Source organism: Streptomyces sp. HNM0575 (assembly GCF_012726265.1).
In the GTDB taxonomy this organism is placed as follows: Bacteria; Actinomycetota; Actinomycetes; order Streptomycetales; family Streptomycetaceae; genus Streptomyces.
Map to the genome: position 1 here is coordinate 1 of NZ_JAASAG010000013.1, position 115343 is coordinate 115343.

A 115343-nucleotide genomic window follows, 5' to 3' on the forward strand; every position below is an offset into this window, starting at 1 on the left:
CTACGACAAGAAGATCGCCCAGGGTAAGCACCACACTCAAGCCCTTCTCTGCCTCGCGAGACGACGAGCCGACGTGCTCTTCGCGATGCTCCGCGACGGCACCTTCTACGACCCCAAGCCCACCCCCACGGGTTGACGAAACCCATAGGGACACCCCCCCGTTATCTTCTTCGCGGTCCTGCAATGGGGCCGTTGGCCTCCGGGCCCGGCATGACTGTCGCTCCCTGTCGAAGTCATCCGCCCCCAGGCTCCGCGCATAGCCCAACGGCTCATCGACGACGTCTTCGCCGCCCTCGACGAACAGACCGTCATCGTCCCCGGGACCGGCACCCTCGACGTGATCGTGCCCTCCCTGGCCAAGTCCCTCGCAGCCCTCCACGAGCAACGCCGAACCCTGGAAACCCAGATCGAGGCCCTGCTGGAGGCCCACCCTCTTCCCACGGTCCTGACGTCGATGCCCGGCGTCGGCGTCAGGACCGCCGCGTCAGTCCTCCTGGTCACCGTCGGCGACGGCAGCTCGTTTCCCACTGCCGCCCACCTGGCCTCCTACGCCGGTCTCGTCCCCACGACAAAGTCGTCGGGGAGCTCGATCCACGGCGAACACGCCCCCAGAGCCGGCAACCGGCAACTGAAACGCGCCATGTTCCTCTCCGCGTTCGCTGCCCTCCACAACCCGGCCTCCCGCACCTATTACGACAAGTGCCGAGCCCGAGGCAAAACCCACACCCAAGCCCTCCTCCGCCTCGCCCGCCACCACATCAGCGTCCTCTTCGCCATGCTCCGCGACAGCACCAACTACGAACCCCGCACCCCCGACCACCGCTTGACGAAACACATAGAGGCACCCCCCCACCTGAGTCGTGTAGCTGTGTGGCGCCCAACGCACGTGGACAGCGGGGCCTACTGAGCCCGGTCCTTCGGCCCTGGGGCTCAGTTTGGGTCTCATTCACCGCCGTCCAACCCTGTTCAGCGGTGGCCACGGGCCCAGTCCCGGTGCAGGGTTGAACGCCCCTGAACGACCGTGTACAAGGCGCTCATCAGCGCGAACAGACCTCGAAAGCGAGTGAGGGGCAACCCTCCGTGGGTTCAAATCCCACCGCTACCGCTTCTGCGGTGTCGCAGGACATCGGAACTCCCGGGCCCACGGTCGTGGGTCCGGGAGTTTGTCGTGCGGGGTGCGGGTGGTCGGCGCCCGCGGCCCCGACCTTCTGGGCCCGGGCGGCACTGTGCCCTGTCGCTGAACCCGCCCTGCACTTCGCCGGGGGCCATGGCCGCGCGTCCACAAGAGCCTGAAACACCAGGGCTGCTTTGAACTGCCGCGCCTCTGCGCTGCATTGGCGCTCTTCAGCACCCCTACGCACCGCTGCCGCTACGTACCGCCGCCGCCGGCGATCCCATCTCGGACAAACCCCCGGGAAGGGCCGCACACCCCTCAACCGCCGTCTTTGAACGGCGACTTGACGCGCTTCGGCAGAAACCCAGGGGCGCAACCCGGATGACTTGACGCGTTGTGCACACACCATGAACATGAGGCTGGCAAAGAGAGCGCTCTCACCCCCACGATCGTTCACTCTCTGAACTAGGAGAGCTCAATGCACACACCCCCCACAGATGCCGCCGGCGACCCCTCATCTGGACCTTCACGTCGCAAGGTCCTCGGAGTGGCGGCCGTCGCCGTACCCGCCGCCGCGGGGCTCGCGGCGACGCTCCCGTCCCTGGCGTCAGGCGCCCCCGCAGCCAAGAAGCTTCCCGGGGGCGGCGACCTCGGCCCGAACGTGATCGTCTTCGACCCGGACACGTCCGGGATCCAGGACAAGCTCGACGAGATCTTCAAGAAGCAGGAGAAGGCCCAGTTCGGCGACGCGCGGTACGCGCTCCTCTTCAAGCCGGGCAAGTACAGCGGCCTCAACGCCCAACTCGGCTTCTACACCTCGATCATGGGCCTCGGCCTGTCGCCCGACGACACGACGATCAACGGTGACGTGACGGTCGACGCCGGCTGGTTCGACGGCAACGCGACGCAGAACTTCTGGCGTTCCGCGGAGAACCTCGCCCTCGTCCCCAAGAACGGCACCAACCGGTGGGCGGTCTCCCAAGCCGCCCCGTTCCGGCGGATGCACGTCAAGGGCGGCCTCAACCTGGCCCCCGACGGCTACGGTTGGGCGAGCGGCGGCTACATAGCGGACAGCCGTATCGACGGCGAGGTCGGGCCGTACTCCCAGCAGCAGTGGTACACACGCGACAGCTCGGTCGGCAAGTGGAAGAACGCCGTCTGGAACATGGTCTTCTCCGGCGTCGAGGGCGCACCGGCGGCGTCGTACCCGGACCCGCCCTACACCGTTCTCAAGACCACCCCGGTCTCCCGTGAGAAGCCCTTCCTCTACCTGGACGGCAAGGACTACAAGGTCTTCGTCCCCGCCAAGCGCACCGAGTCCAGCGGCACCACCTGGGGCAGCGGGACGCCGAAGGGCGAGTCGCTGGCGCTGGACAAGTTCTACGTGGCCCAGCCCAAGGACGACGCGAAGACGCTCAACGCCGCCCTGGAGCAGGGCCTGCACCTGCTGCTGACGCCCGGCATCTACAAGGTCGACGCGCCCGTCGAGATCAAGCGCGAGAACACGGTCGTACTCGGCCTCGGCTACGCCACCATCGTCCCGAGCGGCGGCGCCACCGCCGTGAAGGTCGCCGACGTCGACGGCGTGCGGCTCGCGGGCATCCTGATCGACGCGGGCAAGGAGAACTCCAAGACCCTGCTGGAAGTCGGCCCCGAGGGCGCGTCGAAGGACCACTCCGGCAACCCGACGACGGTGCAGGACGTGTTCGTCCGGATCGGCGGCGCCGGCGTCGGCAAGGCCACCACCAGCATGGTCATCAACAGCAAGGACACCATCGTCGACCACGTCTGGGTCTGGCGCGCCGACCACGGCGACGGCGTCGGCTGGGAGACCAACCGCGCCGACTACGGAGTCCGCGTCAACGGCGACTCCGTCCTGGCGACCGGCCTGTTCGTCGAGCACTTCAACAAGTTCGACGTCGACTGGCACGGCGACAAGGGACGGACGATCTTCTTCCAGAACGAGAAGGCGTACGACGCTCCCAACCAGGAGGCCATCCAGAACGGCGACACCAAGGGCTTCGCCGGTTACCGCATCGACGACAAGGTGACCACGCACGAAGGCTGGGGCCTCGGCAGCTACTGCTTCTACAACGTGGACCCGAAGATCCGTCAGGGGCACGGTTTCGAGGCGCCGGAGAAGGAAGGCGTCAAGCTGCACAACCTGTGCGTCGTCTCCCTCGGCGGCAAGGGGCAGTACGAGCACGTGATCAACAAGACCGGCGACCCCACCTCGGGCGAGGACACGAAGCCGTCCACCGTGACGTCCTTCCCCTGACACGGGCCGGGGCGGACCGCTCCGCCCCGGCCGGTGACCTGTGCTGAACCAGCACACCACCGCTACCGCTTCCGAATTGCACACGACGGCGGGCCGGATCACGACGATCCGGCCCGCCGTCGTTCCGTCTCCATCGGCGCTCCGTCTCGGCTCGCCCCAGCGCGTGCCGTCGAAGCGTGACCGTACGAGTTCGAGGGCGTGGTCCGTGGCGGCGCCGGCTGCCGTGTCGCCGAGCCGGTCGCCAACTGCCCGCAGGACGACGGCCGTTCCGGTGCGGCCGAAGTAGAGGGAGTCGTCGTCGCCGACGTCGACGGTGTCCGCGAGGGTACGGGCGGCGCGCAGCGCGGTGTCCGCGTAGAAGTCGTCGCCGAAGTGCCGCCACGCCTTCAGGAACACGGGAATGATCCCGGCCGTGCCGCTGTAGAGGATCGGATCGGGCTCGTCGTCCGAGGGCCCGGCCGTCCAGGCGATGCCTCCGCCGCCGGCGTACCGGGCCGTCGCGAGCAGCCACCGCAGCCCGTCCAGCGCGAGGGACTCGGCCTCCTCGACGGACACGGCCCCGGCTCCGGTCCCGACCCCGGTCCCGGTCCCGGTCTCACGCGCCACCATGGGCCGACCCTCGCACGGCCCTCCGAACGGCGACGCGGAAATGCCGAGCACTCCGACTCCCCGCGGTCGAGCCGGAATGGGCTGTACTCGAACGTCCGCCCGGACGCGGCGGGACGCGGCGGGCCGGTTCTCGTCGCGGTCGCGGTTCATCACCGGGCGCTCACGCACTGATGCGGTGACACCGGATCAGATGTAGATTCGGCTGTCCCCACATTTCACATCTCGCACCTTGGCGATGTGCCGACGGGGATTGGGCTCGCGATGCCAAACGGGGGTTGGGCTCACGATGACGCGTCACGCGGCCGCGCTGGGCCGCTATGAGGTACGGCTGCTGCTGTGGCTGCTGGAGCAGTGCGGCGACCGCGCCCAAGTTCCGGTGCCCACCGGCGACTTCGCCCTGCGGCAGAACAAGCCGGCGCTCGGAGTGGCCGCGGTCGTGGAGGCCCTTCAGGAGCGGGGACTCGTACAGGCCCATGAGGAAGGGGAGTTGCCGCCGCCCGACGCGGAGCTCACCTCCGAGGGCCTTGCGCGTGCCCACGAACTCGCCGGGGAGCGGGGGGACTTGGCGGCGCTCCAGCGCTACACCGAGGACGCCCTGCTCGACTGGGCGCACGAGCAGGAGCGGACCGGCCACCGGCCGCGCCTGAAGGAGTTCTTCGTCTCCGAGCAGGTCTTCTTCCACGGCAGCCCGCTCAGCCAGAGCGAAGTCGAGGGCAGCGCACGCTTCTTGTGCCAGGCCGGGCTGCTCACGGTGAGCGGCGGGACGGTGGCCGACCGGGTGTCGCTGACGCCCGCGGGACGGCGCTGTGCGGCCGAGGGATGCGGCGTATCGGAGCATCTGACCCGCGAGCCGGCTCCCGCCAGCATCCATGTCGAGCACGTCGAGGGCGACTTCAACGTCACGTACGGCAATGTCGTGAGGTTCGTCGACACGATCCGCGAGCACGCCCCGGGCCTCGATCTGGACGCCGAGCGGCTGGACCGACTCATGCGGGACACCGAGGAGTTGCGCCGCACGGGTGCCCTGCCTCAGCAGCGCGGCACGCAGCGCACCCTCACGGCACGGATATGCGAGCAGCTGTCGGCGGCTCCCAACTCGGCGGCGGCGCAAGCCCTGTTGCACACCATCGGACCGGTTCTGACGAGGCTGCTCGGCTGAGCGGCCGGTCACCCGGCAGCCAGGAGCAGGGAGGACGAGCGTGAGCAGACTGTACGGCCGGGACGTCCTCCTGGACGACCTCGTACCGAGCCTGATCGGACTCGCCCCGGGGGAGCCGGAGTTGCTGGCGCAGGCGCACCCCGGCGGATCCGCCCGCGCTGCTGCTGACCGGGCCGCACGGCAGCGGCCGTACCGCCGTGCTCGACGCCCTGTTCGCCTCGTACCGCACGCGGATTCCGGCGGCCAAGGTGGACTGCGCGCGGGACGCCGCCGCCGGGGCGATGGTGGCCAACACCTCCCAGGGTGCCGACGTGCTGACCGACGCGGTCTGCGGTCTCTGCTCGCCCGTGACCGGGCAGAAGCGGGTGCGGCTGCCGCGCCTGTGGACGGGGCTCGCGGCGATCTCCGCCTGGAGCCGCGGCGACCAGCAGGAGCAGGGCGCCGCTCAGGCGCGGATGCGGCGCCTGCTCACCGAGTGCGGTCTGGTCCCCGACGGGGCGCCGGAGGCGAGCAGTTGGGTACAGGACGTCAACGGCACGCTGGCGCTGGGCGACGGTGATCTCGCGCCGGTCGCCGAGGCCTCCGTGAAACTGTTCACCGAGAGGTATCTCAACCGCAGGCAGGCGCGTGACGTGCGCTCCTTCTACGCCGGACGGCTCGGGCCGGACCGTGCCGCACAGCCGCTGTACGAACTGTGCCGCTACTTCCACCTCGGCGACGACCTCCGCGAGGAGTCGGAGGCCTCGCTCGCGGCGGCGCTCCTGGAGGACCTGAAAGCCCACTACAGCGGCTGGGTGCAGCTCAACCGCACCCCGCGGCCGCTGCTCCTGCTCGACGACGTACACGCCGCGCCGGGCTCCCGCCTCCTCCAGCAGCTGCTCACCCACCGGGCGCAGGGCGCACGCGACCCGCTGATCCTGGTGGCCTCCGCGCGCGGCGGGGCCCGCCGCCGGGGCGGGCCCGACGCGGCGGTGCGCACGCCGGCACAGGTCGCGGGCGGTGCGAGCGGCTGGGAGCGGCCGGCGACGGGATCGCCGTCGGCCGGGCTGATCGCCGTCGATCTGCCGCCCCTGGAGCGGAACGACATCGTGACGATGCTGATGGCCGCCGATCCGCCGCCGCGTCCCGAACTCCCGCGTGCGGTACGGCGGTTCACCCAGGGATCGCCCCTCGGGTGCGGTCTGCTGCGGGACGCCGTCGTCGCCGATCCGCGGGCGGCGTCCACGGCAGGGCACGACGTGGGCGCGCTTCAGCTGTCCGGGCAGTCGGTGACGAGGCAGATCGTGGCCCGGCTGGTGCCGGACGCCCAACTGCGCCGCAATCTTGTGCTGTTCTCCGTCGCGCAGGACGACGCCGCGGCACGCGCCCTGGCCGACGCCTATCTGAGCACCGATCCCGAGCGTGCCGCCGTCGAGACGGCCCGCAGCCATCTGCGCGCCGAACACGGGGCGGCGGGACGGCCGTTCGTCGCGGACCCGTTCCTGCGGGCGGTGCTCGTACTCGAACTGCGCCGTCGCAGGCCCGAGTTCACGGATGCACAGCAAACCTGGTCCGGAGTGCACGAGTTGCTGCGCGAGCACCACGCGGACGCGGGCCAGCCGCTGGACGCCCTGCATCACGCGCTCGCGGGCGGCGACGCGGCGCACGTGGCGCAGCGTCTCGCCGAGCGGTTCCCTCCGCCGACCCCCGCACAGGAGTGGCTGCGCGACCTGTGGCACGTGGCGTCGGCACCGCATCCGCCGGACCCGGGCTGGGCCGGCGAGTGCCGGACCGTGGCCACGGGTGCACCCGGCACGGAGCCCGCCGGTGACGACGTGCAGCGCTCCGTACACCGCCTCCTGCATGCGGTGTGGCTGGCCGCCGATCCGCTGACCGCGCCGGACGAGGCGCTGTGCGGGCGGATCAAGTGGGAGCTCGAATTCCTGTCCGGGAGGCACTCCACGGGCGCGGGCACGCTCTACGACGCCGCCCAGGAGTGGCAGGAGGAGCTGCGCGAGCTGCGTACGCCGCCCTCCGCCTTACCGGCCCCGGACCCTGAAGGGAGCCACGGTGAGAATCACTGACGCATTGGCCCGCCCGGCCCGAGGCCTGGCCCGGACCGTGTTCGTACGGCCCTTCACGCGGCTGCGGGGCCGCCCGCCCGGACCGGGAGAGAAGGGCGTGGCGGGGGTGGTGGTCCTCGCCCTCCTGATCGCCGCGGCCTTCCTCGTGATTCCCGTGCTCAACGAGGACGACTGCGCACAGGGCCTCCAGGAGCAGAAGGGCGAGTGCGTCGGCCTGCTGGACGCCACTGCGAAGTCGCCGTCCTTCGAGCCCGGCGCACACGGCCCCGATCCGCGCATCTCACACCTGGTCGAGAGCGTCGCCGAGGAGAACCAGCGGGTGCGCGACGCCTGGGAGCACCCCGACGAGGACGCGCACAAGAAGCCGTATGTGAAGGTCGCGCTGCTGCTTCCGTTCAACGGCTCGGAGTCCGGCGCGATGACCACCGAACTCCTCCAGCACAGCCTGGCGGGCGCCTACTCCGCCCAGCACAAGGCCAATCGGGGGCAGACCGGCGTCAACTTCCAGATGCTCCTGGGCAACATCGGCAAGGACCTCTCCCTGTGGCGCCCCGCGGTGCGCCAGGCCGCGAAGCTCACCGGGCACAAGCGCCCGAGCGAGGGCGACTCCCCGCTCGTCGGCGCGATGGGCCTCCCCAACAGCGAGCAGGACACCCAGGACGCGGCCGAAGACCTGACCCGCCGGGGCGTCCCGGCGGTCAGCGGCCTCCTCAGCTCACCCGAGATCGACGCCGGCCTGCTCTTCAAGGCCGCGCCCAACAACCGCAACTCCGTTGCCGCGCTTGCCCGTTACCTCAAGGACGAGCCCGGCAAGGGCCGCGGCTATCTCGTCTGGGACTCGCGCACCAAGGACAACTACGTCACCAACACCAAGGCGGAGCTGGACCGGCGCTTCGGCAAGCACTACCAGCTGCGCATCCGGCAGAGCTCGTACGTCGGCAGCATGGGCCCGTACGAGGGCGCACCGCACGCCATGGCCTCCGCCGCCGAGGGCGTCTGCAAGACCGGCTCGGACACCGTCTTCCTGGCGGGCCGCGACTGGGACCTTCCCTATCTGGTGGAGGCGATAGCCAAGGAGCCCGAGTGCCAGGGCCGCGAGGAGAAGGACACCATCCGGATCCTGCGGGTCGCCACCGGCCTCACCTCCCGGCTGATCACCGGGAAGTCCCGGGCGCTGATGGAGCAGGCCGGGGTCGTCACGCTCAACGCGGCGGCCACGGACGCCCCTTCGTGGCGCGCGGGACAGGGAGAGCCGGAGCAGTTCGTGCCGTTCACCGACGCCCTGGCGGACGAGACCGGCCTCAAGGGGCGTGCCCTGGACGACGGTTACGCCCTCATGCACTACGACGCCTTCCAGGTCCTCGCCCAGGCCGTAACCGAGGCCGAACAGCAACTCCCGGGCCCCCAGCTGCCCTCCAAGCACGACGTCGCCAACACCGTCGAAAACATGCGGATGCTGCCCGACGACGACTGCCACAACTGCGTACGGGGCGCCACCGGCAACTTCGGCTACACCACGGGCAACGGCAACTGGCCCGTGTGCAAACCGGTTCCGGTCATCGAATTCCCCCGCCCGTCCGGCTACACCCCGCCGAAGCCGTACCGGACGAACCAGAGCAAGAGCGGCGCCTGCCCGGCGGAGTGAGCGTCCGGGACGGGCCGACGGGGAGGGGACGAGGGGGCGCCGCTCGGCGTCGCCTCCGTCCCAGGTCATGCGCCGTGTTTGGCGCGTCCGTGCGCAGGTCACCCGGTCCTGTGGACGGTGCGCCAAGTCGTACGTACGAGGAGTGAGCCCCGTGAGCAACGCAGCGCTTGAACGCGCGGAGGCCGCGAAGCTCCCGGAGGACGACATCATCGGCCTCCTGCTGACCCAACACGCCCGTATGCGGGAGCTGTTCGCCGAGGTGCATCTCTCGCTGGGTGACGAGAAGAAGGCCAAGTTCGGTGAGTTGAGGGCCCTGTTGGCCGTGCACGAGGCGGCCGAGGAGATGATCCTCCGGCCGGTCGCGAAGCGGGAGGCCGGCGAGGGCGAAGCCGACTCGCGCAACGAGGAAGAGGAGGAGGCCGGCCGGATCCTCGCGGAGCTGGAGCGGATGGACCCGGACGGTTCCCAATTCGAGGCGAAACTGACGGAGTTCGAGAAGGCCGTCGGTGATCACGCGGACCACGAGGAGCGGGAGGAGTTCCCCGCCGTACGCGACGGCTGCTCGCAGGAGCAGCGGCGGAAGATGGGCAAGAGGCTGCTCCGTGCCGAGCGGACCGCTCCCACGCATCCGCATCCCGCCGCCACGGGCTCGTCCGCCGCGCAGTGGACCGTCGGCCCCTTCGCCTCGCTCATGGACCGGGCCAGGGACGCTATCGCCGGCGGCGACCGGTCACGCGGCTGACGCCACGGCGGGCGGCCCGGGGGTCGAGCCGCCGGGCCGCCAGGCCTCCGGCCGCCGGGCCCGGCGTTGACTCCCCGCACGCCCGCCCGCTGTGAAGCGGATGCGGCGGCCACGGGGACGAGGAGTGCAGTACCGGTCAAAGAGCCCTGATCGAGGCCGCTTTGCGGCCGTACGCATGGACCGTGCCGCTTGCGCCGGTGGTTAGACTCACCCGACTGCGAAGAGGGGAAGAAGCCCGGGCAGCCGTGTGAGGAGCGAGATGGTGCAGGCGAAGAAGATCAGTATCTATGTGCTCACCGTCTTCGCCCTGTATACGATCATCACGTCCCCGGACAGGGCCGCGGACCTGGTGCAGATCGGATTCGAGGGCATATCGAGCGCCGCGCAGGGCGTGGGCCACTTCATGACCGAGGTCGTGAGGTAGCAGCACACCTCTGCCGGCTCTCTCCGGCCCGGCTCCCGGCCCGAACGGCTCCGGCCCCCGGGACCGCCACGGAGCACGCACCCCCCGAGCCGCCTCTCCCCTTTCTCCGGGCGGCCTTTCTCCGGGGTTCTCCGGGCCGCCGCGGACCCCCGGCCCCGAGCCTGTCCCGTACGTACGCGCCGCACCCAGCCCCGCCTCCCCCGCGGCCCCACGGCATTCGGCCGTCGCCCGTCACCGGTGCGTGGCCCGCGGCACGTTCCGCGACCGGGGCCCGCAACTCCGTGAGGAGACCGCGGCACGGACCGTCGGGACGGCACCCCTGAACTCCTCAACTCCGCACCAACACGGCAATTTACGGTGCTTGCACACGTTGCACATGTCTTGTGATGCTATGACCGCTTTTGGCCGATACTTGGAGTCAGACCGACCCGGACCCGAAGAGGTGGTGGCTGAGTGGCGGCGACCCAGACCCGCGAGAGCCGCAGCGCGGAGGCCCGGGCGCTGACCCAGGAGCTCTTCGAGCAGCTGGCGGGGCAGGAACCCGGCACCGCCGGACACGAACGTGTGCGCACCGCGCTGATCGAGGCCAACCTCCCGCTCGTGCGCTACGTGGCGGCCCGCTTCCGCAGCCGCAACGAGCCCATGGAAGACGTCGTACAGGTCGGCACCATCGGGCTCATCAACGCCATCGACCGCTTCGACGCCGAGCGGGGCGTGCAGTTCCCCACCTTCGCGATGCCGACCATCATCGGCGAGATCCGGCGCTACTTCCGCGACAACGTGCGCACCGTGCACGTACCGAGACGGCTGCACGAGATGTGGGTGCAGGTGAGCAGCGCGACGGAGGACCTCACGACGGCGTTCGGGCGCTCGCCCACCACCGCCGAGATCGCGGAGCGTCTGAAGCTCACGGAGGAGGAGGTCCTCGCGTGCATCGAGGCCGGACGCTCCTATCGCGCAACGTCGTTGGAGGCCGCGCAGGAACGTGAGGACGGCCTGCCGGGCCTGCTCGACCGGCTCGGCTACGAGGACCCGGAGCTGGACGGCGTCGAACACCGGGATCTCGTAAGGCATCTGCTCGTCCAGCTGCCCGAGCGCGAGCAGCGCATCCTGCTGCTGCGCTACTACCGCAACCTGACGCAGTCACAGATCAGTGCCGAGTTGGGCGTCTCCCAAATGCACGTCTCGCGGCTGCTGTCGCGGAGCTTCGCGCGCCTGCGGGCCGCAAATCGAATCGAGGCATAACCGGACAGAGTGAGCCATGACACCGGCTCAACTTCCTCAGCTGTGCAGTTTTATCGACATGGGGCTACGTCGCGTTGCCTACTTGTGACATTCTGCAAGAGCTGCGTTTGCCGCGACGGCGCTTCCGGTATGCAGGGGGAGGTGCTCCCTTCGTACGAAGGCGCCGCTGCGATCCGTCCGCGACCTCAAGGGGGTGGCATGTCCGTAGAACTGGGCAGCTCGAAGGTGCTCACCGAGAACACGACCGACGACGTCGACGCCATGGGAGCCCCCCAGGCCCCCGCAGACCACGCCATCGACACGCGCACCCTCTCGCGCTCCCTCTTCCTGCGGCTCGCCTCGCTCGACAACGCCTCTTCGGGGCCCGGCGGCTCGGGAGACGACCACAGCGCGGAGCGTGCGTACGTGCGTGACACGCTGATCGAGCTCAACCTGCCCCTGGTGCGGTATGCGGCGGCCCGCTTCCGCAGCCGCAACGAGCCGATGGAGGACATCGTCCAGGTCGGCACGATCGGGCTGATCAAGGCGATCGACCGCTTCGACGCGGAGCGGGGCGTGGAGTTCCCGACGTTCGCGATGCCGACGGTGGTCGGGGAGATCAAGCGCTTCTTCCGCGACACGTCGTGGTCGGTGCGGGTGCCGCGGCGCCTTCAGGAGCTGCGGCTGGCGCTGACGAAGGCGAGCGACGAGCTGTCCCAGACGCTGGACCGCTCCCCGACCGTCACCGAACTCGCCCAGTGCCTCGGGGTGTCCGAGGAGGACGTCGTCGACGGGCTGGCCGTGGGCAACGCCTACACCGCCTCCTCGCTCGACTCCCCCGCACTGGAGGAGGACGGCGGCGAGGGTTCGCTCGCGGACCGCCTGGGGTACGAGGACACCGCGCTGGAGGGCGTGGAGTACCGGGAGTCGCTGAAGCCGCTGCTGGCCAAACTGCCCCCGCGTGAGCGGCAGATCATCATGTTGCGCTTCTTCGCCAACATGACGCAGTCGCAGATCGGCGAGGAGGTCGGCATCTCGCAGATGCACGTCTCCCGGCTGCTGACGCGCACGCTGGCACAGCTGCGCGAGGGGCTGATCGCGGAGGAGTGAGCACGGGCGCTCGGCCCGTACGCACTGCTGGGCGTACGGGCAGCTCATCGCCGGGACCGTGCCCGTAGAACACCGTGCCCATAGGACTCGGCCCCTGCGTCTCTGTCCGTGCCGTGCCGCGGGTCCAGGACCCCGGGTCTCGCGCCCTGCGCGTCGCCCCGGGTCTCAGGCCATGGCGAGCCAGACGGCCGCCACGACCACCACGACGACGGCGAGGACGCCCACGATCAGACCGATCCGGGGGCCGGACGAAGCAGCCTGCGGTTCGGCGGCACGTCGCTGCGGGCCGGCGGCGGGGCCGCTCTCCTCGTCGACGAAGGCGCGGAACATCTGCGTGCTGCCGGCCGGGTCCTGGGACTGGGACGGGTCGGGGCCTTGGGGAGCATGCGGGTTGTGAGCCATGGGGCAGGACCATAGCGAACGCCCCGCGGGCACGGACAGCCCCGTCCCCGCGGGCAGCGACTGCCTGCGTACCGCACGTCGATCCCCTTTGCTGATTCTTTGCCTCGGACGGGCCGACGTTCATTTGCGTACTGCAACTAACGGAATTATGGTTGCCCAAAGCAACAAAATCTGGGAGGCGGGATGCCCGCGCGAGCCGCACGCAGCGAGTTTGAAGAGTTGGCCCGGCATCTTGGCGGACTCGGCGCCGTGCGGCGAGAGTTGGTGCGCGGACTGCCTGCCGACTGTCCGCCGGCCGCGGTGGCCGTCCTGACTCTGCTCCACAAGTACGGCCAGTTGCGTATGGGTCGTCTCGCGGAGCTGATGGCGGTAGACATGTCTGTCACCAGTCGCCACGTCGCCCACAACGTGGAGCGTGGGTGGGTCGAGCGCCAGCCCGATCCGCAGGACGGACGCTCCCGGCTGCTGCGCCTCACGGAACGGGGCGGCCGACAACTGGACACGCTCTCCGAGGCCACCACCAGGGCCCTGGAGAGCTTTCTTCACGACTGGACCGAGGAGGACGTCGCACGGCTGAACGGAATGCTGGAGCGCCTGCGCGGGAGTTTCGGCGACTGCGGCGCTCTCTCGGCAGCGGGACCGGCAGCGAAGGCGGATCAGGCGGCGAAGCCGGACCAGACGGCAAAGGCGGTTCGGGCCGCAAGGGCAGGGCGGGCGGAGAAGGCAGATCCGGCACCCCAGGCTTGAGCGGCACGTACGACGCCGGCACGGACGGCATGAGAAGAAGCGACCGACCAGCAGGACAACCGACAGGACCAGCGGAAGAAGCAGGACCAGCAGGACTGGCATGACCGGCGGGAACACTGCACGGCAGTGATGAAGAGTTAGGGAAAGAATGGCCACGACCACACCATCCGGTGTGCAGGGCACCGGCGCCGGAAGCGGCGCAGGCGACGCGTCGCACCACCAAGCGTCCGCTTCCTACGGGCCGGGCGGCTCCCCACCCATGACGCACCGGCAGATCATGGAGGCGCTGTCCGGGCTGCTGCTCGGCATGTTCGTCGCCATCCTCTCCTCCACCATCGTCGCCAACGCCCTGCCGAAGATCGTCTCGGATCTCGGCGGCGGGCAGAGCTCGTACACCTGGGTCGTGACGGCGTCGCTGCTGACGATGACTGCGTCGACCCCGCTGTGGGGCAAGCTGGCGGACCTGTTCAGCAAGAAGGTGCTGATACAGACCGCCATCGTCATCTTCGTGCTCGCGTCGGCCAGCGCGGGTCTCGCACAGAACACGGGCATGCTGATCGCCTCCCGCGCTGTGCAGGGCATAGGGATGGGCGGCATCTCCGCCCTGACCCAGACCGTGATCGCCGCGATGATCTCCCCGCGGGAGCGCGGCCGTTACACCGGCTACATCGGGGCTTCGTTCGCGGTGGCCATGGTCAGCGGGCCGCTGCTCGGCGGCGTCATCACCGACACCGACTGGCTCGGCTGGCGCTGGTGCTTCTACGTCGGCATCCCGTTCGCCGTGATCGCGCTGCTGCTGCTCCAGCAGACGCTGCACCTTCCGCTGCTCAAGCGCCGCGTGAAGATCGACTGGACGGGGGCCTTCCTCGTCGCCGCCGCGGCCTCGCTGCTGCTGGTCTGGGTGACGTTCGCGGGCGACAAGTACGACTGGCTGTCGTGGCAGAGCTACAGCATGGTCGGCGGTTCGCTGCTGCTGGGCCTGCTGTTCATACTCGTCGAGTCCAAGGCCTCCGAGCCGATCATCCCGCTGTGGCTGTTCCGCAACCGTACGATCGCGCTCACGTCGCTGGCCTCGATGTTCGTCGGCATCGCGATGTTCGGGGCGACGGTCTACCTCAGCCAGTACTTCCAGCTGGCGCGGGGCGAATCGCCCACGAAGGCCGGCGTGATGACGATCCCGATGATCGTCGGGATGTTCCTGTCCACCACGCTCTCCGGGCTGATCATCAGCCGCACGGGCAAGTGGAAGATCTGGCTCTGCTCGGGCGGCGTGCTGCTGACCGCGGGTCTGGGTCTGCTGGGCACGATGCGGCACGACACCGAGTACTGGCATCTCGCGATCTTCATGAGCTGCGTCGGCGTCGGGGTCGGCATGATGATGCAGAACCTGGTGCTGGCCACGCAGAACCAGGTGGAGGCGGGCGACCTCGGAGCGGCCAGCTCCTCGGTGAACTTCTTCCGCTCCCTCGGCGGTGCCGTCGGCGTCTCCGTGCTCGGCGCGGTCCTCTCGCACCGCATCTCGGACTACGTCGACGACGGGCTGGAGAAGCTCGGCATCCGCCACGGCGGGCCCACGGGCGGCGCCGGCAGCGACATCCCCGACCTGGGGAAGCTTCCCGCGCCGATCCGTAACGTCATCGAGTCCTCGTACGGGCACGGCATCGGCGACATCTATCTCTACGCGGCGCCCGTCGCACTGCTCGCGCTCCTGCTGGTGCTGTGCGTCAAGGAGGTGCCGCTGAAGACCAAGCCCGGCATCGAGCAGGGCACCGGCTCCGAGGGCGAACCGGCGGCGGCGTATCAGCGGCAGGACGGCGGGTACGGCGGGTACGGCGCACAGGCCGGTACGGGTCAGGCGGACACGGCGGGCCGTTGGGGCGCGGGCGGCAACGGATACGGGGCCGCGAACGCCCCGTACTCCGCGTACGCCGGGCGCATGGAAGAGCCCGATCCGAACGAGCCGCTGACCACCTCCAGGCACTCCGTGCTCGGCACCGTCCGCAATGCCGAGGGCCGGGGCGTGCCGCGCGCCGCCGTCACGCTGATCTCGCTGAGCGGGCGTCAGCTGGGCCGCTCCGTGGCCCGCAGGGACGGCAGCTACGGCATGGACACCCCCGGGCCCGGGAGTTACGTGCTGATCGCCGCGGCCGACGGCCACCAGCCGCAGGCCACGACGGTCACCATCGGCCAGGAGCCGCTGAACCACGACATCCTGCTGGCGGCGACGAGCGGGCTCGCCGGACGGGTGCGCAGCTCCAGCGACGGGACGCCCGTGCGGGCCGCGATGGTCGTGGTCACCGACGAGCGCGGCGAGGTGCTGGCCACCGGACGCACCGGGGAGCACGGCGAGTTCTCCTTCGACGAGATCGTCACCGGCACCTTCACGATCGCCGTCAACGCGCCGGGCTTCCGGCCCGTGGCGCGGCCCGTGGAGGTCGAGGGGCAGGGCATCACCCGCATCGACGTCGAACTGGCGGCGGGGGCGCGCGTACAGGGCGTCATCCGGGCCGGCGTCGACGCGGCGCCGCTGCCCGACGCCCGCGTGACGCTCGTCGACGCGGCGGGGAACGTGGTGGCCACGGCGACGACCGGCGAGGACGGCGCGTACGGCTTCACCGACCTCGACGCCGGCGACTACTCGATCATCGCCAGTGGCTATCCGCCGGTGGCGAGCGCGCTCACCGTCGAGGGCACCGGCCCGGACGCCCACGACATCGAGCTGCACCACCCGGACGAGTAGGACGGGCCAGCAGGAAGAGCAGGACCAGCAGGGACGTCGTGGGTCCCGGACCGGGCTCCGGGACCCACGCCGCAGGGCACGGAACACCGCCGGGCACGGAACACCGCCGGGCGGCGGGTCGCGGACCTGCGGGACGGCGGCCCTGCGCGATGAGCAGACCGGATCCGTACGGAAGGCGCGGTTACGGATCCGGACGGACCCGTAAGAGGTGCGCAGACCGGAAGCGGAAGATCCCGCAGCGCACTTCCCGCCCCCCGGAGGCGGAAGGAAGACTGGGCCCGGGGGCGTCGTGCGGGACGGCCCCGGCCCCGGGCAGACGCCCGCCCGCCGCATCGCGGGCGGCCCCGCCCGGCACGGGCCTGAGCGAGAAGGAGCGAATCGGAAGATGGCAGGCGCAGGCGTACGGGCACAGATCCACACCCGTGAGGGGTGGCCGGTACAGCACGCCGTGCTGACCGTCACCGACATGACGGGCGTTCAGGTGCTCCGCGTGGAGGCCGACGAAGAAGGCCTCGCGGTGAGCGAGGAGGCACTGCCCTCGGGCCCGTACACGGTGATCGCCACCGCCCTCGGCTACGCGCCCGCCGCGGCCACGGCCCTCGTCACCGCCTCGGGCCGTGCCGACCTGGGGACCCTGGTGCTCGTACGGCAGGGCGGCACCGAACTGCCGCCGCCCGGCCCGTGGACCGTCGACCCGATCCACTCCACGGTCGGTGCCACGGCGCAGCACCTGGGGATCTCCAGCGTGCACGGCCGCTTCACCGATTTCAGCGCGCGCATCGAGGTCCACGAGGAGCCGGAGAAGTCGTCGGTGGAGGCCGTGATCGAGGCCGCGAGCATCGAGACGGGCAACAGCCTCCGCGACGCGCATCTGCGCTCGGAGGACTTCCTGAACGTCGAGCGGCACCCGCAGCTGACGTACCGCAGCCACGCCGTGGAACCGGCGGGCACCGACCGCTGGACCGTGCACGGCTGGCTCTCGATGCACGGGGTCGTACGGGACGTGTCGCTGAGCCTCACGTATCTCGGGTACGGCCCCGACCCGTGGGGCGGTACGCGGGCCGCGTTCCGCGCGACGGCGGAGCTGAAGCGCGAGGAGTTCGCGATGAACTACAACCAGGTGCTCGCGGCCGGGATCGCGGCGATCGGCACGACGCTCAGGATCGAGCTGGACGTGCAGGCGGTGCAGGGCGAGGAGCTGCCGGAGCTGGAGTAGGCGGTGGCGGCCGGATGGCGCTGCCGGTACCGGCCCGGAACGAGGCCGCCGGAGCCGGAGTTGGCGGTACCGGCCGGACCGCGCTCCCGGTACAGGAGCCGGAGTCGGCGGTGCCGTCCGCCCGGACGCAGTGAGCACGCTGCCCGAACCGGCACCCGGCACCCGGCACCCGGCAGCAGCTGAGGACCCCCGGGGCTCCGGGCCCGGCTCCCGGAGCGCCCGGAGGCCCTCGTATGAACGACTCGGTGGCCCGGTCGGTCGCCGGGCCACCGAATCAATTCCTCGTCAGCGCCGCGGCCGCGTCCACAGTCACGGCCGCGGCGCTCCCCACAGGGGTCAGCTGTTCACGTAGCCCATGTACGCGTCCCAGTTCCAGTGCGGGCCCGGGTCGGTGTGGTCGTTCCCCGGCACCTCGCTGTGGCCCACGATGTGCGCACGGTCCTTGGGGATGCCGTGCTTGTCGCACAGGTGCTTCGTGAGCGCGGCGGAGGAGCGGTACATGGCGTCGGTGAACCACGACGGGTCGTCGACGTAGCCCTCGTGCTCGATGCCGATGCCGGAGGCGTTGCCGCCGCGGGCGTGCCAGGCGGTGTCGGCGTCGCGCACCATCTGGGTGATCTCGCCGTCGGAGGAGCGCACCACGTAGTGGGCGCTGGTCTCGGCCTCGGGGTTCTTGAACCAGTTGATCGTCCCGGCGTACTCGCCCTGCGTCACGTGGATGACGACCTGTGAGATCGCCGCCTCGCGGCCGGTGTTGAAGTTGGCGGGGTCCGCGGGGTTCCAGATCGCCGGCGGGTAGTCGTCGCTCTTGGTGCCGGTGCCGGGGGCGGCCGCCTTCGCGAGCTTGCCGCGCTCGGGGGCGACCTTCTCCGGGGACATACGGACCTCGGTGCCCTTGGCCGGTATGCCCTTGCTGACGAAGTCGTAGGCGGCGTCGGCGTACAGGCGCTTGAGCGAGGCGCTCTCGGCGCCGCCGTACGCAGCGACGGCCGGGTACCAGGCCTCGACGCGCTTGCGGTCGGACGCCTTCAGCCCGGCCTTGTCGGCCCTGGCGCGGAGCACGGCGGCGCCGCCGCGGATGTTGGCCGCGTCGTCCTTCTTCAAGGCGGCCTTCGACTCGCCCGTGAGCTCGGCGGCCTGCTCAAGGGTCTTGCGGTCCGGGTTGCTTACGAGGTGCATGACCCCGAAGCCGTTGTCCTGGCTCGGCTCGCCCTTGTGACCGTCCAGGTGCGTCTCGGCGTACCCGACGGAGACGAGGAGGTCGCGAGGCACGTCGAACTCCGAAGCGGCCTTGGTGAACGCCTCGTTCATCGTCGGCTCTTCGCCGCCGGACGTGGTGGCCATGGCCTGCTGTCCCGCCACCGCCAGCCCCGCGACGAGCGCACCGCCGAGGGTCGCTGCAAGGACTCTCTTTCGTGTGTTCATCGGCTGTGTTGCCTCTCTGGTTCCGACTCCGGCGCGTGGTGGGGGGATCGAACTCCTGGCACCGGCCGGCGCACCGGATCTCGGCCGGTGCCAGGGGGGTTGGCGTGGTACGCCCATGCGCCCTTCCGCGGCACGAGGGGATGTGGGGTGTGCCGGGCGTCGGGCGCCGTGCCTTGGTCTTCGGGGGACTGGGGGGTGGGGCTGGGGAGTTGGGGTGGGGAGTCAGGCCCCGGGGAGCTGCGAGCGTCAGGGCCTGCGCATCAGGTCTGCGCGCATCAGGTCCTGCGCATCAGGGCTTGCACGGCAGTGAGATACCGCGCTCCGACATGTACGCGAGCGGGTCGTCCCCGACTCCCGTACCGCCGTCGAGATGGACCTCGAAGTGCAGGTGCGGCCCAGTGGACTGGCCCTCGTTGCCTACGGAGGCGATGCGCTGCCCGCCCTGCACGGCGTCGCCTACCTTCACGAACCGCTCGCTCATGTGCCCGTATTCGGAGACGGAGCCGTCGGGGTGCTTGATCCGCACCCACTGGCCGTACCCCGAGGCCGGGCCGGACTCGGTGACCTCTCCGGGGCCCGCGGCGAAGATCGGCGTACCGATGGGGGCGGCGAGGTCCACGCCGTCGTGGCCGTCGCCGTAGCCCTGGCTGATCTGGGCGTCCACGGGGCAGGAGGCCTGGTAGGCGGCCTTCGCGCCGTCGGCCGTGCCCGCGCTCGCCGGTACGGCCACGGCGGCGGCGATGGCGCAGCCGCCGGCCGCGGCGAGTGCGAGCAGGGCGCGCTTGGCACGTCTGCTGGGAAGAAAGGGCATGGGGGGTTCCTTCCACGGAGAAGACGGATTCCGTGCGAACGCCAGTAGAAGCAACGGGCCATGTACGCGACAACCCTGTCGCCGGAACACGTGACACTTTCTGTGTCACGTGAAGAAATCCCGCTGGACGAACCGGTACCGGCCGTGCGAATCGGGGCGCGTTCTTCCGTGGTACGACCTCTGGAGGAAGCGGCCGTCTCACTTCGTGGACCAACTCGGAAGAGCTTGTGCGGTTGTCGGGGTACGAAATCCGTAGCTGCGTCTGGACGATGACTTGAATCCCGCTCAAATCCGCCTCAACCGGCGGGTGTTGGTCACCGGGAGCGTCCGGGGTCGGCGGCCTCCTGCGGGGCCTGGTGGGCACGCGAAAACCATTGGCACCCGCTCGTGAAGGAGCGGTAGGCAGACCCGATGGTGGACCGCCTCTTCTCCGAACCCGCCCTCGCCGAGCTGTACGACACGCTTTGCGCGGACCGCGACGACTTCGGCTTCTACCTGCCGCTCGTGATGTCGGCACGCAGCGTGCTCGACATCGGCTGCGGCACGGGCCTGCTGCTGCATCTGGCACGCGAGGCGGGCCACACCGGCAGGCTGTGCGGACTCGATCCTGCCGAACCGATGCTCGCGCAGGCCCGCGCTCGGCGACCGGACGCCGAATGGGTGCTCGGCGAAGCCCGATCGGCCGCCGCGCAGGGCGAGTTCGAGCTGATCGTCATGACCGGGCACGCCTTCCAGGTCCTCGTCACGGACGACGAACTCCGCTCCGCCCTGACCGCGATCCGCTCGGCCCTGTCGCGGGACGGCCGCTTCGTCTTCGAGACCCGTAACCCGGCGGCCCGCGCCTGGGACGGCTGGACCCCGGACCGCGTGTACGAGACGACCGACGCCCACGGCGACGTAGTGCGCTCGTGGCACGAGGCCGAGAGCCCGGCCGAGGGGGACGACACCGTCACCTTCGTCCAGACCGTGAACGTCCCCCGCTGGGACGGGCCGCGCACCTCCCGCAGCACGCTGCGGTTCCTCGGTGCCGACGCGCTGTCGTCGTTCCTCACGGAGTCGGGCCTGACGATCGCGGAGCAGTACGGCGACTGGGGCCGCGGGCCGCTGGCGGGTGACAGTGCGGAGATCGTCTCCGTCGCGGTACGGAGCTGAACCGGCTGTGTCCTGGCGGTGGTTGACCTGGCGGAGGCCCTCCTCGCCGATCGACGAGGAGGCGCGGTCTCGGGCCGGGCGGTGGTCAGCGTCCGGTCAGGACGTCCGTGAGCAGGTCGTCGAGCGGAGCGGGTATGCGGCCGGGGTCGAGGGCTTCGACGAGGAGGCGGCCGTAGCGGATCTTGCGACCCTTCTTCGTACCGAGGAAGCGCCGCAACTGCTGCTGCGACGTACGCCCACGCTGTGCGGGCTGGCGCAGGAAGGTGTGCAGGGCGCGCTGGTCGCCCTCCGCCCGTACGACCTCCTCCACCCGCGGCACTCCCAGCGCGCGGATGAGTTCGTCCTCCAGGTCCGCCGCGCAGACGAAGAAGCCCGGCTCTGCCGCACCGGACCGCTCCAACGCCCGGGCGTAATAAGGGCGTTCCGCCTCGTCGCACAGTCCCGTGAGGCGGAGGCCGAGGCCGGGCGGCCCGAGGAGGCGGGCGAAGCGCCCGACGCTCATCGCGCCGCCCATCGGCAGGACGCAGACCCCTTCGGCCGCCAGGTCACGGCCGCGGATCGCGGCCAGTGCCTCGACCGCTGCGAGGTCGCTGAGCCCTTCGAGCAGCACGACCGTACGGACGGGCAGTCGCGCGGCCAGCTCGCCCGGCGGGCCGCCGGGACCGCCGGCCGCCCAGGCGGTGACCGCCTCGCGGAACTCGTCCAGCTCCCCCATCCCAGTCATGTGCCGAGTCTCCGCCCGATCCGGCCACGGCGGTAGCCGATTTCCGCCGGGGCGGCGGGTGGCCGGAGACCGGCGGTACGTCGGTGGCCGGAGACCGGCGGTACGGCGGTGGCCGGAGGCCGGCGGTGGGCGCGCTCGGCGCTCGTCCGTGGGCGGGTTCGTAGGCGGGCTCGCGTGCGGGGTTCGCGGGGAGGGGGTTCGCTGCGGGCCCGCCCGACGGACGGCGTCCGGCGTCCGGCGTCCGGCGTCCGGCGTCCGGCGCCACCCTGCCCGCCTGACCGCCGACCTGCGGGCCCGCGGGCCCGCAAACGCCCGCCGGTCACCTCGCCTGCGCGAGCGAGACCGCGTCGGGACCGGCGGGGAAGCGCAGCTGCCCGGTCGTGTCGTGGGCCGCCCGCCAGACCGTCTCCGCGACGTCGCTCTCCTCGGTGAACAGCTCCTGGCTCCTGAAGTCGCCCATGGCCTTCCGCGCCCACGGCGCGTACGGCTCCGGGAACAGCTCGTCCAGGGAGCCGCCGTTCGGCAGCTTGTCCCCGAAGTTCGTCGTCAGACAGGCGCCCGGCTCGACGGTCTTCGCCTGCACTCCGAAGGGCGCGAGTTCGAGCGCGAGGGAGGCGGTGAAGCCCTCGATCGCCATCTTGCTCGCCTTGTAGACGACCGTGAGCGGCATGTGGCCCAGTACAACGCTGGACGTCACGTTGACGACCACGCCGGAGCCGCGCTCACGGAACTGCGGCAGCACCGCCTGGGTCGTCGCCATCACGCCGAAGGTGTTGGTCTCGAAGACCTCTCGCACCCGGGCCATGGGCGTCCCCTCGAAGACGCCGATGGAGGGGATCCCCGCGTTGTTGACGAGGACGTCCACCGGTCCCGCCGCCTCCAGCGCCGCTTCGACGGTCTCGGGCTTCGTAACGTCGAGTTCGAGGACGCGGAGCCGGTCGGACTCCGGGAGGACGCCGGGACGCGGGGTGCGCATCGTCGCGACGACGTTCCACCCCTGCTCGTGGAAGTAGCGGGCGGTCTCCCGGCCGTACCCGGACGACGTACCGGTGATCAGAACGGTGTTCATGGCGTGATCCTCGCGGTGTGTGGTGGGAACCGCGGAGCGGCGTCTTCCTGCTCCGCGGAAGAACTACTGATCCCAGTGAACCGCTCTGACCTGCGTAAATGATAGAAGGATCCTCCCTCGCCCTTGCACGATCCTCCCAGGCACGGAACCTCCCAGGCACGGAACCTCCCAGGCACGGAACCTCCCAGGCACGGAACCTCCCAGGCACGGTCCTCTCAAGCGCGGCCGTCCAAGCGCCGCCGTCCCAGGCAGGACCCCTCGCCGCCCTGCCCGCCCGACGCTCAGGCCAGGACGCCCGCGGGAGTGCGTGCGGTGTTCCGCAGGCGGGCGGCGTCCCGGCTCGGGGGCTCGCCGAACTGGCGGCGGTACTCGCGGCTGAACTGCGAGGGGTTGTCGTAGCCGACCCGCTGCCCGACCCCCGTCACGTCGCCGGGACGCGTGGCGAGCAGCAGCCGCGCCTCCTGGAGCCTGATCTGCTTCTGGAAGCGGATGGGGCTCATCGCGGTCACCGCCTGGAAGTTGCGGTAGAAGGCGGACACGCTCATCCCGGACAGGCGTGCCACGTCCTCGACCCGGAAGGGCTCGGCGTAGTGCTCGCGAATCCACCGCACGGCACGGGAGATGTGGCTGAGCCCGCTGTCGGCGAGGCCGAGCTGCCGCACCGCAGCGCCCTGTTCGCCGGTGATCAGGCGCCACAGGATCTCGCGCTTGATCAGCGGGGCCAGTACGGCGCGGTCGCGGGGCTCGTCGAGCAGGCGCAGCAGCCGGACCACCGCGTCGAGCATCGCGGGCGGGGCGTCGCTGACGGCGATCCCCGACGGCGCACCGGTACCGGCGCGGGGCGTGTCTCCCGGACCGGCCTGGAGCAGCAACTCGGCGACGGCGGACGGTTCCAGTACGAGACCGAAGCCCAGCGCCGGCTGCTCGGGACCGGCCTGGAGGAACTGCCCGGTGACCGGCAGGTCGACGGAGGCGACCAGGTACTGCCCGGCCCCGTACTCGTAGACCCGATCGCCCAGTGCCAGACGTTTGGCGCCCTGCGCGATGACCGCGAGCACCGTGCCGGACATGGAGGGCTCCGGCGGGTCCGGCCGGTCGACCTTCGAGATCAGGACGCCGTCGACGGCGGTGGTCCAGTCGGGGCGTACATGCCGGGCCAGCAGCGCACGGAGCTCTTCGAGGCACATGCCTCAAGTGCAGCAGACATCCGGCCCGGTGCTCCGGCCGATCCGGCCACGGCGGCAGCCGATTACCGCGGGCGCGGGGGCCGTCGACGGGCGGCGGCGGTCGACGGCGATCAGGCAGCGATCAGGCAGCCGTCAGGCGGCGATCAGACGGCGGTCACACAGCAGTCACGCAGCGGCCCGTTCGCCGAGGGGCCGGCGGCGCAGGCCCGGCTCCCGGAGGGCGGGCGGCAGGTAAGCCTGGTCGAGCGTTCCGACGTCGGTGCCGGGCGGGACGATCTCGTCGATCCGGTCGAGCACGTCGTCGGTGAGCGGCACGTCCGCGCCGGCGAGAAGGTCGTCGAGGTGATCCATCGTGCGAGGCCCGACGATCGCGCTGGTCACACCCGGGTGCGCGATCGCGAAGCCCATGGCGAGGTGGGTCAGCGGCATGCCCGCCTCCTCGGCGAGCGAGACGAACCGCTCGACGGCGTCGACACGGCGCTCGTCATTGAGGTGCCTGAAGAAGCCGGCGCGGCGCAGCTCGTTCTGCTTGCCCTTGCGTACGCGCCCGGTGAGCAGGCCCTGCCCGAGCGGTCCCCACACCAGCGCGCCCATCCCGTAGCGCTGCGCGACCGGCAGCACCTCGCGTTCGGCACCGCGGTCGAGCAGCGAGTACGGCGGCTGCTCGGTGCGGAACCGTTCCAGACCGCGCCGCTCCGCGACCCATTGGGCCTCGACGATGTCGGACGCCGGCATCGTGGACGTCCCGATCGCACGGACCTTCCCGCTGTGGATCAGGCCGGAGAGCGCGGAGAGGGTCTCCTCGACGTCCGTGGCGGGGTCGGGCCGGTGGATCTGGTAGAGGTCGATGTGGTCGGTCCGTAGGCGGCGCAGTGAGTTCTCGACCGCGGTCACGATCCAACGCCGCGAGGCGCCCTGCCGGTTGGGGTCGTCGCCCATCGGACGGCTCACCTTGGTCGCGAGGACGACGTTCTCCCGGCGCCCCTTGAGCGCCTTGCCGACGACCTCTTCGGAGTCGCCGTAGGCGTCGGCGGTGTCGATGAGGTTGATCCCCGCGTCCAGCGCCTTGTGGATGATACGCGCCGAATCGTCGGGGTCGGGGTTGCCGGCGGACGTGGCGAACATCAAGGCGCCGAGCGCCAGGGGGCTGACCTTGATGCCGGTCCGCCCGAGCGTGCGGTACTGCATGTGAAATGCCCTTCCGTGCAAGAGAATCCGGACGACTTGAGGCGCGGAGAGACCCGCCGTGCGGCGCGGGCGGCTTCCGTACCGGTGCGTACCGGTGCGTACCGGTGCGTACCGGTGCGGCGTGCGGGACGCGGGCGCCACGGGCACCGCAGACACCGCAGGCACCCGCCTCGACCGCAGCCGTCGCGTCATACCTGCGGGACGCCGACGGCCCCCGAGCCGATGCCGACGGTCCGCCGGGCCGTTCTCCAGCGTGCGCCGTGGCGGGCACCGGCGGGAGAGGCGCCCTTATCCGGGGACCGCCGGTCCCTGGCTGCGTACCGCGTCGAGGGCCAAGGTGGAGATGTGGACAGAACCGAACTGGCCGACTTCCTGCGCCACTGCCGCAGCCGCGTCACTCCCGCCGACGTGGGGCTGCCGCGGGGTGCGCGGCGCCGTACCCCGGGGCTGCGGCGCGAGGAGGTGGCGCAGCTGGCGGCCGTGTCCACCGACCACTACACGCGGCTGGAGCAGGCCAGGGGCTCGCGACCGTCCCGCCAGATGCTCGCCGCCGTCGCGCGCGCCCTGCGGCTGACCCGCGACGAACGAGACCACCTGTTCCACCTGGCCGGCGAGGAGCCCCCGCGGAACCGTCCGGCCACCGAGCACGTACGCCCCGGCCTGCTCCTCGTTCTCGACCGGCTGACCGACACCCCGGCCCAGGTGGTGAGCGACCGCGGTGACGTACTCGCGCAGAACGCGATGGCCAAGGCGCTCCACGGCGACGCCTCGGCCCGCCCGGAGGCCCGAACGCAACGTCGTCTGGCGCTACTTCACGGACCCGGCCGCGCGTGAGCTCTTCCCGGTCGAGGACCGTGACCGCGCAGCCCGTACGGCAGTCGCGGATCTGCGCGCCACGCTCGCCCGCCGCCCGGACGACGCGCGGCTGGCCGGGCTCGTACGCCGGCTCCGCGCACGAAGCGACGAGTTCTCAGCGCTGTGGGACACCCACGACGTCGCGGTGCGCCGCAGCGGCGTCAAGCGCTTCCAGCACCCGGACGTCGGCCTGCTGGAGCTGGACTGCGAGGTGCTGCTGAGTCCGGAACACGACCAGCGGCTGATCGTCTACACCGCCCGCCCGGGCGGCGAATCCCACGAGCGGCTGGAGCTGTTGCGCGTGGTCGGGCTCCAGGACCTGACCCGCGGCTGAACCCCCGCGCCGGGGCATCGCGGACCTCTCGTTATCAACCACAGCGGCGACCGGTTCGCGTGCACGTGGCTCATGGTGGAGCGCTTCCGTCGTGGGGCGGGGCGGGCATCCGGAGGGCGAGGATGGCGATGTCGTCGTGGCCGTCGCCCGGGTGCCGGTCGGCGAGGATCCGGCACAGCTCGCCCAGCGGGAGGCGGGCGCTGCGTTCGGCGATCGCGGCCAGGGAGGCCAGGCCCACGTCGAGGTTCTGGTCGGGCCGTTCGACCAGCCCGTCGGTGAACAGGACCACCGTGGTGCCCTCGGGCAGGGAGCGGACGGCGTCGAGGCGGGGCCGGGCGGGGTCGACACCGAGCGGCAGGCCGGGATCGGTGTGCAGGTATTCGGCCGCCCCCGCGGGGGTGAGCAGCAGCGGTGGAGGATGCCCTGCGCTGCTCCACAGCAGCCGCCAGGCGTCACCGCCAGGCTCGATGCGGGCCACGCAGGCTGTGGTCACCGGGCTCTCGTTGATCGCGCGCAGTGTCCGGTCGAGCCTGGTCAGCACCGAACCCGGCGTGGCGGGCCGGTCGTAGAGCAAGGCGCGGAGCATGTTGCGGATCTGCGCCATGGCGGCCGCGGCTTGCAGGCTGTGCCCGGCGACGTCGCCGATCACGGCACCGACGGCCCCGCCGGGCAGTGGTACGGCGTCGTACCAGTCGCCGCCCAGCTTCTCGGCGACGGCGGCGGGCCGGTAGACGGCGGCCGTCTCGAAGGGTGCCAGGTCGGGCAGCTTCGGCAGCAGGAGCCGCTGGAAGCGTTCGGCTTCCCGCTCGGCGTGCCATTGGCGCGTCACGTCCCGCAGCGAGACGACGCGGAGCAGCTCACCGTGCGCGGTGGCCGCGGCGGTGCGCATCTCGACGACTCTGACGCCGCCCCCGGGCTGGGTCAGCTCCACATGTGTCGACTCGCCTGCGACGACCGGGGAAACCGAACGGCGCGTGCAGCACATCCCGGGTGGGGCGGTCGAAGAGCTCTGTCGCAGCCGGATTGACCAGCTGGACGATCCCCTGATCGTCCACGGCGATGATCCCGTCAGCGGAGGCGGAGACGACCAGGTCACCGAGGTCGCGTTCGGGCCCGCCGCTCCCCGCGCCGGGGTCGCCGCCCTCGCCCTGGGGCGGGGTGCGCTCAGACGTCATCACCGGTGAAACCGGACCCCGGCCGGTCCATGCCGACGGAGTCCGGACTGTCGAGGAGGACGACCGGGTCGCCCACGTGCATGCCGTCTGCGTCGATGGTGACGTTGCGCACGGCCTCGTCGTGGGCGGAGGCGCGGTTTTGCAGGACGGCCACTGCGCGCTGGATCGTCCCGGCCGTCTGGTAATACCGCAACGCGATGGTCACGTCGGTGAGACTGCTCAGTTCGCGCGCGATCGATGGCGTCTGCTCAGCTGCGAAGCGGCTGATGGGGGCCGAGGTGAGAAGCGTGGTGATGCTGCGCTGGCGGACGACCGCGCCCAGCGCGATCACCAGGTCGAGCAGCGCCCGCGGCGTGCCGATGCGTTCCAGCGCGGACAGGGAGTCGATGGCCACGCGCTGGGGCTGGAATTCCACCACGGCCCGTCTGATCCGGATGAAGTAGTCCTCCAGGGAGGCCATCTCCGGGTAGTCACAAACCAGGTACAGCAGGCCGCGTTCTTCCATGTCCGCCAGGTCGATTCCCCAGCCGGCGGAGCCGCGCAGCACCTGCGCGCGGGTCTCGTCGAAGGTGAACGCCAAGCAGCGCTCCCCCGCTGCGGCACCGGCCTCGAGGAACTTCAGAGTGCTCAGCGTCTTGCCGATCCCGGATGGCCCGGACAGCAGGACGACCGCGTCCTGATAGAAGCCGCCGCCGCACATCTCATCCAGTCCCGGGATGCCGGAGGAGACGCGGTTGGTGGAGGAGGGCCCGGGCGCGCTACCGAGGAAGGCGAGGGGGATGACGACGAACCCGTCGCTCGGGTCGATGGTGAACAGCCATTCCCCTGTGCGGTGCATGGCGCCGCGGAACTTCACGACCTCGACGGTTCGGCGCCGCCGTTCCGCAACCAGCACATTGCGCAGGATGATCACGTTGTCGGCGACGAATTCTTCGACGTAGTACCGGGACACGCCGTCGTACTCGCTGTTCCGCTCGGCTGTGATGATCGAGGTGACACCGAGCGCTTTCAGTGCGGACGTGAGCCGGTGGATCTCCCGGCGGATGACCCCGGTGTCGGCGAACCGGGCGAACACGGCCCCCAGCGAATCCAGCACCACCCGGGTGGCGCCGGTCCGGCGGACCGCGTGCTCGATGCGGGCCGTCAGCGCGCCGAAATCGTAGGCTCCGATGACGAAGCGTTCCTCACTCTCGCTGTAGCCGGCGTCGACGAACGCCCACTTCCCTTCGGCTTCCCACTGCTCGATCCAGAAGCCCAGCGAGGCGAAGTTGCGGCGAATCTCCTCCGGCGCCTCCTCGAACGTGACGAACACTCCCGGCTGGTCGTACTTCGTGATCCCGCGGGCGAGGAACTCCGTCGCAAAGATCGTCTTACCGCTGCCGGTCGTGCCGGTGAGCAGGGTCGGCCTGCCCGTCGGCACGCCGCCCATGGCCACCTGGTCGAACCCGTTGATCCCGGTGGGAATCCGTCCGATCGATTCGGCGCCGGCCACCGCCCGCTTCCTCTCGGCGTCAGGCACCGCCCGCCTCCTTCTCCTTGCGGATTTCCTGAAGCTCGCCCGGCAGGCCAAGCGCGTTCGCGACCCTCGGTGGGTCGGACAGGTCCCCGATCACCCGCAGCTGCGGAAGCGGCAGAAGCCTGATCACGGTCGGCGTGGCCAGGATCCGCTGCTCCTCCGCGAGCCCGGGCCGCGCCACCACGTCCACCACTTCCAACTCGTAGCGGCCCGGCAGCAGCGCCTCGACCAGTGCCCGCAGATTCGCCTCGGCAGCGCTGGACCGCTCCGACTCCCCGGCCACGAACAGGCGGAACGCGTAACCCGTCACCAGTGCGCCCCCTCCGGTCCCGCGCAACGCGAAGTTGCGCCTGCCCGGGCACCGCGACCCGCGTCCCGGCCCCCGCCTCCCCGCATCGCCGTGACGTCCATCAAGGCACCTGCCCTTGCCAGTCCGGGTAGCACCCGGGAGGTCCGCCAGAAAGCCACACCGCACAGCCCGTACCGAGGCAGGCGTCCAAGCCCTGCCCACAGACGGCCGTACGGTCCGTGCCGCCGGGCCGAGGGGCTGCCCTCCCACCATCACCGGGCATGCCGCCGGGCGCGCCCAGGACGGGGCCGTACGGGTGCCGTGGGCACTGTCGTCCGGGAACGAACCCCCAGGTCGTACATACGCGGCGGATGTGGCCGAGGTGCTGGAGAGCGCACTGGACGAGGACGTCCGAGCGCCGGACTAATCAGCCACGTCGACGCCGAACTGCTCCGCGAGCCCGTGCAGCCCGTGGCCGTATCCCTGGCCCACGGCCCGGAACCGCCACAGCGGACCACGGCGGTAGATCTCAGCGAGGATCATCGTGCGTTCGGTGGTCGCGGCGTCCAGAACGGCCTGGGCCAGCGGAGCCGCGCTGCTGCTCGGCCCTGTGGTGACTTGAACGGCCCCGACATCGCCGAAGGTGGCTGCGCCGTCGATTGCGGCGGCGATCACCACCTTGCGCGCAGCCGGCGGCAGTGCCGGGAGACTGCTGACGATCGTCTGTTCGCTGGGCCCGTCGGAGAGAAGCCGAACTGTCCCGTCCGGGCTTTCCGGCGCCCCGTAGAAGACGAAGTTCTCATCGCGTGAGACCTGGTCGTCTTCATCGAGGATGAAGGCGACCAGGTCCACCTCGCAGGTGTCCTGCCGGGCCCAACTGCCGGTCACCGTCCAGAAGGGCATGCTGAACGGATACGGGAGGTCGACGACCCCTCCTCTGGGCAGCACCAGAGGAGACCGGCGGAACCTTGCCCCGCTCACCGACTCGACGACGGGCGCCTTGAGCCAGTCGGAGCCGTGCGTCGGGACGTTCAATGCGGCGATCCGGCGCATGCGGCGATCTGCGTCTCCGCCGGCGAGAGAGACCACGTCCGTGACGCCGGCGGAGAAGTTGATCGCTGCCGCCCCGCCCATCTCCACCACCCGTGCACGTGCAGCCGCAGCCGTTGGGTGGGTCCCTCCCAGAATGAGGACGCGGCGACCAGCGAGAGGCCGGTCTTGTGTTCCCAACTCGCCTGCCCCGGTGGGTCGTCGGCGCGCCTCCTCGGACACGCTCGCGGCCGGCACCGGCGCGTGCTCCTCGCCCGGAGGGGCCGGCGTCGGCTCTTGCCGAGCAGGTCCGACAGCAGCCTGCTGATCGTGCCGCGTCCCGGGCTGTACCTCCTCCAGCAACCGCAAGAAGGTGGACTCGTCGATCACCGGCACGCCCTCTGCCCGCGCGCGCAGGGCCTTGGCGGAGTCTGACCTCTGGTCGTTGGTCACCAGAACGCTGGTATGGCGGCTGACGCTGGTCATCACGTTCAGGCCGGCAGCAACAGCCCTGGCGACCAACTCCGGGCGCGATGCGGAGGTATCACCTGTCACGGCCACCTTCATGCCCTGCGTCAGCAGACCGGCGGGGGACAGCCGGCCGGGGTTTGTGAACTCGCACGGCGTCTTCGGCGGCTGCGGCACGAACTGTGCGTCCTGCCTGGGCGGACAGGCGACCAACGGCAAGGGGACGCCGAGCCTCGCGGCTTCCTGGAGCGAGCCCTTGAACATCCCGGCGAGTACACGTGTGTCGTCGAGGGCTTCGTGCGCCCGCAACTGCCGTATCCCGTAGTGCGCTGCCAGCGTTCCGAGGCGCAGATCGTTTGTGGGCGGATCCATCTGACGGTTCAGGGCGAGGGTGCACAGCCGCTGCGAGACAGGCAGCCACGACCGCGCACGGGCGAACTCGTGCGCCAGGAAGTCATAGTCGAACTGGGCGTTGTGCGCGACGAACACCCGGTTTCGAAGCATGGGCGCGACGCGCTCGACGATCTGCTCGAACCTGGGCGCACCCCGCAAGCGTCCCGCCGTCAGCCCGTGTACGCGCACCGGCCCTGGATCGCACCCGGGGTTGAGCAAGGTTGAGAACTCGTCGGACTGCGTGCCGTCGGCGTCGACAGTCACGACGGCTATGGACAGCACCCTGTGCTGACGCGGGATCAACCCGGAGGTCTCGACGTCCACCAGGGCCCAATCGTGGGCGTAGGACGGCGAGTTCGACGCATCAACGGACACAGCGGGAAGGCTCATGCAGAAGAACTAACCGAGAACTATTGAGACTTCAACCCACATGTCTCATTTAAGCATTACCTACGCCGTGCCCCCGGAGTCCCGACACTCTGGGGGCACCGGGGCACCCTCGTTTCAGGCCGCTTGCCCCTTCAGCACGGCAACCTCCCGAGCCCGCTGGGTCAATTCACGCACGGCCCGCACCCTGCCGTACGGGCGCACGCGGCGCCGCATCGTGTCGAAGTGCTCGTCACCCCGTGACGTCCTCAGCTGCACGTAGTCGTCCAGGAAGGCGTTCCACGTCGCACACGCGGCATCCAGGTGCCCTAGCTCGAACTGCCGTTGCGCAAGGACGGCGTTGGAGTGCACGCGCCCCTGCCGTTGCTGCTTCGGTTGAAGCCGCAGGGATTCCTGCATGGCCGCGATTGAACCGGCGAGGTCGTTGAGTTCGTAAAGCACATGTGCGACGTGGAATTGATAGGAACTCGAGGAGTATCCGCCAATGGCATCCTGCCGACCATCCGCCTTCGAAAGCGCCGTCTCGGCCTCACGCAGTCGAGCCATGGCCTTGTGACGACTGCCGGTCATCGACTCGGCGTGCGCCTGCTGTCCCGCCAGGAACGCGCGCAGCCGGGGCCCCGCCTTGGGTGAGGCTTCGGCTGCGGAGTCCGCCAGTTCCAGCGCCTTCCTACCGTGGCCCAGGTGGGAGGCTTGCAAGCTCATGCCCCGCAGGGTGCGGCAGTAGGTGATGTGGTCCTCGGCGGCGCCGGCGAGTTTCAGCGCCTTCACGTAGTAACGCTGCCCGAGCGCGTGTCGGCGCTCGTACATCGCCATCCACCCGGTGAGATACACGAGGTCGGACGCGGCGGCGAGCATGTCCTTCCGTACAGCCTCGGTCGCGGTGGCCTTCAGATACGGCGCCACGGTGTTGACCAGGAAAGCCGCAGCCATGGGCCGGGCGTGCCCGCCGCCGAGTTCGTCGAGGATGTCGGCGACCTTCTCCGTCATGGACCGTACTGTCGCCACCTCCCCTTCGCCGATGCGGGCAACGCGAGACGTTGCGGCAGTCGCCGACCGACCGAGCACTTCGTCAAATCCGGGGATCGGGAGAGCGGCCGAATACACACCGGCAGCGAGCACGCTTCGGCGCGATGGGTCCATGTCCTGCCTTCCGACGTCGAGGAGTTCGGCAACAGTGTCACCGTCGCTCCCAGTGACGTCGGAACCTTCAGGGGCCAGACCGGCTTCCGCGAGGGTCACCGGCCGTTTCAGCCTGCGCGACAGCGCTTCGATGATGAAGGGCCTGACCTGAGACTTCGGCATGGTGCCGCCGACCCAATGGGATACGGCGGTCTGGTCGTACCGCAGGGACATGCCAGCCTCAGCGCCGGTTCTGTTCACGGCTGAGGCCATCTGTGTCCGCGACCATCCTGCCTGGTCAAGCAAGTGGGCCAGCGCGGAGTTACGGGTGCGTGCCATTCCAACTCCCGACAGCTTTCATGGCGTTCATGCATTGCCCTCCCTCCAACGCTACCCGTCTCGTAGCTCTGAGGAGTTATCTCGTCGCAGGCGATTACATGGACGAGGCGAGGAATCGTGATGACTACGGGCATGGGCTCCTGGGCTCCACCTGCTGGGCTCGACGCCGAACTCACGGCGACCGGCGTCCACTTCGACGCGCTTCGACTGCCCGCTTACCTCGGGGGTCGGGTCCGCGCCATACTCGGCAAGCGCTGCGGCGCCGTCGTCCGAGATCCGTACGGGCATTACCTGTACTTCCTCTCAGAGCGGGGGGCCGCCGCCGATTGGCGCATCCCTGAAGCAGCGTGCGCGAAGCTGCTGGGCAAAGGCTGCTGGATCGTCGTTCCCCCATCGCACCGGGTCCAGGCCGGTGACCTTCGCTGGATCAGCAACCCCACCGAGGGACGACTGCGAACTCCCGCCCGCTGCTTGCGCGATGCTCTGGATTGCGCCCAACTGTGAGGACTGGCTGATGTCCGCGAAGTGCGCCACTGCGGCGGGAAGTTGGAAGACCTCGGCGGAGGCGTCCGACGCTGCAAGAGCTGCCGCACGGCGACGACCCGCAAGTGACCCAAGACCCCCGCCCCGGGGAAACCTCATGCGGCTCCGGGGCGGGATGCACAGGAGTACAACCGACACAGGGAGGAAGAAGATGCTCACATGCCCGACTGCCGCCGACAGTGGCGGCAAGCACGGAGGCCAGCCCTCCGACAAGCCGTGGACTCCGCCACCCGAGCCTCCGTCACCCGACGGTGGCGGTCCCAGCAACAGCGGGGTCGGCGCCTGATATGAGCAGCACCGCCCAGGAGCACCCGGGGCAGGCCGCGCTCGTTGGCCTGCTGGGCGGGCGCGGCCTCCTGACCCCGGAGTGGCGCAAGGTGTGGGAGCAGGTGCCGCGGGAGAACTTCATCCCGCCGCACATCTGGAGGCAAGGCCCGCAGCGCTGCGAGCCGGTCGTACGGGACTATGACCGAAGCGCGCTGATCTACAGTGACCGGCCCGTGGTGACGCAGGTGGATGACGGCAGGCCTGACGGGCCCGCCGTTGCGACATCCTCGAACTCGATGCCGTCGATGGTCGCGAAGATGCTGCACCTGCTCGACGTGCGAGACGGTGACAAGGTGCTGGAGATCGGCACCGCAACCGGTTACGTGGCGGCGCTGCTGTGCGAGCGCCTGAGCGATGAGCAGGTGTTCACGATCGAAGTAGACCCAGCCCTGGCCACGTTGGCGCGTGAGGCCCTGGACGCGGCCGGGTACGAACCCACAGTGGTGTGCGCCGACGGAGAGCAGGGCTGGCCGGACGCAGCTCCGTACGACCGGCTGATTGCTACGTGCGCGTTCCGACACATCCCGCCGACGCTGCCAGAGCAAGTGAGACCGAGTGGCGTGATCGTGGCGCCGTTGGCCCGCGACTTCTGGTCGGGCGCGTTGGTGCAGTTGATCGTGCAGGACGACGGCACCGCATCCGGGTTCTTCTGCGGCGGCGCCTCGTACATGCCGATGAAGTCGCACCGGGCCCCGGCTGCCGTTCCGGTGGATCAGGACTCGGCACGCTCGTACGAAAGCGCGCTCGATCCGCGGGAGTTGCTGACGCTCGGGTTCGCCCTGTACGGCGGAGCCCGGCTACCGGACCTCAAGCTCGTGCACGCTGTGCAGGGAGACAGCGAGGACACGACGCGTGTGTGGCTGATGGACCGGCACGGCTCTGGGGCCATCGCCGACGTGGGTGAGCCCGTCGTGCAGTTCGGGCCGCGGGACCTGTGGCGCGAGGTGGAAGCAACGCACGGAGAGTATGTCGATCTCGGCCGACCCGAGTCGGAGCAGTTCGGACTGACCGTCAGCCCGGAAGGCCACCAGGTGTGGCTCGGTGGGCCAGACCAGGTGATCCGACCGATTACGTGAGACCAGCTCCGGCTGAGGTCGGCCTTCGGTCGCGTCGGAGATGCCCTCAACGACAGCAACGACGAGGACGAAGACGGCGACCCCCGGCGCGGCTCTGCAGTCGTCTGAAGCGTTGATCAGTGGCGGTTGCTGTCAATCACTGCTGTCAACGGCATAAGCAAAGGCTCCTTGGATGATTCCAAGGAGCCTTTGACCTGCTGCGCGCTCGGCAGGATTCGAACCTGCAACCTTCTGATCCGTAGTCAGATGCTCTATCCGTTAAGCTACGAGCGCTTTACGCGGGGGCTGTTGATCAACCCTGCGATGTTGCGGGAACAACAGTACATGAACGGTGCCCAGAGGCGAAATCTGTTAGCCGTACACGGGCTGACCTGCACAAAGGGGCTTCGGAAGGCTTCGTGGAGTATTCGCCGGAACGGGGTCCGGGAGGGCCCGGACACACGAAACCCCGGCCCTGAGAGCCGGGGTTCGGCGATCTTGGAGATCGGCTGCGGTCTCGGAAGACCGGAAGCGGAGGCTGAGGGATTTGAACCCTCGATCAGGGGGTTACCCCGAAACCGCATTAGCAGTGCGGCGCCATAGACCAGACTAGGCGAAGCCTCCCCGCACATCCGCCGCTTGACGGAGAAGTGCGTGCTGATGATGGCACAGCCCCGTGGGCTGTCTCCAATCGGGCCCTACCGTACTCGGTCCCGGTGCCGACCGGCAAAGCGATTCGCAGGCACCGGACGGCCGTGACCGGGAATGATCCGGGCCCGCCGATCACGACCGCTGATCCACGACCGCTGCTCCACGACCGCTGATCCACTGCGCCGGGAAGTTCCGGAGGGGAATCCGGAGGGGATGGGGAGACGTGGCGCACAAAGTGGGTCCCGGTGCATGGGGCCCGTGGCGCCGGGCAAGCGTGGATCGGCCCTCGTCCAGGGGTCTCTTGTGCGCTCCGCACAGCACCGGCCGTCTGATCGGGCGCTCGCCGTAGACTCCCCTCTGGTGGCACGCCCGGGGTCAGCGGCACACTGGCAGCCGTGACCGGTGGTACAGGACCGGGCGACCGGTCACCCGCATCGTGGTCAGCAGGGAGGAATTTCCGTCGTGAGCAGGCCATCCCGAGGCGCTGCTCGTCTCGCCGCCATACTCGACGCGCTGCCCGATGCGTTGCTGCTGGTCAACTGCAACGGCACGGTGGTGAACGCCAACACCATCGCGCTCGAAGCGTTCGAGGCCCCCGGCACCGCCCTGGTGGGACGAGGGCTGCTCGATCTGCTGCCCGAGTTCGACTCGAAGCGGATCCCGGGTTCGATGCGCAGGCCGGACGAGGCCGCCGCCGAGCTCGAGGAGCGCCAGCGGCCGACCCGCATGGTGGCGAGGCGCACCGACGGCAGCGAGTTCTACGTCGAGGTCACGAGCGCGAACCTGGAGGACGGGCGTACGCCCTATGCCTCCGCCTTCGAGGCCGCCTTCGCGGATCACGGTCCCGGCACGGGGAACTCCTACACGGGCGACGAGTTGCTGATGCTCGTCGTGCGCGATCTCACCGGCACGCTCGACACCGAGGCCGAACTCGCCCGCCAGCAGCGGCAGACGGAGATGATCCTGCGCGCCGCGTCCGAGGGCGTCATGGGCGTGGACACCGAGGGCGTGATCGTCCTCGTCAATCCGGCGGCGGCGCAGATCCTCGGCTACCGGGCGGGCGAGCTGGGCGGCCAAGAGCTGCACTCGCTGCTGCTGCACTCGCGGCCGGACGGCAACGCCCTGCCGTTCGAGGAGACCACGCTCAGCGACACCCTCAAGTCGGGGCGCAAGCACCGGGTGCGCGCGGGCACGGTGCTGTGGGCGAAGGACGGCCGGGCGGTGCCCGTCGACATCACGACGGCGCCCGTGCGCGACGGCGAGCAGCTGGTCGGCGCGGTCGTGACGTTCAGCGACCGGCGGGCGCAGGAGTCGCTTGCCGCGCGGCACGAGCAGCTGCTGGCCGTGCTCCAGGACTCGCTGCGCGGGCCGCTGGACCAGCTGCGGGACGAGCTGTCGGGGCTGGCCGCGGACCCGGCGGGCCAGCTGTGGCCGGAGGCGAACCAGATCCTGCACCACCTGGCGGCCGGCTACGCACGCATGACGACGCTCGTGGACAACGTGCTGGGCTATCAGCGCCTCGACGCGGGCCGCGAGAAGCTGCGGCTGGAGATGACGTCGCTGGACTCGGTCGTGGCGAACGGCGTCGAGGGCGCGGTGGAACTGATCGGGCCGGGGCGCGCGCAGTTCGCGGTGCACGCGCCGCCCATCGAGGCGGAGGTCGACGGCGAGCGGCTGACGACGGCGCTGGCGCATCTGATCGCGGACGTCGCGGGCGTGGACGCGACGGGCAACGCTCCCGTCGTCACGCCGGGTCTGGACACCACGATCGTGGTCGCCGCGGCCCAGCGCGGCGACGTCGTACGGATCGAGGTGCGCGGGCCGTACAGCGGGGGCGATCCGGTGCATCTGCCGATCGTCCGGGGCACCGTGGAGCGGCACGGCGGAGTGCTTCAGACGCATGAGGTGCCGGGCGCGGGCGGGAGCGCGTACGTACTGGAGGTGCCGCTCAAGGCGGACGGCGACGCCGCTGCGGACGCCGCCGGAGCCGCGGGCGGCGAGCGGGCCGCGGGCGCCGGGGAGACGGCGCCCGGGACCGGGCAGCAGCGGGGACGCGAAGGCCGCGAGAACGAGACGACGGTGATGCCGGTGCCCGCGCAGCCCGTGCGCGGTACGGAGGCACCCGCCGGGGCGCAGGCGGGGCCCGCCGGGGCGTGGACCGGTACCGGCGACGTCTCCGGGGCGGTGCCCGCCGCGGGGATTCCCGACCAGTTCCAGGCACGGCATGCGCAGGGGCAGGTGCCGGCGCACGCACCCGTACCCGCGCCCGCACCCGTGGAGCAGGAGCAGCAGCCGGAGCAGCTGCCGGGGCCCGTGCAGGAGGAACAGGCGACCGCTCCGACGGGGCGTCGCCGTGGGCGTCCCAGCCCGGCCGAGGCGCAGGTTCACCAGGAGCAGCAGGCACAACAGCAGGCCCAGCAGCCGCAGCAGACGGCCGTGGCGCGGAGCGGGGAGGCGCTGGAGCTGCCGCCCGCGGCGGCGGACGCGGCAGGGGCGACGGTTCCGCAGCAGGCGGGCGCGGGGCGCCGGTCGAGGCGTGCGCTGGCGTCGCCGTCGCAGGGTGCGGAGGCCGAAGAGGCCGCGGGCGCGCCGCAGTTGCCCGCACAGCCGCAGCCGCAGGCGCAGGCACAGCAGCCGCAGGCAGAAGCACAGCCGGGTACGGGACGGAGAGGACGCCGCCCCGCGCAGCCGGAGCCCGCTCAGCAGGCACAGCCCGGTCAGCAGCCACAGCCCGTACCGCAGGCGCAGCCCGTGGCGGGCGACGACGGCGCGGCCGCGCAGCCCGGCGGGCGCAGGGCTCGCAGGCTGGCGCAAGCGCAGGCGCAGGGCGAACCGGCGCCGCAGGGCGTCCAGTTCGCGGCGCCGCCGGGTCAGCCGCAGCCCGCCGAGGCACAGCAGGCAGGGCAGAACGGCGCGCAGCCCCAGGCGGCGCCCGCACAGCCCGCACAGCCCGCACAGCAGAACGGTGCGCAGCCCCGACCGGTACCGGCACAGCCCGTACCGGCACAGCCCGCACCGCCCCAACCCGTACCGCCACAGCCCGCACCGCCACAGCAGATGCCGGGCCAGATGCCCGCGCAGCAGGGCGCACAGCCGCAGCCCGCACAGCCGCAGCCCGGGCAGGAGGCGGAGCAGGCGGCACAGGCCGTGCCGCCGCAGCCCGCCGAGGCACCGCAGCAGGCGGACCCGCAGGCGGAGGAGCAGGCCGAGCCGCAGGCCGTGGAGCACTCGGTGGTCGCCGCGAGCCCCATCCTGGGCGGCGGTCCCCTGCCGCAAAACCTTCCGCAGCCGCGCGGACTGCCGATGCCCGGAGCGCCGACCGCGGAGGAGCAGGCCTCGTACGAGACCGGGGCGCACCGTGTGCAGACGCTCGGGCAGGGCGTCCCGGTGACGCCGGGGATGACGGAGCGGCCGGGCGGGCCGCAGTCGTACGGGCACTCGGCCGCGCACGCGCCGACGCCCTCGCCCGCGGCGCCGCAGCGTCAGGCGCACGCTCCCGCGCCGGCGACGGCCATACCGTCCACTCCCTCGACGCCGCCCGGCTCCGGCAGGCGCCGGAAGCTGGCGCAGCCCGCGCAGGAGGGCGGCCCCGCCCCGAGCCGTCCCGGCGGTCGCAAGGCACAGGCGCAGGGCCGCACGGCTCCCGCGCCGGGGCACGCCCCGGGCAACGGGCAGGGCTCGGGCGCTCCCGGTCCCAGCGGCCCCGGCGGCCCCGGCTCCGGACCCCCGCCCCCCGCCCGGGAGTTCACCATCGGCGCACCGGCGGCCGACGGCGCCGAGGGCCCCGAGCCGCTGGACGGGCCGAACAGTCCGGTCGAGATGAGCGACGGCCGCGGGGTGCCCGTACCGCCGCAGCCCGCCGACGACGAACTGCCGCCCGAGCCGCTGGACAATCCGCGGCGGCTGCTGGTGTGGCCCGAGCCGGACCCCTCGACCCAGCAGGCGCTCTCCGAGCACGGCTACCGGCCCGTCATCGTGCACTCGCGCGAAGAGGTCGACGCGCAGGTCTCGGCGTATCCCGCCGCGCTCTTCGTCGACCCGCTCACCGGCCCGATCACCCGGACCGCGCTCCAGTCGCTGCGTACGGCGGCGGTCGCGGCCGAGGTTCCCGTGATGGTCACCTCGGGGCTGGGGCAGGCGACCCGGGAGGCGGCGTACGGCGCCGATCCGGCGGTGCTCCTCAAGGCACTCGCACCGCGCGACAGCGAGCAGCACCCTCCGCGCGTACTGCTGGTCGAGGAGCGCCCGCCGATCGCGGGCGCGATGGCGGCGTCGCTGGAGCGGCGCGGCATCCAGGTCGCGCACGCGCAGACGGACGAGGCGGCGGTGAACGTCGCGGCGCAGATGCGGCCCAACCTCGTGGTGATGGACCTGATGCAGGTGCGTACGCGGCGTGCCGGAATCATCGACTGGCTGCGGGTGAACGGGCTGCTGAGCAGCACGCCGTTCGTCGTCTACACGTCGGACAGCATGAACCCCGCGGATCTGCCGAGGCTGGCGACGGGCGAGACGGTGCTCTTCCTCGCCGAGCGTTCGACGAGCCAGGAGGTGCAGCAGCGCATCGTGGACATGCTGACCAAGATCGGCACCAACTGAGCCGTACGGCCGGGAAGTTGATCTTCGCGCGTTGACCGCCCATCACGGGCCGGGTCGGGTACCCGGCCGTCGCGTACGGGCCGTCGCGTACCGGCGGTGGCACACGGTCGCCGGCGCACGGGGCGGCGGCGCACGCGTGGTCGCGGGCGGACCGCCGGGCCCGGCCCTCTCGGGGGTCCGGCGGTCCGCCGCCTCCTCACGGCCGTGCGGCGGGCGGCCCGCTCACAGCTGCGTGACGTCCAGCTCCCCCGCCGCGTACTGGCCGCGCAGCACCTTCTTGTCGAACTTCCCGACGCTCGTCTTCGGCACCGCCGGGATGATCGCCCAGCGTTCCGGCAGCTGCCATCGTGCGATCCGCTCGGCGAGGAAGGCGCGCAACTCCTCGTAGCCCACGGCCTCCGCGTCCTCCTTGAGCACGACGGTCGCCAGCGGCCGCTCGCCCCACTTCTCGTCCGGCACGGCCACGACCGCCGCCTCGGCGACGGCTTCGTGCGCCATGAGCGCGTTCTCCAGCTCCACGGACGAGATCCACTCGCCGCCGGACTTGATGACGTCCTTGGCGCGGTCGGTCAGCGTCAGATAGCCGTTCGGGGTGATCACTCCGACGTCGCCGGTGCGCAGCCAGCCGTCGGGGCTGAACTTGTCCTCGGGGCGCAGCGGTTCGGCGTCCGTACCGCCGTAGTAGGCGTTCGTGATCCACGGGCCGCGCACCTCCAGCTCGCCCGGCGACCGCCCGTCCCACGGCGCGAACGTGCCGTCAGGCGCGGCGAGCCTGGCCTCGACGGAGGCGGGGAAGCGGCCCTGGCTGATCCGGTACGGCCACTCGTCCTCGGGGCTGAGCCCGGCCGGCGGGTGGGCGAAGCTGCCCAGCGGCGAGGTCTCCGTCATGCCCCAGGCGTGACAGACGCGCACGCCGTGGTCCTCCTCGAAGGCCCGCATCATCGCGGGCGGGCAGGCGGAGCCGCCTATGGTGACCAGCCGCAGGCACGATATGTCGCGCGGCTTCTCGGCGAGTTCGGTCAGCAGGCCCTGCCAGATGGTGGGGACGGCGGCGGCGTACGTGGGGCGCTCGGCGTCGATCATCTCGGCGAGCGGACCGGGCTGGAGGAAGCGGTCGGGCATCAGCAGGCCGACGCCGGTCATGAACGTCGCGTGCGGCAGGCCCCAGGCGTTGACGTGGAACATCGGCACCACGGGCAGCGCGGTGTCCGCGTCGGTGAGGCCCATCGACTGCGTCATGTTGACCTGCATGCTGTGCAGATACATCGAGCGGTGGGAGAAGACGACGCCCTTCGGGTCGCCGGTGGTGCCGGACGTGTAGCACATGGCGGCGGCGGCGCGCTCGTCCAGCTCGGGCCAGTCGTAGACGGCGGGTCGGCCTTCGAGCAACTGCTCGTAGTCGTGCACGGACTGGCGGCAGCCCGCGAGCACCGAGGTGTCGCCGGGGCCCGAGACGACTATGTGCTCGACCGACTCCAGCGAGGGCAGCAGCGGAGCGAGCAGCGGCAGCAGCGAGCCGTCGACCACGATCACCCGGTCCGCGGCGTGGTTGACGATCCACACCAACTGGTCCGTGGGAAGGCGCAGGTTGAGGGTGTGCAGTATCGCGCCCATGGAGGGGACGGCGAAGTACGCCTCGACGTGCTCGGCGTTGTTCCACATCAGGGTGCCGACGCGGTCGTCGCGGACCACTCCCAGCTCGTCGCGGAGCGCGTGGGCGAGCCGCGCCGCGCGCTCGCCCGTCTCCCCGAAGGTCTGCCTCCTCGGCTCGCCCTCCCCCGTCCACGTGGTGATCCGCGAGTCGGCATGAACGGTCGAACCGTGTCGGAGGATGCGCGAAACGAGCAGGGGTACGTCCTGCATTGTGCTCTGCATCGGGGGAGCCTCCCGGGGCCGGTTACGCCTGGGTAATCGTGGCGCCGATTCTGCGTCCGTACCGGCCGGTATGTCACTACCCCGTCCACGATTCGGCGCGGGCCCCGTGCTCCCCGTCCGGTCCGCGTCAGGCTCCCCCGTACCCTCCCCGTACTCCCCCGCGCTCCCTGTCCGGCGCCGGCCCGCGCCGCGGCTATGCGGCGGTCAGCTCCTCGCCCGCCGGTCTCGCGCGGGCGCCGTCCGGGGCGCCGCCGAGCACGTCCGAGGCGAGCTGCGGGTCCTCGCGGAGCTTCACCAGCGCCCTCGACACGGCGCTCTTGACCGTACCGACCGAGACCCCCAGCACCGCCGCCGTCTGCGCCTCGCTCAGATCCTCGTAGAAGCGCAGCACCACCATCGCGCGCTGCCGCGCGGGCAGCTTCAGCACGGCATGCCACAGGGCGTCGCGGACGGCCTGCGCCTCCGCGGGGTCCGGGCCCTGCTGTGGCTCGGGCTCGGGCAGTTCGTCGCACACGAACTCGTCGACGCGGCGCTTGCGCCACTGCGAAGTGCGGGTGTTCAGCAGCGCCTTGCGTACGTAGCCGTCGAGCGCGCGGTGGTCCTCGATGCGCTCCCAGGCCAGATATGTCTTGGCGAGCGCCGTCTGGAGCAGGTCCTCGGCGTCGCAGCGGTTGGCGGTCAGGGAGCGCGCGGTGCGCAGCAGCACCGGCCCGCGGGCCCGTACGTACGACGTGAACGTCGGCGGCGTCACGGGCGCCACAGGCCTCACAGGCGTTACGGCCGTAGAGGCGGTCCGGGCGCTCCCGGCTGTCCCAGGCGTGGTCATGGCTCAACGCTAGAAGCGGGCGCCCGGCAGCGGATCGCCCAGAGGTCCCGAAGACTCCTCCCCCTTTGGGGGGAGAGGGCGCGCGGGCCCCACCTACGTAGGGTGGACCCGGCGTTGCGGGGGATCAGGGTGGCGCCGGGGGCCGCGTCCGGGTCGCCCGCGCCTCTCCCCCGCCCTTGAGACCACCCCCTCTTCCCCTCTCCCCGTCCTCTCCTCGGCTTCCCCTGCGCCCGGCACCGTCGGGGGACGGCCGCCGGGCGTGGGGGCTCGTGCGGGTAAGGAGTCAGGGGACGACGGCGACGGGGGCGTCCACCAGGTTGCGGTCGATGCTCAGCCGGTGACCGCCGTACGTCCGCGTCACGTTGCCGTCGTACTGGTGGATGCGGCGGTGCGGGCGCCAGGCGTCACTCGCGATGTACGAGGTGGCGTACACGGAGGGCGCGGTCCTCCACTGCGCGAACCACAGCGCCTCCGGCAGGTCCTTCCGGCCTGCCTTGCGTGCGCCGTCCATGTGCTCGATGCCGGAGTCGGCACTGCTGTAGAAGCCGGGGCGGTATCCGGCGGCGCGCACCGCCCGGTCCCAGCCCTGGACGAAGCGCAGGGTGGTGGCGGCGCATTGGACCGAGGAGTTGTCGTAGGACTCCATGTCGAGATAGACGGCGCTGTGCTTCGCCATTCCCAGCCGCTTGGCCGCGGCGACGGCGTCGCGGCCCTCGCGCAGCCCGCGTTGTGTGGGCGCCTTGTGACTCATGGCGTACCGGCGCTTATTCGGGGACTCGACGCAGGGCGACTGCGATCCGACGTAAACGGGCAGCAGTCTCCAGCCCATGCTGTCCACGGCCGACACCCAGGAGGCGGTCAGATTGGGCTCGTTGGGGCAGGCGCGGGCGCGGCCGCCGATGTAGACGCCGACCGCGCCGAACGGTGACGTGCCGTCCCAGGCGCGCATCGTCGCGGACGACGGGGTGTGGCAGGTGTCGAAGGCCTGCCCGTGGAAGGTCTCGCCGCCGGACGACGCCGGGGAATCCGGCGCGGACGGTGCGGCGGCCGGCGAAGTGCCGGGGGCAGTGGCCGAGGCGCGGCCGGCGTCGGCACCTGTGAACGCGGCGAGCACGGTGAGGGAGGCGAAAGAGACGGCAGCTCTGCGAATGATGTGATTCTTATGCCACATGGAGCCGAGTGAAGAGGCTCCCGTCGGAGGCGAAGCTCAGGCTCGCCGCGCACCGGGGCCTTTCGCCCGTCCGGTCCGCCGGTGTTGCGGGGGCGCCGTGCGCGTGCCGACGGCGGCGGTGCGGCCGTCGGGCCGGCAGGTCTGCCGCGACTCGGTGTCCTCGGCCCCCGGCGCCGGGAACCCCGGGCGCCCGGCTCCTCCGTGTCAGCCTTATCCGCCGTGTTCAGCCGTATCAGCCTTATCCGCCGTATCAGCCGTGCTCGTCGACGCAGCGGCTGCCGAGTGCCTTGAGCTTGGCCTGGTCGACATACCCCTTCGTGCGGGTGCCGGCGACGTGGCCGTAGTCGCGGAAGCGGTACGGGCGTCCCGCGGGCGCCCTGTCGAGACGGAAGACGTCGTCGGCGTGCACGTCTCCGATGTCGTTGCGGCCGGCGTCGAGGATGTCGCCGTCCTCGATCACCCGGTACACGCGGGTCGTACGGCAACTCGGGCCGTCGGCGGGCCTGTCGGCCGTCATGTTCGTGTCCTTGCCCGTGTCCGCGGGACCGCCGGAGGTCTGCGCGCCCACCACCGCGAACGTCCCGGCGCAGACCGCAGCCGCCGCGGCCAGCGCACCCAGTCCGGCGGGCGAGCGGAGCACCGCGGCCAGGCGGGCCCGGCGGGCAGGCCATGCGGAGCCCGCGGGGCCCGCGGGGGTGTTCGCACCGGCGGGCGTGCGCATGGACGCGGGTCCTCCCGCAGGTCCTCCCGCGACGCCGCCCGTGCTCGCGGCCCCCTCGTCCTGCTGCTCGGACCTCCTGCCGCGCTCGGCCGCTTCCGCCGCCTCCTGGCGCAGCCTGCCCAGCCGCTGCCGCTCCCTGGGGGTCAGTCCGGCCAGCTCGCACAGGGCCGCGAAGGTGTCCGCCGGCATGACCTCCTGGCCGTTGAGGTAGCGAGAGACCGGCGACTTGGTGAGGTGCAGCGCCTCGGCCAGCCCGCGCTGGTTCAGCTCCGTCCTGTCACGGAAGACGGCGCGCAGCTGCTCGGTGAACTCCCTGACGGGCCCGTCCAGTTCGGGCGGCAGCGGTTTCAGCGGGCGTCTGCCTGGCTCGGACACGTCCCTGCCTCCCTCGTCGACGTCCCTCATCGCAGGTCGGCGGCCTGCGCGTCTCCCGGCGTCCCTCGTCGCGCGCCGCCCGTGGCGGTGCCGGGGACGGAGGCCGAAGAATCAACCCGGCTCGCGTTCCGGGCACTTCGGCGACCGGCGACGGCCGCCGCGCTCCGGGGGCGCCCGCATGCTCTCACGCGGCGGGCGGACGCGGTGCCGGAACCGTACGCCTGCGACCGGGCGACCGCCGCGGCACCGGGCGGCCACGCGGCACCCGGGCACGCACCCGGCACGCCCCGGCCGCCCAGGCCGCCGCGACGTTCCGGAGCGCATGGGCCACCCCACCGACGGACGACTCGAAGAGAGACCGATGACCATGAAGCTCAAGAAGCTCCAACTCGTCTTCGCCGGCGCCTTGATCGCCGCGCTCGGCAGCACCCTCACGCTGTGGTCCGCGGACGCGGAGGCCGCCGTGAACCGCTACACGATCCAGGCCAACTCGCCGAAGCCGGAGGCCTGCAACAACCACGGCACCGTCCCGGCCGGCTCCTGGCTCCAGAACAAGGTGTGCGGCTACTTCGTCGGCACGGCCATGGCCGGCAGCGCCTTCGACGTGCACGAGACCGCGCAGAGCGACTACCACTACGGGCACAACTACGGGAACAACAACCTGTGCGCCTGGGTGCCGCCGGGCGCGCTCAGCGGCTCGCCCAGCGGCACGGCCGACGAGTCGTGCAGCGCGGAGACCAAGGAACGCATCGGCCACCGCCGCTCGTTCGGCTCCGACTTCAACGCGGCCGCCCACGACGCGGAGGACGGCAGCCCCGTCACGGTCGACCCGGCGTGCTCGGGCGGCGCGTTCCTCAACTACTACGGCTCCAGCGACTACAGCAGCGGCGCACTGCGCGACGCCGCGGGCACCCCGGCGGCACAGGTGCAGTACCGCTACACGACGAACGGCTCCAACCCGGCGGTCGTCGTACGCGACTCGAATCTGGGCTGGGTCTTCATGGACCGCGACTGCGTCACCGACTGGCAGGGCGTGAAGTTCCACAACGACGACGACTGACGGTCCCCGGGACCGACGGCCCCCGGCGGGTGCCGCGGGCGACGGCAGGGGGTGCGGGCGGAGTTCCGCCCGCACCCCCTGTACGCGTCACGCCGTACGCGTACGCCCGTACCCCGCACGGCACCGGCGGCCTCCCGCGAAGGCGGCCCGCTGCCCAACGGGCCGGTGGCGGCCGCCACTTGACGCATCGGCCGCTACTTGACCGCCCCCGCCGTGAGCCCCGCCACGATGCGGCGCTGGAAGAAGAGCACGAGAACCACCAGCGGTACGGTCACGATGATCCCCGCCGCCATCTGGCTGCCGTGCGGCGCCACGAACTGCGAGGCCCCGGTGAACTTCGAGACGGACACCGGAGCCGTCTGCATCGACTCCTTGTTCACCATGGACACCGCGATCAGGAACTCGTTCCACGCCATCACGAAGGTCAGGATCGCCGTCGTGAAGAGCCCGGGCGCCGCGAGCGGAAGGATCACCTTCCGGAAGGCCTGTCCCCGGGTGCAGCCGTCGACCCTCGCCGACTCCTCCAGCTGGGTCGGCATCTGACGGAAGAAGGACGTCAGGTTCCACACGGCGAGCGGCAGCGCGAAGGACATGCTGGGCACGACCATCGCCTGGTACGTGTTGATCCAGCCCATGCCCACGAACAGCTTCAGCAGCGGAATCGTGATCGAGACGACCGGGAACATCGACGTGGCGATGATGCCCGTCAGCACCAGCCGCTTGAAGCGGAAGTCGAGCCGGGCCAGCGCGTATGCGGTGGTGACGCCGACGATCAGGGCGAGCACGGTGGTCGTCCCGGCGACGACGAAGCTGTTGCCCAGGGAGCGTACGAAGCCCAGCGAAGGGTCGAGCACGTTCGCGTAGTTGGTGAAGGACACCGGCGACGGCCACAGCGAGACGTCGAAGATGTCCGACGGGCGGCGCAGGCTGGAGACGAGCATCCAGTAGAAGGGCGCCAGGCACCAGGCGGCCACCGCCACGATGCCCGTGGTGCGCAGCGCCGTACGCCAGGGTGTGCCCGGAGCCTTGCGGGCCGCGTCGCTGCGCCCGGGCGGCGGTCCCGCCGCGGCCGGAGCCTCGGGGGCCGGTGTGGTCGCCGTGGACGTGGTGCCGGTCATGCGGTGGCCTCCTTCTGAAGCTTCCGGTCATCGCCGGTCACCTGGCGCGGGATCCTGCCCTTGCCCTTCTTGCCGCCTGTCCTGCCGCCCGTCGCGTCACGGGCGCCGAGCAGGTCCGCGCCGAGCAGCTTGATGAACGCGAAGGCGATGAGGAAGACGTAGAGGAACAGCACCACCGAGTACGCGGACGCCGGTCCGAAGCGGACGTTGGAGGCCTCGTCCTGGGCCAGCATCGACAGCGTCTCGACGGACTGCTTGCCGGCGCCGATGAGGATGTAGGGCAGGTCGAACATCCGCAGCGCGTCCAGCAGCCTGAAGAGCACGGCGACCAGCAGCGCGGGCTTGACCAGGGGAAGCGTGATGCTCCACAGGCGGCGAATCGGTCCTGCTCCGTCGACGCGGGCGGCCTCGTAGACCTCCTGGGAGATGATCTGGAGCCCGGCGAGCACGAGGATGCCGACGAAGGGCGCCGTCTTCCACACCTCGGCGACGATGACGGCGACCTGCGCCTGGAAGCCCTCGGTGGTCCACAGGACCTTGGTGTTCAGCAGGGTGTTGGCGATTCCCTCGCTGTCGAAGATCCAGCGCCACAGCAGCGCGGAGATCGCGGTCGGGATCGCCCACGGCACGAGGATGCTGGCCCGTATCCAGGCCCGCCCGCGCAGCCCCTGGTGCATGATCAGCGCCATCGCCAGTCCGATGGCGGTCTCCAGGATCACCGAAGTGACGGTCAGGAACGACGTGTTCCAGAAGGCGTTCCAGAACCGGGCGCCCCCGCCGGTGAAGATCCTCGTGAAGTTGTCCAGGCCGACGAAGGGGTCGCCGTTCTCGATGAAGCCCGTCTTGGGATCGATGCCCGGAACGCTGTAGAGCGAGGAGTGCACCGCCGACAGCACCGGATAGGCGATGACGAGACCGAGCACCAGCAGCGTCGGTGATACGAGGAGAGCGGCCATGCGCCCCTCACCGTGCAGGCCCGGTCGCGCGGTGGGCCCGCTACCGCGGCGCCATGGAGGTGTCAGCGACATGGGTCGATCTCTTCCTTTCTCGGCCGGGGGCACTTCGGGCGGACTGCTGCTGCGGCCCGCGCCTGCGGTACGGCCTGGGGACTGCGGGGAGGGTTCACGGGGTCACCGGGTCACGGTCGTCGCGGATCATGGTCATCGCGGTTCACGTCGCGGTTCACGGTCGTCGCGGGTCACGGAGCCAGGGCGCGCAGCTGCCGCTGGAGTCCGCGCAGCGCGGCCTGCGAACTCTTCTTTCCGGTCAGCGCGTTGTACGACTCGTTCTGCACGGCCTTCGTGGCGTCTCCGTACTGCACGACGCGGGGCCTCGGCTCGGCGCCGAGGATCGACTTCTTCAGCACCGGCAGGTACGGGAACTTCTTCACGTACTCCGGCTCGTCGTAGAGCTTGGAGAAGACCGGTGCGAGGGAGGCCTTCTCCAGCTTGATGCGGGCGCTCTGCTCGTTCGTCATGAAGCGCATGAAGTCCAGCGCGGTGGCCTTGTTGCGCGCCGAGGAGGACAGGGCGAGGTTGTGCCCGCCGAGGGAGGAGGCGCCGGGACCCTTCTCGCCGGGTATCGGCGCGACGCCGAACTTGCCCGCGACCTCGTTGTTCTTGGCCTTCTTGTCGGAGATCGCGTACTGGTAGGGCCAGTTGCGGTAGAAGAGCAGGTCGCCCTTCTCGAAGGCCCGCCTGCCCTGCTCCTCCATGTACGTGATGCCGCTCTTGGGGATCGTGCCGTCCTTGAAGCTCTCGACCAGCTGGTCCATGCCGCGCCTGGCCTCGGGGGTGTCGAGGTGCGGTATGCCCTTGGCGTCGGTGACCTCGCCGCCGGCGGAGTTGATCGCCTCGGAGAAGTTCACGGTCAGGCCCTCGTACTTCTCGAACTGGCCGCCGTAGCAGGACATCTTGGACTTCTGCCCGCCGAGGACCTTGTCGCAGATCTCGCGCATCTCGTCCCAGGTCTCCGGCGGCTTGTCGATGCCTGCCTTCTCCAGGAGGTCCTTGCGGTAGTAGAGCAGCGCGCCGTCGGAGGCGTACGGCATCGCGAACCACTTGCCGCGGTAATCGGCCGTGTCGTTGATCGGTCCGAGGGTCTTGCCGAACGGGAAGGAGTCGGCGGGCAGCCGGTCGATCCAGCGGTGCGAGGCGAACTCGGAGGTCCACACGACGTCGAGGTTGAGCACCGTGTAGGTGTCGGTCTTCAGCTGCGCGTTCTGGATCATCATCTGCCGCTGCTGGTCGGCGTCCTCGGGCAGCTCGATGAAGGTGGCCTTCTCGTCGGGGTGCCTGTCGTTCCACCTCTTGATCAGGCTCGGTACGACGCCGGAGGTGTCGCTCGTGGCGAAGGTGATGGGGCCGCGCTCGTCGGCGTCCACCGCGCTCTCGACGTTCGAGGACGCGAGCCCGCAGCCGCCGACGAGCGTGAGTGCGGCGGTGACGGCGGTGCATGGCAGCAGTCGTCGCGGAATGGCACGCACGTGATCTCCTCTTGGCTGTGGCCTGCTGGGGCCTCGTGTGGTTCGCTGTGGTCGCTGTGACGCCGTGACGGACCGCCGAGTCCGTTGCCGCCGTATCGCCGTTCGCAGTTCGCCGTCTCGCCGTTCACCACGGCCCGTCCCGCGCGTTCCTGCCGCGCTCGCCGCCCGGGACCCGAAACGGGCACTCGCCCCGCGGCCGTGAGGAACAGCGAGGTTAAATCGAGTGAGCAGGAGGATGTTTCCCCCCGAGCACCCCTGTCAAGACCTCCGGCACGAACCGTGACGGGGCCCCGGCAGCGGACCCTCCCGGCCTGCGCGGCCGCGACTCGAAAAGGCGTTGACACTTCGACGAAGCCCAGGTGATGCTCGGCTAGATCGAGTTACCTGGAGGGGTTCATGCCGCCGTCGCCGTCGCGCGTCACCCAGGCCGATGTCGCACGCCATGCCGGGGTCTCGCGTACGACGGTCTCCTTCGTCCTCTCCGGCCGCGAGGACACGCGGATCTCCATCGAGGCGCGGCAGCGGATCCTGGGCGCGGCCGAGGAGTTGGGGTACCGGCCGAACCTCACGGCGCAGAGCCTCCGTACGCGCAAGACGTACACCGTCGGCCTGGTCTCGGACATAGTCGCCAGCACGCACTACGCGGGCGAGATGATCCAGGGCGCCCTGGAGGCCGCGCTGGAGCGGGACCATCTGCTCTACTTCGCCGAGAGCGGCGACGATCCGGACGCCGAACGGAAGCTGCTCCAGGGCATGCTCGACCGGCAGGTCGACGGGCTGATCCACGCGGCCATGTCGACGCGTGCGCGCCGGGTGCCCGAGCAACTGCGCTCCCAGCCGTCCGTGCTGCTCAACTGCCTCGACGAGAGCGGGGAGTTCGCCTCCGTCGTGCCGGACGAGGAGGCGGCGGGACGGCAGGCCGCGAAGCTGCTGCTGGAGGCCGGGCACCGGGAGGGCATCCATGTCGTGGGCGGCCGGTGCGTCACCCGAGGCGCCCCGGACGGCGTTTACGCGGGCCGGGAGCGGATGCGCGGCATCGAGGCGGCGCTCGCGGAGGCGGGCGTGCGGTTGTCGGGCGTCTCCGAGTGCGACTGGTCGGCGCCCCGGTTCGGGTACGGCGCGGCGCGGCGGCTGCTGGAGGCCGGGCCCCGGCCCACGGCGGTCGTCTGCTGCAACGACCGGCTGGCGTTCGGCGTCTACCAGGCCGCCGCGGAGCAGGGGCTGTCGGTGCCGCACGATCTCTCGGTGGTCGCCTTCGACGACTCCGAGCTGGCGTCGTGGCTGCGCCCGGCGCTCACATCCGTCGCCCTGCCCCACCGTGAGATGGGCCGTAGGGCCGTGTCGTTACTGTTGTCGCCCGAGGAGCCGGAGCCGTCGGTCCACCGCATTCCCATGCCGGTGCGGCGGCGGGACTCGATCGCCGTGCCGCACCGCTGAGTTCACGCCTCTCCGCCGGTACCGGGGCGGGGCCGGTACCGGGGCGGGGCCGGACCGGGGCGGGGCCGGACCGGGGCGACCGGCCGGGGCGACCGGCCGGGGCCGGGCCGCGAGGGCGCGGCGCCGGCCGCACATACGCCGCCCGCACACACCTGCACATGCCTTCCGCCGCGGATCTCCCCAGGCGCACCCGGGCGCGCCACGACGCACCCGCCGCCGTTCCCGAGATCGTGCACCGACATCCGCACACATCCGCACACATCCGCACGCCGGAAGCCACCGACTCCGGGCACGTCCGTGCCGAACCACGCGTGCCCGGACAACAACCGAATACAGAGCAGGGCCAGTGAGTACGAATCCCTGAGACCCGTACGGCAGCCGGCGCCCAGCACGCACAACCGCACGTCCGGCTCCTGCGGCAGCAACACGGCAGCACCGCGACATCCATGAAGTGACGAAATGACCGAACCCGCACCGCACTGCGAGGAACCGACGTGACCGACACCACAGCACCGCACCGTCAGGACGGCCCCGACTGGTGGCGCCAGGCCGCCGTCTACCAGATCTACCCCCGCAGCTTCGCCGACTCCGACGGCGACGGGCTCGGCGACATCCCGGGCATCACCTCCCGGCTGCCGTACCTCGCCGAACTGGGCGTCGACGCCGTCTGGTTGAGCCCCTTCTACCCGTCCGCGCTGGCGGACGGCGGCTACGACGTGGCCGACTACCGCAACGTCGACCCCCGGCTGGGCACCCTCGACGACTTCGACGCGATGGTCGCCGAGGCGCACCGCTTCGGCATCAAGGTCATCATCGACATCGTCCCCAACCACACCTCCGAGGACCACGAGTGGTTCCAGCAGGCGCTGCGCGCCGGGCCCGGCTCACCCGAGCGCGAGCGCTACATCTTCCGCGAGGGCAAGGGCGAGAACGGCGAACTGCCGCCCGCCGACTGGGAGTCCGCATTCGGCGGTCCCGCCTGGAGCCGGCTGCCGGACGGCTGGTGGTATCTCCACCTCTTCGCCCCCGAGCAGCCGGACCTCAACTGGGAGAACCCGGAGGTGCGCGCCGACTTCCTCAAGACCCTGCGCTTCTGGTCGGACCGGGGCGTCGACGGCTACCGAATCGACGTGGCCAACGCGCTGATGAAGGACGTCGCCGACCCGCTGCGCGACATGGGGCCGCGCTCGTACGACGAGCAGATGGCCGAACTCGCGGACGGCACCCACCCGTTCTGGGACCGCGACGAGGTGCACGAGATATACCGGGAGTGGCGCGAGGTCTTCAACGAGTACGACCCGCCCCGCGTGGGAGTCGCCGAGGCGTGGGTCAAGCGGCACCGCCTGGTTCTCTACGCACGGCCCGAAGGGCTGGGCCAGGCCTTCAACTTCGAGTATCTGAAGACCGGTTGGGACGCGCGGGAGCTGCGCTCCGTCATCGACGAGTCCCTGCGCACGGCACAGGACGCGGGCGCCTCGGCGACCTGGGTGCTCTCCAACCACGACGTCGTGCGGCACGCTTCGCGCTTCGCGCTCCCCGAGGGCACCGACAGCAACGAGTGGCTGCTCAGCGGCGGCACCCGGCCGGAGGCCGACGCCGGGCGCGGTCTGCGCAAGGCCCGCGCCGCCTCGCTGCTGGAGCTGGCGCTGCCGGGGTCGGCGTACATGTACCAGGGCGAGGAGCTGGGCCTGCCCGAGGTCGCCTCCCTCACGGTGGACGAGCTCCAGGACCCCACGTGGGAGCGCAGCTCGCACACCCGCAAGGGGCGGGACGGCTGCCGCGTGCCGCTGCCGTGGACGCGTACGGGCCCGTCGTTCGGCTTCGGCGGCGAGGACGGCGCCGCACCGTGGCTGCCGCAGCCCGCGTACTTCGGCGAGCTGTCGGCCGAGGCCCAGGAGGGCGAGGAGGGCTCCACGCTGGAGCTGTACCGGGAGGCCCTGCGGCTGCGGCACAAGCTCGTCGGCAGCGACGAGTCGCTGACGTGGGTCAGCGACGAGGACACCGCGAAGGACGGCGTGCTGCACTTCGTACGCCCCGACGGCTGGCACTGCCTGACCAACTTCGGTACGTCGGCAGCGCCGCTGCCGGAGGGCGAAGTCCTGCTCAGCAGCGGCCCGTTGACCGGGCACGAGCTTCCCGGTGAGACGACGGTGTGGCTGCGGGACGGCGCGGCGGAGGGCTGACGCGCGGCCGGCGGCGGTGGCTGCGGCTGGCGGTCGTGGCCGAAAGGGGCGGCACGGCGGACTCGTCCGCCGTGCCGCCCCACCCCGTTCCGGGGGCCGCGTCGCCGGTCCCTCGCTACGGCCCGTCGACGAAGTAGCTGTCGTTCTTCACCAGGAAGTCCTCCAGCTCCGCCGCGCTGAGCCACCTCCGCGATCCGCTCGAAGTGCTCCTCGCGGGGCGCGCCCGGCGTGAAGAGCATCAGCATGGAGACCGGCTCGTCGGCGGTGTTCCTGAACGCGTGCAGCCCGCCCGGCGGCACGTAGAGGAAGTCGCGGGGTAGGCGACGCCGAGCCGCACGCCCGCCTCGCGGCACGCCGCGACCATCGCCTCGCCGTCCTCCGCCGTGGTGGCGAGCGGCTTTTCGCACAGCACGTCGACGCCGTGCGCCGCTGCCCGAGGAGTCGGTCGCGTACTACGACGAGGGGCAGCCGTAGAGGCACCCGCTCGGCAGGAGCCGGGGCCGCCGGTCCGGCCGCCCGTCCGTACCCAACCCGTTCCCGGGCGCGGAGGCGCAGGACCGCGGAACCCGAACCACGAACCGGGGAAAAGGAGTTGTACACCGAGAGGTTCATGGGAACGATTACACGCATGGACAGACCCCCGGAATTGCTCCGTCACGACCGCGCCGTACTACGCCGCTGGCGAGTCGCCGACGCCGACGTGGCGTACCGGGTGGTCGCCGAGTCGATCGACCATCTGCGGCCGTGGATGCCCTGGGCGGGCGAGGGTCACAGCCCCGACGCGTCCCTGGAGTTCGTCACCAGGTGCGAGCGCGAGTGGGCCGAGGGCCAGGCGTACAACTACGCGGTGTCCGTGGCCGGTTCGACGGTCGGCAGCTGTAGCCTGATGCGCCGCATCGGCCCCGGCGGCCTGGAGATCGGCTACTGGATCCACCCCTCGTGGACGCGGCGCGGTCTCGCGACGTCGGCCGCGTCGGCGCTGCTCCGTGCCGCGTTCGAGCTCCCGGGCGTCGAGGTGGTGGAGATCCACCACGACGAGGCCAACGAGGCCAGCGGCGGCGTACCGAGGCGGCTCGGCTTCACGGAGGTCGAGCGGCGGCCCGCTATCGAGGGGCCTTCGGCTCCGGGCGAATCGGGCGTCGAGGTCGTCTGGCGCGCCCACCGCGACACGGCGCTCCTGCTTCCGCAGCCACCGGGAGCGGGGGCCGGAGCCGCGGGCGCGGGCGAAGCCGGAGCCGTGGCTGAAGCCGGTGGCAGAGCCGTGAGCGAAGCCGGAACCTGAGCCGAGCCCGGACCGGAGCCGGGGGCGAGCCCGGAGCGGGACCAGCCGGGGGCCGGAGCCGGAACCGCGGACGAGGCCGGAGCGGGACCGGCCCAAGCTGAAGCCGTTCCCGAGCCGGGGATGAAGCCGTGCCCCGGGAACCCGACCCGCGGCGGGAGCCGAACCCGTACCCGTAACGGATGTCGCAGCCGCCACGAACTCCGGCCGCACCGCTACCAGTTCTGCACGGAGTTGAGCAGGATCCGCTCGATGTCCTCCTCGTTCACCGGCTTGGGACAGGTCGTCAGCAGCCGCTGCTGCTTCATCGTCCCCGGCACGAGGTCCGGTACGTCGCTCTCGCCGTAGCCGACGGCGCCGATCCCGTTCGGGATGCCGATGTCCCGCATCAGCCCGACCAGTACCCGCGGCAGCTGCTCGGAGGGATCGGACAGCCGCTCCGCGTCCGGCGCGAGCAGCGAGGCCGCCCGCAGATGCCGCTCCGGCGCCGAGGAGAAACTGAAGCGGAAGGCTTCCGGCGCCGTCAGCGACACCGACTGGCCGTGCGGCACCATCGGTTCGTCCTGCGGATATCCGGCGGGCCGGTAGTCCTTGACCATGCCGGCGATCGGATAGGCGTTGGCGTGCGGAATGTGCACCCCGGAGTTGCCGAAGCCCATGCCCGCGAAGGTCGCCGCCATGAGCATGTCCGTACGCGCCTCGACGTCCTCCGCCCCGTGGTGCACCGCCCGCCGGAAGGACTTCGCGATCAGGTCCATCGCCTTCTCGCACCACAGGTCGGACACCGGGTTCGAGCCGCAGTACGTCACCCGCTCCTCGGGCCTGTGCCGCGCCGAATCCCCGTACCAGCCCGCCGTGTACGACTCCAGCGCATGGCAGACGATGTCCATGCCCGCGGAGGCGGTGACCTCGGGCGGCAGGCTCATCGTCAGCAGCGGATCGACCACGGCGAGGGCGGGGCGCAGCCGCCAGTGGCTGATGCCGGTCTTGACCTTCATCGACAGCACGTCCAGCACGCACATCGCGGTGCTCTCCGCTCCCGTGCCCGCGGTCGTGGGAACGGCCACCAGCGGCTTGAGCGGACCCGGCGGCACGACTCCCCTGCCGACCGGCTTGTTGACGTAGTCCATCAGCTCACCGCCGCACGACGTCAGCAGATCCACCGCCTTCGCGGTGTCGATGGCCGAACCGCCGCCGACCGCGACGAACCCGTCCCAGGGCCCGCTCTCCCGCGCGTGGTCGACGGCCGCGGCGAAGCTCGCGTCGCTGGGCTCGACGTGGACCCCGTCGAAGACGGCGGCCTCGATCCCGTACCGCTTCAGGTTCTCGGCCACCCGCTGCGGAATGCCGAGGGCGGCGACACCGGGATCCGTCAGGACGAGAACGCGCTCCACGCCGTACTGCGACATGTCGAAGCCGATCTCGTCGCTCGCGCCCGCCCCGAACTTCAACGGCGGGGCGCCCCAGGTGAATACGGTCTCCTCGACCGTGCCCGCGGCCGTCTCGCCCGACGCCTCCGAAGACGTCGGACCGCTGTCGTCGCCACTGCTCATCGGTGTACGCCTCCACGCTCGCGGTCGATCACGGGCCGGCACCCGGGTCCCCGGTGCTCCGGGTCCTCCCAGTCTTCCCAGCCGTACGGGCCGTGGGGCAACCCCGGTCGCCGACGAGTCCGGCGCGGACTGCCGCCGGTGATCCGATCCGTGACCCGTCGGGGGGCGGCGGTCGCGCACCGGTCGTATACCGGTTGCGTACGGGGCGGGCGCCCCGGGCACCTACGAGAGGCCCGTGTACGTCTCGTATACAGGGCGGCGGTGCGGCTCGTATACAGACCGCATACGTACCGCGTGCGGATGGTTCGCCGGGCCAGGGTGGGGTTCGTATACAGACCCCATACGCGGGGGCTCGTATACCGGTCGCGTACGGAACGCATACGGCTCGCCTGCCGGTCCACGTATACGCGCCGTACAACCGCCGTGCGTGGGGCCCGCGTATAGGCCGCATACATGGCGCGTACTCGTGGTCTACCGGTCGTATACGACCCTCACGGCGCCAGCCGCTCGCACACCGCCGACGTGACCGAGGCCGTGCCCCCGGCCGGCCGCCCGCGTACATCGAGTTCGACGGCTCCGTCCGCGAGCGCCGACTCCACAGCGCCCCGCACACGGTCACCCGAGGCATGCCGGCCGGCGCGGTCCAGCAGCAGCGCGAGGCTCAGAATCTGCGAGAGCGGATTGGCCAGACCGCGGCCCGCGATGTCGGGTGCGCTGCCGTGCACGGGCTCCGCATACGAGGTGTGCACACCGGCGTTGAGCGAACCGCACATGCCGAGGCCGCCCACCGTGGCCGCACCGAGGTCGCTGAGCACGTCCCCGAGGAAGTTCTCCGTCACCAGCACGTCGAAGCACTGCGGCCGGGCGACGAGATCGTGGGCGGCGGCGTCCGCGTAGAGGTGCTCGGCCGCGATGTCCGGGTATTCGGCGGCCACTTCGTCGAAGACGCGGCGGAAGAGGGCGTAACTGCGCAGCACGTTGCTCTTGTCCACGCACGTGACCCTGCGGACCCCGTCCGCGGGAGCGCCCGCGCGGCCGCGCGCGAGAGAGAACGCGTACCGCACGACGCGTTCCGTGCCCGCCCGCGTGATCATCAACTGGTCGCAGGCCGCATGCGGAGTGGCGGCGCCCGCGCCCCGCGAGAGATACAGCCCCTCGGTGTTCTCGCGGACCAGCACGTAGTCGATCTCGCCGGCACCGTGCCGCGTACCGCCGGTGACGCCGGGCAGCAGCCGCATCGGCCGTACGTTGGCGAAGGTGTCCAGGCCCAGGCGCAGCAGCCCGCCGAGCAGTCCGGCCTCCGTGCCGTCCGGGTGCCGCACGCCGGGGAGGCCGACCGGGCCCTTCAGCACGCCGTCGGCGGTCCGCAGCCGTTCGAGCGCGCCGTCGGGCAGCGCACGACCGGTGCTCCGGTACGCCCCGGCGCCCGCCTCGATCGTCGTGACACGGTGCCCGAAACCGTCCAGGGCGGCTGTGCGCTCCAGCACCTCCAGGGCGCTGCCGACCAGTTCGGGGCCGATGCCGTCCCCGGGGATCACCACGAGATCCAGGAGTTCGGACGGCTGCGGTCCCGCCGCCCCCTCCGGCGACCGCGACCTCGGCTGCGACTCCGCGCCCGATCCCGATCCTGATCCCGAACGCGGCTCCGCCTCCGACTGCGCCGCCGACTCCGGCCGTACGTGCGGCACTTCGGCCGCTCCGCCGCTCACGCGGCCCGTCCCGCGGAGGTCCCGGCGGTGCGCCCGAAGACCGAACCGTTCGTCAGCCCCGTACCGCCCGGATAGTTGAAGTAGAAGAGCCCGCCTACCAGTTCACCCGCGGCGAAGAGCCCGGAGATGGGGCGCATGTCGGTGTCGAGCACCTGCGCGCTGTCCGGGGCTATCCGTACGCCGCCGAAGGTGAAGGTGATGCCGCACGTCACCGCGTACGCCTCGAAGGGCCCCTCGTCCACGGTGTTCGCCCAGTTGGTCTTGGCGACGGCGAGGCCCGAAGTCCCGCGGCCGTCCCGCACGTTCGGGTTGAAGGGCGTGGCGGTGTCGACGGCGGCGTTGTACGACTCCATCTCGGCGAGGAAGCCCGCCGGATCCACGCCGTCCATCTTCTCCGCCAGCTTCTCCAGGGTCGGGGCGCTCACCTTGGTGATCTGGCGGATCCGGTACTCGTCGCGCAGCAGGTGCGTGACCTTCCGGTCGAAGACCTGCCACGCGAACTGGCCGGGCTGCTCCAGGATCACGCGTCCGTACTTGGCATAGGTGTAGTTGCGGAAGTCGGCGCCCTCGTCCACGAAGCGGCGGCCGTGCGCGTTGACCATGACGCCCCACGGATAGCTGTGCTTCTGGAAGCTGTCGCCGACGGCGAGGTCGCCGAACTCCGGTGCGTTGCGGTCCCAGCCGACGGCGTGACAGCCCGACCAGTTGCCCGCGGGGCTCGCCCCGGCGCGCAACGCCATCCGCAGGCCGTCGCCGGTGTTGTACATCGTGCCGCGCACCTTGGCGAGGTCCCAGCCGGGCCCCAGATAGCGGGCCCGCATCTCGGCACTGGACTGGAAGCCTCCGCTGGCGAGCACCACCGCGTCGGCGCTCTCCTCGCGGGTGGCTCCGGCCTGGCGCAGCCTCACACCGTGCACGACTCCGGAGTCGTCCTGGAGCAACGACAGCGCATGCGCTCCGTATTCGATGTGTATACCGGCCCGGACCGCGGCGCGCGTCAGTGCCTCGACGAGGCCCATGCCGCCGCCCGACGCCTCGACCGTGAGGCCTCCCCAGAAGGTGAAGCGGCCGTCGACCTTGAAGGCCTGGCGCCCGTAGATCGGTACGAAGCGCACGCCCTTCTCCGCCATCCACAACAGGGTCGGCAGGCTCTTCTCCACCAGCGTGGACGCGAGTTCAGGATCGGTCCGGTACTCCGTGACGCGTGCCAGGTCGTCCAGGTAGTCCCCGGCCGGATAGCTCCCGAAGTCGGTGTTCGCGATCTCCTCCTCGGTCAGGTCGGGCATCAGTCGCTTCAGATCCTCGACCCCCGAGTACACGACGCGCATGGCGCCCGCGGTGAACGCCGTGTTCCCACCGCGCCGGCTCTCCGGCGCCCTCTCCAGCACGAGGACCTCGGCGCCCTCCTCACGTGCGGCCAACGCAGCGCACAGCGCCGCGTTCCCCGCTCCGACAACGATGACTCGACGGCCGGCCATGCACACTCTCCTCGCGCTCGCATCCACATTGCATGCAATTGGATCGGGATTGTACTCAACTTGCGGACGATCTGACCCCTCCCGTACGGTTCACGCGTGCGGGAGGACGAAGCACCTACGACCAGCGGCGCCGGCGGCATCGACCACCGGTCACAGACATCCGGGGGATCTGTGGACCGCCTCCGCGCATACCTGCACGAGGGGGTCGCCGTCCGCGGCCGTACGACCGACGACGTCACGGGCGCGATGCGCGAAGCGATCCTCGACGGCGTGCTCTCCCCCTCCGCCTGGCTGCGCGAGAGCGAACTCGCGTCCGCGTTCAAGGTCAGCAGGACCCCGATCCGGGAGGCGCTGAAGCGGCTGGCCGACGAGGGCCTCGTGGTCAAGACCGCCCACCACGGCGCGATGGTCGCCGCCCTGTCCCTGGAAGACGTGCTCGCTCTCTACGTCGTACGCGAGGACCTCGAAGGACTCGCCGCACGGCTGGCGGCCGTACGGCGCCCCGACGGCCTGGTCGAGCAGCTCGACGAGATCAACGCGGACATGCGCGAGGCGGCCGCCCGCGAGGACGTCGCCGAGCTGTCCAAGCTCAACCTCGCCTGGCACCGCGCGCTGCGGACCGGCGCCGCCAACCCTTATCTGGAGCGGTTCCTCAACCAGGTCGAGCACGCCGTACGGAGGCTTCCGGCGACGACCCTCGTGCACCCCGGCCGCCCCGACGAGGTGCTGGCGGAGCACGACGCGGTCGCCCGCGCCGTGCAGGCCCGCGACGGCGAGGTGGCCGAACAGCACGCCAGGGCCCACATGCGCCGGGCCCGCGAGATCCGCCTCGCCGTGCTGCTGGGGGGCTGAGCGAGCGGGGGCGTGGGCCGCGGGGGAGGTTGCGTACGGGTCGTATGGGTCGTATACGAGGTGTACGCCGGGGCACAAGTACGCGGCGTACACGGCGTATACGAGACGTACACCGGCGCCGAGCGCACCCTCGGACGTTGCGTACGCGGCGTATACGAGACGTGCACCGGGGCCCAAGTGAGCGGCGTACACGGCGTATACGAGACGCGTACCCGAGCCGGGGGCGGGCGCACCGGACACAGGCGCACCGGACGCTGGCGCAGGGGTGCGCGCGGGATTCGTCGCGGGCGTCATCCTTGGTCCCGCCTCTCCAGACGCCGGGCCCACCGCAGCAGCAGGGGCAGCACCGACAGCACGACGACCAGCCGGATCAGGTGCATCCCCGCCACCAGGCCGCTGTCCCCGCCGAGACCGGCCGCGGCGGCGACCATCTCGCCGACCCCTCCGGGGATCGACCCCAGCAGGGCGGGCGTCGGGGCGAGGATCCCGCCGAGGGTGAGGGCCGCCCCGATTCCGGCTCCGAGCAGGACGATCAGCAGCACGACGACTGCTCCGGGCACGCTGACGCGCCGTACGGCCGCGGGGAAGTTGCGCCCCACCATCGCCCCGACCCCGGAGCCCACCAGGATCTGACCGGCCGTCGACCACCAGCCGGGCGGTACGGCGCCGCCGAGACCGGCGAGCGGGGCTGTCGCCGCTCCCAGGATCGACCCGGTCATCGGCCACATCGGCAGCCGCAGCATCCGGCCGAGTGCCGCACCCGCACACGCGAGTCCCAGCAACAGGGCCAGGCCGCCGGGGCCGCTTCCCGCGCCGGTCATGTGAACCGCCCCAGTACGAGGACGAGTCCGGGCAGCGCGAGCAGCACCACGACCAGGACGCGTACGAGGTGGACGACCGTCACGGTCCCCACGTCCGCGCGCTCCTTGACGGCGAGTACGGACAGTTCGCTGAGCCCGCCGGGCGCGCACGCGAGGACCGCCGTCGTCGCGTCGAGCCCGTGGCGCCTCATCAGCCAGCGTGCGAGCACCGCGTCGAGCGCCAGCAGCAGCACCACACCTGCCAGTACCGGGAGCGCGACCAGCCCCATCATCCGCAGGCTCTTCCCATCCAGCCGCGCGGCCGAGACGCAGCCGATCAGCACCAACCCGGCCGTACGGGCCCAGTGTTGAAGCGGATGCTGCGGCGGTGGCTCGGTCTGCGACCCGGGCCCGAGCCGGGGCGGCGGCGAGTCCGGCTGTCCGTCCTGTCGCTGCCGCTGCCGGGGTCGTGTGCCGGTGCGGCGCCCATGGCCGTCACGACCGGCCGCCCTGCCGGGTACGACGCCGCCGAATGTGATGGTGCCTGCCGCCGCGCTGCCGAGCACCGCACCGACCAGCGTTCCGGCGGGCACGCGCAGCCACGTGAGCAGCAGGCCGCCCGCGGCCCCCGCCACCAGTCCGATCACGGCACGGTGCAGGGGAGCGGCGGGCCCGTCATCAGCCGAACTCCCGCGACTCCGGCCCCCGGAACCCTCCCGGCCCCCGCCGCCCGCATGCCCCCCGGAGTCCGCGGACGCAGCGGAACCGCTCACAGCAGACCGACCGGCGTGAGGTACCCGATGGGCAGCGCGATGTCCGCGAAGACGGCGAGCGCAGCCAGCACACCAGTCGTGCACACCGTGTATACGACGATCGCCCACCAGCGCATCTGCGCCACCCGGCGCAGGAAGACGGGCAGGAAGACCAGCGCCGCGAGCAGCACGCCCAGTACGTACGTGAGCGCCACGAAACCCACGAGCCAGCCGAACGACCGCAGCACGGCCCGCCATTCGGCCGCCCACTCCTCCTGCTGCGCCGGATCCCTCGGCTCCGCCCTGCGCAGCGCGCGTACACCCGCGACGAGTGCGCCCGCCGCCATCGCCGCTCCGACCACCGTGACGAGCCCCGGTACGAGCCTTGCCTGGCTGCTGTATCCGCGGGAGATCACGAACGCGGCCACGAACACCGCGAGGAACACCGCCGGAACCACGACGCCCCAGATCCGCGGCGGCGTCGGCCCGCCCTCGCCCTCGTCGTCGTCCGGCAGGGCGGAGGCCTCGTCGCCCGCCTCGGGGTCCTGGGCACGGGCGCGCCGGGCGCGGGCCTCACGGACCTTCTTCACCAGGGAGAAGACGGTCGGCACCACGAGAACGCCGAAGAGGATCAGCACCCAGGGCCGTACGACCCACTGGTCGAACGAGTAGAGATTGGCCGTCAGGAAGTAGTAGCGCTCCATCGGCAGGCTCAGCACGAAGCCGATCAGGAACGGCGCCCGTGGAATCCCGCACGCCTTCATCACCCAGCCCAAGGCCCCCAGCAGCAGCATGATCTGGAGCAGCGCGATCTGCTCGGACTCCTGGAAGCCGGCGGTGAACAGGATGACCACGAGTCCCCCGGCCAGCACCGGGAACCGTACGAAGCTGAGCTTCGCCAGCGGCCTGCTCAGCAGGAAGCAGGCGGCCGCCCCCAGGATGCTCGCGAGCGCGAACGACCAGATGATCGTGTAGACGATGTCCAGATCCTTGGTGATGATCCGCGGACCGGGCTCGATGTTGAAGGCGAGCAGCGCGCCCAGCAGCAGGGCCGCCGGCGCACCGCCCGGGATCCCGAAGAGCAGGGTGGGGATCAAGTCCCCTGCCTCGACCGAGTTGTTGGCGCTCTCCGGGGCGATGATCCCCCGTGGATCGCCCTTCCCGAAGGTCTTCTTGGGCTCCTTGCGCGTGGTCGCACGCGCCTGCCCGTACGCCATCCATGTGCCCGCCGTGGCACCGAGACCGGGCAGCACGCCCGCCCACATCCCGACGAGCGCACCGCGCAGCACATGGCGCCAGTGGTGCACCACGTCGCGCAGTCCGGTGCGCCATCCGCTGCCCAGTCCCGAACCGGTGGCGACGCTGGAGCGGCTGCCGACGAGCGTGACGATCTCGGCGATGCCGAAGATGCCGAGGGCGACGGCGACGAGGTCCAGCCCCTCGGAGAGGAAGAGCGAGCCGAAGGTGAAGCGGTAGTCGGCCGCGGCCGGTGCCGCGCCTATGCCCCCGAGCAGCAGCCCGAACGCCCCCGCGAGCATGCCCTTGACCATGTTGCCCCGCGAGAGCACCGCGGTCAGCGAGACCCCGAGCAGGGTCAGCATGAACAGTTCCGGCGCGCCGAAGCTGAGCACCAGCGGACGCGCCACGGGTATCGACAGCGTCAGCCCCAGCGCACCCAGCAGCCCGCCGATCATCGACGACAGGAACGCCACGGACAGCGCCCGCGCGCCCTGCCCCTGCTTCGCCATCTGGTGCCCGTCGAGCATCAGCACGCTCGCGGACGCCGAACCGGGGATGCCCAGCAGTACGGACGCGATCGTGTCCGAGGTGTGCACGACCGCCACGGCGCCGATGATCAGCGCCAGCGCCTGGGTCGGGTCGAGCGCGAAGACGAACGGCAGCAGCATGGCGACCGCGCCGGTGCCGCCGAGCCCGGGGATCATGCCGATGACCAGGCCGGAGGCGACGCCCAGCAGCAGGAATATCAAGTTCGACAGGGCGAAGAGGTTGCCCAGCGCGCTGAACGCGGCTTCCAGCATCGATCAGACCTTTCGGTGTGCCGCTCCGGTTTCGCGAGTTCGCCGGACCGTCCGGCACGGGGCGCCGCGCCGGGCGCTCCGCACCGGATGTCCGGTGACGGATGACGGATGACGGATAGCAGGTGTCAGATGACGGACGACAGGCGTCGGATGACAGATGGCAGATGACAGATTTCGTCAAATGTCAGCCGTCACCCCGGCAAGCGCCCCCCCAACACCGGGCACCAGCACCACCACCGGGCCCAAGCACCGAGCCCAAGAACCCAACACCACCGGGCACCAGGCACCGGGCCCAGGCCGCCCGACTTCAACCCCACCCATCAGGTGCCGCCGAGCTTTTCGCCGTACTCGCGCTCGAGCATCTCGAGGGCGTACTTGCGGGCGTCCGGGTCGATCTCGAACGCCTTCTGGATCTGCTTCTCCGCGTTCTCGCCGGAGTAGAGGGGATAGCCGCCCAGCACTTCGCCGCTCTTCTTGGCGAACTTCTCGTCCTTCTTGAGCTTTTCGACCGAGTCCCAGTAGGCCTGCACGATCGAGTCCGGGGTGTCCTCGTTGGCCCACAGACCCTTCTGGTAGGTGCAGCCGGGCACGAGGAACGCCTTGTAGGAGTCGTAGGCACGGCCCGAGGGCTTCTTGCCGTACATCTCCTTGTAGAACTCCTCGACGGTCGGCAGCTCCGGCGCGTTCGGATCCCGCACGACCTTCCCGTCCTTGAGGACGCCGAAGGACATCAGCGGCACCGCCTTGCCCTTCTTGACCAGGGGCTCCACCTGGGACTTGTACGCGGAGGTCGTCTGGTAGTCGATGTCGACCTCGCCGCGCTGGTACGCGAGCATCGCCGTCTCACGGCCCTCGAAGCCGAACGTCGCGTCGACAGGCTTCTTCAGCACGTCCATCGCCTGAAGCATCGTCATGTCGAGACCGGTGGCGCTGATGCCACCGTACTTGAGCTTCTTCTTCGACTTGGCCAGGTCCTTCGCGCTCTTGATCCCCGTCTTGGGCGAGGTGTAGATGACACCGCCGGAGCCGTTCATGATCAGCGGCCGCATCTTGGAGAAGTCGAACTCCACCTCGGGACGCTTCAGCAGCGCCTGGAAGTACGTGGTCCCGGAGGTGACGAGGACCTGCTTGCCGTCCGTCCCGCCCGAGCGTACGAACTCGTTGGACCCGGTGATGCTCTCCCCGCCCGGCTTGTTCTCCGGCAGGAACGTCGGGCCGCCCGCGACGTGCTTCTTCAGGTACGGCTCCAGGAAGCGCGCCCAGGTGTCCGTCCCGCCTCCCTCGTCGTAGGGGATCACCATCTCGACGCGCGACGGGATCTTCGCGCCCGCGTCGGTCTTGCCGTCGTCCCCGACGCCCTGGGGATTGCCACAGGCGGCGAGTCCGAGACTGACGGCGGCGATCGCTCCGGCTGTCCGTATCCGGGCCATCGGTTTGCGGCGGTTGCGGCTCATCGCCGGTCCTCCTTCGAGCTTGTTCGAGCTTGAACGGCTGGCGGGTTGCGATCGGCACGGCCTGTGGCGGGGGGTTCGCCGGTCTTGTGAACTGATGCGGCTGTCGGGGCTGTTCGGGCTGTGGGTCCCGTTCGGGTCCGGGCCCTGGAGTCCGGTCATCGAGTACGGGTCATTGAGTTCGGGCCCTGGAGTACGGGGCATGGAGTACGGGCTGCCGGGCCCCGGCCGCCGGGTCCGGACCGCCGGGCCCGCCCGGGCTGCCTCGTCCGGCCGGGGCTCCGGACCGGGTCGTCCTCTCGGTTCGCTACGCGGGCACGGCGCCGACCTTCGAGTCGGGTACGACGACCTCCCCGGCCATCAGCCGCCGCGCCGTGCGGTAGCCGGAGACGACGGGGACCGACCACCCGTCCCCGTCCCGCTCCACCTGCGCCGTCATCGGCAGCACGCCCGAGGGGTGAGCTATGCGGATCTCGCCCGCCGACGGCTCCGTACCGGCGACCCCCGAGACGACCGTCCCGGGGATCACCGCGGCGACGGCCGTGCAGATGGCGCCGCTCAGCGCGTACGAGCGGTGCAGCCGGCCCATCGACATCATCGAGGCCCGCAGTGTCTGGCCGTTGCGATGCTGCACCATGCCGTCGGCCAGCGGATAGTCGCGCGGAGCACCGACCATGGCGAGCTTGGGCACCGAGGGGGTGCGCGCCGTCGCATCCTCGGGGGAGGACGCGGTGCCGATGTGCACTCCCGCCGAGGCCCGTATGAGTTCGAGCCGGGCGAGGAGCGCGGGGTCCGAGTCGATCTCGTCGGGGAGTTCGTTGCCGGTCAGGCCGAGTGACTCCCACCTGACGAAGAGCAGCGGGTTCGCGGCGTCGACGACGGACATCTCGACCGCGCCCAGCCCGGGGACCTCCACCTCGTCGACCAGCCGCCCCGTGGGCAGCAGTTCGCCGGTGACGGCGCCGCCCGGTTGCAGGTAGTCGAGCCGGATGCTCGCCCCCGTGCCGGGGACCCCGGGGATGGCGAAGTCGCCGGCCGGGTCGTACCGGCCGCCGCGGGTGGGCACGTGCGCGGCGACGGTCTTGCCGGTGTTCAGGTTCAGGAACCTCACCCGCGTCACGGGGTCGGTCGCCTGCACCAGCCCCTCCTCGACGGCGAAGACGCCCACGGCGGCGGACATGTTGCCGCAGGTGCCCGTGCGGTCCACGAGCGGATGGTCGATCGAGACCTGCCCGAACTCGTATGTCACGTCGACGCCGAGGTGGCTGCCGTCCGCGATGATCGCCGTCTTGCTGGTCGCGGAGGTGGCGCCGCCCAGGCCGTCGACCTGCCTGCGGTACGGGTCGGGGCTGCCGTACGCGGCCAGGATGAACCGGTCCCGCAGTCCGGGATCGGAGGGGAGGTCGGCCTCGTGGAAGAAGAGTCCCCGGCTGGTCCCGCCCCGCATCAGTACCGCCGGTACCTGCATCGTCCGCCCGCCTCCCACTCGCCATGCAAGTTGCATGCAATCTGTACGCCAAGTGGGCCACACCCTGCTACAGGTGGGGCCTGAACGCCATCTCCCATCTCTCCACGCAGGGTTAAGTTCTGCTTAAGGCACTGCTAGATTCCGCGTGTGCACGTGGACATAGGCAGGTCGAGACTGCTGGCCGCGGTCGCCCGGTACGGATCGATGACCGCCGCCGCGGACCGCCTCGCGTACACGCCCTCCGCGGTCTCGCAGCAGATCCGCAAGCTGGAGGGCGAGTTGGGGCTACAGGTCCTCGACCGCCACGCGAAAGGCGTCGACCTCACGGACGCGGGGCGCGCCGTCGTCGAGCACGTCGCCGGTATGGAGCGTGAACTGGCAGCGCTGGAAGAGCAGTTGGAGCACATCCGCGGTGCGCGCGCCGGCACCCTGCGGCTCGGCACCTTCCCCACCTTCGGCGCCTCGCTGCTGCCCTTCGCGATCACCAGCTTCACCGCGCGGCACCCGGGGGTCTCCCTCACGGTGCGCAGCGCACGCCTCGCCGGGCTGCTGGAACTGCTGCACACCCGCGAGATCGAGATGGCCGTCCTCTGGGACTACGAGTGGTCCCGCCTCGACGAACGGGGCCTGAGCATCCAGCAGTTGCTCCTGGACCCGACGCGGCTGGTCGTCTCCGCCGGGCACCGCCTGGCGGGCCGTACCGGCACCGGCTTCGGCGAACTCGCGCGGGAGCGCTGGATCACCAGGGCCGACCGCCACCCCGTCGTGGACGTGCTGCTGCGCACCTGCCAGGCCGCCGGCTTCGAACCGGCGGTCGCCTTCGAGGCGCACGACTACCAGGAGGCGCAGGCGATGGTGGCCGCCGGTCTAGGTGTCGCGCTGGTGCCGCAACTCGCCCTGAGCGGCGTGCGCGAGGACGTGCGCGTGCTGGACCTCGGCGGCCAGGCCCCCGTGCGGCGCATCATGCTCGCGCACTCGGCGGACCGCGCGCCGTCGCCGGTCGGTACGGCGATGGCGAAGATCCTGCGGGAGGTCGTACGGGAGGGCGCCGGCTCCGCGACCCCTCGGCGGGCCGACGGCCGGAAGCGAAGGGACGATTCGCCGCCTCCGCACTAAACTGCCGCGCGGCGAGCGGGCTGCCGACGGGGCGAGGGGGCGGATGTGGCCGGTTCTGCGAGCGTGACGGGGGAACTCCGGGCGGTACTGCGGCGGTTACGGTCGAGCGGGACCGCCGTCTGGTCGGCCGCGTGCCTGGCGGCATGGACCGTGTTCGTGCCACTGCTGGGGCCGTGGCTGGCCCTGGCCGGGCTGCTGATCCCCTTCTTCGCGTTCTTCCCGTTTCCTCCGTTCGCGGCGCTGTGGCGGATGCGCAGAGCCCGCTTCACCGCGAGGTGGTCGTGGCGGGGGCTGCTGCGCGTGCAGACGCTCGCGCTGCCGGTGGCGATGCTGGCGCTCTGCGCCGGCCTGCTCACGGTGGTCCCGCACGACAGGGCGATCTTCCGGGCCGTGCTCGCGCTGCCCCTGATCGTCGTCGTGTTCGCCGTGTCCGGCGCGGTCGAGATCCGTCCCGTGGCCCGTTCCGGCGGTCAAGTGACGGGCGACAGCGACCACTTGGAGGAACCCCACGATCAAGTGGCGGGCGCTGGTGACCACTCGGAGAGTTCCGGCGGTCAAGCGGCCGGGACCGGCGGCCACTTGCCCGGCTCCGGCAGCCACTTGGACGGCTCCGGCAGCCACTTGCCCGGCTCCGGCGGCCACGAGGAGACGATCACCGGGCTGCCCGCGGCACCGTCCATGTCGTCCCTCGTCGTCAAGGCGCTGCTCACCGCCGCGCTGTCGGGGGCGTACGCCTGGGCGATCCGTACGGCCTTACGGCTGATGCTCACGGGAGACCGGCGTCCCATCTCGCCAGAGGCCGAGAGGGCCGCGCGGTGGGCCGACGCGCAGGTCGCCTCAAGCCTGTTCGGGCCGACGTACGACCGGCAGTGGTACTGGGCGGTCCTGGTCGGCGCGGCGGCTCTGCTCGCCGTCGGCTGCGCCCTCCTGCTGCGGAACTCGCTGCTGCGGGCCGCCGCGAAGACGGACCCCTTCGACGGCGGCGCCGGTGCGGACGAGGGGCCCGCCGAGTCCACGAGCAAGGTGTTCCTCAGCTACTCCCGCAAGGACACCGAGTTCGCGCGCAGGCTGTGTGACCGCCTGGAGGAGCGGCTGGGCGAACTGTGGGTGGACTGGCAGGCGATCAGCCCGTCCGAGGAGTGGCGGGAGTCCATATCCCGTGCCGTCCGCACCTCCGACGCGTTCGTCGTGCTGCTGAGCAGGGAGGCCCTGGCGTCCACGTACTGCTGGGACGAGGTCCGGCAGGCCATCGAGCTGCGCAAGCGGATCCTTCCCGTGGTGATCGACCCGGCGCTGGAGCGCGGCAGCACCAGCGGTGTGATGCGGGAACGCGGGTGGAGCGAGCTGACGGCGTACCAGAACCTGTCGCTGGTGGAGCCCGACGAGGACGAACTCGCCCAGGGCGTCGAGGACATCGCCGCCTTCGTGCACCAGCATCACCGGTGGGCGGCCTTCCACTCACGGCTGGCCGTGCTCGCCCACCAGTGGTGGGAGGGCGGCCGCAGTGACGGGCTGCTGCTGCGGGCCGACGAGCTGTCCGTCGCCGAGGCGTGGCGGCGGCACACCCCGGACGAGGACGACTTCCGCGCCGGGCTCACCGAGAGGCAGCGGCACTATCTGGAGGCCAGCCGCACCTCCGTACGGCGGCGGGCGCTCCGCGTCCGCTCCGCGCTGGCCGCGGGCACGGCGGTGGTCGTCCTCCTGTCGGGGCTCGTCGCCGCGGGGCAGGCCGGTGCGGAGGACCAGTACCGGGCGGCGCTCTCCCGCAAGCTGGCCGCCCTCTCCGGCGACGTGGCGGACACCGATCCGGAGAAGGCCGTCCAGTACGCGCTGGCCGCGCGCGGACAGGCGGACACCGCCGAGGCGAGGAACGCCGTCGCGGAGCAGCTGGACGAGTTCGACTCGGTGCGCACCGTCGTCGCCCCGCGCGGCGCCACCGTGGAGCAGCTGGCGCTCAGCCGCAAGGGAGACGTCCTCCTCATCGACCGGGACACGAGCACGGAGGTGTGGGACGTGAAGCGGGCACGCAGCCGGGGACTGCTGCCGGGCAGCCTGCTCTACTCGCAGGACGGCCCCCGTTCCCTGTCGGCCGACGGCCGGACCATGGCGGTGCTGTCGGTGGACGGCGCGCAGGTCGATCTGGTCGACACGCGGACGCTTCAGGTCAAGGACAGCTTCACGGCGGCGGAAGGGGGCGTGGGCGGGCGGTTCGTATGGGGAGCCTTGAGTGCGGACGGCAGGCATCTGCTGGCCGGCTCGCTCCCCAGCTCCCCGGACGAGCCCTCCGACGTGGTGTGGGACGTACGCCGCCATCGCTCCCTCGGAACCCTCGACTGCCTGGCCACCCTGGCGCCCTCGGGGCGCAGAGTCCTGTGCGAGGACGACGACCGGCCCGAACTCAAGGACGTCGCGGACCTGGAGGACCCCGACTCCGAGCAGCACACCCGCGCATTCGACGCCAAGGACAGCAGCTTCGTGGCCTTCACCGCCGACGACGGAATGCTGTTCAACGTCTCGGGCGAGACCCGTCTCTACGGGCCGGGAGGCGAGCACCCGGAGGTGCCGGTGCCCGGCAAGGCCGTGGTCTCCCGCGAGGGCGGCGGCCCCGCCGTGCTCGACGGACGCTATGCGGTCTTCGCCCACGCCGGTGAGAAGCCGTTCGAGCTCTGGGACCTGCCGGACCACCGGCGCATCAAGTCCGCCGACAGCGTCGAGGAGGCGATCGGGGCGGGCAAGGGCCGGAAGGCGCCGGAGTTCGACCGCGCCGAGTCGGACGCCGAAGCGGACACGCCGCACGGATCGCTCGTAGCGACGGCGGCGGCCGACGGCTCGGTCGTGCTGTGGAACAAGGGCGGCTCGGGAGGTGTCAGCAAGCACCTGCCGGTCCCCGGGCAGAAGGGCCAGTACGCGATCAGCCCGGACGCACGCACCGTGGCCTCGGCCACCAGCCGCGGCGTGAGCACCTGGGACACCCGAACCGGCCGCCGCACGGGGAAGTTCGAGGTCTCGGGCATCAAGGGCGCGCTCGCCCTCGACCGGCACGGCTCGATGGTCGCCGTCGCCACGGGAGACCGCAGCGATCAACTGCTGAAGCTCCGTGTGGAGGTCTTCCGGATACGCGACGGCCGGCGGATATCCAGGCTGGACGCGGGTGCCGACAGCAAGAACCATGTCGCGTCCCTGGTCTTCTCACCCGACGGCAGGCAGCTGTACGCGGCGCTCACCGGGCAGTTCAAGGTCGTCGCCTGGGACATGGCCCATCCCGCCCGTCGGCCCCGTACCGTCGCGAGGACCGACGGGTACGCCGATGACGTCGCCCTCAGCGCCGACGGGACCACGCTCGCCGCCACCGGACGCGGCGGCACGATCAGCGTGCGGGACGCGCCCTCCGGACGCCTGCTGCGGACCGTGCGCAATGCGTCCGGCTCGGCGTCCGGCTCGGCGCTGAGCCCGGACGGAGGGACGCTGGCCACCGTGTTCTACCCCGGCCGGTCCGTGGAGCTGTGGAACGTGCGGACGGGCAGGAGGAGCAGCGGCGAGCTCGTGCCCCAAGCGGGCGCGTACGACGTGCAGTTCAGCGCCGACGGGCGCCGGCTCGCGGTCGTGGGCTACCCGGACCGCGGGCTCGTGGACCCCCTGCCCGTGACGCTGTGGGACCTGTCCAGCCGCCGGCCCGTCGGCCCGCGGATCGCCACGGTGCACGACCGCGGAGCCGTGGGCATCGCCCCGGACGGCGACAGCGTGGTGACCGCCGGCCGCTACGGCACGTCCGTCGTCGACGTCACCGCCAAGGGACGCGTCTCCTCGCTGTGCGGAATGGTCAGCCGAAGGCTCAGCGTGCGGGAGTGGCAGGACGTGGCGCCCGGGGAACGCTTCCGCTGGCCATGCTGACCGGTACGCGCTGACCGGTACGCAGGTCCCGTACGTGTACGTACCGATCACGTACGTACCGGCCGCGTACGCACCGACCGCATGCCTGCCGGACGCCGTGGCGGGTCCGGCAGGCTCAGCCCACCGTCCAGCGGATCATCCACGCCTCGTTCTGCACCGAGATCACGTGCTCGCACTCGGCCACGAACCGGTCGGCGGCCTCCGGTGCCCGCTCGGCGCCGGCCGACCACCCCTCCAGCAGCCGCTCCAGCTCCTCGGCGGTGCGTGTGAACTCCAGCTGCTGGTAGGCGTATCGCTGCGCCAGCGCATGGGCTGTCACCGCCACCCCGGCCGAAGCCGCGACGGCGACCCACGCCGCGAGCCGCTCGACCCCCCACGTGGCGGCGACCGCCGCCATCACCGCACCCAGCCCGCCCAGCGCGAACTCGATCCGCTCGTGCAGCCCGACCTTGCGCCTCATGTACGCGGCCCGCGGCCGGTAGTACCCCTCCAGCTGCCGCCGCAGCCGTAGCTCCGCATACGACTCCTCGTCCCGTACGCCGGGTACCGGACGCTCCTCGGGAGTGATGCCGGTGGTGTGCCGCAGCAGGTCCCCGCCGTCCGCGACGAACCCGCGGGCCCGCTCGCGCAGCAGCTCACCGGCCGCCTCATTGCCCCGGTAGGCGCCGGCTCCGGCCATGCATACATACGACTCGGCCTTGAGCGCCTCGGAGACGGCGCGCACCCGGATCCATTCGCTCACCGTGTCGGGTCCGCCGCGCCGGGCCGCCAGCGGAGCGCATCCGGCGGCGGCCGCCGCGGCGAAGGCCAGCGCCCTCCCGGCGGACTCGCTCCACATCAGCGCCTGGGAGGCCGCGGTGCCCAGCGCCGCCGCCGCCAGTCCCAGCGCCAGCGCCGCCACCCGGGCCCGTACCACCTGTGCCTTGAGCCGGCCCGCGGCCTGGGACCACACGCTCTGCTGATCCCAGACGGCGGATATCGCCGCGGTCCGTGAGGGCCCCGTCATAGAAGGATGATGACAGGGCGTAGCGGAGCCGCCAAGGCGGGTGCCACCGGGCGGCGTTGGGGCGGCGCCCTGCTCAACTCCCGGCGCCACGGTCTCCGTTGGGGTCACTTCGGTTGGCCCGTGCGGTCCGTCCTCCTCCGTCGAGGCGCCGCCGTCCGGGGGCGCTCGACCCGGACGCTCCCGCGGCGGGATCGTCAACTCCCGTGCCCTGCCCCGGCCGAGGGGCGGGGACGGTAGCGGGCGACGAGGATGCCGCCGGCCGACGTGGTGACGTCGTCGACATCGAACGCGGAAGGGGCGAAGCCTTCGGCGAACAGACGGCGGCCTGAGCCCAGGACGACGGGGTGGACGCACAGCAGGTATTCGTCGACGAGGCCTCGCGGCGCGAGGGACTTGATCAGCCCGCCGCTGCCCATGATGTGCAGATCGTCGCCCGGGGTGTCCCGGAGCGCGGCGACCGCCGCGGGGACGTCGCCGCCGAGCAGCGTGGAGTTGGGCCACGGCAGCGGCTCGGTCAGGGTGCCGGAAGCCACGTACTTGGGGGCGTTGTTGAGGGCGTCACGGAACGGACCGCCTTCCGCGTTCCAGTGCCCCAGAACCTCCTGGTAGGTGCGGCGGCCCAGAAGGTATCCGCCGCTGGCGGCCAGCCGGCGGCCCCACTCGCTCGTGACGGCCTCGTCGCCGGCGCGCTCAGCGGCCCAGCCGCCGTGGGCGAAGCCGTCGCGGGTGTCTTCGTCGGGCCGGCCGGGTCCCTGCATGACGCCGTCCAGCGTGATGTGCTCGATGGCCACGATCCTCATGGCTCTCCTGTCCGTCGCCGAAACGCGACCGTACGCGTGCGGGCCCGGACGGGCCGAACGCCCCGTGGCAGCAAGGGCGTTGGCGTCCTCACGGTCGCTCCTTGCGTTCTGTGACCGGGGACCGCGGGGAAACTCATCGGCCGTCCCCGCCCCGCCCCGTCCCCTCCCGTCCCTGCCGGCGGCCCGTACCGGGCTGCGTTCACCCATTGCCGGTACGTCTGGCACCGTCTAGCTTTGTCAGGGTCACCCTGACAAAGAGCCGACGACGAGGAGTGCGCCGTGACCGCGACATCGCCGGGCACCGTCACCGAAATCGCCCGCTGTTCCTTCTGCGGCAAGCCGGACACCGAGGTCGGCAAGCTGGTCGCCGGCGCCGGAGTGCACATCTGCGACGAGTGCGTGGCCCTGGCCGCCTCGGTCATCGACGAGAGCTCCGGCGGCCCGGCGCGACCGCGCGTACCCGTCTGGGAGTCGCTGGCGGACGGGGAGATGCTGAGCCACATTCCGCGCGTCGCCGCGCACATCGATCAGGCAGAGGCCGATCTGCGCGCGTGGGTGGGGGAGTTGCGCAGGCGGGGCGTCGCCTGGGCAAGGATCGGCGAAGCCCTCGGGATCAGCCGGCAGTCCGCGTGGGAGCGGTTCGCCGGGACCGGGACCGGGGCCAGGACCGAGACCGGGAACGGGGCGGAGTCCGCCGGGGAGTGACGCCCAGCCCGCGGCCCTCCCGGGTGCCGGTCCAGGAGAGCCCGGAAAAAAATCCGGCGGCCATGTCGAGAGCCCGTGCCCGGCTCCGTCCCCGTAGTGAGCGCGGCCAGAATGGGCCGTACCAGCACCGAGGAGAAGACGATGGCCAAGTACCTGCTGCTCAAGCACTACCGCGGCGCCCCCGCCCCGGCCAACGACGTGCCGATGGACCAGTGGACGCCGGATGAGATCTCGGCGCACGTGCAGTACATGAACGACTTCGCGGCCCGGCTGGAGCGCACCGGCGAGTACGTCGACAGCCAGGCGCTCGCACCCGAGGGGACGTTCGTCCGGTACGACGGCGAGGGCCGCCCGCCGGTCACCGACGGCCCGTTCGCAGAGACCAAGGACCTCATCGCCGGCTGGATGGTGATCGACGTCGACGGCTACGAGCGCGCCGTCGAGCTGGCCGGGGAACTGTCGGCCGCCCCCGGCGCGGGAGGCAAGCCGATCCACGAATGGCTGGAGCTGCGCCCGTTCCTGACCGAGCCGCCCACCATCACGGAGTGACCTGAGTGACCTCCGAGGCAGACGAGGCGGACGAGGCGGTCCTGCTGCGCAGCCTCGTACCGGGCGTGCTCGGGATCCTCGTCCGCCGCGGAGCCGACTTCGCGGCGGCCGAGGACGCCGTGCAGGACGCGCTGGTCGAGGCGGTCCGCATGCGGCAGACCGGCACCTCCACCGGCTCCCCGGACGCGGAACGGTCCGGGGAGCCCATGCGGGACCCCAAGGGCTGGCTGGTCACCGTGGCCTGGCGGCGGTTCCTCGACGCAACCCGGGCCGACGCCGCCCGCCGCCGCCGCGAGGAGTTCGTCGAGGAGCAGCCCGCACCGGGCCCCGCGTCCTCGGTGGACGACACGCTCCAGCTCTACTTCCTGTGCGCCCACCCGTCGTTGACGCCTTCGTCGGCGGTCGCGCTCACGCTGCGCGCGGTCGGCGGGCTGACCACCCGCCAGATCGCCCAGGCCTACCTGGTGCCCGAGGCGACCATGGCGCAGCGGATCAGCCGGGCCAAGCGCACGGTCTCCGGCCACGAGGTCTCCCCTGCCCGAAGGGGACGGGGAAGGTTCGACCGGCCCGGCGACGTCTCCACCGTGCTGCGCGTCCTCTACCTCGTCTTCAACGAGGGCTACTCCGGCGACGTCGACCTCGCCGCCGAGGCCATCCGGCTCACCCGGCAGCTCGCGGCCGCCATCGACCACCCCGAGGTGGCGGGGCTGCTCGCGCTCATGCTGCTCCACCACGCGCGGCGCGCCAGCCGTACCGCTCCCGACGGCAGCCTGGTGCCGCTCGCCGAGCAGGACCGCGGCCGCTGGGACACCGGGGCGATCGCCGAGGGGGTCGGGATCCTTCAGGCGGCCCTCGCCCGCGACCGGCTGGGCGAGTTCCAGGCGCAGGCCGCCATCGCGGCGCTGCACGCGGACGCCGCCACCGCCGAGGAGACCGACTGGGTCCAGATCGTCGAGTGGTACGACGAGCTGGTGCGCCTGACCGACAGCCCGGTCGTCCGGCTCAACCGTGCGGTGGCCGTCGGCGAGGCCGACGGGCCGCGGGCCGGGCTGGCGGAACTCGCGGCGCTGGAGGACTCCCTGAGCGCTTCGGGCAAGGAGCAGCCCGTGCCCCGGCGCGACGCGGTCGCGGCCTACCTCCACGAGCGCGACGGCGACCTGGCGACGGCGGCACGGCTGTACGCGGAGGCGGCCCGCAAGGCACCCGACCTCGCCGAACGCGACCATCTGACCCGCCAGGCGGCCCGGCTCAACACCCTCCGTCGCGGCTGAGGCGGGGCTCGGCGGTGGAGCGGTGCGGCGGTGCCGCCGTGCGGGGCGCGGGGCTTCCTCGCCTCGCCGGAGTCCGGCTGCATCACCGCCGAGATCGTCAACGCCACCGGCGGCACTCCCCTGCCCTGACCTCCGCCGATACGGCGATACCGACACCGATACCGACACCCGTACCGGCACCGATACCGGCACCGACGCCGACGCCGACGCCGACACGACACGACACGACACCGACACCGGCCTCCAAGTCGCGGGCCCGAAAACCCACGTGGCCGCTGCGCGCCCTTCCGATACGGTCGGGCGGTGCCCGAGCTGGAGCGGCTGCGTGCCGGTCATGCCCCGGCGGTCCTGGCCTTCGAGCTGGCGAACCGCGCCTACTTCGCCGCCTCCGTCTCCGACCGCGGCGACGACTACTTCGACCGGTTCGCCGAGCGGTACGACGCCCTGCTGGCCGAGCAGGAGGCCGGCGTCTGCGCCTTCCACGTGCTCGTCGCCGAGGACGGCTCGGTACTGGGGCGGTTCAACCTGGTCGACATCGAGGACGGCACCGCGGAACTGGGCTACCGGGTCGCGCAGCACGTCACCGGCCGCGGCGTGGCGACCGCGACCGTACGGGAGCTGTGCCGGCTGGCGGCGTCGCGGCACGGGCTGCGCACCCTGTGGGCCGCCACCGCCCACGCGAACACCGCGTCCCAGAAGGTGCTGACGAAGGCCGGGTTCACCCGGGACGGACCGGCGGACCCGGCCGACATCGGCGGCAAGCCGGGCAGCTGGTACCGGCTCGACCTGGTGCCCCGGCAGTAGACCCGTAGCCCCGCGCCCGGCCGGGTCGACGCCCGGGACCCGATGGGTGCGTGGCGAGAGACCATGGCGAGAGACGGACTCCGACCGGGCCCTCAGTCCCCGGCGACCGGGGTGGGCTCGGCCGGCGCACGTGAACTGACCGCGTAGGCAGGGTCGTTCGTACGGTCTCGCGGGACGGCGACGGTCAGTACCGCCGCGATCACCGCCGGGATGGCGAAGGCGTAGAAGCTCCAGTGCGCGGAGAGGGAGCCGTCGTCGATGCGGGTGAGGATGTAGCCGCCGTACGTCGGGCCGGTGATCGCGCCGATCCGGCCGACGCCGAGGGCCCATCCGAGCGCGGTCGCCCGCGCCTGCGGCGGGTAGAGCCCGCCGATGAACGCGTTGACCAGTGTCTGGGTGTTGGAGCCGAAGCCCGCGAGCGCCCCGATGAGCAGGAGTGGCGCGGTCGCGGGTCAGGACCGCTTCTCAGCCGTCCCGCACCTTGACGCCCGGACGCCAGCCCAGCCTGCGCGACAGGCCGAGCCCGCTGGTGATGACCGAAGCGAGGACCGCCTGCGGCTGAACCGACCCGGACCGCACCACGACCGAGAGCGAGGCCACCACGCGGCCCTCGCCGTCCATGATGCGAGTCGCGATCGAGTCCGCGCCCGTGGTCAGCTCCCCTCGCACGAGGGCACTGCCCGTACGCCGGCACTCGGCCAGCTCGCGGCGGAGCATCTCGGGATCGGTGACCGTCCTGGGCGTGTACCGCCGCAGCTCACCCGCGAGGATCCTCCCGGTCAGCTCCGGCCCGGCGTGGCTGAGCAGCGCCTTCCCGACTCCCGAGCAGTGCAGCGGCAGCCGGCCGCCGACCTGCGAGACCAGCCCGAGGGCGCGCGGCGCGGACAGACGCTCGATGATCACCGCTTCCTCACCGTCGAGGATGGCCAGCTGCACGTGCTGATGAAGGGCGGTGTAGAGGTCTTCGATGAAGGGCTGCGCCATCGTCCGCAGCGACTCGGTCAACGGCGCGAGCGTGCCCAGCTGCCACAGCCGGACCCCGATGCCGAAGCGGCCGTCGGGGCGCATTTCGAGCGCACCCGTCTTGGTCAGCTCCAGCACGAGCCGGCGGGCGGTGGGGTGCGGCAGGCCGGTCTTGCGGGACAGCTCGGCCAGGCTCAGCTCGCTCTCGCCGGGGCTGAAGGAGAACAGCAGGTCGAGGAGCCTGGAACTCACGCTCCGCCCGGGTTCACTGGTCCGCGGCACGTGCCTCACCTCCCCGGGACACCCTCCGTATGTCCGTTCAATGACACATGACGGCCCGGCCTCGCGCCAGGGAGGCGGCCACGCCGGAACCGGTGCCGCCCGAAGGGGCCGGCTCCCGCACCTCGCCGACGGAGCCCGGTCCCGAGCCGTCGGCGAGCGGTCCCGAGCCGCCTGCGGCCGGTCAACTCCCGGTCGTGGCACCGGAGTCGCCGAGAAGGCGGACGACGGCCGACGTCACCAGCTCCCTGTCGGTCCGCGGCAGTTCCCCGGCCAGTGACTCCAGCTGTGCGGTGATGCCGTCGTGGGTGTCGTGGGCCAGCCGCGTCCCCTTGCCCGTCAGGGCGACCTGGCACGCGCGGCGGTCATGGGAGCTGCGCCGCCGTGCGACGAGACCGCGGCGCTCGACGCGGTCGACGAGGCCGGTAAGGCTGGACTTCTCCAGGTGCAGCAGACGAGTCAGCTCCGTCATCCCGGCCGGGCCGCGAGTGAGGACGCAGAGCAGCTGGGCCTGCTGAGAAGTGAGGTCGTGGGCCCTGCTGACGTCGGCGAACACCCGCTGCACCAGGTGCGTCAGGCGCACGAGCGCGTCGGCGAAGCCGAGCGCCGTCTCCTCCGTCGCCGGTGCTGCATCGACATCGACCATGGACACCTCCTCGGCTGAGTGTAGTTGACGTTAGTTCGGATCACGAACTATATTAGTTGGTACAACGAACAATCATTACCACGGATCACACGAATCAGGTGTCTCATGGCTGCCACTGTGGTCGTCATCGGTGGGGGATACGGCGGAGTCGCCGTGGCGAAAGCGCTCGACGACGTCGCCGACGTGGTCCTCATCGAGCCTCGCGACGCGTTCGTGCACAACATCGCCGCCCTGCGCAAGCTCGTCGTCCCGGACTGGCCGGGGCGGTTGTTCTTTCCCTACGACCGGCTCCTGAGCCGCGGCCGTATCGTCCGGGACCGTGCGGTGCGGGTGGACGGATCGGGGGTCGAGCTCGGCTCCGGCGACCGGATCACGGCGGACTACGTCGTCCTCGCGACCGGTTCGCGATACCCGTTCCCTTCCAAGCCCGACCTCGACGAGAGCGCCGCCGCGGAGGCCAGGCTCCGTGCCACGCACGGGGCGCTGGCCCGGGCCGGCGGCGTGCTGCTCCTCGGCGCGGGCCCGGCAGGTCTCGAACTGGCCGGTGAGATCAAGGCCGTATGGGCCGACAAGAAGGTGACCGTCGTCGACCCCGCCGAGGACATACTGTCCGGCGGCTTCGCGGAGGGGTTCCGCGCCGAGCTGCGCGGTCAACTCGGCGCGCTGGACGTCGAATTGGTGCTCGGCACCGCGCTGCGTGAGGAGCCTGACTCCGAGCCGGGCGAGACCGGGACGTTCACTGTGATCACGCACTCGGGACGGAAGATCACCGCCGACATCTGGTTCCGCTGCTTCGGAGTCGTACCCGTCAGCGAATACCTGACCGGAGAGCTGGCGCCCGCGCGGCGACGGGACGGGCACGTCGAGGTCGACGGCCGACTGCGGCTGCCCGGCCGGCCGAACGTCTTCGCCGTGGGCGACCTCACCGCCCTCCCGGAGGCCAAGCTCGCCAAAGCCGCGGGCGAGCACGCCGCCGTCGTCGCCCACAACATCGGCACGCTGATCCGTGGCAGCGGAGAGCTGATCACATACACCCCTGCCGCTCCCGCCATCTCACTGCCGCTCGGCCCCGGCGGCGGTGCCTCCTACTCCCCCGACAGGGGCGTCCTGGGCCCGGAGGCCACCTCGCGGCTCAAGGGAAGAGACCTCAGGGTCGGCCCGTACACCACGCTCTTCGGTCTCGACTGAACGGAGCCTGGCGACGGCCTGGGCCGGGGTACGGCGTCCCCTTCGCGTGACCGGCGAGGCGCGCCGGAGCCGGAGCACCTGGGCGGGCTGCTGCCTCGGCGTACTGCTGTCGCTGCCCCACGGCGATGAGACCGGGCGGTGGGCGGGCCGGTCATGACCGCTGCCGACCGGCCTCGGCGTCGGCGCGGTCGCCGGGACCGGTGCCGCCGCCCGTATCCCGAGCCGGACGGCGTGTGCCCGCGACGGGTCCCGCGGTGCGCAGCCTCAGCGCGACGATGCCCAGTCCGAGCAGGCTGACGGCGACGGCCACGGCGAAGGCCGGACGGTAGCCGCCGCCCGCGGCGATCAGACCGGCGAAGGGACTCGCGACCATGATCCCCAGGTCCCAGAAGGAGGTCATGACGCCCACGGCCGTACCGGGGCGCAGGGCACCGGCCCGGCGGAGCGTCGTGGCGACCGTCGCCGGATACATCAGGCCGACTCCGGCGCCCGCGACGGCGGCGCCCAGCAGGGCGGGCCCCTCGGCCCCGACCCCGGCGATCAGCGCGAGCCCGGCGGCCTCGGCACCGAGGGAGCCGATCGCCACCGCGGCTCCGCCGTACCGGTCCACCAGCGGTGAGCCCAGCGCCCGTACGAGCAGGAAGCCGGAGGCGAAGAGGGCGAGCGCGACACCGTCACCGCCGAGGTCCTCGTGCCGTAGGTAGAGGACGAGGAGGGCGGTGACGGTGCCGTATCCCCAGCTGGACAGCCCGAGCGTGAGACCGGGAAGGGGAGCGCCCCTCGGAACGATGTCGCGGAAGCCGCGCGGCAGCGGCGCGAGCCCGTCGCCCGCTCCGCTCGCGCCCCGAGTCGTGAGCACCAGGGCGGCGGCCGCGGCGCCGAGCAGGACGACTCCCCACCACACCCCGGAGAAGCCCAGCCCCCGGTGGAGTCCCACGGCGACCACGGGGCCGAGGGCCAGCCCGCTCCACATGGACAGCCCGAACCAGCCCGCGACCCGGCCGCGCCGCTCCGGCGCGGCGCGGCCGAGCACCCAGGGCAGCGCCCCCGAGAACAGGGCGGCCTCGCCGGCCCCCATGACCAGCCGGGCCAGCAGCAGCGATACGAGGCCGGGGGCAAGGAGGTGTCCGGCGCCGCCCAGTGCCGCGAGGGTGCCGCCGGTGACGACGACCGGGCGGGCGTGGCCGGCGTCGGCCAGCCGTCCGGCGAACGGCCGGGCGCACGCGGTGGCGAGGAAGGCGATGCCGACGGTCGTGCCCGCGGCGAGAGTGCCTGCGTGGAAGTGCCGCACGACATAGGAGGGCAGCGCCTGCAAGGTCGCGCCGAGGGCGAGATAGCCGCAGAGCACCGCCGACCACAGGCGCAGCAGAGGGGCGGCGTCAGAGGCGTCGGAGGCGTCGGAGGCGGCGGTCACCATGGATGAGAAGGTACGGTACGTTACCATCTCTTCGCAACGCGGAGCCCTTCGTCCCCGGTCACCGCCCCAAGTACCGCCCACCGGCGAGAAATCCGCCCCTGAAGGACCGCACCGGCGCTCCGGTACGCTCGAACCCATGCCGGTCAAGGCGGGAAGCACCCTCGATCCCGAGGCCACCCGCGCCCGCGTGCTGGACAGCGCGGCACGCCTCTTCTACGAGCGCGGAGTGCACGTCGTCGGTGTCGGTGAGATCGCCCAGCATGCCGGCGCCTCGAAGCTGACCATCTACCGCTACTTCGGCTCCAAGGACGGTCTCGTCGAGGCGGTCATGGAGCGGCGCAGCGCCCGCATCCACGACTGGCTGGCCCGGCGGCTCGCCGATGCCCCGCCGGGACGCGAGCGGGTGCTCGCGCTGTTCGACACCCTCGCGCACTGGTACGCCGAGCGTGACTACCGCGGCTGCGCGGTGGTCAACACCTCCGTCGAGACCCGCCACGGCGAGGGTCCCGTACGCGAGCTGACCCGGCGCCATCTCACCCGCTACCGCGAGCTGCTGAGCGAACTGCTCGCCGACTGCGGAGTGGCCCGGCCGGTCCCGCTCGCACGGCAGTTGCTGCTGCTGATCGAGGGGTCCACGGTGGTCAGCGCCATCGAGGGAGACCCGGGCGCGGGCCGGGACGCACGCGCGGCGGCCGAGGCCCTGCTCGACGCCGCGACGTCCCGCTGAGCGCACTGCGCCGCCGGGCCGGAGCGCGGCGGCGCCGGCGCGGGTCGGCGTAGACCGGGAGCGCCGGCGTGGGCCCGGAGCACCGGCGGCCCCGTACGGAATCGCTACTCCGGCCGTCACGGGCCGGAGACCGATCCCGTGTCATCTCCGCTTCCGGAGGCCGCGGTTGGGCGCAGCACGGGCCGCCGCATCCGGCGGAACCCGTCGAGCCCCGTACCCCGGCTGTCGTGCCGCTCCCCCAGGCTCTCGAACCCGAGACGCTGATACAGCGCCCAGGCGCGGGTGTTGGAGATCGAGACGTCCCCTTCGAGTCCTGTCAGGCCGGTGTCGCGGGCGACGCGGTCGGCCTCCCGCAGAATCAGCGAGCCGTAGCCCCGTGAGCGGTGTTCCGGGAGCACGGACAGATTCGCGATGAAGAGGCAGTCCGGACTCGGCGGCGCGAACAGCCGGGAGACGGCGAGCGACCGGCGCAGCACCGCCGCCAGACAGGCCGGGCCGAACCGGGCCGAGGACAGCAGCGTCTGCAAGCTCAGCGCCTGGTAGCGGCGCCCCCGGTACAGCGTGATGGTCGCCAGCACCTCTCCGCCGGGGGCGACCGCAAGGAGCTGCTGCCGGTGGCCGAAGATCCCGCGCCCGCGCAGGAAGTCCCGCCTCAGCAGCGCGGCCGGGCCGCCGGGCACCGCGCTCATGGTGGTGTCGATGAGGCCGCGGGACGACTCCCACATCAGGGGTACGACCTGGTCCGCGTCCTCCGGGCGGGCCGTGCGGAACTCGACGGGCAGTGGGGTGCTCATGGGTTCTCCGTGTGTCGGTCGGATCGGTCGGGACGGTCGGATCGGTCGGATCGGTCGGATCGGTCGGGACGGGACCGGCGCACCGCGGCGCAGACGTTCCCGAGGGTGGGCGAGGCGATCAGGTCCCGCAGCCTCGCGTCGAACGCGGACTCGCCCGCCGTGCCCACCACTTCGGCGGCGACCGCGGCGAGCATGCGCAGCAGCGTCAGGGAGTCGCCGCCGAGCCGGTGGAAGTCGTCGCCGGGTCCGGCGCGCAGGCCGGGGTCACCGAGGATCCGCGCCCAGATGCCGGCCACGGCCTCTTCCACGACGTCGTGCGGCTCGTGGCCCGGCGGCGGGCCGACGGACCGCGCGTCACCGGCCGTTGCGCTGTCCGCCCCCGCGGCACCGGTCGCGCCCGCCTCACCGAACGGGTCCGGGAGGGCCCGCACGTCGACCTTCCCGTTGACCGTCCAGGGGAAGGCGTCCACGACGCGGACGGCGACGGGGACCATATAGGCGGGGAGCCGCCGGGAGGCATGCGCCCGCACGGCGTCCGGTTCGGCGGCGCCCGTGACGTAGGCGCACAGCACGGGACCGGCCCCGTCCCGCGGCGGTACGGCGACGGCGACCGCGCGGCTCACGTCCGGATGCGTCTCCAGCGCCGCCTCCACCTCGCCCGGCTCGATCCGGTGGCCACGGATCGACAACTGCTCGTCGGCGCGGCCGAGATACCGGAGCACGCCGTCGGACGTCAGCTGCGCGAGGTCTCCCGTGCGGTACGCGCGAGTGCCGTCGGCGAGGCGCACGAACCGTTCGCGGTCGAGGTCGGGGCGGCCGAGGTAGCCCCTCGCCAGCTGCGCTCCGGCCAGGTGGATCTCTCCCGTGCCGCCCGGCTCGGTGCACCCGCCGTCGGGGTCCAGCAGGAACGCCTCGGTGTTGTCCGCCGGGAGGCCGATCGGCACGGCGGGCCGTCCGCCGTCGCGGTCGGGGTCGAAGGCGTGGACGACGCAGCCGATGGCCGCCTCGGTGGGGCCGTACTCGTTCACGATCAGGCAGTCCGGACCGAACATCCGCTGCGCCCGCGCGGCCACGGTTCCGCGCAGCTGCTCCCCGCCCACCACCAGCGTCCGGAACGACCGCGGCTCGATGTCGAGGGAGCCGATCAAGTCGAGGTGTGCCGGGGTGAGTTTGAGCGCGTTGACGCCCGAGCCGGTCAGCATCTCGCGCAGCACGCGGTGGTCCGGCTCGTCCGGCACCAGCGCGATGCTGCCGCCGGCGGCCGGCGGCAGGAAGAGCGTCGTACCGGTCAGATCGAAGGCCAGCGACGTGAACAGGGCGAACCGGGTGGAGGCGTCGACGCGATAGCGGTCGGTGGCCCACCGCGTGTAGTTCACCAGCGCGCGGTGCTCGACCACGACGCCTTTCGGGCGGCCCGTCGAGCCGGACGTGTAGATGACGTACGCGACGTCGTCGGGCCGCGTCGTGTCGGGCACCGGTTCCGCACCGCTCGCGGGCAGATCGTCCAGGACGAGCGTCGGGCAGTCCGGGCCGGGCAGCGTGCGCTGTGCCCGGCCGGTCAGGCAGCAGGACGCTCCAGCGTCGTCCAGCACCGAGGCGATCCGGGCCGTGGGGTGGGCCGGGTCCAGCGGCAGGTACGCGGCGCCCGCCTTGAGCACGCCCCACAGCCCCGCGACGGCCGCCACACTGCGGTCCGCGAGCAGCCCGACGACCGAGCCGCGGCCCACGCCACGGGCGCGCAGTTCGGCCGCCACCACGTCGGAGCGGCGGTCGAGTTCCCCGTAGGTCACCGGCCCCTCGGGTCCGGTGAGCGCCACCGCGCCGGGGGCCCGGTCGACCTGCCGCCGCAGCAGCGCGGTCAGCGTCAGCGGCGGAACGGAACGGCGCGGACCGGCGACGGCTGGCACGTGCCGCGCGGATGCAGCCCCCGATGCCAGCGACTCGCACACCGAGTCCAGCAGGGCAGCGGCCCGGGCGTCGGCCCGTGGCCCGCCCGGGTGGGACATCGCCAGTTCGGTACGGCCCCCGAACTCCACGGCGGTGAACGACAGCGGCACGAACGGCGCCTGGACGGGCAGCGAGTACACCGAGTCGGCCTCGAAGCCGGGAGCGCACATCTCGTGCGTACCGACGCGGCCCAGCGCGGTGACCAGTGACGAGCAGGAGTAGCGGCCGGTGGCGACGGACGCCGCGTGAGAGGCCGTCAGCACTCCGGCGAGCGCACCGAGCGGCAGCCGTACCGCCATCTCCTCCTCGCCCGCGGCCAGTTCGCGATTCCCGGCGAGGGCCCGCAGCAGTCGCTCGTGCCACTGCTCCCAGGGATCGTCGGCGCGGCCGTCGAGAAAGACGGGAAGGCTCAGGTTGGCGGTGGAGCGCAGTTCCGGCCGGTGCCTGCGCAGGTCCACCGGCACCATCACACGGGTCGCGCCCGGGCTGAGGCGCGCCAGCGCGGCGGCCGTCTTCGCGACGATGCCCGGGTGGGCACCGGGCAACGTACGCCGGTGCCAGCGCGTCGCGTGGCCGCGGCGGACGCCCGGCAGCGGGGAGCGCCATCGCGGGGTGACGGGTTCGCGGCGCGCACCGTCGCCCAGGGTGCCGAGCAGCGCGAGATCGTACAGCGGCGACGGGGCCCCGACGAGCGCCTCGCCCCGCAGCGCACGGAAGACGTCGGCGGTCCACGCGAGCGCGCCCATGGCGTCCATCACCGCGTGGTGGACTCGGAAGACGAGCGTGGTGGTCTCCCCGCCCCCGCCCAGGAGTACGACCTCGCAGCCGCGGCCCTCGGCCGGTGCGAGCGGCTCCCGCGTCGCCGAGTCGTAGTCGCCGGCGGTGCGTACGGCGGGGGCACGGCCGGTGTCCGCCCAGGTCCTGCCCCGCAGTGCCAGGCGCGCTCCGGGGCAGGCGGCGGACGCCTCGGCGACGGCGCGGCGCAGCACGTCCGCGGGGATCGTTCCGGTGCCCTCGACCACTATCTGGATCGCGAAGGGCCGGGCGAGCCGGGCGCCCGCGAGGTAGAGCCACTCCGTGGGCGAGACCGGCCGCCGGAAGGGGGCGCTCTGGTCCGGGCGGCCCGTGTCCGTCCCGGGTCCCGAAGCCCCGTCGGCGGGGGCCTGTCGAACATCGGTCATGTGGTCCGTCGTGGTCCGTTCTCGCCCTTCGGGCGTCGCGTTCCTCTGTCGGTCGGTAGTCGCGGGCGGCCCCCGTTCCGCCCTGTTCCGCCTCCGCTCGCGCGGGAGTCTCCCTGCGGCGGTCCGGCGGTAGGGCGGTCAGTTGGTCCGGTGCTCCGTGGTCATCGGGCATCGGGCATCGGGCATCGGTTATCTGTCATCTGTCAGTTGTCATCTGCCAGCTGTCACCGGTCAGCTGTCACCGCGCATCTGCCAGCTGTCACCGGTCAGCTGCCAGTTGTCACCGGTCACCGGCAGGCGCGTACGAACGCCTCACCGCCGCCGATCGAGTCGACCCAGTCGAGGAGCCCGCGCAGCCCGGTCTCCTGGTCCGTCTCCGGCACGTACCCGAAGTCCCGCTCGGCGGCCCCCGTGTCATAGGTCGCGGATCGGGTGAGCAGGGCGACCTTGTACCGGTTCAACGGGGGCTCCACCCGGGCGCGCAACGGCGGGATCCTCCAGACCAGTTCGACCGCCGCCGCGAGAGCGTCTCTGACCGGCGGCGGGATCGTGCGGGTCGGCGGCCGGCCGCCGAACAGCTCCGCCAGCCGGGCCAGGAACGCCCACAGGTCCGTGCGCTCCCGGTCGGCGACGAAGTACGCCTTGCCGCTGACCCGTTCGGCCGGAGCGGCGGCGGCCTTCAGGCAGGCCGCCACTGCGTTGTCGCTGTGGCACAGGGACACCTGGACGGGCTTGCCTGCGGACAGGTCCGGCAACCGTCCCGAGAGCATCTTCGCGACCATGCGCGGCAGGAAGCCGGAGTGGTCGCGCGGGCCCCAGATGCCGCGCGGGCGCAGCGAGACCGTGGTGAAGTCCGGCCCGTCCGCGGCCAGTACGGCCTGTTCGGCCGCCGCCTTGGTCTCGGAGTACAGGTTGAGGAACCGGTCCGGGTACGGGGTGGACTCGTCGATGCCGAGCCGGTCGCCCTCCTTGACCCGCATCAGCGCGCTGGGGCTGCTGACGAACACGAAGCGGCTCGCACCGGCCCGGCGGGCGGCGCCGAGCAGTTGCTCGGTGCCGGTCACGTTGGCCTGCCTGAACTGGGCGCGGGTGCCGTGGTCCACCACCCGCGCCGCGCTGTGGTGCACGACGTCCACGCCCTCGACGGCCCGTGCCAGGGAGGCGGCGTCCTCCAGGGCGCCGTGGACCAGTTCGACACCCTCGACCGTGCGCAGCCGGGACACGTCGCTGTTCTCGCGTACCAGGGCCCGTACTTGATGTCCTTCCGCGAGGCACCGGTCCACCAGGTGCCCGCCGAGGAATCCGGACGCTCCGGTCACCAGGACTCTCATTCCGTACCCGCCCCCGTTCGGTTCGCGGCCTCGGGGCGCTGGCGAGACGAGGGGTCCGGGGCTTCCGACGCGTCCCGCGCACCCGACGCGTCCGGCGCACCCGACGTGCCCGGCGTGCCAGGCGTGCCCGGGAGGGCGAGCGTGCGCCACCACGTCGCGCCGTAGAGCATGGTGAGTGCCGCCGTCGCCGCGGTGCTCCGCCCGGCCGCGCGGCCCCGCGGCAGTGCGCTGGGGATCTGGGCGGCGTGCACCACGACGCTGAGGAAGGCGTCGATCCACCAAAGCGCCGTCAGCACCGCCGAGTCGAACGGCCGCACCGCTCCGAGCAGCAGATAGGCCCAGCCCACCAGTGGGACGGCCCGCAGAATCCGCTGCCGCCGGCGGTCGCCGCCGCGGTCGAGCCGCTTCTCCGCCCAACGGGCCAGCTGCTCGCGGCCGATCTTCGCGTTGTGCCGCGCGTCGACGGGGAACGACGGGTGCCGCAGGAAGTCCTGCACGAGACGGGTCTGCGGCTGCCCCGCCGCAAGCTGCCGCAGTTCGGGAACGAGCGTGCGCCACCGCTGCCGGGTCACTCCGGGCTCGGTCTCCACGCAGAGCACGGGCCGCTGCGCGCCAGCCGCCCCGGTGCCCACCAGCGCGGTGCGCCGGACGAGCGGGTGGGCGTTGAACACCCCCTCGCAGCGGACGGTGTGGAGGTCGCCTCCGGCGCCGGTTACGCGCTGGGTCCTGCGCCCGCAGAACCACAGCCGGCCCTCGCCGTCCAGGCGGCCCAGGTCGCCGGTGCGGTGCCAGACCCTCAACGGGCCGCCGTCCTCGGGGAGTTCGTGGATCTTGTGCTGCGCGTCGGCGTCCGGGGAGGCGTGGTAGCGGCGGCTGACCGCGTCCCCGGCCACGGCGATCTCCCCGACCCCGCCCGGCTCGACGGCCGGCGCGGCCTCCCAGCTCGCGATCGGCTCGTCGGTGGTCCCGATGATGCGGACGTCGACGCCGGGTACGGGCCGTCCCACGCAGGTGCCCTCGCCCAGCGCCGCCGACTGGGCCGTCTCCTCCAGCACTTCGGCGGACTCGATGGAGGTGATCGGCAGCGCCTCCGTGGCGCCGTACGTCGTGTGGATCCGGGCCTCGCCGTCGAGGACGGTACGCAGCACGCCGACGAGTTCCGCGGGTACGGGGGCGCCGCCGGATACGACGCAGCGCAGCGCCGGCAACTCGGTGCGGTGCCGCAGGAGGTGCTCGCCGACCACCCGCAGCAGCGCCGGGGAGGCGAACATGGTGGACACCTCGAACCGCGCCAGCGCCGCCACGACCGGACCCGGATCGACGGCGGCCACGCTGGCGGGCTTCACCGGTGCCACGACGAGGGTGGAGCCGAAGACCAGGTCGAGGATGCCGTAGAGGGGAAGCGTCACCAGCGACACCTCCTCCGCGCTGCGCCGGTGCGCGGCCTCGATGCCGCGGGCCATCGCGGCGGCCATCCGGTGGGTGTACTCAACGCCCTTGGCCGGGCCGGTGCTGCCCGTGGTGAACCCGATCATGAGGAGGTCGTCGCCGCAGGGCGCCGGCGCGGGCGGTTCGTGCCCGTGCGGTGCCGTCCCGCGGCGTATCGCGTCCAGAGTGTGGCCGCCCCAGAACCAGCGGCGCCCCAGGGTCACCCGGATCCGCACACCGGCGAAGGCACGGCGGCCGAGGACCCGCACGGCGTGGGCGGCGGGCGGCCCGATGAAGGCCTCCGCGCCCACGGTTCGGTAGCAGTGCAGCATCCGCCGTACGCCCATGCCGGGATCGACCACGACGGGCACGGCACCGATGCGGAACAGCGCGAAGGCGAGAGCGAACAGGTCCGGTCCGGGTGCCGCCATGAGAACGGTCCTGGTGCCGGGGCCGAGGCCGGCGCGGAGGAATCCGTCCGCCAACTCCTCGACGCGTGACTGGAGTTCGCCGTAGCTCAGCTCCCGGTAGCGGACGCCGCCGTCGCCGTCGCCGCCGTCGGGGTGGATGATCGCGGTCTTGCCGGGGTGTGCACGGGCGTTGTGCTCCAGGTACCGGGCGATGTTCGGGTCCGTACCCGTGCGGTGCTCGGTCAGGGTGAGCATGACTGCGCGCTCACCGTCCCTGCGGGCGGTAGCTCACGCACGCGGCGCTCGGCCCCGCGCCCGCCGCGACGAAGAGCAACTGCTCGTAGCCGTCGAGCAGTCCGCTCTCCAGAGCGCTCAGGTATCCGAGGACCGGCGCGGCGGTGTGCGGCTCGCCCGAGCCGTCCGGGCCGTCCGGGCCGTCCGGGCCGCTTCCGGGAGCGGCCGGTGCCAGGACGGACGCGGGGTCCGCACCCAGCCGCGCGGCCAGCCGTTCCGCGAAGTCCGGCGCCGGACGCGAGCAGACGACCATGGTGCGCGCCAGGTCGAGGCCGTGCTCCTCGGCGTACTCCCCGGCGGTGGCGGCGGCGAGGTCGAGGAGCCGCACCGCGCGGTCCGTGTCCTGCTCCACGGTGATCATCCGCCGGCCGCCGGTGCCCATCCCGCCCGTGTCGAGGTACCCGGTGGTTCCGGTCGGCCCCGGCCCGCTCCTCAGGTGCACCGGTCCGAAGCCGGCGTCCGGCTCGACGCTGCTCTCCAGCAGCAGCGCCCCGCCCAGATCCGCGTACGGATAGGCCGGGTCGTCGGCCGCCCGCCCTCCGGGGTGTACGTCGGCCGCGGTCACCAGCACCCGGTCGGTGCTGCCGTTGCTCAGGAGCGACTGGGCCAGCTGCACCGCGTTGAGCACACCGCAGGCGCCGTTCATCAGGTCGAAGGAGAAGCCGGCGCTCGGCAGCGGGTCGGCGAGGTAGTCCAGGTTGATGCCCGCCTCCTTCTGCACCATGGCCGCAAGGGCGGGCTCGAAGGTGTTGGACTCGCGGTAGACGCCCGCGTTGATCAGGACCCCGACGGAGCCGGGTGACAGCCCTGCCCCGGCCAGGGCGTCCCGCGCGGCCTGCCCGGCCAGCCGTACGGACGTGGCGGGGACGCCGGCGGACTGCGGCACCGCGATCGAGGCGGCGGTGATGACCGTTGCCATGGCTCACACCCCCATCGTGGAGATCGTCGCGGACAGGACCCCGGCGACCACTCCCGAAGCGGCGGGCACCAGAAGGAACTTGGCGCCCTGGCGGGCGGTGCCGGCCCTCAAGTGCTGGCGCAGCACCAGGAGATGGGAGGTCGACGCGGTGTTGCCGAGCTCCTCGACGACCGACAGCGACTCCGGCATCTCCGTGCCGAAGACCGCCTCACCGGTCTGGTTCACGAACTCGACGAAGCGGGTGCCCACCTGGTGCTGGACGATGTAGTCGAACTTCTCGTCGGCGAACGTACGGCCCTGCTTGGCCAGCAACTCCCCGTGGAAGCTCGGCCAGAGCCTCAGCCGGTCCCGCTTGTGCATCTGCTTGTTGTCCGTGTAGAGGGCGATGCCCTCGGTCCGGTCGCTGGGCATGCCGATGCACAGGTGCGAGTACTCGGAGCAGGTCATCATCTCCACGTAGTGGATCCGGTCGGCCTCGTCCACCGACTCGTCGAGGACGACGGCCGCGGCCGCGTCGCCCACCGACAGGGAGGCGAACTGCGGGTCGTAGGAGTCGGCGATCTCGGCCGCCGCGGTCCCGGCCACGCGGGTGGCCTGCTCGCCGCTGACCACCATGCCGTTGCGCACCGCACCGGAGCGGATCAGCTGGTCCAGCAGGTACACGCCGGTCAGCATCCCGGCGCAGGCGTTGGAGACGTCGAAGTGGATCGCCTTGCGCGCACCGAGTTCGTCGGCCAGCATCCGCGCGAAGGAGGGCTCGAACGTGAACCGGTCGCCGTCGCGGAAGCGCGTGATGGACGCGGAGATGACGACGTCCAGGTCGGCGGCCTCGTAGCGGGAGCCGGCGAGACAGTCCCGCGCGGCCCGCAGAGCCAGACCGTAGGAGTCCTCACCCGCTTCGGGCCGGGGGTCGTGCACCCTCCGCTCGGCCACGCCGGTTATCCGTTGCAGGTCGAAATCCTGCGCCCCGGACACCTGGGCGACCAGCTCCTCGGTCGTCTGCACCGTCGGCGGCAGATATGCGCCGAGCGCCTCGAAGCGACTGTTCCTGCCGGCCTTCTCCATGACTCCCCTTGTGGTTCTGCCCTGTCGCGGATCCGGCGGAGCAGGCACACCACGTGGTCCGCGCGCGGGCGCTCCTGCCGCGACTCCGCCGGGACGCGCGGTGCGTCGCACGAGCGCCCGCAGGCGCGGCACTTCCCGGTGGTGTCCCCGCGGGGGCACACGCCCCGTTCGCGGCAGGAGGACTGCTGGTACAAGCGGAGGCGGCGTCAGCGGCGCACTCCGCCGATGCCACTGCTGGGAGGGCTCCCCCGCCCTCCGGTGCGGCATCGGGGTTCACCGTATCCACACCGTGCGTCCGTGAATGTGTCCTCATCGCGAATATGATGGTGATCACTCCCGGGCGGCGAATGCGTGCGGACGGTGTTAACTCCCCGCTTCACAGGGCACGTTGGCCGGGATGTGACGAAGCCGGTGCATGTCCCCTCTCCATGGCGGGTCCGTGAGCGACCCCGAGCGGGATGTGGTTCCGTCTCAACTTCCGTGAAGCGCACGGTCGGTGACGGCCGGCGCCGGATCGGTCTCGGTGAAGTGTCGCCGCCTCCCAGGTCGCCCCCGTACTCCGTAGGCGCCCAGGCCTCAGCTCGCTAGGCTTTCGGGGTGTTCATCGTGATGTTCATCTGACGGTCCTGGGTCTCTCCCGCCCAGGTTCTGATCCGTTGAGGGTGCGGTCTGTCATGCCCTCCGGACCCCGGTAACCGTCAGACTTCGCGGCCGCGCGTACGACGCCGGTCGCACATCATCGGAGCTTCTTCGTGCTCGCAGTGCTTCTGCTTCCTGGCGCGCTTCGCGCCTTCCTCCCCGCCCTGATCGCCCGGTCCGCCCTCGCGATGGGCAGTCTCGCTCTCCTCCTCGCCGTCCAGGACAGCACGGGTTCGTACACACAAGCCGGCCTCGCAACAACGGCGTTCGGCATAGCCAACGTCATCGCCGCCCCCCGGCGCGCACGGGCCGTCGATCGATTCGGCCAACGGATCGTGCTCACCACCCTGGCGTCAGGCCAAGCCTCAGGGTTCATCGCGCTCGCGCTCATCGCCGAAGCGGAGGGAGTCGCCGATAGCTGGTTCCTCATACTCAGCGCCCTGGTCGGCCTGACGTCGCCACCCCTGGGTGCGGCGATGCGAATGATCTGGGCCTCGCTCACGACGGCCGGCGACCAGCGAACAAGAGCATTCAGCATCGACGCAGTCTGCGAAGAGCTCCTCTTCGTCGGTGGCCCCGTCATCATCACCGCGGTCATCGTGGCAAGTTCTCCCAGCATCGGGCTCTGGGTGACCGCGGCAACCGTCTCCCTCGGCACCGCAACGATGACGTCCAGCGCGTCGTCGAGGGCGCTTCGCGGCACAGGAGGCGGCATCACACGAGGTGACCGCCCCCTGCAACAGCCAGGTTTCGCAAGGGTATTGATCGTCCTCCTGGGCGTCGGTGGTGTACTGGGCGTCGCCGAGATCGCAGCGCCGGCGATCGCCAAGCAACATGACGCCGTCGCAGCTTCAGGCTGGCTCCTGGCGGCCTTCGCCGGCGGAAGCGCTCTCGGAGGGCTTCTCTACGGGCAGTTGAACCTCAAGTCCGGCATCGGCAGGAGACTCTTCACCCTGTGCGTCAGCATGGCGCTCGCCGCGGTACTCGCATCCCGACCGGACACACTCGGACTCTTCGCCGCGGGCATCGCACTCGTCGGCCTGTTCCTCGCTCCGTCTCTCATCACCGGGTACCTCATCGCCGACACCATCGTTCCGGAAACCAGCCGGACCGAAGCGTCGACATGGATCACCACCTCGGTAAACCTCGGCGCCGCGCTGACGCCGGCAGCAGCCGGATTCGTCATCGACATCTCCGGTGCCGAGCTCGCCCTTCTGCTCGCCGGCGCGATCGCCCTCACGCTCGCCGCAGCTGTGCCCTTCACACGGCTGCGCACCATCGAGCCGCGCCCGGTCCACGCTCCCGATCGCAACGAGCACAGCTGATGGGACGCCGGGTCTCGACGTCCACGAGGACCGTGCCGTAGTGGCGGCCCTTGCGCGCGGCGTACTCGTCGACACCGAGACCGACCGCGGCCAAGGTCGAACGCAGACGCACAGGCACCGGTCGTGACCGCCGCCGCGGCCACGACCGGTGCCTGCCGACTCGTGGGTGGAGTCAGGTGGGACTCAGGTCACTCCGTGATCTGGAGCAGCTTGTTCGTGGTGCCCTCGCCGGGGTCGCTGATCTTGTCGGCCGCCGCCGCGTCGCCCAGCGCGGTGGCCACCTCCTGCGCGGACGCGTCCGGGTGGGTGCCCAGGTAGACGGCCGCGGCGCCCGCGACGTGCGGGGTGGCCTGCGAGGTGCCGGAGTAGGTCTGCGTGGCGTCGTCGGAGCCGTTGGACGCCGAGACGATGTCCACACCCGGAGCGAACAGGTCCACGACGCTGCCGAAGTTGGAGAAGTACGCACGGGCGTCGGCGTTGTCGCTCGCCCCTACGGTGAGCGCTTCCTCGACGCGGGCCGGTGAGGTCTGGCCGGCGTCGCTGCTCTCGTTCCCGGCGGCCACGGCGACGGTCACTCCGGAGGAGATCGCTTTGCGCACGGCCGTGTCGATGGCCTCGTCGGCGCCGCCGCCCAGGCTGAGGTTGGCCACGGAGGGTCCCTCGTGGTGCTCGGTCACCCAGTCGATGCCCGCGACGACTTGCTCCGTGGTACCGGATCCCTGGTCGTTCAGCACGCGGACGCCGACGACCTCGGCCTTCTTGGCCACTCCGTGATCCGCTCCGGCCAGCGTCCCCGCCACGTGCGTACCGTGACCGTGCCCGTCGTCCGCCTCGTCGTCGCCGTCGACCGCGTCGTAGCCGTAGGAGGCGCGGCCCCCGAAGTCCTGGTGGCTGATGCGGACTCCGGTGTCGATGACATAGGCGGTGGTGCCCTCGCCGGCGCTGTCCGGGTAGCTGTACTTCCCGTCCAGCGGAAGGTCCGGCTGGTCGACCCGGTCAAGGCCCCAGGACGGGGGATCGGCCTGGTCGCCGTCGATCGTGAACTTCTTGCTCTGCACGACCTTGTCGACGGCCGGGTCGGCGGCCAGCTTCCTGGCCTCGCTCCCGCTCAGGCCGCGGGCCGAGAAGCCGTTGACGGACGTGAAGTTGCGCTTGAAGGTGCCGCCGTACTCGGTGGCGAGGTCGCTCTTGCCGGCCTTGCCGGTCTTCGCGTCCAGCAGCACGACGAAGTCGCCGTCGATCGCGTCGGGCGCGTTCGCGCCGTAGACCTTTCCCTGAGCCGGTGCGGCCGCGGCCGGGGCGGCCGCCACCGTGACTCCCGCCGTCAGGACGAGCGCGGTGGTTATCGCCGCCGTGAACGTGCGCTTGCTGAATCTTCTGGACTCGGACATGAAAAGGGGTCTCCTCATTCTGTGGTCGAGGTGACGCGTCGTCACCTTTCCCCGGCCGGTGAACTCCGCGGCCCGGTGGACGAGATGGTTCCCCCAGCGGCGGTGCGGTTCGACGGATGTACGCAGTCATGACGAGAGCGCCAACTTCGCGCAATGGAAAGACCGGCGAATACGGCGACAAGGGGCATACGTGCTCCTGCCGGGTTCACGCTTCCGGCACATGTCCGCAACGGCAGGCCGCGCGGCCGGCACCGGAGGCGGACGGCCCGACTGCCCCCGGGCGGACGGCCGTTGAGGCAACCGCACCCCGCACCCGCTCGCACCGGTCCGCGTTGCGCGCCGGTTGCGCGCGGACCAAAGGGGTGTTGCGGTCACGCTGCGGTCAACGGCACGCTCTTGACCGGGAGTTTTGCGCCTCATTAGCGTCGTCGGCATGCGTATACCGCTCATGTGGAGGCGCGTCGTCGACCTCCGGCGCGTCGCCTCCTCCCTCTGTCGCTGACGTCCCCGGTGGACGTGTGCCCGCTCGCCTCCCGACCCGTCCGTGCCACGGTCCGGGGCCCTCGCGGAGGCCGGCGGCAGGCGGTGCGGGAGTGAACTCCGGTGCGGCGTACGGCACTTGCGGCGTACGGCACTTGCGGCGTACGGCACTTGCGCGTACCCCTGCGCAACTCCCGCTGCGCCGGGCCCTGCCCACTCCCCCGCACCCGCCCTTTTCCCCGCACCGCGGCCACGGCGCCGCGGCCTGCTCACAGACACCCGTGCGACGAGAGCATGGAACCGGCGTGATACGTACCGAACACCTCAGCAAGACCTTCTTCACCGGCGGGACCGGTCACCGCGTCCTGGAGGACGTCGACCTGGAGATAGCCCCGGGCACCATCGGCGCCGTCGTCGGACCGAGCGGTGCGGGCAAGAGCACGCTCGCGCGCTGCGTGAACCTGCTGGAACGCCCCACCGGCGGCCGAGTCCACATCGCCGGAGTCGACGTGACGGACATGCGCGAAGGCGAGTTGCGCCGCGCACGCAGGGCCATCGGGACCGTGTTCCAGTCGCCCAACCTGCTGCACCGGCGTACCGCCGCCGAGAACGTGGCGCTGCCGCTGCGCTATCTCGGGGTGACCGAACGGCAGCAGAAGGAGCGCGTACACGAGCTGCTGGAGAGGGTCGGCATCGCGGACAAGGCCGGGCACTATCCGCGCCAGCTGTCCGGCGGGCAGCGCCAGCGGGTCGGCATCGCACGGGCGCTGGCGCTGCGGCCCAAGGTGCTGCTGTCCGACGAGGCGACCTCCGGGCTCGACCCCGGGACGACGAATTCGGTGCTGAGGCTGCTGCGCGAACTCAGCGACGACCTCGGGCTGGCGGTGCTGCTGATCACCCACGAGATGGACGTCGTACGGGAGATCGCGGACACGGCGGCGCTGCTGCACGCCGGACGCGTCGTGGACTCCGGTGAGGTCGGCGCGCTCGTCTCCGACGCCCACTCCGTGCTGGGCAACGCGCTGCTCCCCGACCGCCCCGCCGTCCCCGGCACCGCCAGCGGCACCGACGGCGGCACCGACGGCGGTACGGCGCACACCGTGTGGCGGCTCACGTACGAGGCCGCCGACACCCCGCCGGACTGGCTCACCTCCCTCGGCTCCCGGCACGGCCTCTCGGTGGGGCTGTTGTCGGCGACCGTCGAGGGGATCGCGGGACGCGCGGCCGGACGCGCCGTCGTCACGGTGCCCAGCCAGGACGCCCCCGCCCTCCTGCGCGCGCTGCACGGCTGGGGCATCCAGGCCGAGGAACGGCCGCTGCGGGAGGCGAACGACCGTACCGCGCCGGAGAGTTCGAACGCCGCCGGTTCGGACGCCGCCGGTTCGGACGCCGCCGATCGGCGGCAGGCCGTGGAGGCGGGCGCATGAGCGCCTCGGCGCAGGTCGCCGGCACGCCGCTCGCGGCCGGGCGCCCCCTGAACGAGCTGTGGCCGCTGCTGTTCCCCGCGATCGGCGAGACCCTTCAGATGGTCGGCGTCGTGATGTTCGTCGTCGTACTCGCCGGAACGCCCCTCGGCGTGCTGCTGCACAACACCGCGCCGAGCGGGCTGCTCCCGCGGCCGACGCTGCACGCCGTGCTCAGCTGGGCCGTCAGCCTCGGACGGTCGCTGCCGTTCGTGATCCTCATGGCGGCGATCATCCCGCTGACCCGCCTCGTCGCCGGAACGACGATCGGGGTGGCGGCTGCGATCGTGCCGATGTCGCTGGCCGGTACGCCGTACTTCGCGCGGCTGGTGGAGACGGCGCTGCGCGACGTGCCGCCGGAGGCGGCCGACGCGGGCCGCGCGGCGGGCGGTTCGCGCCTTCAGGTGGTCACGTCCGTGCAGCTGTCGGAGGCGCTGCCCGCGCTGGTGGGCGGTCTGACCATCGCCGTCGTCGGCATGCTCGAATTCTCCGCCATCGCCGGGACCATCGGCGCCGGCGGTATCGGCTACCTCGCCATCTCCTACGGCTACGAACGCTTCGACGGCACCGTCATGACCGCGACGATCGTGACGCTCATCGTGCTGGTGCAGCTCATCCAGCTCACCGGCGACCGCCTGGTACGGCGCCTCAGCCACTGACGTCCTGACGTCCCGGCCCCGGCCGGGCCGCCTCCGCCGCGCCACCCCGGCCGGGCCGCCTCAGCCGAGCCACCTCCGCCGCCCCACTCGCCACCCCGACTCCCCGCCCCTCCGGCCTCCGCCCCTCCGGCCTCCGCCCCTCGGCACTCGCACTCGCACTCGCACTCACTCGCACTCGCACCCCGACGAGGACACCCATGTCTTTCTCACACGACCACGGATTCGACCTCCGCGACCGGCGGCGGCGCAGGCTCGCCCTCACCGCCGTCGCCGTGATCACCGTTGCACTGGCGAGCGGTTGGGCCGTCGTCCGGCTCACTGACGACTCGGCCCGCAAACCGCTCGGCCGGACCCTGAAGGTCGGCTACAACCAGGGCAGCATCCCGCAGAGCGCGATCGTGAAGTACGTCGCGCGCGAGACCGACAAGGCGCACGGCATCCGCGTCGTGCCCGTGCCCGTCAACGACGCCAACCAGGTCAACGGCTCGACGGCCGACGGCGACCTGGCGGCCAACATCACCCAGCACGCCCAGTGGCTGAAGGTCATCGTCGCCAACGAGGGCTACGAAGTGAAGGCCGTCGAGCCGCTGTTCACGCAGTCCTTCGCCGTCTACTCCCGCAAGTACGACAGCCTGCGCGACCTCCCCCGCGGCGCCACCGTCACCATCCCCAACGATCCGTCCAACCAGTCCCAGGCCCTGCTCGTCCTGAAGAAGGCCGGGCTCGTCCGGATCGACAAGGACGTCGACCCGCTGAAGGCCCAGATCGACGACGTCAGCGAGAACCCGAAGCGGCTGCGGTGGCACCAGGTCGGCCTGGACGCCATCTCACGCTCCATCACGGACGTGGACGCGGCGGTCAACTACGCGTACAAGTTCCGCGTCGCCAAGATCCCGGAGAAGCAGCGGATCCTGCTGGCGAAACCCGACGAACGCTTCGCCATCCAGCTCGTCACCGCCGGCGCGCACGCCCGGGACGACTCGGTCACACGGCTGCGGAAGGCGTTCACCGACAAGAAGGTCGACGACTTCATCGCCCGCGACCTCGACGAGGAGACCCGCCCGGCCCGGCACACGACCGGCACACACCACGAGGAGGCCTCCCGGTGAGCGCCCCGCGACGCGACCGCAGGCTGCACCTCAACGTCAACGTGCTCCAGTCCGGCCTGTTCAACAGCGCCTGGCGCGCACCCGACGGCGACCCGCACGCCGCGTTCTCGGTGGAGCACTACATCGTCGCCGCACGCATCGCCGAGGCCTCCAAGCTCGACGCGCTCTTCCTCGCCGACACCCCCGTGCTCGGCCCCGACATCCGGCAGCGTCCGGAGTACGCGCTCGAACCCACCGTGATCCTCGGGGCGGTGGCCGCGCGCACCAGCAGGATCGGTCTCATCGGCACCGTGTCCAGCACGTACAACGAGCCCTACGACATCGCCCGAAGGTTCGCCGCCCTCGACCATCTCAGCCGCGGCCGCGCCGGACTCAACGTCGTCACCACGGCGGGCCCCGCACCGGCCCGCAACTTCGGCCTCGACCGGGAACCGGAGCGCGCCGAACGCTACCGGCGCGCGGGCGAGTTCACCGAGGTCGTGACCGGGCTCTTCGACAGCTGGGAGGACGGCGCGCTGGTCGGCGACGCGGCGGGACGGCGCTTCGCCGACATCGCCCGTATCCACGCCGTCGACCACGAAGGCGAGTTCTTCCGGGTGCGGGGCCCGCTCAACACACCCCGCCCGCCGCAGGGCCGGCCCGTCCTCGTGCAGGCCGGCGGATCGGCCGGCGGCAGGGAACTCGCGGCCGGGCACGCCGAGGCCGTCTTCAGCGCGGCCCAGACGCTCGAAGAGGCGCACACCTACGCGTCCGCGCTGCGCGCACGCGCCGGCGAACTGGGACGCGACCCCGAACGGCTGCTGGTGCTGCCGGGGCTGTCCACCGTCGTCGCGGGTTCCCGGGACGAGGCGCTGGAGCGCTGGCACCGGCTTACCTCCCTCGTGCCGCTCGACCTGGGTTTGAGCAGGCTCGCCGGGATGCTGGGCCTGGACCCGGCCGACCTCGACCCCGACAAGGAGCTGCCCTGGCACCTGCTGGGCCCCGTTGAGGAACAGCGCGCCTCGCACGGCTTCTACGCCACCGCCACGGCACTGGCCCGCCGGGAGAAGCTCACGCCACGCCAGCTCATCGGGAGGCTCGGCGGCAGCTCGGGCCACCGGCTGATCGTCGGCGGCCCCGAGGAGGTGGCCGACAGCATCGAGGAGTGGTTCACCACGGGCGCAGCCGACGGCTTCAACCTGATGCCGGACGTGGTGCCTTCGGGGCTGACGGCCTTCTGCGAACACGTGCTTCCGGAGCTGCGCAGGCGCGGTCTGTTCCGCAGGGACTACGAAGGCCACACGCTGCGCGAGCACTTCGGCCTCGACCGGCCGCCCCGCCGGGAGCGCACCGGCCGTTCCGTGCCGCCCACGGCGGTCGCCTGATGTCCGCGCGCACCTTGAGCCTCCTGGTCAACGTCACGGGCGTCGGCCACCATCCGGGGGCCTGGACGCTGCCGGGGCTCGCGCCCGACTCGTACGTCGATCCGGCGCACCACGCCGAGGTCGCCCGCATCGCCGAACGCGGCGCCCTGGACGGGCTGTTGCTCGCGGACATCCCCGCGCTCGCGGACGGCGTCGCCGACGGCCCCGGGCAGGCGCTCGAACCGTCGGTGCTGCTGTCGTACCTGTCGGCCTCGACGGAACGGATCGGGCTGGTCCTCACCGGCTCGACCAGCTTCAACGAGCCCTGGAACCTGGCCCGCCGGGTGCTCTCGCTCGACCACGCCTCGGGCGGTCGCGCCGGCTGGAACGCCGTGGCGACCTTCCTGCCGGAGGCCGCCCACAACTTCGGCCGCGACGCTGCGTACGAGCACGCCGACCGCTACCGCAGGGCGGACGAATTCATCGGCATCGTACGGAGGTTGTGGGACTCGTGGGAGGACGGCGCGCTGCTGGCCGACGTGGCAGGGGGCGAGTTCGCCGACCCCGCGCGCATCCGCCCGGCGGGCCACGACGGGGAGTTCTTCCATGTGGAGGGCGCGCTCAACCTGCCGCGGTCGCCCCAGGGACGTCCCGTGCAGGTGCAGGCGGGCGCGTCCGAGCGGGGAGCGGCCCTCGCCGGAAAGTGGGCGGAGGTCGTCTACGCGCCGCTGCTGGACGAGGCGGCGGCCCGCGAGTACCGCGTACGCCTGGACGACCACACACGCCGGTCGGAACGCAGCCTCGGCAGCATCCGGCTGCTGCCCGGCCTGGTCCCGGTGATCGGCAGCACCCGGGCGGAGGCGGAGGCCCGCTACGCCGGACTGGAGGCGAGGGTGAGGCCGGGCGCCGGCCAAGTCGCCCGCGCCGCACGGACGCTGGGCCTGGACCCGGACCTCACCGACCCCGACGCCCCGCTCACCGAGGCGCAGTTGTCGGGGCCGCCGCCGGACCGGCTGCCGACCGGCTTCTTCCACGCGCTGGCCGGAGCGGCCCGCCGGGACGGACTGTCGCTCGCCCAGCTGGCGGCGCGCTCCCTGGGGGGCCACCGCTCGGTCGTCGGCACCCCGGAGCAGATCGCCGACGACATCGTGAGGTGGTGGCGTGCGGGCCTCGTCGACGGTTTCACCCTGGTCCCCGACGCGCTTCCGGACGGCCTGGAGACGTTCGTGGACCACGTGATTCCGCTGCTGCGCGCTCAGGGAGCCGTACGCACCGGCTACGAAGGGACCACGCTGCGCGACCACTTGGGGCTGGCACACCCCGAACGCACCTAGACCGCGATCCGATCCGCAGGAGGCACCGCACGCCATGGCACACACCGCGCAACGGACCGCTGCCGGCAGCGGCAGCCCGGCCGCACCCGCACTGGACCGGCTGCTCGGCACGGTCCCCGCTCTCACCGAGCGGCTTGCGGCGGGAGCGGCGGCACGCGAGGCGGAACGCGAGGCGGAACGCGAACTGCCCTACGCCAGGGCGCAGTCGGTGCGGGAGAGCGGCCTGGGCGCGCTGCGCGTACCGCCCGGACACGGAGGGCCGGGCTCGGACCTGCGGACGCTCTTCCGGGTCCTCATCGACATCGCTGCGGCCGACTCCAACCTGGCGCAGGCGCTGCGCCCGCACTTCGGGTACGTGGAGCGGCTGATCAGCCGGGCCTCCGAGGAAGAGCGCCGCCGCTGGTTCGCCGAGGTCGTCTCGGGCGCGCTGTTCGGCAACGCCACGGGCGAGACGGACACCAAGCACCCCGGGGAGATCCGTACCCTGCTCTCGCGGTCGGCCGACGGCGGGGGCTACCGGCTGAACGGCACCAAGTTCTACAGCACCGGAAGCCTCTTCGCCGACTACGTCGTGGTCGCGGCGGTCGACGAACAAGAGCGCAGAGTACGGGTGTTGCTCCCCCGAGGACGCGAGGGGATGCGGCTGCTGGACGACTGGGACGGCATGGGCCAGCGGACCACGGCGAGCGGCACCACGCTGCTGGACGACGTACCGGTACGCGCCGACGAGGTCACCCGCGAACCCACCCAGCAGGAGCGCCGCACCCACATCGGCGCCTTCCACCAGCTCTATCTCGCGGCCGTGCAGGTCGGCATCGCGCGCGACGCGCTGCGCGACGCCGTCGCGTACGCCCGGCACACCGCCCGCGCGGTGCGGCATTCCGGAGTCGGGCACGCGGTGGACGACCCGCTCGTGCAGCACGCCGTCGGGGAGATCTCCGCCCTGGCCTTCGGTGCGGAGGCCACGGTGCTGCGGGCGGCCGAGAGCATCGATCAGGCGATCGCCACCGTGGCGGAGGACGAAGTGGCCGGTACGGAGGAGCAGTTGGGCTCGGCGTCCATCGACGTCGCACGGGCCCAGGTGATCGCCTCGCAGGCGGCGCTGCGCGCGGCGGAACGGCTCTACGACGTGGGCGGGGCCTCCGCCACGCGGCGGCGCCACAACTTCGACCGGCACTGGCGCAACGCCCGCACGCTCGCCAGCCACAATCCCGTACCGCACAAGGCGCGCGTGGTGGGCGACCACCTCCTCAACGGCGCGGGCCCGCCGTCGACCGGCTTCTTCTGACCGGTGACCGGTGACCGGTGAACGGTGAACGGTGAACGGTGAATGCAAGGCGGCCTCGACCACCGCCGGTCCACCGCCGATCCACCGCCGATCCACCGCCGGTCCGCGATTCTGGCCCGCGGACTCCGATCGCCGTTCACAAGACGGCCAGCAGCCGTCTCGCCTCGGTGCCGAGTCGGCTGGAGCCGCCGCGGGCCGTCACGGATCGAAGCTCCGGGATCGTCTCGCCGGGCCGTACGACTCCGGCCACCTCGACGCCCAGGGCGACCAGGTCGGCGAGGCGCTGAGGGGCGCGCTCGACGGCGGGCGGCAGGGCGCGCGGCAGTGCCGCCGCGATCACCTCCCACACCTGCCGCCACGCGCCCGCCCGGGCGAGATCGTGCAGGGCGGGCACGATCCGGTTCAGCGGCAGACCGTGGTCGCCGATCTCCCGGCCGAGGGCCGCCCAGTCGAACCCGCCGCGGGCGGCGAGCGTGAGCAAGGCGTCGACGGCGCAGACGCGGTCCGCCTGTTCGCGGGCGGCCAGGCCGTAGGCGGACACGAGGGTCATCGCCGGTCCGGCGGGACCGTCGGCCTCGGCGAGGAGCGGCAGCAGATGACCGAGGCCGCGGCCCGTGGCCGACAGCGGGGCGATCTCCGGGAGCAGATGGGCGGCGGCGATCTCCCTGTGCGCGGGAAGCATCGCGGGCCAGCACGGCAGCCAGATGCTGCCGTAGGCGTTCCAACGCCGTGGCGCGGGCAGGTTCGTCAGGTCCGCGGCGATCGATGTCGCGTGCGGCGAGGCGGTCAGGACCATCCGGGTCCGGCGGTGCTCGGTGAACATCTCGCTGAACGCCTGCTGCTCCCGGCGGCTCTCGGGCGTGGGCAGTCCACCGGTCTCGATCCACTCGGCCAGCCGCCCGCCCGCGGCCGTGCCGAGACGGCGCGCACCGGCGGCGATGCCGCTGTCGGCCTCGCGCGGCAGGCGAAGCAGGGCCAGTTCGAAGTCGTACGGCCACGGCTCCCAGTCCTCGCGGGCCGCGCGTGCGACCCGCGCCAGCAGTTCCGCGGGGTCGATCAGCCCGGTCGCGGTGGTCGGGGCGGCCATGAGCAGCGGCCGGGGGGCGTGGTCGAGACCGAGGGCGATCTCGAACAGGCGCAGTCCGAGGACCGGTTGGGGGCCGGTGCCGATGCGGCCGGGGGTGAACTGCCGCCGGGCCGGCTTCCACCTCTGCTCCACGCCTTCGGGCATCCGTGCGGGAACGATGGCGGCCCCGGCGATCGGCGCGACCATGTTGAACCCGCGGGGCCACCGGTCCTGGGGCTCCTGGTCCAGCCCCGGCGATATGCCGTAGCGCTTGACGACCGGTGCGAGGGCCGCGTGCACGGCCGTCCGGTCCTCGGCGGCGAAGGCGACCAGCGCCGCGAGCACCCGCTCCAGCGCGACCGGATCGACAGCGAAGGAGGAGCCCGCGAACAACGCGGCCAGTTCCTCGGCCAGTTCGCCGGGGGAGGCGATCGCATCCGGTGGAGGCGGCGGCTCCCAGGCGGGCGGCGCGCTCGCCGCCGGCTCGGCGGCGGCGGTCGAGCCGAACGCCTCGCAGGCCCGTGCCCGCAGGTCGGCCGGGAGCGCGGAGGCGGCATCGGCCAGCTCGGAGTGCGCGTCGGCGGTGGCGTGCTTGATCGCCAGTGTGAGCGCCCGCTGTTGCAGGTCGGCGGCTTCCTGCGTGAACGCCGTGGCCACGACCCGTGCGACCTGTCCGCCGTGGCCACGCCGCGCTGCGCGGTCAAGCCACGCCAGCTGGCTCCGGACGAGCTTCTTCTCGCTGCGCGACAGCACCGCGCGGCTGACGGCGAGCAACGTATCGAGCTCCAGCCGTCCCGCCTCGTCGAGGCGCCGCAGTTCGCTTTGTGCCGTGGCGGCGACGGTGGAGTGGGAGCCGGGGAGCAGCGCGGCGTAGTCGCCCGTACGGGCCGCCAGTTCGTCGAGGCCGGGTGCCATGGCGTCGTGGACGTGCAGGATGTTGCGCATGTGGGTGGGGCCTCCGCCGCGCTGCAACGCACCGAGGCAGGCGTCCAGCAGCGCGGCCCGGTCGACCTCGCCGTCCGCCGCGAGCGCGGCGAGCGCGTCGAACGTGGAGTGCCGGGAGCCGGAAAGCAGCTCTGCGTAGTGGCTCGTGCGAGCCGCCACGTCGTCGGCGCCGGGAGCGACGGCGGCGTGTACGCGCAGGAAGCCGCGCATGTCGAAGAAGTGCCAGTCGCGCTGCAACGCGCCTGAGCAGGCCTCCAGCAGTACCGCCCGATCGACCACGCCGTCCGCGGCGAACGCGGCCAGCGCCTCCGGCCACGCATGAGTGGCGCACAAATCTCGAAGCTCGGCTTCTTCGCGGCTGTTGAGCCTGGGGCGCTCGATGGTGGGGACCAGGCCCGGCCATCCGTCACCGGCGAATACGCCGCTCATCTCCTCCACTTCGAAGAGGCGCGGGAGCACGGCGGCGTATCTCGGATGCTCGCGGAGATCGGTGATCACCTCGGCCCGCTCGGCACGCGTCCTCACCGTGCCGGGAAAGAAGGCGAAGATCAGGAGCTGTACGGCTCGCGCGAACCCCTTGAGATCCGGTCCCGTCCCCTGCGCGCGCTCGTTCGGCGGCTCGCCCCTCATCGGCTTCCTCCCCGGACGATCTCCACGGCGAGCACGTGCTTGCACTTTCCGCGGCTTCCCCGGTACTTCGCCCACCAGGGGCAGGTGCACGACGGCTCCGGCGAGAAGCGCACCCGCTGCTGCCCGACGTTCGCGGTGTCGCCGTCCATGCGTACGTCACCGGCGGCCACCAGCGCCCGGGCGTTGACGAGCCGCGGATTCAGCGCCTCGGCGAGCGCGGAGTCGTAGGGCAGTTCGCGATGGAAGTAGCCCGCCTCCGCCAGGTCGTACCCGACCCTGCCGCCGGTGCCCAGCCGGGTCAGCGCGGCTCGGACGCGGCGTGGCGGCAGGCCCGACCGGTCGGCGAGCAGGTCGACCTCCACCCGCGGCTCGAAGGCGAGCAGCGCACCGATCAGGTCCGCGTCGGACTCCTCGCCGGTCAGCGAATCGAGCACCGCGCCCTCGCCGGAGAACCCGCGGCGCACCTCCGGGGAGAGCGCCACGGTCAGGCGCATGCCGGGCAGTTCGAACTCCCAGGCGCTCGCGCACGGTCGGGCACCCGGACGGACCGGCGGGCCGTACGCGCGCAGCGCCCGTACGAACGGCAGGAGCGGAGCCAGAGCCTTCAGGCGCTCCGGGCCCGCCAGACAGACCGCACCCGGCACCGGCCGCGAGGACAGCCGCAGCGAGTGGCCCGCCGGGACTGCCCACTGGGCGCCACCCGCCCCCGACTTGGCGGGCAGGGCCCGGAGGAACCGTGCGGCCTCGGCCGACGGCAGCTCGGCTCTCGGATCGAAGTCAGCGGTGATCACCTGCACTTCGGCGAACCCGCGCAGCCAGCGCTGCGGCAGCGGGACCTTCTTCTCCACGACGGCGCCGTCCCGGGTCGTCACCGTCAACTCCTCCGGTCCTACGGCGAGATGGAGCGGATCCGCGCCGCCGACGCGGGCCAGCGCCCGGCGCAGCGGCTCGTTGACGTCGACGTTGGTCGTGCCCCGGTCGTGCACCTCGCCGTCGAGCACGCCGGAGAGCACATCGAGCCGGGCGTAGACACCGCAGCAGGCGGAGAACGACTCGAACCGCAACCGGTCCCCGTCGCAGGTCACCACCGGGTCGCGGGCCTCCTCCGGGACGGGCAGGAAGCAGCGGGTGCGCGCCACTTCGGCGACCGCTGACAGCCCCGCCGCGGCCGGTGCCGCTTCCGTGAGGAAGCCGGTGAAGAAACGAGGGTGCGCGGCGGGCCCGGGCCGGGTGAGCGCGCTCCCCCCGGACGTCTCCAGAGCGAGCCGGCCACCCGTCAGCCGTGATGGGCGCAGATACGTGCAGGACTGCTCCGTCATGCCGGGGACCATATGACGCGGCTCTGACAGTCCGGCGGCGTTCACGCGATCCCGGCGAACGCGCGCAGGCGGCACAGCGACCCCGCCAACTGCCGCCGCCCGGTGTGGTCCTGCGGTGCTAGCGTCGTGCCATGGATGAGGAACGTGTCGAGTTCCGTGCAGGGCGCGACAACTACGGACTGGCGAGATGGGTCGCCGGCCTGGTTCAGGAGCGCGAGCAACGCGCGGACGGGCTGTGGCTGAAGATCCTGCCGGTCTGTTCCGCCTCGGATGAGGACGCGCAGTGGGTGCAGCAGAAGGATGTGCGCAGCGCGATCGGCTCCTCCTGACTGCTCGTCGGCGAAGCCGTAGAGCTCTGCGCTGAGCGGTCCTGTGCGTGCTCCCCCTGAGCGGTTCGCTCAACTACATTGGACGATCTTCCACATGGGGGCTCGGATGCCGCAGATCGCGCTGTCGTCAGGACCGATCGACTATCAGGACACCGGCGGCGACGGACCCGTGCTGATCTTCTGCCACGGAATGCCGATGAACGAGACGCAGTGGCGCAAGGTCGTACCCCTGCTGAACGGATATCGCTGCATCCTGCCCACGCTGCCCCTGGGCGGACACCGCCGGCCGATGAACGCGGACGCCGATCTGTCCCAGCGCGGCATCGCACTGCTCGTGGGCGAATTCATCGAACGTCTCGGCCTCGATTCCGTGACCCTCGTCCTCAACGACTGGGGCGGTGCCCAATTCCTCGTGTCGGAAGGGAAGTTCCAGCGGGTCGCCCGCCTGGTGCTGGTGGCCTGCGAGGCGTTCGACAACTTTCCCCCGGGCCCCGCCAAAGCGCTGGCCGGAGTGTGCAGGATCCCCGGTGGCGTCCGGCTCCTGACACGCCTCATGCGCATCCCGGCGTTCCGGAACAACCGCAACGGATACGGCGGGATGAGCCTGCGCGGAATCCCGGACGAGATCCTGGACGACTGGTTCGCCCCCGCGACCCGGAGCAAGGCCATCCGCAGGGACTTCGCCAAGTTCGCCACCTCGACGCCCAAGCGGGAGACTCTGCTGGCCTGGAGCGAGCGACTGCGTGACTTCGACCGCCCCGTACTGGTCGTCTGGGCCACCGAGGACAGACTCATGCCGCGAGAGCACGGCCACCGGCTGGCCGAACTGTACCCCCGGGGCCGGTTGGTCGAGATCGCCGACTCCTCCACCCTCGTCCCCGAGGACCAGCCCGAACGACTCGCCCAGGTGCTCACCGACTTCCTGACCGAGACCGGAGCGGAGCCGGTGCGAGAGGCCGGCTGAGTCCCGGTTCAAGATGGCCGTACACCGCACGAGGGCTCTACTCCCGTGGGCGTATTCGCGGCTCAGCCCGCCGGGGGTGGTCATCTGCGCTGTATGCGGAGCAGCCTTGGGGGATGGACTCACTGCATGCCGCAGTCGTCGGCCTGACCGACGTCTGCGTCCTGATCTTCCTCGTGGCCTGGATCGCCGGCGCCGTCTACTTCGGCGTGAAGAGCAGAAACGGACTGAGCGGCTGGACGCGCGGTCTGCGCCGGACCCTGCTCATCCGGCTGGCGCTGATCGCAGCCGTCTACGCGTTCCTGCGGCTGGGCGGGCGCGTTCCCGATTCCTTCTGGCAGCACATCCAGTACTGGCAGCCCGAACTCGCCGTCCTGGGCGCCCTGCTCGCACTCGCCTCCACCGGCCTGCTGCTGTGGGCCCGCTGGTCCCTGGGCACCATGTGGGCCAGCGTCCCCATGGTCCAGGACCACCACGAACTGCGTACCGACGGCCCGTACGGGCTCGTCCGCCACCCCATCTACACCGGCCTGCTCGGCCTGATCACCGGCGGCATGCTGGCCGGCGGCTTCGGCATCTGGATCCTCTACCTGGCGGTCGCAACCCCCTGGCTGCTGCGCCGGGTCCGGGTCGAAGACGGCATGATGGCCGGTCAGTTCGGCGCCTCGTACGAGGCCTATCGCGCCCGCGTCCCCGCGCTGATCCCCTGGACCCGCCCCGCGCCGAACGGCCCCCGCAGTGCCGGCGAAGGGCATTGACCTCAACCTGAGTTGAAGTCCTAGGTTTCCCCCATGGACGACACCGACTCCGCTCCCTCCGCTCCCTCGGCTCACTCCGCCGACGACACCGACGACACCGACGAGCAGAGGATCCGCGAGCTGGTCGCGCGGTCCCAAGAGGCGCAGAACGACCCGGACGCGCTGCCCGCGCTGCACACCGCGGACTCGGTGATCGTCAACCTGGCCGGGCGGCGTCTCTTCGGCCGTGCGGCTTTCGCTTCGGCCATGGCCCAAGCGCTCTCTTCACCGCTCAAGGACGTCCGGACCTCGCTGGAGATCGACGACATCCGGTTCACCACCCCGGACGTCGCTGTCGTCAGCCTCACCAAGACCGTCCACGACGAACGGTCCGAAGCGGAGGGGCCGTCCGAGCTGCCCTCGGTCGGTGCCATGACCTACGTCGTGACCCGTCAGGGCGACGACTGGCGCATCGCCCTGGCCCAGACGACACCGGTCCGCTGAGCGGCGACCGCGCCGACCGAACCCGGGAAAGCCGGCCCGGCGGACGTACGGCCCGCCACGCAGACGGTGCCGTTACCACGACTCGCAAGCGCTAGCGTCAGGTCCGTGATCGTATGGCTCAACGGCACCCATGGCGCGGGCAAGACGACGACGAGTGCGCTCGTGCAGCAACTGATCCCGGATTCACGAGTGTTCGACGCCGAGAAGGTCGGCGAGACACTCATGGACATCACCCCGGGGCTTCCCGAGACGGGCAACTTCCAGCACTGGCCGCCGTGGCGGCCGCTCGTCGTCGAGACCGCCCGTCACGTACTCGACTACACCGGCGGCACTCTGGTGATGCCCATGACCGTCCTGGTCGAGCAGTACTGGCGCGAGATCAGCACGGGCCTTGCCCAACACGGCATCCCGGTACGCCACTTCGTCCTCCACGCCGACCAGGACACCCTCCGCGCGCGCATCGCGGGCGACACCGTCCTCGGCCCCGACTCCCCGTTCCGTCTCGGGTATCTGGAGCCCTACGCCGAGGCGGCCCGCACGTGGCTGCACGGCCAGGCCGAGGTCGTCGACACCACGCACCTCACCCCCGCCCAGGCCGCTCTCCGGATCGCAGAGGCCGTCAACACGACCGCGCCAACCGCGATGTCCGAAGAGCCCGCAGCCACGGTCCAAGGGGTCTCGCGTCCGGGCCCCTCACGTGCCCGACCCACGGGCAAGTAGCGGGGAAGCGCGTCAGCTCCCTCCGCCCCGCACCGTGATCACTTCAGGCCGAGGATCGAGGTCAACTTCCGCACCAGGCCTTAGCGGTGACCTCCACCACCGCCACCCTGGGAACCGCCACCGCCTTGGGAACCAGCGCCGCCTTGGCTGCCGCCGCCCTGGGGACCACCGCCACCACCTTGCTGACCACCGCCGCCTTGGGGACCACCGGCGCCTTGGGGGCCGCCACCACCTTGCTGGCCGCCGCCGCCCTGGGGACCGCCACCACCCTGGGGACCACCAGCGCCCTGGCTACCGCCCTGATGACCACCGGCGCCTTGCTGACCGCCGCCACCCTGGGGACCACCACCCTGGGGACCGCCACCGCCTTGCTGGCCGCCGCCGCCCTGGGGACCGCCACCACCCTGCTGGCCGCCGCCGCCCTGATGACCGCCCGCGCCCTGCTGACCGCCCTGATGACCACCGCCACCAAAACCGCCACCTTGGTGGCCACCGCCACCGAAGCCACCGCTCTGATGACCGCCCGCGCCCTGCTGACCGCCCTGATGACCACCGCCACCAAAACCGCCACCTTGGTGGCCACCGCCACCGAAGCCACCGGCCTGATGACCACCGGCACCTTGATGACCGGCACCACCCTGGTGACCGCCACCAAAGCCACCGCCCTGGTGACCGACGGCGCCCTGGTGACCGCCACCGAAGCCACCACCCTGATGACCACCGGCACCCTGCTGACCGCCCAGATGACCACCGCCACCAAAGCCACCGCCCTGGTGACCGGCGGCGCCCTGGCTACCGCCACCTCCCTGCGGGCCGCCGTGCTGGCCGCCGCGACCATGGCTGCCACCCTTGTCGAGCAGGCCGCCGACGTGGCCCAGCAGCCTGTCCAATCCGTGGCCCTGGTTCGACGAACTACCTCCGCCGCCCTTCGGCGGAGCGCCACCGCCATGATCCGGCGGGGCACCGCCACCACCGTTGTCCGGCGGGGTACCGCCGCCACCCTGATCGGGCGGAGCACCGCCCCCACCGTGATCCGGCGGGGCACCGCCACCACCGTTGTCCGGCGGCGCACCGCCCCCACCCTGATCCGGCGGGGCACCGCCCCCACCGTTGTCCGGAGGCACACCCCCGCCGTTACTCGGCGGCAGACCCCCACCGTCACCCGGCGGCACACCTCCACCCCCGTCCGACGGGGGCAGCGGTGAGGGCTCATCCGGGTACCGCTTGGGGGGCGGCATGTTGGGGTGCAACCCGCCGTCGTCGTCACCGACTTGGTCCGACCAGCCAGGCTGCGAGGAATCGCCGGCGTCCCCAGCGGGCGGGTGTTCACCGGTCGCATCACCCGGGTCAGTGCCCAGGCGCGGTGGAATCAAAGGGGACGGCGTGCCGCCGCTCTCGTTTCTCGCTCCACCGTCATTGAACGCCTGCACGCCGAACGCCGCTGTCCCGAACGCCGCCGCCGCTGCGATGGCCATGAGAACGCCCTTGCCACGTCGGCCCGTACGCGGGCCGCCCGTACCGTCCGAGGCGGAGGCAAGCGGTGCGGTGGCCGTGGCGGGCTTGACCGGGACGGGACTCCACTTGTACCGCAACGTCTCGAAGGCCCGATCGACTTCTGCTGCGGCCATGAGTACGCACGGACAGGGAGATGTGCCGTCGATCCTGATATGTGCCCCGCATGTTGAGCACGTCAGCGCTGCCACCCTCGGCCCCCTCAACGGATCCGCTGTGTCGTGGTCGGGTTCCCGTGGCACTGTTCACGCGCCGAGCACGGCGCACAGTCCGCAGGCTCGTTCGACGTTAAATGAGATCGCGGTCACAGAACCGATAGTGCTCTGCTTATGAGCAGACTCTGCACGGATGAATGGTGCTGCACCTGACAACTCGGCCGATATCCCGAGCCGTCGGTGACCTCGCCTCACCCAAGACGTGAGCACGTGAACTGGCCCGGACGATCAAGGAGTTGCGTACGTCGGCCGTGAACCGCTCCATACGGAAGCGATGTTGCAACAAGCCCAGCAGGCAGCCACCGGGCGCGAGCGTGCGGTGGAACTCGGCTGGAGGCGGGACGCGTTCGACGTAATCGGCGGCGACCGTGTCGTACGACTCGCGCACGGCGGTCAGAAAGGAGGGCTCAGACATGCAGCCGACCCGGACCAGAGACCTGAAGGGCCCTTCCACGACCCCGAGTTGACCCGCGCGACATCCACCGCCGGACCCACGGCCGGTCCCCGGCGACAACCGCCGCGGAGATCCGGCCGTGGCCCGTACCCTGCCGCTCAGTCGATCTTGACCTCGGGCTTGTAGAGGTCGTACCAGGTCGCCAGGTCGAGCGCCCGCTCCAGCACCATGCGCTGGTGCGTGCTGACCTCCGGGCCCGGGGCCTGCGCCGCCTCCCGCAGCGGGGCGTGCTGGATCAGCTCCAGCATCGGATGCCCGGACGAGAGGAGGTCCGCCGTCTGCGACTGGATCGCCGCCAGATAGCTCGGGTCGAAGCTGCCCGGATAGCCGCTCTTCTTGCGCTCCGCCACGGACTTCGGCAGCAGATCCCGGGTGGCCTCGCGCAGGATGCTCTTCTCCCGCCCGTCGAACGTCTTAAGCGACCAAGGGGTGTTGAAGACGTACTGCACCAGCCGGTGATCGCAGAACGGCACCCGGACCTCCAGCCCCACCGCCATGCTCATCCGGTCCTTGCGGTCCAGCAGGGTCTGCACCATCCGCGTCAGATGCAGGTAGCACACCTGCCGCATCCGCTTCTCCAGACCGGTCTCCCCGTCCTTGAGCGGTGTCTTCGAAACGGCCGTCGCATAGGCGTCCTTGAGGTACGTGTCCACTTCGAGCCTGCCGGCGACGTCCGGCGACAGCGACCCGCTGAAGTCGAGGCGTATGCCGCCGCTCATCCACGGGAAGACGTCCGCCTCGCGCCGCTCGTCGTGGAACCACGGATAGCCGCCGAAGACCTCGTCCGCCGACTCTCCCGACAGCGCCACCGTCGAGTGCTCCCGCACCGCTTTGAACAGCAGATACAGCGAGTTGTCCCGGTCGCCGAGCCCGACGGGCAGATCCCGGGCGCCCACCGCCGCCCGCCGCACCGCCGGATCCGACAGCGCCGCCCCGTCCAGCACGATGTCGCTGTGGTCGCTGTGCACATGCTTCTGCACCGCGTGGACGTACGGGGTGTCCTGGGTCGGGGCGACGTCGACCGGCTGGAAGTTCTCCTCCTGATCGGGGAAGTCGACCGCGAAGCTGCGTACCTTCTCGCCCTGTTCACCGAGCTGCTTGGCGGCCAGCGCCGTCATCGCCGAGGAGTCCAGACCGCCGGAGAGCAGCGAGCAGCGCGGTACGTCCGCCACGAGCTGCCGCGCGATGATGTCCTCCAGCAGATCGCGTACGTGCGCGACCGTCTCCTGCTCACTGTCGGTGTGCTCATGGGCGGTCAGCCGCCAGTACGCGTACTCGCGCAGGCCGTTGCGGTCCAGCACCGCCACGTCGCCCGGCTGGAGTTCGCGCATCCCCTCCCAGACCGCGTGCCCGGGCGTCTTGGCGAAGGTGAACACCTCGCGCAGGCCGTCCGTCCCGACGACCGCGGGCGCGAGGGAGTTGGCCAGGATCGCCTTGGGCTCGGAGCCGAACAGCACGCCGTCGTCGGTCTCGTAGTAGTAGAACGGCTTGATGCCCATCCGGTCGCGGATCATCACCAGCTTCTCGGTCCGCGTGTCCCAAATGGCGAACGCATACATCCCGTTGAGCTTCTCGGCCACCTCCTCGCCCCACTCCAGGTAGCCGTGCAGGACCACCTCCGTATCGGAGTCGGTGGTGAAGCGGTGCCCGCGGCGCCTCAACTCCTCCCGCAGCTCGGTGTAGTTGTAGGTCTCGCCGGAATACACCATCGCCACCGGCCCGTCCGGGGTCTGCACCTCCATGGGCTGGGCACCGCCAGGGAGGTCGATGACGGCCAGCCGCCGGTGACCGAGCGCGGCCCGCTGATCCACCCAGGCGCCCTGAGCGTCCGGACCGCGGCAGGACATCGTCTCTGTCATGGCGTCGAGGGTCTTGCGCTGGGTGGTGAGGTCACGTCGGTAAGAGACCCATCCTGTGATGCCGCACATGGAGTCCTACCTCTTTCCACGAGGAACCAGTTGCCTGTACGTACCATCTACCTTTCCGTGCGCACACCGGAACTCAGCGCATCCGATTTCAGGGGTGTTGTTTCTCACCGGTAAATTCTTCGCCTCGTATGTTTCGTGGAGATGTCCCAACTCCCTTGCGGCGACGGGGAGTTGAGGCCCGTCCATACCGGACTCGGCGGTTGCCGCTGGGCCCGATCGCGGGCGACCGACGCCTCCGGCCCGGCCAGAGCCGGGCTCGGGGACCACTCAGGTGTGCTGTTCGAGCACGTCGGTGACCGGCGGCTGCGACTGCGTGACCCAAGCCCAAGCCCGCATCGCCGGGCTGCCGCACGTCGCCGCGCACCTGGAGAACGGTTACGGCACACCCGTAGGGCCGTCCACTGTGACGGCCGAAATCAAGATCGCGGACTACGGGGGGGGACCCGGGTTTCACCGGGTGCCCCTTCTGACGTGTGCATTTGCCACCTGGCGGAGGCGATGGGATCCCAACCCTGGGCTCGACCCCGACGAAGTGCGCTTCGACGACCCGGAGCCCGTCGAGTGGCGCCGGGGTGGGCCCGAGGTATGGCACTACCTACTCTCGAACCCCGAATTGCCGTTGCCTGACGGCCTTCGGCCAGACGGTCGGCGCCCGCACAGTCCAAACCGACCCGTGAAGACGTTCAGCGGGATCTTGTCCGGCGAATCCGGCTCGTGATCGCGTGGGAGTCCGTTCCTCCTCACACGCCGGTTCACGCTTCCATCGGTGGCAGACCCGGCAACACCTTTTCCAGGGTGATGGGGAAGTCGCGGACGCGCGTTCCGGTCGCGTTGAACACGGCGTTCGCGACAGCGGCGCCGGCCCCGCAGATGCCGAGCTCACCGGCGCCTTTCGAGCCCAGGGCGTTGGCCTTGTCGTCGTGCCCGTCGAGTACGGCGACGTCGATGTCGGGGATGTCGGCGTGCACCGGCAGCAGGTACTGCGCGAAGTCCCGGGTGGCGATGGCGCCGGTCCGAGGGTCCACGAAGGCCTCTTCCTGAAGGGCCGCGCCGACTCCCCAGATCATGCCGCCCATCAGTTGCGAGCGGACGGTCTTGGCGTTGAGGACGCGGCCCACCGAAAACACGCCCAGCATCCTGCGCAGCCGGATCTCGGCGGTGTCGGCGTCGACGCCCACTTCGGCGAAGTGGGCACCGTAGGTGTGGATCGAGTAGTCGCTGTAGTTCGGATCATCGCCCATGAAAGGAATCTCGCCCTCCGCATCCAGGCCCTGGGGATGGTTGCGAGCGACGATCTCCCTCATCGGTTCGGATCTGCCTCCGATGCTCAGCTTGCCGTCGGAGAAGAGGGCGTCCGCTGGGTCCAGACCGTGCAGGGGGGATCGAGGGTCGCCCTGCGCCGTCGAGAGCAGCTTCTTACGCAGGGCCTGGCAGGCGCGGTGGAGCGCGGTGCTCGAATTGCAGGCGCCCCACGAGCCCCCGGACCCCCAGCTGGCCGGAAAGTCGGAGCGCCCCAGCTCG

The 115343-nt window shown here is 71.5% G+C and carries 82 protein-coding genes, 3 tRNA genes and 8 pseudogenes (1 of these 93 running past the window's edge); 45 read left to right on the forward strand and 48 right to left on the reverse strand.

Annotated features, from left to right (window positions below; translation table 11 throughout):
- The 4 genes and pseudogenes from HCC61_RS26565 to HCC61_RS26580 form a co-directional block, all read left to right on the forward strand.
- Window positions 1-136 (forward strand): annotated as a pseudogene (locus tag HCC61_RS26565) (IS110 family transposase); the annotation flags it as partial.
- A 90-nt stretch (window positions 137-226) separates the two neighbouring features.
- Window positions 227-814, forward strand: a pseudogene (locus tag HCC61_RS26570) (transposase); the annotation flags it as partial.
- Window positions 815-969: 155 nt separating this feature from the next.
- Window positions 970-1107: transfer RNA gene (locus HCC61_RS26575), tRNA-Ser, on the forward strand.
- Window positions 1108-1592: 485 nt separating this feature from the next.
- Window positions 1593-3392: a coagulation factor 5/8 type domain-containing protein gene (locus tag HCC61_RS26580; protein ID WP_169139714.1), complete on the forward strand. Its 1800-nt coding sequence runs from the start codon at window positions 1593-1595 to the stop codon at window positions 3390-3392.
- 174 nt (window positions 3393-3566) lie between these two features.
- On the opposite strand, the pseudogene HCC61_RS26585 reads toward HCC61_RS26580, so the two are convergent.
- Window positions 3567-4151: pseudogene (locus tag HCC61_RS26585) on the reverse strand (lanthionine synthetase LanC family protein); the annotation flags it as partial.
- Between the two features lie 136 nt (window positions 4152-4287).
- On the opposite strand from HCC61_RS26585, the gene HCC61_RS26590 reads away from it, so the two are divergent.
- The 7 genes from HCC61_RS26590 (at window position 4288) to HCC61_RS26620 (ending at window position 12368) form a co-directional block, all read left to right on the forward strand.
- Window positions 4288-5160: a hypothetical protein gene (locus HCC61_RS26590; RefSeq protein ID WP_169139715.1), complete on the forward strand. Its 873-nt coding sequence runs from the start codon at window positions 4288-4290 to the stop codon at window positions 5158-5160.
- A 197-nt stretch (window positions 5161-5357) separates the two neighbouring features.
- On the forward strand, window positions 5358-7223 hold the full coding sequence (locus HCC61_RS26595; protein WP_169139716.1) for an ATP-binding protein: 1866 nt from the start codon (window positions 5358-5360) through the stop codon (window positions 7221-7223).
- Window positions 7210-8868, forward strand: coding sequence for a hypothetical protein (locus tag HCC61_RS26600; protein ID WP_169139717.1), 1659 nt, complete (start codon window positions 7210-7212; stop codon window positions 8866-8868). Before HCC61_RS26595 ends, HCC61_RS26600 begins: the two co-directional genes overlap by 14 nt.
- Window positions 8869-9019: 151 nt before the next feature.
- Entirely contained in the window at window positions 9020-9610 is a 591-nt protein-coding gene (locus HCC61_RS26605; RefSeq protein WP_346777397.1) for a hemerythrin domain-containing protein, read from the forward strand.
- A gap of 259 nt (window positions 9611-9869) precedes the next feature.
- Window positions 9870-10034 carry a hypothetical protein gene (locus tag HCC61_RS26610; RefSeq protein ID WP_206323058.1) on the forward strand — a complete coding sequence of 55 codons (165 nt, stop codon included), beginning with the start codon at window positions 9870-9872 and terminating at the stop codon, window positions 10032-10034.
- A gap of 453 nt (window positions 10035-10487) precedes the next feature.
- Window positions 10488-11279 (forward strand): RNA polymerase sigma factor SigF, encoded by a 792-nt coding sequence (locus HCC61_RS26615; RefSeq protein ID WP_169139721.1) that lies wholly within the window; start codon window positions 10488-10490, stop codon window positions 11277-11279.
- 198 nt (window positions 11280-11477) lie between these two features.
- Complete coding sequence (locus HCC61_RS26620) at window positions 11478-12368, forward strand: RNA polymerase sigma factor SigF (protein WP_169139723.1); 891 nt, start codon at window positions 11478-11480, stop codon at window positions 12366-12368.
- 165 nt (window positions 12369-12533) lie between these two features.
- Here HCC61_RS26620 and HCC61_RS26625 read toward each other — a convergent pair whose 3' ends face one another.
- Entirely contained in the window at window positions 12534-12770 is a 237-nt protein-coding gene (locus tag HCC61_RS26625) for a hypothetical protein (protein WP_169139725.1), read from the reverse strand.
- Window positions 12771-13112: 342 nt separating this feature from the next.
- On the opposite strand from HCC61_RS26625, the gene HCC61_RS26630 reads away from it, so the two are divergent.
- The 3 genes from HCC61_RS26630 to HCC61_RS26640 all read left to right on the forward strand — a co-directional run bounded on the left by HCC61_RS26630 (window position 13113) and on the right by HCC61_RS26640 (window position 17473).
- The gene (locus tag HCC61_RS26630) at window positions 13113-13517 is read left to right on the forward strand and encodes a MarR family transcriptional regulator (protein ID WP_346777408.1); all 405 of its coding nucleotides are present in this window, start codon (window positions 13113-13115) and stop codon (window positions 13515-13517) included.
- A gap of 148 nt (window positions 13518-13665) precedes the next feature.
- The gene (locus tag HCC61_RS26635) at window positions 13666-16257 is read left to right on the forward strand and encodes an MFS transporter (RefSeq protein WP_206323059.1); all 2592 of its coding nucleotides are present in this window, start codon (window positions 13666-13668) and stop codon (window positions 16255-16257) included.
- A 385-nt stretch (window positions 16258-16642) separates the two neighbouring features.
- Window positions 16643-17473 (forward strand): YceI family protein, encoded by an 831-nt coding sequence (locus HCC61_RS26640; RefSeq protein ID WP_169139729.1) that lies wholly within the window; start codon window positions 16643-16645, stop codon window positions 17471-17473.
- 366 nt (window positions 17474-17839) lie between these two features.
- Here HCC61_RS26640 and HCC61_RS26645 read toward each other — a convergent pair.
- Window positions 17840-18898: pseudogene (locus HCC61_RS26645) on the reverse strand (peptidoglycan recognition family protein); the annotation flags it as partial.
- A gap of 289 nt (window positions 18899-19187) precedes the next feature.
- Window positions 19188-19709 carry a M23 family metallopeptidase gene (locus HCC61_RS26650; RefSeq protein WP_169139733.1) on the reverse strand — a complete coding sequence of 174 codons (522 nt, stop codon included), beginning with the start codon at window positions 19707-19709 and terminating at the stop codon, window positions 19188-19190.
- Between the two features lie 411 nt (window positions 19710-20120).
- Here HCC61_RS26650 and HCC61_RS26655 point away from each other — a divergent pair, with 411 nt between their 5' ends.
- Window positions 20121-20861, forward strand: coding sequence for a class I SAM-dependent methyltransferase (locus HCC61_RS26655; RefSeq protein ID WP_169139735.1), 741 nt, complete (start codon window positions 20121-20123; stop codon window positions 20859-20861).
- Window positions 20862-20946: 85 nt separating this feature from the next.
- On the opposite strand, the gene HCC61_RS26660 is transcribed toward HCC61_RS26655, so the two are convergent.
- From HCC61_RS26660 to HCC61_RS26675, 4 genes are all read right to left on the reverse strand, one after another.
- A complete protein-coding gene (locus tag HCC61_RS26660) occupies window positions 20947-21576 on the reverse strand; it encodes a TOPRIM nucleotidyl transferase/hydrolase domain-containing protein (RefSeq protein WP_169139922.1) in 630 nt (209 codons plus the stop codon).
- Between the two features lie 328 nt (window positions 21577-21904).
- On the reverse strand, window positions 21905-22654 hold the full coding sequence (locus HCC61_RS26665; protein ID WP_169139737.1) for an SDR family oxidoreductase: 750 nt from the start codon (window positions 22652-22654) through the stop codon (window positions 21905-21907).
- A gap of 281 nt (window positions 22655-22935) precedes the next feature.
- A complete protein-coding gene (locus tag HCC61_RS26670; protein WP_169139739.1) occupies window positions 22936-23841 on the reverse strand; it encodes an AraC family transcriptional regulator in 906 nt (301 codons plus the stop codon).
- Between the two features lie 165 nt (window positions 23842-24006).
- Window positions 24007-25029: an aldo/keto reductase gene (locus tag HCC61_RS26675; RefSeq protein ID WP_169139741.1), complete on the reverse strand. Its 1023-nt coding sequence runs from the start codon at window positions 25027-25029 to the stop codon at window positions 24007-24009.
- A 345-nt stretch (window positions 25030-25374) separates the two neighbouring features.
- On the opposite strand from HCC61_RS26675, the pseudogene HCC61_RS26680 reads away from it, so the two are divergent.
- Window positions 25375-26218, forward strand: a pseudogene (locus HCC61_RS26680) (helix-turn-helix transcriptional regulator).
- A 70-nt stretch (window positions 26219-26288) separates the two neighbouring features.
- On the opposite strand, the gene HCC61_RS26685 reads toward HCC61_RS26680, so the two are convergent.
- The 5 genes from HCC61_RS26685 to HCC61_RS26705 all read right to left on the reverse strand — a co-directional run bounded on the left by HCC61_RS26685 (window position 26289) and on the right by HCC61_RS26705 (window position 32936).
- Window positions 26289-27107: a PP2C family protein-serine/threonine phosphatase gene (locus HCC61_RS26685; RefSeq protein WP_346777398.1), complete on the reverse strand. Its 819-nt coding sequence runs from the start codon at window positions 27105-27107 to the stop codon at window positions 26289-26291.
- A 275-nt stretch (window positions 27108-27382) separates the two neighbouring features.
- Entirely contained in the window at window positions 27383-28912 is a 1530-nt protein-coding gene (kaiC, locus tag HCC61_RS26690; protein WP_169139745.1) for a circadian clock protein KaiC, read from the reverse strand.
- Complete coding sequence (locus tag HCC61_RS31575; RefSeq protein ID WP_206323060.1) at window positions 28905-29219, reverse strand: circadian clock KaiB family protein; 315 nt, start codon at window positions 29217-29219, stop codon at window positions 28905-28907. Before HCC61_RS31575 ends, kaiC begins: the two co-directional genes overlap by 8 nt.
- A gap of 402 nt (window positions 29220-29621) precedes the next feature.
- Entirely contained in the window at window positions 29622-31478 is a 1857-nt protein-coding gene (locus HCC61_RS26700; protein WP_169139749.1) for a TerD family protein, read from the reverse strand.
- Window positions 31479-31592: 114 nt separating this feature from the next.
- On the reverse strand, window positions 31593-32936 hold the full coding sequence (locus HCC61_RS26705; protein WP_169139751.1) for a hypothetical protein: 1344 nt from the start codon (window positions 32934-32936) through the stop codon (window positions 31593-31595).
- A gap of 120 nt (window positions 32937-33056) precedes the next feature.
- Between HCC61_RS26705 and HCC61_RS26710 the strand changes: the two genes are divergently transcribed.
- Together HCC61_RS26710 and HCC61_RS26715 are read left to right on the forward strand one after the other, a co-directional pair.
- The gene (locus HCC61_RS26710) at window positions 33057-33440 is read left to right on the forward strand and encodes a hypothetical protein (protein ID WP_169139753.1); all 384 of its coding nucleotides are present in this window, start codon (window positions 33057-33059) and stop codon (window positions 33438-33440) included.
- Between the two features lie 326 nt (window positions 33441-33766).
- The gene (locus HCC61_RS26715; RefSeq protein ID WP_169139755.1) at window positions 33767-34882 is read left to right on the forward strand and encodes a methyltransferase domain-containing protein; all 1116 of its coding nucleotides are present in this window, start codon (window positions 33767-33769) and stop codon (window positions 34880-34882) included.
- Window positions 34883-35082: 200 nt separating this feature from the next.
- Here the strand turns inward: HCC61_RS26715 and HCC61_RS26720 are convergent.
- Together HCC61_RS26720 and HCC61_RS26725 are read right to left on the reverse strand one after the other, a co-directional pair.
- Window positions 35083-35155, reverse strand: a tRNA-Arg gene (locus HCC61_RS26720).
- Window positions 35156-35393: 238 nt separating this feature from the next.
- Window positions 35394-35485 (reverse strand) — tRNA-Ser (locus HCC61_RS26725).
- Window positions 35486-35974: 489 nt separating this feature from the next.
- Between HCC61_RS26725 and HCC61_RS26730 the strand changes: the two genes are divergently transcribed.
- The gene (locus HCC61_RS26730; protein WP_346777399.1) at window positions 35975-40108 is read left to right on the forward strand and encodes a PAS domain-containing protein; all 4134 of its coding nucleotides are present in this window, start codon (window positions 35975-35977) and stop codon (window positions 40106-40108) included.
- 222 nt (window positions 40109-40330) lie between these two features.
- Here HCC61_RS26730 and HCC61_RS26735 read toward each other — a convergent pair whose 3' ends face one another.
- The 4 genes from HCC61_RS26735 to HCC61_RS26750 form a co-directional block, all read right to left on the reverse strand.
- Window positions 40331-41983: a long-chain fatty acid--CoA ligase gene (locus HCC61_RS26735; RefSeq protein WP_169139757.1), complete on the reverse strand. Its 1653-nt coding sequence runs from the start codon at window positions 41981-41983 to the stop codon at window positions 40331-40333.
- Between the two features lie 193 nt (window positions 41984-42176).
- Window positions 42177-42809, reverse strand: a complete 633-nt coding sequence (locus HCC61_RS26740) for a SigE family RNA polymerase sigma factor (RefSeq protein WP_169139759.1) — start codon at window positions 42807-42809, stop codon at window positions 42177-42179.
- Window positions 42810-43092: 283 nt separating this feature from the next.
- Complete coding sequence (locus HCC61_RS26745; protein WP_169139761.1) at window positions 43093-43980, reverse strand: glycoside hydrolase domain-containing protein; 888 nt, start codon at window positions 43978-43980, stop codon at window positions 43093-43095.
- 250 nt (window positions 43981-44230) lie between these two features.
- Window positions 44231-45076, reverse strand: coding sequence for a helix-turn-helix transcriptional regulator (locus HCC61_RS26750; RefSeq protein ID WP_169139763.1), 846 nt, complete (start codon window positions 45074-45076; stop codon window positions 44231-44233).
- A gap of 361 nt (window positions 45077-45437) precedes the next feature.
- Between HCC61_RS26750 and HCC61_RS26755 the strand changes: the two genes are divergently transcribed.
- Window positions 45438-46136 carry a hypothetical protein gene (locus HCC61_RS26755; RefSeq protein WP_169139765.1) on the forward strand — a complete coding sequence of 233 codons (699 nt, stop codon included), beginning with the start codon at window positions 45438-45440 and terminating at the stop codon, window positions 46134-46136.
- Window positions 46137-46330: 194 nt separating this feature from the next.
- Here HCC61_RS26755 and HCC61_RS26760 read toward each other — a convergent pair whose 3' ends face one another.
- The 3 genes from HCC61_RS26760 to HCC61_RS26770 all read right to left on the reverse strand — a co-directional run bounded on the left by HCC61_RS26760 (window position 46331) and on the right by HCC61_RS26770 (window position 49739).
- A complete protein-coding gene (locus tag HCC61_RS26760) occupies window positions 46331-47254 on the reverse strand; it encodes a carbohydrate ABC transporter permease (protein ID WP_169139767.1) in 924 nt (307 codons plus the stop codon).
- The gene (locus tag HCC61_RS26765) at window positions 47251-48210 is read right to left on the reverse strand and encodes a sugar ABC transporter permease (protein ID WP_240969321.1); all 960 of its coding nucleotides are present in this window, start codon (window positions 48208-48210) and stop codon (window positions 47251-47253) included. The genes HCC61_RS26760 and HCC61_RS26765 overlap by 4 nt, the downstream gene beginning before the upstream one ends.
- Window positions 48211-48452: 242 nt before the next feature.
- A complete protein-coding gene (locus HCC61_RS26770; protein WP_346777400.1) occupies window positions 48453-49739 on the reverse strand; it encodes an ABC transporter substrate-binding protein in 1287 nt (428 codons plus the stop codon).
- 396 nt (window positions 49740-50135) lie between these two features.
- On the opposite strand from HCC61_RS26770, the gene HCC61_RS26775 reads away from it, so the two are divergent.
- Both HCC61_RS26775 and HCC61_RS26780 read left to right on the forward strand, forming a co-directional pair.
- Complete coding sequence (locus HCC61_RS26775) at window positions 50136-51176, forward strand: LacI family DNA-binding transcriptional regulator (RefSeq protein WP_169139771.1); 1041 nt, start codon at window positions 50136-50138, stop codon at window positions 51174-51176.
- A gap of 494 nt (window positions 51177-51670) precedes the next feature.
- Window positions 51671-53359, forward strand: coding sequence for an alpha-amylase family glycosyl hydrolase (locus HCC61_RS26780; RefSeq protein ID WP_346777401.1), 1689 nt, complete (start codon window positions 51671-51673; stop codon window positions 53357-53359).
- Window positions 53360-53474: 115 nt separating this feature from the next.
- On the opposite strand, the pseudogene HCC61_RS30985 reads toward HCC61_RS26780, so the two are convergent.
- Both HCC61_RS30985 and HCC61_RS31580 read right to left on the reverse strand, forming a co-directional pair.
- Window positions 53475-53670, reverse strand: a pseudogene (locus tag HCC61_RS30985) (cupin); the annotation flags it as partial.
- Complete coding sequence (locus tag HCC61_RS31580; protein WP_346777402.1) at window positions 53598-54017, reverse strand: Gfo/Idh/MocA family oxidoreductase; 420 nt, start codon at window positions 54015-54017, stop codon at window positions 53598-53600. The pseudogene HCC61_RS30985 and the gene HCC61_RS31580, both read right to left, overlap by 73 nt.
- On the opposite strand from HCC61_RS31580, the gene HCC61_RS26795 reads away from it, so the two are divergent.
- Window positions 53988-54641, forward strand: coding sequence for a GNAT family N-acetyltransferase (locus HCC61_RS26795; protein WP_169139773.1), 654 nt, complete (start codon window positions 53988-53990; stop codon window positions 54639-54641). The genes HCC61_RS31580 and HCC61_RS26795 overlap by 30 nt on opposite strands.
- A 212-nt stretch (window positions 54642-54853) precedes the next feature.
- On the opposite strand, the gene HCC61_RS26800 is transcribed toward HCC61_RS26795, so the two are convergent.
- The 3 genes from HCC61_RS26800 to tcuA form a co-directional block, all read right to left on the reverse strand.
- Window positions 54854-56191, reverse strand: a complete 1338-nt coding sequence (locus HCC61_RS26800; RefSeq protein WP_169139775.1) for a hydroxyacid-oxoacid transhydrogenase — start codon at window positions 56189-56191, stop codon at window positions 54854-54856.
- A gap of 491 nt (window positions 56192-56682) precedes the next feature.
- Entirely contained in the window at window positions 56683-57900 is a 1218-nt protein-coding gene (locus tag HCC61_RS26805; RefSeq protein WP_206323061.1) for an isocitrate/isopropylmalate family dehydrogenase, read from the reverse strand.
- Window positions 57897-59378 carry an FAD-dependent tricarballylate dehydrogenase TcuA gene (gene tcuA / locus HCC61_RS26810; protein ID WP_169139777.1) on the reverse strand — a complete coding sequence of 494 codons (1482 nt, stop codon included), beginning with the start codon at window positions 59376-59378 and terminating at the stop codon, window positions 57897-57899. The genes HCC61_RS26805 and tcuA overlap by 4 nt, the downstream gene beginning before the upstream one ends.
- A gap of 96 nt (window positions 59379-59474) precedes the next feature.
- Here tcuA and HCC61_RS26815 point away from each other — a divergent pair, with 96 nt between their 5' ends.
- The gene (locus tag HCC61_RS26815; protein ID WP_206323062.1) at window positions 59475-60230 is read left to right on the forward strand and encodes a GntR family transcriptional regulator; all 756 of its coding nucleotides are present in this window, start codon (window positions 59475-59477) and stop codon (window positions 60228-60230) included.
- Window positions 60231-60520: 290 nt separating this feature from the next.
- Here the strand turns inward: HCC61_RS26815 and HCC61_RS31330 are convergent, their stop codons facing one another.
- From HCC61_RS31330 to HCC61_RS26840, 5 genes are all read right to left on the reverse strand, one after another.
- Window positions 60521-61051: an AbrB family transcriptional regulator gene (locus HCC61_RS31330; RefSeq protein ID WP_169139779.1), complete on the reverse strand. Its 531-nt coding sequence runs from the start codon at window positions 61049-61051 to the stop codon at window positions 60521-60523.
- Window positions 61048-61677, reverse strand: a complete 630-nt coding sequence (locus HCC61_RS31335; RefSeq protein ID WP_169139780.1) for an AbrB family transcriptional regulator — start codon at window positions 61675-61677, stop codon at window positions 61048-61050. The genes HCC61_RS31330 and HCC61_RS31335 overlap by 4 nt, the downstream gene beginning before the upstream one ends.
- A gap of 122 nt (window positions 61678-61799) precedes the next feature.
- Window positions 61800-63821: a tripartite tricarboxylate transporter permease gene (locus HCC61_RS26830; RefSeq protein WP_169139781.1), complete on the reverse strand. Its 2022-nt coding sequence runs from the start codon at window positions 63819-63821 to the stop codon at window positions 61800-61802.
- Between the two features lie 320 nt (window positions 63822-64141).
- The gene (locus HCC61_RS26835) at window positions 64142-65275 is read right to left on the reverse strand and encodes a hypothetical protein (RefSeq protein ID WP_169139782.1); all 1134 of its coding nucleotides are present in this window, start codon (window positions 65273-65275) and stop codon (window positions 64142-64144) included.
- Window positions 65276-65579: 304 nt separating this feature from the next.
- On the reverse strand, window positions 65580-66740 hold the full coding sequence (locus HCC61_RS26840; RefSeq protein WP_169139783.1) for a PrpF domain-containing protein: 1161 nt from the start codon (window positions 66738-66740) through the stop codon (window positions 65580-65582).
- A gap of 147 nt (window positions 66741-66887) precedes the next feature.
- Between HCC61_RS26840 and HCC61_RS26845 the strand changes: the two genes are divergently transcribed.
- A complete protein-coding gene (locus HCC61_RS26845; protein ID WP_346777403.1) occupies window positions 66888-67856 on the forward strand; it encodes a LysR substrate-binding domain-containing protein in 969 nt (322 codons plus the stop codon).
- A gap of 156 nt (window positions 67857-68012) precedes the next feature.
- Window positions 68013-71747 carry a toll/interleukin-1 receptor domain-containing protein gene (locus HCC61_RS26850; RefSeq protein WP_169139784.1) on the forward strand — a complete coding sequence of 1245 codons (3735 nt, stop codon included), beginning with the start codon at window positions 68013-68015 and terminating at the stop codon, window positions 71745-71747.
- A 115-nt stretch (window positions 71748-71862) separates the two neighbouring features.
- Here HCC61_RS26850 and HCC61_RS26855 read toward each other — a convergent pair whose 3' ends face one another.
- Window positions 71863-72753, reverse strand: coding sequence for a DUF4231 domain-containing protein (locus HCC61_RS26855; protein ID WP_169139785.1), 891 nt, complete (start codon window positions 72751-72753; stop codon window positions 71863-71865).
- Between the two features lie 194 nt (window positions 72754-72947).
- The gene (locus tag HCC61_RS26860) at window positions 72948-73553 is read right to left on the reverse strand and encodes a dihydrofolate reductase family protein (protein WP_169139787.1); all 606 of its coding nucleotides are present in this window, start codon (window positions 73551-73553) and stop codon (window positions 72948-72950) included.
- 279 nt (window positions 73554-73832) lie between these two features.
- Here HCC61_RS26860 and HCC61_RS31340 point away from each other — a divergent pair, with 279 nt between their 5' ends.
- The 4 genes from HCC61_RS31340 (at window position 73833) to HCC61_RS26880 (ending at window position 76882) form a co-directional block, all read left to right on the forward strand.
- Window positions 73833-74258: a ClpX C4-type zinc finger protein gene (locus tag HCC61_RS31340; protein ID WP_169139789.1), complete on the forward strand. Its 426-nt coding sequence runs from the start codon at window positions 73833-73835 to the stop codon at window positions 74256-74258.
- Between the two features lie 141 nt (window positions 74259-74399).
- The gene (locus tag HCC61_RS26870; RefSeq protein ID WP_169139945.1) at window positions 74400-74807 is read left to right on the forward strand and encodes a YciI family protein; all 408 of its coding nucleotides are present in this window, start codon (window positions 74400-74402) and stop codon (window positions 74805-74807) included.
- A 5-nt stretch (window positions 74808-74812) separates the two neighbouring features.
- Entirely contained in the window at window positions 74813-76078 is a 1266-nt protein-coding gene (locus HCC61_RS26875) for a DUF6596 domain-containing protein (RefSeq protein ID WP_169139791.1), read from the forward strand.
- 303 nt (window positions 76079-76381) lie between these two features.
- The gene (locus HCC61_RS26880; RefSeq protein ID WP_169139793.1) at window positions 76382-76882 is read left to right on the forward strand and encodes a GNAT family N-acetyltransferase; all 501 of its coding nucleotides are present in this window, start codon (window positions 76382-76384) and stop codon (window positions 76880-76882) included.
- Between the two features lie 465 nt (window positions 76883-77347).
- On the opposite strand, the gene HCC61_RS26890 is transcribed toward HCC61_RS26880, so the two are convergent.
- Window positions 77348-78097: an IclR family transcriptional regulator gene (locus HCC61_RS26890; protein ID WP_346777404.1), complete on the reverse strand. Its 750-nt coding sequence runs from the start codon at window positions 78095-78097 to the stop codon at window positions 77348-77350.
- A gap of 211 nt (window positions 78098-78308) precedes the next feature.
- A complete protein-coding gene (locus HCC61_RS26895) occupies window positions 78309-78770 on the reverse strand; it encodes a MarR family transcriptional regulator (protein WP_169139797.1) in 462 nt (153 codons plus the stop codon).
- A 105-nt stretch (window positions 78771-78875) separates the two neighbouring features.
- Here HCC61_RS26895 and HCC61_RS26900 point away from each other — a divergent pair, with 105 nt between their 5' ends.
- On the forward strand, window positions 78876-79958 hold the full coding sequence (locus HCC61_RS26900) for an FAD-dependent oxidoreductase (protein ID WP_169139798.1): 1083 nt from the start codon (window positions 78876-78878) through the stop codon (window positions 79956-79958).
- A 151-nt stretch (window positions 79959-80109) separates the two neighbouring features.
- Here the strand turns inward: HCC61_RS26900 and HCC61_RS26905 are convergent, their stop codons facing one another.
- A complete protein-coding gene (locus HCC61_RS26905; protein WP_169139800.1) occupies window positions 80110-81375 on the reverse strand; it encodes an MFS transporter in 1266 nt (421 codons plus the stop codon).
- Between the two features lie 136 nt (window positions 81376-81511).
- On the opposite strand from HCC61_RS26905, the gene HCC61_RS26910 reads away from it, so the two are divergent.
- Window positions 81512-82102 carry a TetR/AcrR family transcriptional regulator gene (locus HCC61_RS26910; RefSeq protein ID WP_169139802.1) on the forward strand — a complete coding sequence of 197 codons (591 nt, stop codon included), beginning with the start codon at window positions 81512-81514 and terminating at the stop codon, window positions 82100-82102.
- 116 nt (window positions 82103-82218) lie between these two features.
- Here the strand turns inward: HCC61_RS26910 and HCC61_RS26915 are convergent, their stop codons facing one another.
- The 6 genes from HCC61_RS26915 to HCC61_RS26940 all read right to left on the reverse strand — a co-directional run bounded on the left by HCC61_RS26915 (window position 82219) and on the right by HCC61_RS26940 (window position 91471).
- Window positions 82219-82896 (reverse strand): GNAT family N-acetyltransferase, encoded by a 678-nt coding sequence (locus HCC61_RS26915; RefSeq protein ID WP_169139804.1) that lies wholly within the window; start codon window positions 82894-82896, stop codon window positions 82219-82221.
- A complete protein-coding gene (locus HCC61_RS26920) occupies window positions 82893-86024 on the reverse strand; it encodes a non-ribosomal peptide synthetase (protein ID WP_169139806.1) in 3132 nt (1043 codons plus the stop codon). Before HCC61_RS26920 ends, HCC61_RS26915 begins: the two co-directional genes overlap by 4 nt.
- A gap of 287 nt (window positions 86025-86311) precedes the next feature.
- Window positions 86312-87343 (reverse strand): NAD-dependent epimerase/dehydratase family protein, encoded by a 1032-nt coding sequence (locus tag HCC61_RS26925; protein ID WP_346777405.1) that lies wholly within the window; start codon window positions 87341-87343, stop codon window positions 86312-86314.
- An 8-nt stretch (window positions 87344-87351) separates the two neighbouring features.
- A complete protein-coding gene (locus HCC61_RS26930) occupies window positions 87352-89448 on the reverse strand; it encodes a fatty acid CoA ligase family protein (RefSeq protein ID WP_240969322.1) in 2097 nt (698 codons plus the stop codon).
- A 10-nt stretch (window positions 89449-89458) separates the two neighbouring features.
- Window positions 89459-90406, reverse strand: a complete 948-nt coding sequence (locus tag HCC61_RS26935) for a hypothetical protein (protein WP_169139810.1) — start codon at window positions 90404-90406, stop codon at window positions 89459-89461.
- A gap of 3 nt (window positions 90407-90409) precedes the next feature.
- A complete protein-coding gene (locus HCC61_RS26940) occupies window positions 90410-91471 on the reverse strand; it encodes a 3-oxoacyl-[acyl-carrier-protein] synthase III C-terminal domain-containing protein (RefSeq protein ID WP_169139812.1) in 1062 nt (353 codons plus the stop codon).
- A gap of 827 nt (window positions 91472-92298) precedes the next feature.
- On the opposite strand from HCC61_RS26940, the pseudogene HCC61_RS31585 reads away from it, so the two are divergent.
- Window positions 92299-93390: pseudogene (locus HCC61_RS31585) on the forward strand (MFS transporter); the annotation flags it as partial.
- 233 nt (window positions 93391-93623) lie between these two features.
- On the opposite strand, the gene HCC61_RS26950 reads toward HCC61_RS31585, so the two are convergent.
- Window positions 93624-94826 (reverse strand): S8 family peptidase, encoded by a 1203-nt coding sequence (locus HCC61_RS26950; protein ID WP_169139816.1) that lies wholly within the window; start codon window positions 94824-94826, stop codon window positions 93624-93626.
- A 785-nt stretch (window positions 94827-95611) separates the two neighbouring features.
- Here HCC61_RS26950 and HCC61_RS31010 point away from each other — a divergent pair.
- From HCC61_RS31010 to HCC61_RS26980, 6 genes are all read left to right on the forward strand, one after another.
- Window positions 95612-96733 (forward strand): methionine ABC transporter ATP-binding protein, encoded by a 1122-nt coding sequence (locus tag HCC61_RS31010; protein WP_346777406.1) that lies wholly within the window; start codon window positions 95612-95614, stop codon window positions 96731-96733.
- Window positions 96730-97428 (forward strand): methionine ABC transporter permease, encoded by a 699-nt coding sequence (locus HCC61_RS26960; RefSeq protein ID WP_169139818.1) that lies wholly within the window; start codon window positions 96730-96732, stop codon window positions 97426-97428. Before HCC61_RS31010 ends, HCC61_RS26960 begins: the two co-directional genes overlap by 4 nt.
- A 197-nt stretch (window positions 97429-97625) precedes the next feature.
- Window positions 97626-98537 (forward strand): MetQ/NlpA family ABC transporter substrate-binding protein, encoded by a 912-nt coding sequence (locus HCC61_RS26965; protein ID WP_169139820.1) that lies wholly within the window; start codon window positions 97626-97628, stop codon window positions 98535-98537.
- A complete protein-coding gene (locus HCC61_RS26970; RefSeq protein ID WP_169139822.1) occupies window positions 98534-99901 on the forward strand; it encodes an LLM class flavin-dependent oxidoreductase in 1368 nt (455 codons plus the stop codon). Before HCC61_RS26965 ends, HCC61_RS26970 begins: the two co-directional genes overlap by 4 nt.
- Window positions 99901-101214: an NtaA/DmoA family FMN-dependent monooxygenase gene (locus HCC61_RS26975; protein ID WP_169139824.1), complete on the forward strand. Its 1314-nt coding sequence runs from the start codon at window positions 99901-99903 to the stop codon at window positions 101212-101214. Before HCC61_RS26970 ends, HCC61_RS26975 begins: the two co-directional genes overlap by 1 nt.
- Before the next feature lie 34 nt (window positions 101215-101248).
- Window positions 101249-102502 (forward strand): acyl-CoA dehydrogenase family protein, encoded by a 1254-nt coding sequence (locus HCC61_RS26980; RefSeq protein ID WP_169139826.1) that lies wholly within the window; start codon window positions 101249-101251, stop codon window positions 102500-102502.
- A gap of 136 nt (window positions 102503-102638) precedes the next feature.
- On the opposite strand, the gene HCC61_RS26985 is transcribed toward HCC61_RS26980, so the two are convergent.
- Together HCC61_RS26985 and HCC61_RS26990 are read right to left on the reverse strand one after the other, a co-directional pair.
- On the reverse strand, window positions 102639-105143 hold the full coding sequence (locus tag HCC61_RS26985) for a DUF6493 family protein (protein WP_169139828.1): 2505 nt from the start codon (window positions 105141-105143) through the stop codon (window positions 102639-102641).
- Window positions 105140-106462, reverse strand: coding sequence for an SWIM zinc finger family protein (locus tag HCC61_RS26990; protein ID WP_206323064.1), 1323 nt, complete (start codon window positions 106460-106462; stop codon window positions 105140-105142). The genes HCC61_RS26985 and HCC61_RS26990 overlap by 4 nt, the downstream gene beginning before the upstream one ends.
- Window positions 106463-106593: 131 nt before the next feature.
- Between HCC61_RS26990 and HCC61_RS26995 the strand changes: the two genes are divergently transcribed.
- From HCC61_RS26995 to HCC61_RS31345, 6 genes and pseudogenes are all read left to right on the forward strand, one after another.
- Window positions 106594-106791, forward strand: a complete 198-nt coding sequence (locus HCC61_RS26995; protein WP_169139832.1) for a hypothetical protein — start codon at window positions 106594-106596, stop codon at window positions 106789-106791.
- Window positions 106792-106897: 106 nt separating this feature from the next.
- Window positions 106898-107755, forward strand: a complete 858-nt coding sequence (locus HCC61_RS27000) for an alpha/beta hydrolase (protein WP_169139953.1) — start codon at window positions 106898-106900, stop codon at window positions 107753-107755.
- Between the two features lie 113 nt (window positions 107756-107868).
- Complete coding sequence (locus HCC61_RS27005; RefSeq protein WP_169139834.1) at window positions 107869-108510, forward strand: isoprenylcysteine carboxylmethyltransferase family protein; 642 nt, start codon at window positions 107869-107871, stop codon at window positions 108508-108510.
- Between the two features lie 33 nt (window positions 108511-108543).
- Entirely contained in the window at window positions 108544-108993 is a 450-nt protein-coding gene (locus HCC61_RS27010; RefSeq protein WP_169139846.1) for an SgcJ/EcaC family oxidoreductase, read from the forward strand.
- A 105-nt stretch (window positions 108994-109098) separates the two neighbouring features.
- Window positions 109099-109620 (forward strand): annotated as a pseudogene (locus HCC61_RS27015) (AAA family ATPase); the annotation flags it as partial.
- Between the two features lie 179 nt (window positions 109621-109799).
- Window positions 109800-110918 (forward strand): hypothetical protein, encoded by a 1119-nt coding sequence (locus HCC61_RS31345; RefSeq protein ID WP_206323065.1) that lies wholly within the window; start codon window positions 109800-109802, stop codon window positions 110916-110918.
- 1074 nt (window positions 110919-111992) lie between these two features.
- Here HCC61_RS31345 and asnB read toward each other — a convergent pair.
- Both asnB and HCC61_RS27030 read right to left on the reverse strand, forming a co-directional pair.
- A complete protein-coding gene (asnB, locus tag HCC61_RS27025; protein WP_169139848.1) occupies window positions 111993-113822 on the reverse strand; it encodes an asparagine synthase (glutamine-hydrolyzing) in 1830 nt (609 codons plus the stop codon).
- A gap of 752 nt (window positions 113823-114574) precedes the next feature.
- Window positions 114575-115343: the 3' end of a xanthine dehydrogenase family protein molybdopterin-binding subunit gene (locus HCC61_RS27030; RefSeq protein WP_169139850.1), read on the reverse strand. Its footprint extends 1460 nt past the window's final position; 769 of the gene's 2229 nt are visible here — the last part of the coding sequence; its start codon lies off the right edge, out of view; its stop codon occupies window positions 114575-114577.

Coding starts and splice junctions, on each gene's coding strand:
- HCC61_RS26580 (WP_169139714.1), top strand. CDS start 1,593: ATGCACACACCCCCCACAGATGCCGCCGGCGACCCCTCATCTGGACCT.
- HCC61_RS26590 (WP_169139715.1), top strand. CDS start 4,288: ATGACGCGTCACGCGGCCGCGCTGGGCCGCTATGAGGTACGGCTGCTG.
- HCC61_RS26610 (WP_206323058.1), top strand. CDS start 9,870: ATGGTGCAGGCGAAGAAGATCAGTATCTATGTGCTCACCGTCTTCGCC.
- HCC61_RS26620 (WP_169139723.1), top strand. CDS start 11,478: ATGTCCGTAGAACTGGGCAGCTCGAAGGTGCTCACCGAGAACACGACC.
- HCC61_RS26625 (WP_169139725.1), bottom strand. CDS start 12,770: ATGGCTCACAACCCGCATGCTCCCCAAGGCCCCGACCCGTCCCAGTCC.
- HCC61_RS26630 (WP_346777408.1), top strand. CDS start 13,113: ATGGGTCGTCTCGCGGAGCTGATGGCGGTAGACATGTCTGTCACCAGT.
- HCC61_RS26635 (WP_206323059.1), top strand. CDS start 13,666: ATGGCCACGACCACACCATCCGGTGTGCAGGGCACCGGCGCCGGAAGC.
- HCC61_RS26640 (WP_169139729.1), top strand. CDS start 16,643: ATGGCAGGCGCAGGCGTACGGGCACAGATCCACACCCGTGAGGGGTGG.
- HCC61_RS26650 (WP_169139733.1), bottom strand. CDS start 19,709: ATGCCCTTTCTTCCCAGCAGACGTGCCAAGCGCGCCCTGCTCGCACTC.
- HCC61_RS26655 (WP_169139735.1), top strand. CDS start 20,121: ATGGTGGACCGCCTCTTCTCCGAACCCGCCCTCGCCGAGCTGTACGAC.
- HCC61_RS26660 (WP_169139922.1), bottom strand. CDS start 21,576: ATGGGGGAGCTGGACGAGTTCCGCGAGGCGGTCACCGCCTGGGCGGCC.
- HCC61_RS26665 (WP_169139737.1), bottom strand. CDS start 22,654: ATGAACACCGTTCTGATCACCGGTACGTCGTCCGGGTACGGCCGGGAG.
- HCC61_RS26670 (WP_169139739.1), bottom strand. CDS start 23,841: ATGTGCCTCGAAGAGCTCCGTGCGCTGCTGGCCCGGCATGTACGCCCC.
- HCC61_RS26675 (WP_169139741.1), bottom strand. CDS start 25,029: ATGCAGTACCGCACGCTCGGGCGGACCGGCATCAAGGTCAGCCCCCTG.
- HCC61_RS26685 (WP_346777398.1), bottom strand. CDS start 27,107: ATGCGCACCGCCGCGGCCACCGCGCACGGTGAGCTGCTCCGCGTCGTC.
- HCC61_RS26700 (WP_169139749.1), bottom strand. CDS start 31,478: ATGAGCCTTCCCGCTGTGTCCGTTGATGCGTCGAACTCGCCGTCCTAC.
- HCC61_RS26705 (WP_169139751.1), bottom strand. CDS start 32,936: ATGGCACGCACCCGTAACTCCGCGCTGGCCCACTTGCTTGACCAGGCA.
- HCC61_RS26710 (WP_169139753.1), top strand. CDS start 33,057: ATGACTACGGGCATGGGCTCCTGGGCTCCACCTGCTGGGCTCGACGCC.
- HCC61_RS26715 (WP_169139755.1), top strand. CDS start 33,767: ATGAGCAGCACCGCCCAGGAGCACCCGGGGCAGGCCGCGCTCGTTGGC.
- HCC61_RS26735 (WP_169139757.1), bottom strand. CDS start 41,983: ATGCAGAGCACAATGCAGGACGTACCCCTGCTCGTTTCGCGCATCCTC.
- HCC61_RS26740 (WP_169139759.1), bottom strand. CDS start 42,809: ATGACCACGCCTGGGACAGCCGGGAGCGCCCGGACCGCCTCTACGGCC.
- HCC61_RS26745 (WP_169139761.1), bottom strand. CDS start 43,980: ATGTGGCATAAGAATCACATCATTCGCAGAGCTGCCGTCTCTTTCGCC.
- HCC61_RS26755 (WP_169139765.1), top strand. CDS start 45,438: ATGACCATGAAGCTCAAGAAGCTCCAACTCGTCTTCGCCGGCGCCTTG.
- HCC61_RS26760 (WP_169139767.1), bottom strand. CDS start 47,254: ATGACCGGCACCACGTCCACGGCGACCACACCGGCCCCCGAGGCTCCG.
- HCC61_RS26765 (WP_240969321.1), bottom strand. CDS start 48,210: ATGGCCGCTCTCCTCGTATCACCGACGCTGCTGGTGCTCGGTCTCGTC.
- HCC61_RS26775 (WP_169139771.1), top strand. CDS start 50,136: ATGCCGCCGTCGCCGTCGCGCGTCACCCAGGCCGATGTCGCACGCCAT.
- HCC61_RS26795 (WP_169139773.1), top strand. CDS start 53,988: ATGGACAGACCCCCGGAATTGCTCCGTCACGACCGCGCCGTACTACGC.
- HCC61_RS26800 (WP_169139775.1), bottom strand. CDS start 56,191: ATGAGCAGTGGCGACGACAGCGGTCCGACGTCTTCGGAGGCGTCGGGC.
- tcuA (WP_169139777.1), bottom strand. CDS start 59,378: ATGGCCGGCCGTCGAGTCATCGTTGTCGGAGCGGGGAACGCGGCGCTG.
- HCC61_RS31330 (WP_169139779.1), bottom strand. CDS start 61,051: ATGACCGGCGCGGGAAGCGGCCCCGGCGGCCTGGCCCTGTTGCTGGGA.
- HCC61_RS26830 (WP_169139781.1), bottom strand. CDS start 63,821: ATGCTGGAAGCCGCGTTCAGCGCGCTGGGCAACCTCTTCGCCCTGTCG.
- HCC61_RS26835 (WP_169139782.1), bottom strand. CDS start 65,275: ATGAGCCGCAACCGCCGCAAACCGATGGCCCGGATACGGACAGCCGGA.
- HCC61_RS26840 (WP_169139783.1), bottom strand. CDS start 66,740: ATGCAGGTACCGGCGGTACTGATGCGGGGCGGGACCAGCCGGGGACTC.
- HCC61_RS26855 (WP_169139785.1), bottom strand. CDS start 72,753: ATGACGGGGCCCTCACGGACCGCGGCGATATCCGCCGTCTGGGATCAG.
- HCC61_RS26860 (WP_169139787.1), bottom strand. CDS start 73,553: ATGAGGATCGTGGCCATCGAGCACATCACGCTGGACGGCGTCATGCAG.
- HCC61_RS26870 (WP_169139945.1), top strand. CDS start 74,400: ATGGCCAAGTACCTGCTGCTCAAGCACTACCGCGGCGCCCCCGCCCCG.
- HCC61_RS26895 (WP_169139797.1), bottom strand. CDS start 78,770: ATGGTCGATGTCGATGCAGCACCGGCGACGGAGGAGACGGCGCTCGGC.
- HCC61_RS26900 (WP_169139798.1), top strand. CDS start 78,876: ATGGCTGCCACTGTGGTCGTCATCGGTGGGGGATACGGCGGAGTCGCC.
- HCC61_RS26905 (WP_169139800.1), bottom strand. CDS start 81,375: ATGGTGACCGCCGCCTCCGACGCCTCCGACGCCTCTGACGCCGCCCCT.
- HCC61_RS26910 (WP_169139802.1), top strand. CDS start 81,512: ATGCCGGTCAAGGCGGGAAGCACCCTCGATCCCGAGGCCACCCGCGCC.
- HCC61_RS26915 (WP_169139804.1), bottom strand. CDS start 82,896: ATGAGCACCCCACTGCCCGTCGAGTTCCGCACGGCCCGCCCGGAGGAC.
- HCC61_RS26920 (WP_169139806.1), bottom strand. CDS start 86,024: ATGACCGATGTTCGACAGGCCCCCGCCGACGGGGCTTCGGGACCCGGG.
- HCC61_RS26930 (WP_240969322.1), bottom strand. CDS start 89,448: ATGCTCACCCTGACCGAGCACCGCACGGGTACGGACCCGAACATCGCC.
- HCC61_RS26935 (WP_169139810.1), bottom strand. CDS start 90,406: ATGGCAACGGTCATCACCGCCGCCTCGATCGCGGTGCCGCAGTCCGCC.
- HCC61_RS26940 (WP_169139812.1), bottom strand. CDS start 91,471: ATGGAGAAGGCCGGCAGGAACAGTCGCTTCGAGGCGCTCGGCGCATAT.
- HCC61_RS26950 (WP_169139816.1), bottom strand. CDS start 94,826: ATGTCCGAGTCCAGAAGATTCAGCAAGCGCACGTTCACGGCGGCGATA.
- HCC61_RS26960 (WP_169139818.1), top strand. CDS start 96,730: ATGAGCGCCTCGGCGCAGGTCGCCGGCACGCCGCTCGCGGCCGGGCGC.
- HCC61_RS26965 (WP_169139820.1), top strand. CDS start 97,626: ATGTCTTTCTCACACGACCACGGATTCGACCTCCGCGACCGGCGGCGG.
- HCC61_RS26975 (WP_169139824.1), top strand. CDS start 99,901: ATGTCCGCGCGCACCTTGAGCCTCCTGGTCAACGTCACGGGCGTCGGC.
- HCC61_RS26980 (WP_169139826.1), top strand. CDS start 101,249: ATGGCACACACCGCGCAACGGACCGCTGCCGGCAGCGGCAGCCCGGCC.
- HCC61_RS26985 (WP_169139828.1), bottom strand. CDS start 105,143: ATGAGGGGCGAGCCGCCGAACGAGCGCGCGCAGGGGACGGGACCGGAT.
- HCC61_RS26990 (WP_206323064.1), bottom strand. CDS start 106,462: ATGACGGAGCAGTCCTGCACGTATCTGCGCCCATCACGGCTGACGGGT.
- HCC61_RS26995 (WP_169139832.1), top strand. CDS start 106,594: ATGGATGAGGAACGTGTCGAGTTCCGTGCAGGGCGCGACAACTACGGA.
- HCC61_RS27000 (WP_169139953.1), top strand. CDS start 106,898: ATGCCGCAGATCGCGCTGTCGTCAGGACCGATCGACTATCAGGACACC.
- HCC61_RS27005 (WP_169139834.1), top strand. CDS start 107,869: ATGGACTCACTGCATGCCGCAGTCGTCGGCCTGACCGACGTCTGCGTC.
- HCC61_RS27010 (WP_169139846.1), top strand. CDS start 108,544: ATGGACGACACCGACTCCGCTCCCTCCGCTCCCTCGGCTCACTCCGCC.
- asnB (WP_169139848.1), bottom strand. CDS start 113,822: ATGTGCGGCATCACAGGATGGGTCTCTTACCGACGTGACCTCACCACC.